Consider the following 115,343-nt stretch of genomic DNA (forward strand, 5'->3'; position numbering starts at 1 on the left):
TAGATCGCGGTGCCCTGCACGAGCGCTCCGGGCTCGGCGGGATTGACGTACGGGACCGAGTCGATCTTCGGCACGGTTCTCTTGAGGATTGTCTGGAGTTCCTCCACCGCCTCCGGGCCCGACCGCTGGGCGAGAAGCGCGACAGCCCGGCCGGCCGCCTTGTTCCGGTAGAGGATCTCACCCGAGTCATCCGCGATGACCAGCGAGGCGGGGGCGTTGTCGAACGCCTCGTACAACGAGTCGCCGAACCGGGCGAGCGGATGAGTGCTCGCGTTGCCCGCTGACCGCCACCACTTGCGCATATCGACCCCGAATCATCCGACTGTTCCAAGGTCCCCAGTCGGCGGCGCGGCGTCCGAGATTAGGGGTCGCGCGGTGTGGTGGGCGGAACACCGGGCGGCTACCGCTCCCCGTGGGCGTTGTCGGCCCAGGTGTCCAGGTCGAAGTGCTGCCACAGGTGCGGGGCGAACATCGCTCCCACCGCCACCACCGACACCAGCGTGAACAGGGTGCGCAGCACGATCACCTCACCCGGGCCGCCCACCTTCACCGCCATCGCGTTGGGCACCCCGATCATCCGCCACATCCGGCGGCCCACCGGGATCGGCCAGAGGATCGGCACCCCGTTCTTGGTGATCATGTCGCCGAGCAGGTGCACCACGCAGCCCACCCCGACCGCCATGCCCAGCAGGGGATAGCCGCGGTCGCCCGGAAGGTGCAGCCAGGTGAACCACGCCATCGCACCGGCGGCCGCCGTGACGATCAGCCACCCGGCCCGCTCCGCCCACTCGTCGAACAGCCCGCGCAGCGCCAGGCCGGCGGTGAAGAAGACGATCGCCACCACGGCCCACTTGCCGAAACGTACGCACAGCTCCGTGGTGCCCCACCCGACCAGGGCCGCGAACGGCAGGGTGTGGGTGAACGTCCGGTGCCCGTTGTCCCGGCGCGGGTCCCGGCTCAGCCGGGTGGCGGTGTAGACGCCGAGCGAGACCTTCTCCACCACCTCCGCCACGAACAGTGAGAACACCCCGAACGTCCGGGCCACCGTGGCGCCGCCCTGGTTACGGGTGACCTTGCCGGACAGGTCCAGGTCGGGCAGCAGCGCCCCGCCCGCGCACATCGTGGTGCCCACGGCCACCGCCAGCGGCGACTGGCCGTACCCGGCGAGGTGGTCCAGTGCCCAGCAACCGGCCAGCCAGGCCGCCGCCCCCGACAGCGCGTGCGACGGACCCATCATGGTGGTCGTCCCCTCCCCGTGCGCCCGGTCCGCTGTGGCCGGTGCCAAACCCCGCCACCATGGCAGAGCGGGAAAGGGCGTTCAACGACCGCCACGTCCACGCCGGAGTGTCGATGATCACCGGTGGCCGGGTGCGTTCCACGGCGCGACACCGTAGCGGTGGTACGCGTGGTGGCGGTACCGCGCATGCCTGAACACGCCGATGAACAGGAACGCCAGCGGGATCGCGGGCCAGAACACGTGCGCCCCGGACAGCGCCCACAGGCCCAGCAGCACGAACGCCACCACGACCACCCCGCCCGCGTGGCGGCGCACCCCCCGCCGGGCGGCCGTGCGGGCCTGCGGGGTGTCCAGCAGGGCGGCCCGGCCGCCGCCCGGCAGGTCCGCGGTCAGCCGGGTGAGTTCGTCGCGGTAGGTGGCCGCGTAGGCGGCGGCGAGGCGCTCCTCGCCCTCGGCGAGGTTGAGGCGGCCCTCGCCCATCGCGGCGCGCAGGATCGTGGCGACCTGCTCGCGTTCGCTGTCCGAGGTCCGGAGCCGGTTCGGTCCGGACCAGGCTGAGCTGTCATGCACGTTCACGGTGACCTCCAGGTCGGGGCGGGACACGACTCCAGGGTGGCCGGATCCCGGCCCGGGCGCGTCGGCCCGGCGGAGCATCCGTACGCGGGTGCCCCGGCGCAGCCCAGCGCGCTGCCGTACGCCCGGGGGAGTACGGCGTCCGGCGCGCTACCCCCGTCGGCGCAGGCCGGGCGCGACGCCGCGTGGATGCCCCGGCCGGTGCCGGTGCCGTAGGTTCGAGACGTGCGTGACACCCCGGGGCCCTGGCGTGGACAGCGCCGGGCCGGACCGGGCGCGGCGGTCATCGCCGCGCTCTGCTTCCACGTGTTCGGCGCCTGGAAGCTGGCGGGCGCGGTGCCGCCGCCCGGCGACCTCGTCGCGTACGTGCTGCTGCTGGCCGGGCCGCTCGCCCTGGGCTGGCGGCGACGCGCCCCGATCGCCGTACTCGTGGTCGCGGCCGGGACCGCGATCGGCTTCGCCGCCCTGACCACCCCGCGCTGGACGTACGCGGTCGCGTCCGTGACGGCGCTGTTCACCGCGGTCAAGGCCGGTCGGCGCCGGCCCGCGGTGACCGTGGCGGGCGTGGGCTGGCTCGCCTGGGTGCTGATCACCGGCCCGTTCGCGGTGCCGCTCGGGCTGGCACCGCCCGCGCACACCGACGTGCGCAACGCGTTGCTGGTCGCCGCCGGGCTGGTGGTCACGGTGCTGCTGGGCGGGGCGGCGAAGGCCCGCGCGGAGCATTTCGCCGAGATCATGAAGGTACGGGCCGAGCGCGCCCGCGCCCACGAGGAGCAGGAGCGTCGCCAGGCGTCGGAGGAGCGGCTGCGCATCGCCCGGGAACTGCACGACGTGCTCGGTCACCACCTGTCGCTGATCAACGTGCAGGCCGGGGTCGGCCTGCACCTCATGGACAGCCGCCCGGAACAGGCCCGGGAGGCGCTGTCGGCGATCAAGACGGCGAGCGCGGAGGCGCTGCGTGAGGTCCGGGCGGTGCTGGGGGTGCTGCGGCCCGAGGAGGAGGCGGCGCCGCGTCAGCCCGCGCTCGGCCTGGACCGGCTGGCCGAGCTGACCGCGGACGCGGGCCTGCCGGTCACCACCACCACCTGCGGCGAACGCCGGGACCTGCCCGCCGAGGTGGACCGGGCCGCCTACCGGATCGTCCAGGAGGCCCTGACCAACGTGCGCCGCCACGCCGCCCCTGGCGCGACCGCGCAGGTCACCGTCGAATACGCCACCGACGAGCTGCGCCTGTCCGTGCGCAACGACGGCGCGACGCCCTCCCCGGGTTCGGGCGCCGCGCACGCCGGCGCCCTGGAGGGCAACGGCATCGTCGGGATGCGGGCCCGCGCCGAGGCACTCGGCGGCACGGTGCACGCCGGGCCGGAGGGCGGCGGCGGGTTCGTGGTCACCGCCGCGCTGCCGACCGCCGCCGTGGCCGCCCGGGGTGGCGCATGATCTCGGTACTGCTGGCCGACGACCAGGCCCTGGTCCGGGCGGGATTCCGTGCCCTGCTCGACGCGGAAGGCGACATCGAGGTGGTGGGGGAGGCCGGTGACGGCCTGGCCGCCGTCCAGCTGGCCGGGCAGACCCGCCCCGATGTGGTGCTGATGGACATCCGGATGCCCGGCGTCGACGGCCTGGAGGCGACCCGGCGCATCGTCGCCGACCCCGCCCTGGCGGACACGAAGGTGGTCATCCTGACCACCTTCGAACTGGACGAGTACGTGTTCGAGGCGCTGCGTACCGGGGCGGCCGGATTCCTGGTCAAGGACACCGAGCCGGTCGAGCTGTTGCGCGGCGTACGGGCCGTCGCCGCCGGTGACGCCCTGCTGTCGCCCAGCGTGACCCGGCGGGTGATCGGGGAGTTCGCCGCCCCAAGCGGGGCCCGTGGCCGCCCGGCCACCGTGCCGCAGGGCCTGGACCAGCTCACCGACCGGGAACGGGAGGTGCTCGTGCTGGTCGCCGAGGGCCTGTCCAACGACGAGATCGGGGCCCGGCTGGTGATCAGCCCCGCGACGGCCAAGACCCACGTGAGCCGGACGATGGTGAAGCTGGGCGCCCGCGACCGTGCCCAGCTCGTGGTGCACGCGTACGAGGCCGGGCTGATCCGTCCCGGCTGGCTGGCCTGACCACCGGCGGATCGTCATACCGGCCCGCTAGCGTCGCGGCCATGCCTTTCGGGAGGCGCGGCGACCGCCCGCGACAGAATCCGCTCCAGCTGCCCGGCGTCGCCTCCGACGCGCACTGGTGGGCCGCCACGCGGGCGCGGCACGAGGACACCGGCCTGTGGCCGCTGCTGCTGCACGGCCTCTCCCAGCGGGAGCCGGACCGTCCGTGGCTCACCGGCGAGCTCTCCCCGGGCCGGGCGGGCGGCTCACCGTCCGACCACGACCCGGAGGCGCTGCTGCGGCAGTGGTGGGCGGCGGTGGTACCCGAGCCTGAAGAGGACGAGGAGGACCTGCTCGAGATCGTCGCTCCGTTCCTGAACGGCTGGCCCGGCCGCGCCGACGCCGGTGTCCCGCAGCGCGATCCGGACGAGCTGGCCGGGGTGGAAGCCGGTTCGCTGGCCGTGGCCGACGGCATGCACGGTCTGCGGCCCGGTCTGGTCCCGGCCGCTCGCGGTGCGGACGTGCCCACGGTGCTCGGCTGGCGCGGCCCGACCAATCACGAAGGCGACATCACCAAGGTCTCCACCGTGCTGCGGGACTGGGAGGACCGTTTCGGTGCGCGGCTGATCGGGCTGGGCTTCGACACGATGTATCTGAGCGTCGCGGCGCCGCCGGTGGATCCGGACCACGCGCTGCGGGTGGCCGCCGAGCATCTCGCGTTCGCCCCGGACAACATCACCCAGGGCACCGGCTCACTGGCGGAGTACGCCGCGCTCCTCGCCGGCACCACCCAGTGGTCCTTCTGGTGGGACTGAGCGCGTACATCGGCGTGAGCGTACTCGAATCGGGGCGCCATGACGCCTTGGTGTGCGCTGCTAGGGTGCGCCCCATGGCGGACTCGGCGAAGCCTGACGGGATCAGGGCGGCGCGACGGCGTCTCCCCTGATCCCGTCTACGACGAGTTTGCGGGAGACCGTCCCGGAAATTCGCTCGTGCGTGGCATCCGCCCGCGAGCATGATGCCGCGGTGACGAATGCTCCTGAGGGATTCACCTACCGCCAGCGCAAGAACGGCGATGTCGAAATGCTGCACCACGGCCGCCCCGCCGGTGTGCTCCGCGGCGCCATGGCGGCCCGGTTCCTGGCGGACGTGGAGAACGAGGACCCGCAGGAGCTGATGGCCCGCCTGACCGGCAACTACCGGCACGGCAACGAACGCACCGCGAAGAACCATCCGCGGAACCGGGGGCGGTAGCGCGAGACCCCGGTCAGGGGGTCAACGCCGCCTCGACGGGGATCCACAGTTGCGCCTCGGCCTCGGTCGCGTCCGGCGACAGCCGGACGCGCAGAATCTCGGGCCCCGGCCTGCTCTGGTACGGGTTCGACGGGAACCACTCCGTGAACACGTCTCGCCAGAGCCCTTGCAGGGCCTGTGGAAAGGCGCCGGAGCTGTCGAAGACGGCCCACGTGCCCGCCGTGACGTCGAGACAGTCCAGGTCTTCCGGAGCGGCGCCGGTCGTGGCGGCACCGTGGTAGTAGTCCAGTTCGGTCCCTTCGGCACGGCTCTCGTCGAGATTGACGCTCGCGCTGATGATCCCGGCGGGCTCGGCGTCGGACAGCTCCTCGATCCGGCGCAACGCCGGCTGCCCGATGCCGCGGATGAATTCGGCGATGGCCGGGTTCACCCCCTCATGCACGAGGGGTACGCGGGCCTTCCTCCCGACCACCCGGAATCCGTCGCGCTGCACGATCCGGTATCGCATGCTGGTGCTCCCTTCGACGACAAGACGAAACGACATCCGAGGCTGTGCGTGCAGCGCGGCGCCGTCGCGCCGGGCCTGACCCGGTCCGACGCCGTGCACTGCGCGGAACGCGCGGGCGAAGGCTTCGGCGGAGCCGTACCCGTAGCGCACCGCGATGTCGAGCAGCGTCGCGCGACCGGTCAGCACCTCCGCACCTGCGACGGTCATCCGGCGTCGCCGGACGTACTCCGACAGCGGCATCCCGGCCAGCGCGGAGAACATCCGCCGCAGGTGGTACTCCGACGTCACCGCGACCCGCGCGAGTTCGGCGGGGTCGATCGTGGCGTCGAGACGCTGCTCGATGTAGTCCATGGCCGCGTTCAGCCGTTCCAGCACCTCGGCTCCTTCCTGCTGCGTTTCCACGCTAAGGCGGCACGCACAGGCGGGACCCGACATCCCGAGCCCGATTCGGTCGGGTCGGTGGCGCGCACCGGCCCTGCTGCCCGCTGCCCCCGCAACCGGCCCCCGTTACGGCAGTGCTGTGGCCTTGCGCAGCAGTGCGACGACCGGTGCGAACCGCTCCAGGAACATGCCGTTCACCGCGACGTAGGTGATGCCCAGTTCGGCGCGGCGGCGGCGCAGGACTTCCGCGATCTCGTCCGGGGTGCCGAGCAGGAACCCGATCCCTCCGGCGGCGGCCATCGCTTGCGGGTCGCCGCCGAGTATCCGGCCCAGTTCCGGGGGTACGGCCCGCGCGTGCTCGGCCACCGCGGCCACGTTGAGGTGCAGCTCCGGCGTACGGTCCCCGGCCAGCGCGCGCAGCGTCGCGACCGTACGGGCCAGCTCGTCCTCGGTGGCGTGCGGGCGCAGGCCCAGCGCGACGATGTCGGCCTGTTCGGCGGCCAGCCGCAGCATCCGGGGTCGGCTGGCGGCCACCAGGACCGGTGGTGCGCTGCCGTCGGGCGCGCGGACCGCGCGGATGGTGTCCGCGACCCGGCGCAGCCGGTCAGCGGGGGTGCCGAAGTCGGCGCCGAGCTGGGCGGCGTCGCGTTCGGCGCCGGGCCGCCCGCCGCCGAGGCCCAGTTCGAAGCGGCCGTCGGTGAGCGCGTGCAGGCTGCGGCTCTCCCAGGCGACCAGGCCGGGGCTGCGGTTGGGGGCGCTGAGCACGTACGTGCCGACCCGCAGCCGGAGGGTGGTGGCGGCCGCGGCGGCGAGCGCGGGGAACGGGGCGAACGTGTGCACGGTGTCCGGCACCAGCAGAATGTCGTAGCCCAGCTCCTCCGCACGCCGGGCGGTGCCGGTCCACTGCGCGCCGCTGTCCGCCAGCCCGGCGACGACGCCGAATCGGAAGTCTCGGTCGGTCATGGCGCCATCGTCGCGCGACGGCCGCCGACAGCGCGTCATCCCAGCGAGGGCGTTGCGGGTACGCCCGGGGTGGTAGGCGCTGCGTCCGCTATCGCATGAGAAAACCTGATTCCTACCTGATGAGCTGGTTGCGGCGATTACGGTTCCGGCATCGATGACTGAGTGACGTATGCCGGGAGGTTGTGCGGATGCTGCCCGTGGTCCGGTTCGGCGGGCGACTGGTCGCGCTGATGGTGGCGATGACGGCGGCACTTCCACCCGCGGTAGCCCTGCGCCCGCCTCGCGCCGAGGCGGCTCCGGCCGGAACGTGGAACGGCTCGCGGGCCGAACTGTTCCTCGTGGACGTCGTCACCCCCACGATCGCACCGGGCGGCGGCGCCCGGCCGGTCACCGCGACCCTGGTCAACCACGGCCCCAGCAACGCGACCAACATCCGGTTCCGCTACACCGTGCCCAGCGGCCTGACCTACCGGGGCGCCAGCGTGGGGGCGGGCACCTGCACCTACAGCGCCCCCACGGTGAGCTGCACGGTCGCGAGCCTGGCCGACGGGGCGACGGTGCCCGTGTCGGTGAACGTGTCCGCGCCCGCCGGGACCACGGCCGGCGCCAAAGCCGGCGGGTTCAGCGCGGTCACCGCGGACCAGTTCACGCCCGCTGGCGGAAACCTGCTGCTGCGGGTACGAAACCCGCACTGGATTGGCACCGACGAGGGCAGCCCGATCTCTCCGCTGTGGCCGCCGTCCGATCCGTACACGGCGCCGCCTCCGCCGTGCCGGGACTACACCGACGCCCACGGCGTGTTCCAGCCGTGCTCCGCGACCGTCACCACCACGCAGGTGCTGACCGGTACCGCCAACCACCATTGTTGGGGGAGCAGCACGAACTGCATCCGCACGTGGGAGATCGCGGGCACCTACCGCGCCCCAGAGAGCGGCAACGTCAGCCTGTGCATGACCTACGCCGACGACGGCGCCTACGTGAACTGGTCCGACGGCTACGATCCGGCGACCAGGAGCGGACCGAGTGGCGCATACCACGTCGTCGCCGAGACGCCGTCCTTCCGTTCGACCTGGCACACCGGCGGGTGGCCGGTCACCGCAGGGCAGGCGTACCGCTTCAGCATCCGGATCGTCAACCGCGACCGGGCTTCGATCGGGTCCACTCTGGGCGGGGGCGGATTCGCCAGCGTCGGCTTCTCCGCGGTGAACGGCGCGCCGGGCAGCTGTACGTACGCGAACTTCGCCCCGCCGCAGCCCGCGAACGTGACCGTGTCGGCGACCGCGGCCGGCCTGACCCTGTCCAAGGAACTGGCCGTACCGCGGGCCGCGGACACCGACCAGTTCACGGTGCAGATCCGCGACGGTGGCGGGGTGGTCAACCGGACCTCGGCCAGCACCACGGCCGGATCGGGCAGCACGGTCACGCCCGGGACCGGCACGACCGGGTCGACCGACGTGACGCCGGGCGCCACGTACCGGCTGACCGAGGCGGGTGCGGGCACCACCGACATGTCCCGGTACGACACGTCGATCTCGTGCACCAACTCCCACGCTGGTTCACCGACGGCGTTGCCGGCCGGCCCGGTCGATCTCGGCGCGCCACCGGCCGTCACCCCCGCCGCTGGGGACGCGATCACCTGCGTCCTGTCCGACACGCTGCGCCCCAGATTCACCATCGCGGCCACCACCGCGATCCTGGACGGGACCTTCGGCTACACCGTCAGCGGTGGACCGACCCCGGCCCACCCGTCGATCACCACCTCGGGGCACACCGGCACGCTCACCCTGGACGGCACCCAGGCCGGCCAGCAGGTCGACGTCGCCGCCGATCCGGTCGCCGGCTGGCGGTTGAGCAGCAGCGCCTGCACCAACGCGAAGAACGGCACGACCGTCGAGCTGCCCTACACGCTGCACGCCGCGGACGACATCGTCTGCACCTTCGTCAACCGGCCGATCGCGGCCGTGTACCAGCCGTGCCCGGTCACGAACCTGGTCCGCAACGGCACCTTCGGTCCCGGCCTCGGCTCGTGGAGCGCCACCGGCGCGTGGACGGCCACCGGCGGCCGGGCCGTCGACACCGACCCGGCCGCGACGTTCGGCACCGACCAGCTCAGCCAGACCGTGAGCGCGGTGACCCCGGACGCGGGCCTCGCGGTCGACGTCATCCCGGCCGACGGCATCAACGGAAACGGCGGTAACCAGGCCGCCCTGCAGATCGTGTACGACGGGACCGTCTACGCCACGATCACGACGACCGCGGCCGCAGCCGGGTTCGGCGGAAACGCGACGGTCGCCGCGGCGAACGGTGCCACGGTGTCCCCGGCGGCCATCCCCATGGCGGGCGGTGGCACGGTCACCCTCCAGCTTCCCGGTGGGGTGCCCCGCACCGGCGACCTGCGATTCCAGATGGCCGTGATCGGCGCCGGTGACACGGTCGGCGCGGCGGACAGCTTCGGACTGGACAACGTCCAACTGCACGCGGCGGCGATCTGCCTGCAGGTCGAATCGGTCGGCGGCCACGACACGTTCGCGTTCACCGCCTCCAACATCGACACCGATCCGGCGACTGCGGGCACCGAGCCCGACTTCACCGTGACGACGACCGCGGGCAGTAACCCGGCCACGGCCAACCCGGACTTCACCGTCCCCCCGCAGTTGTCGATCCTCGCCCCGGGCACGGACGTCACACTGGCGCAGACCGGTCCCGGGGGCTGGCGACCCGACACGATCACCTGCCAGAACGCGGTGACCGGTGCGACCGTCCCGGCCTCCATCGCCGCGGGCACCGTCACGGTCGCCGGAGCGTCGATCGCCGGGCAGACCATCGTGAACTGCTACCTGACCGAGGAACTGCTCAAGCCCACGGTCACACTTGTCACCACGACCATCTCCCGGGATGCGACATTCGGGTACACCGTGACCGGCGGACCGACCCCGGCCACCCCGACGATCACGACATCCCAGCAGGCCGGCGCGCGCACCCTGGACGACACCCGGGTCGGTCAGGTGCTCGGCATCACCGCGGACGCGGTCTCCGGCTGGCGGGTCACCACCCAGTTCTGCGTGAACGCCCGCACCGGCGCGACGGTCACACTGCCGTACACCTTGCAGGCCGCGGACGACGTCGTGTGCACCTTCTCCAACCGGCCGGTCGCACCGCCCGGCCAGCCGTGCCCGGTCACGAACCTGATCCGCAACGACGCGTTTTCCAGCGGGCTCACCGCGTGGGACCACACCGGCTCCTGGACGGTGACCGGTGGGCGGGCGACGAACCCGGACCCGGCGGCGACGTTCTCGACGGACCGGCTGACGCAGACCATCAGCGGGGTCGCCCCGCGCGGGGCGATCGCCGTCGATCTGGTGCCGCGCGACGTCGGCGAGGGCGACCAGGCCGAGTTGGAGATCACCTTCGGCGGCACGCGCTACGCCACGGTCACGACCTCACCCGCCGGGGCCGTCGGCGGCAACGCCACGGTCACCGAGGCCAACGGTGCCACGGTGTCCGACCTCGAGATCCCGATGAACCAGTCCCGGACCCTGGTCGTCTACCTGCCACCGGCAGGGGTACCCAAGTCCGGCGACCTGGAGTTCCGGACCGAGGTCACCAGCACCGGCGCCGCCAGCGCGGACACCTTCCTGCTCGACGAGGCACGGGTACTCACCACCGCGATCTGCCTGCAGGTGGAGTCACACGGCGGCGTGAGCACGTTCCGATACACCACCGGCAACATCGACACCGACCCGTCGGTCGCGGCGGACGTGCCCGTCTTCACCGTGACCACCGCCGCCGGCCAGAATCCCGCCACGGTCAACCCCGACTTCACGGCCACGGGAACCCAGCTGCTCGTACCCACTCCCGACCTGGACGTCGCCTTCACCCAGACCGGCCCGGCCGGCTGGCAGTTCACGCAACTGAGGTGCAAGGACGCCTTCACCCAGACGCCCGTGCCGGTCACCTTCAGCGGTCCCACGGCCAGCATCGCCGGTGCCGGGGTCAGCGCGTACACCATCGTCAACTGCCGCATCACCGACCAGACACACCGGTACGCCGTGACGAAGACCGCGGACCGGACCACGGCACTGCCGGGAGAACCGGTCACCTTCACGGTGACGATCACCAACACCGGCGCCACCGCGTACCCCGACGCGTCCTTCCGCGACGATCTGTCCGGTGTGCTCGATGACGCCACCCTCGTGTCGGTCCGTGCCACGACCGGGGCGACGCTGCGTCGCACGCCGTATCTCACCTGGAACGGCGACCTGGGCGTGGGTGCCAAGGCGGTCGTCAGGTACACGCTGCGGGTCAAGGACGCCGACACGGGCGACCGCCGTCTGGACAATTCCGTGACCGTCGAGGCACCCGGCGCGCACTGCGTGACCCGGGGAGGCAGCTGCCGTTCCGTGATCGCGGTGGCCGCCGGGAGGCCGGGCACCACCACCACCGACGGGATGCCGACCACCGGCCCTGCGACGGCACCCGCCGGGTACCTGGCTGCCGCGATGATCATTCTGGGGTTGTTCGTCCGCCGCATCGCCCGGCGGCGGACCGACCACTGAGCCGGTACGCCCGGCGTCACAGCGTGACCGACGTTCCGGCCCGGCCGTCCGCATAGGAGGGCCGGGCCTGCGGTGGGTGCCGGTTCCAGCGCCTTTGGCGGATGATTCCGGCCCCGCGCACCCGGGATCGTGCGGGACACGGTCATCGGCGGCGCATCTGCCTGCAAACCGAGTGCGTGGAGTAGGTAGCGGGGGCGCGTCCGGCCCCGCCGATTCGTCGCCCCGCACTCGTCCCGCTCCCCACGGCACGTTCACCGCTCGCCAGTGGTCGGCCGCGGCTGGCGACGTTGCGCCTGCTTCGGACGTGCATCCCTCACCCGGCCTGCGCGCGCTGGACTGACTCCCGGGTCGCCGTTCGGCTGGGCGTTGGCGCCGGTCCGGAGTGTTCGCCGGGCCGAAAGTATGAGTCGCAACCGTTAGGGAACCTTCCGTGACCCGGGGGTGCACCGGGCGGCCCTGAATCTTCTTCATGTGACCGGCCGACGTGGGCCGGGCCAACCGGGGGAGATTCGTTTTGGGGCGCAAGGTTCGCAAGGTCGTGACCCTGCTCGGTGCGATGCTGGCCGGGACCACCGCGGTGGTCGGTGCTGCTGGTGGCGTGCAGGCCGCACCCGCCGCGTCGGCGAAGCCGGCGGCCGGGACCCAGAACTGCGTCACCGATGACCTGCTCGTCCCGTCCTGCGGGGTGCTGTGGGGTGCCGCCGCGGGTGGGTTCACCTCCGCGCCCCGCGATGCGGAGCTGAAGAAGTGGGAGAAGTTGTCCGGCCGGACCGCGTCGATCTTCCACACCTACCACAAGGGCGACGAGGTCTTCCCCACCAAGTCCGAGATCGCGATGACCTCCGATGCGGCGAACCCGCGGGTCCTGCTGGTCAACTGGAAGGTCGCCTACGGCTCCACCTGGGCCAAGGTCGCCAAGGGCGAGCAGGACAAGCGGATCGACGCGTTCGCCAAGCGGATCAAGAGCAGTTACCCGGACAAGAAGTTCTACCTGGTGCTCAACCACGAGCCGGAGAACGACGTGATCGCCAGGAAGGGCTCCGGCTGGGAGGCCAAGGACTTCCGGAACATGTACCGCCATGTCATCCAGCGTCTCGACACGCAGGGTGTGGACAACGCGGTCAACGTGATGGCGTACATGGGTAACGAGAAGTGGATGGCGCAGTCCTGGTGGTCCGACCTGTACCCCGGCGACGACGTCGTCGACTGGATCGGCCTGGACTCCTACGTGTCCGCGGAGAAGGGCTACTACCACTACGGCCAGTTCGCTGACCTGCTCGACCGCAAAGCCTCCAACGGCAAGGGTCTGGGCTGGTACGACTGGGCCACCACCCAGCACCCCAGCAAGCCGATCATGATCGCGGAGTGGGGCGTGTACCACCGCATCGGCCAGCCCACCGACAAGACCGCCGGCTACAACTCCGTGCTGCCGGAACTGGCCAAGCGGCCCGGGATCAAGGCCATCGTGTACTTCGACACCAAGCACGACGACGAGGGCAACCGCGACATCAGCATCGACAGCACCAAGAAGAACCTCGCCGCCTTCCGCACCCTGGCCGCCAACCCCATCTTCAACGTGAAGATCGCCTGACCCACCACCACACAGCAACCCCACGAGCCGCCCGGCGACACAACCGGGCGGCTCGTGCGATGTGGTGCCGCCCGCGACCCGGAAGCCAACCGGGGCGGCCCCGCCGCCCCGTGACATCGCGGCGCCCGTCGTTGTCGCGCCCGGTGTAGTTGCGCCGTCCGGGCGGTCGCCCGGGCGGTCGCGCCGCCTCGTGCTCTCGCGCCGCCTCCGGCTTTCGCGCCGCCCGTGCAGTCGCACCGCCGCAAAGGCGGGGCTGGCTCGCCGTGGCCGCCTGTGATCGTGGCTGGGTGGCCGTCTGGGTGGGTGTTTGAGGGCCGGTTTGTGGGGGTGGCTGGCTGAAAGTATGAGCTGCAACCGGTAGGCAACTCGCGCGGACCCGGGTGCACACCGTACGACCCCGAATCTTCTTCATGTGACCGGCTGACACGGGCTGGGCCAGATGACCGGGGGAGATGGACTGTGGGTCGCAAGACGGTGCGCAAGGTTGTGACGACGGTGGGTGTGCTGCTGGCTTCCGCGGGTGCTTCGGTGGCCGCCCTGTCGGTGAGCACGGCGCCGGCGCAGGCTGCCGGGGTGGCGCCGGTGACGTTGCAGTCGCAGCTGGTGTCGTTGACCAACAGCACCCGGGTCCGGGCGGGGTGTAAGCCGATCCGGGTGGACGCCCGTCTGCTGGCCGCGTCGCGGGGGCACAGCGCGTACCAGGCGCGGACCCGGAAGATGTCGCACATCGGGGCGAACGGGTCGACGTTCGTGACCCGGGCCCGCGCGGCCGGGTACGCGTACCCGCAGAGTGAGAACGTGGCGTACGGCTACGCGACCGCGTCGGCGACGATGAGGGCGTGGATGGCCAGCCCCGGTCACCGGGCGAACATTGTGAACTGCAAGGCGAAGTCGATGGCCGTGGGTGTGGTGTACGCCAGCAACGGCGTCCCGTACTACACCCAGATGTTCGGCTGGACCTGATCCCCAACCCCACCCACCAAACCGAACAGTGAGGCCGGCACGCGACAGCGTGCCGGCCTCACTGTTACCCGGAGCTCCGGACCGGCGCTCAGCGGTGCGTGGTGAATGCGGACGCGCGGCGGCTAGAACTGGTGCCGGACGCCGAACGGGGCCAGCGCCGCGTCCCACCCGCTGAACAGGTTCGTCATTCCGTGGACGGTGCGGAACCCGGCCCCGGGCGGCACCTGGACCGGCGTCTGCTGGCCGACCGCGAGCCCTTCGGGGCGCGAGGTGAACACGAGGAAACCCCCCTTGCGGTGCCCGTCGAGGTCGGTGACCTCGGTGAGCTGGCAGGACCAGCGCAGCCCCGCACTGCCGATGACGACGAGCTGGTCGCGGGTGAGCACCAGCAGGGCGATCTGCTGCCCCGTCCCGCTCCTGAGATAGCCCAGGTCCCGGCCGTACCGCGTGCCGGGGGCGCCACGGTTGAACGCGCGCACGTCGGGCAGCACCGCGATCGGGCCGACCGTGACGTACTGGGCGTCGGCCGGAACGAGGGCGGCCACCGTGCCGGACCTGGCGAGGTCCGGCACGGTGGCCATCTCACCGAAGAAGCGTTTCAGCGACTCGGTGAACTTCACGGTTCCTCATTACTTGGGGCTGATCGGCAGCCCGGTCGGCGTCGGGCCGGTACGAACGGTGCGTGCCGCCAGACTATTCGCGGCCACCCCCGTGCCGAGGGTGAACGTGTACGACGGCGAGGTGCCGGTTCCGGTCTGGTCCAGGATGACCGTGCCGTTGCGGCGCACGGTCAGGTGCCAGTCCAGCGGCGCACCGCAGGTCGACCAGGTGTTGACCCAGACGGTGTAGGTGCCCGCGGGCGCCCCGCCGGTCGGCCAGAAGACGTTCTCGACCGGGTTGTCGTCGTCCGCGATGCCGTTGCACCCGGCGTTCGCGTCGTGGTCGAGCTGGCCACCACTGGCCGCGGTGCTGTGCGCGTAGTAGATGTGTTCGCTCGCGGGGTCGAGCATGTGCAGGTCGAGGTCTGCGGCCCCGGACCAGCGCAGGGTGACCTGGATGTCGCCGCCGCCCAGGGACGTCCGGGGCAGCACCCGGATGCGTACGGTCGCGGTCGCCACGTTGCCGGCCGCGTCCTTGAAGTCGACCAGCACCGGGTAGTCACCCACCGCGGCCTGCGGAGTTCCGGTGATGGTCCCGTCGGCGGCCAGGGTCAGCCCCGCCGGCAGCGCGGCGTTGATGTCCGTCCAGGTCCCGGCGCGTGCGTCGGCGGTGGTGAGGGCGGCGTTGTACGACGTGCCGATGGTGGCGTCCGGCAGCCGGTACGAGGTGATCTCCGGCTCCTGCGAGAACACCGGCCCCTCGGACAGCACACAGCCCGACCACTTCCAGATGCTGAGCTGGGCGGAGAACGCGTCCGCCTCCCAGCGGGCCACGATGGCGTCGAGGAAGACGCCGACGGCCAGTTTCGCGTAGACCTCCGCCTCCACGCACACGTTGGGCGCGGTGGTGGCCTTGATCGTGCCGGAGATGCCCAGCTGGACCTTCGCCTGCAGTCCGGCCCGGTCGAGCAGGCCGAGCTGGACGGAGACGCCGCCGGTCACGTCGGCCTGGAACGTCAGCTCGCCGCTCTGCTTCGACTCGACGCTGCGCGAGGTCCGGCTGTACGAGGGCTTCGACCCGAGCACGGCGTGCACCGCGAACGTGGTCCGGGTCCGGTCCACGATGCTCCAGGTCCCCTTGCCGGAGATCTTGAACTCGAAGGACGGCCCGAACGACAGCGTCGCACCCGACGTGCCGAGCGGGATGATCTTGCGCTGCGCGTTCGCCCAGGCCGCCTTGATCTTGCAGGTCGCGGCGGCGGACACCGTGATCTTGCCGGTGGTCTGCAGCTCGGCGGTGAAGGCGCCGTCGTAGCTGGGCTTGCGCCACAGCGAGCCCATCCGGAAGTGCTGGTCGACATCGACGTCGGTCACGGTCGAGGTCAGATCGGCGCCGAAGGAGATGTTCGTGCCGTCGGAGCCCTGACAGGACAACGCGTTCGGCCCGCTGATCGAGAACTCGAACGCCTTGCCGACATCGACCCCCTGGGTGCTGACCGCACCGGCCGGCCGCGGCAGCGACCCGGAGTAGTCGAGGGCGAGCGAGTCCACGGCCTTCTCGAGGTCGGTGGGCTGGACCGTGATCCGTACGGTCTCGTCGAGCTGGTCGACGACCTCGGAGACGGTGCCGACCAGGCCGCTCGGGAACGCGGCGCTGCCCGGCCGCAGCAGGAACTGCTGGCCCACAGTCGGCGCCGCGGCGCCCCGGGGCAGGCCGACCTGCCAGGGGCCGGCCACGCCGGTCTCGGCGTTGTAGCCGCCCGTCACCCAGTCGACGGTCGTGGCGACGAGGGTGCCGGCGTTCGCCTGGATCTGCAGCGCGGACTGCTCCGCGGGCTTGACGTAGGTGAATGCGGGTCCCTTGCCGCGGGTGCTGCCGAACTTGGTCGTGATGGTGACGGGGGTCGCGCCCAGCACGCCGATCGGCGTGCGCACCACGATGCTGCCGGTCTTGCGCGCGAGGATGGTGGCCGCCTGCGTACCGAAGGTCACCCGGGTGGCGGTGTCGAGGTCGCGGCCGATCAGCGTGACCCGCGTCCCGCCGGTGTAGTTACCGCTGGCCGGGGACATCCGCGAGAGGGCCGGCGCACCGACGAACCGGTACCGGGCCCGCGTGCTCAGCTTCGACCAGCCGGCCGCGGTCCGCACCTGGACGGAATAGGTCCCGGCGCGCACCCCCCGAGGCGTGCGGACCGTGACCGCGGTCGCGCCGGACCTGGCGACGACGACTCCCGACCACTTTCCGAAGCGAACGGCTTTGACCCCGCGGAGGTTCTTGCCGCGGAGCACGATCCTGGTCGGTTGCAGCGGCCCGAGCCCCGCGCCGACCTTGGTGATCACTGGCCGCTTCGCTGCGGCCTGGGCGGCTCCCGCGAAGCCCGGGGCCACGAGCCCGAGCGACACCAGCAGAGCCAGAAGAAGAATCCGTACGCGTCTCGACATTGACCAGTCCAACCTTGTCCGGGGGAACGCGATCACGCTGCGGCGACAGGCGTGCAAGGAAGGACACTAAGAGTGATCTCGACTGGGATCTCTCGTGCAAACAGGGCGTAAGCCGCACCGGCGGGCGGTCGGTGATCCACCGGACGGCCACACCTGGGTGCGGCGCACACAACGGGTGGTCGTTCCCGTGTCCCGCGCGACGGATGTGCCCAGAGTGAATACGCTCCGTATTCGATTCCGCCACCGGACCGGACCCATGCGGAATTTCTCAGCCCCACCCTCTTGACTGCTCAGGGTATTCGAGGTTCCGAGGTCGTAACTCTGAGTTGTGATGCCCTCCGTGACCTTCCGAAGTCCGCGAGGGTCTCAGCCGAGGCGGCGCACCCGCAGCGACTCGGCGACCGACCAGGCCTGGAACGGGCATCCGGTGGCGGCATGCGGCGCGTCGCCGTCGGCGGTCTCCGAGACCGAGCCGAGGCCGTACTCGCCGAGGTGGCCGTCGGCGTCGGACAGGGTCTGCTCGGCCGAGACGCCCAGCCGCCGCCACGCGGCCACGTACGGACCGGTCAGCCACGGCCAGACCGTCCCGGTGTGGTACGCGGTGTCCCGTTCCTCGGGGCTGCCGCGGTGCAGTCCCCGATATCCCGGCTCGGTGGCGGCCATGCTGCGCGGACCCAGCGGGGTCATCAGGGCCCGCCCGATCGCCTGCAGCGGAGCCGGTTCCGGCCGCAGCGGAGCGTACGGCAACGACCAGGCCAGCAGCTGGTTCGGGCGCAGCGTGGCGTCGTCGCCGGCCGGGCCGTCGACCACGTCGAAGAGCAGCCCGCCGGGGGCCGGGAAGCGGCGGGAGAACCCGGCCAGGGCCGCCGGGTGGGCGCGGTCGGCCGCCCCGGCGTGCGTGTGGGCCTGCCAGGCCAGCTTGATCACGGTGGCCAGCCCGTTGACCCAGAGCGCGTTCACCTCGACCGGCTTGCCCACGCGCGGGGTCACCGGCACGCCGTCCACCCGCGCGTCCATCCAGGTGAGCGCCTCGCCCGGGACGCCCTGGGTGAGCAGCCCGTCGGCGGGGTCCGCGCGGATGCCGTACCGGGTGCCGGTCAGGTGGGCGTCGACGACGCCGCGCAGGGCGGGCAGCAGTTCGGCCGCGAGGTCGGTGTCCCCGGTGGCGGCCACGTGCCGGCCGACCGCGTGCAGGAACCACAGCGTGCCGTCCACGGTGTTGTACTCGACCGTGCCGGTGTCCGCGGTGTTGGCCAGCATGCCCTGCGAGAGCGTGGCGGCATGGCCGCGCAGCAGTTCCCGGCCCACATCGGCGCGGCCCGTGCTGAGGAACAGCCCCTCGTACGACAGCATCGTGTCCCGCGACCAGGCGCCGAACCACGGATACCCGGCCACCACGTCCGGCCCGTCCGGCGTGTGCACCACGAACGCGTCCGCGGCCAGCGCGAGCGTCGCCTGCGACTCGTCGGCGGGGGCCGCCGCGGCCACCACGGCCCGGCTGCGTTCCCGGGCGGCGGCCACCACGATCGCGGCCGGTGGCGGCACCTCGGCGAGGTCACCGGCCCACGCGGACACCTCCGTGGTGTCGCCGGGACGGCGCAGTTCGGCGTGGCACGCGCCCGCGTACCAGAGGTCCTCGGTGGGGGTGAAGCCGCGCGCGGCCTCCTCGCGGTAGTGCACCCCGCGGTACCATTGCCCAGCGGCCCGGAAGTCCGGGCCGCGCAGCCGGAACGCGTCGGAGACGACGCACCCGCCCTCGGCCTCGGCGACCACCGGCGGTGGCCCGTCGGCGGCGGTCCGACCCGCGTGCCCGTCACGCCACGTGACCAGGGCTTCCAGGCGTAGGCTGACCGGGCCGCCGGTGAGCAGGCGGTGCACCACCCCCAGGCTGGGGCTGCCGTGGGACATGGCCAGTTCCCGTTCGAGCACCACGTCGCCGATCCGCCACCGCCACCGGGGTACGCCGTCGACCAGGTCGAACCCGGCCATCAGCTCGTGGCCGCGCGGCGCGATCGCCCCGTCGGCCCATTCGTGGGTGCCCAGCCGCACCAGGGCACCGGAGGGCATGGTGATCACCGCGTCCAGGGCGGCCAGGCCCAGCCGGCGACTGGCGATCGGGCGTCCGGCGACCATGAGCAGGCCGTGGTAGCGCCGGGTACGCAGCCCGCCGACCGTGCCCATGGCATAGCCGCCGCAGCCGTCAGGTACCAGCCATTCGCGGACCGAGGACTCCTCGATGCGCCCGCAGACCTGCGGGCCGAAGGCGATGGGCCGCACCCGGGCACCCTCCTCGACTTGAACGGGGCGTGTCCCTCGCCCGTAACACATGCCGGTAACAATCACAGTGTGGTCGACCGGGGTTCATGATCGAACCATGGGGGTGAGCAACGGCGTGGCGGAACGGGTACGGCTGGCGCAGGCGGACGCGGGGGAGCAACCGTGGCGGGCATGGGGCCCGTACCTGGCCGAGCGCGCCTGGGGCACGGTCCGGGAGGACTACAGCGAGCACGGCACGGCGTGGGACTACTTCCCGCACGACCACGCCCGCTCCCGGACATACCGGTGGAACGAGGACGGGATGGCCGGGGTCTGTGACGACCGGCAGACGTTCTGCTTCGCCCTGGCGCTGTGGAACGAGCGCGACCCCATCCTCAAGGAGCGGATGTTCGGCCTCGGCGGCGACGGCGGCAACCACGGCGAGGACGCCAAGGAGTACTGGTGGTACCAGGACTCCACCCCCACCCACTCGTGGATGCGGTGGCGCTACCACTACCCGCAGGCCGCGTTCCCGTACGACGACCTGGTCCGGGTCAACGGCCAGCGCACCCGGGACGAGTCCGAGTACGAGCTGGTCGACACCGGCATCTTCGACGACGACCGGTTCTGGGCGGTCACGGTCGACTACGCGAAGGCCACCCCGACCGACATGTGCATCGTCGTCACGGTCGACAACCGCGGCCCCGAAACGGCCACCCTGCACGTGCTGCCGTCGCTGTGGTTTCGCAACACCTGGTCGTGGGGGGCGGCGAACCGGCCCGTACCGCAGATCGAGGGCCGTCCCGGGCGGCTGCTCGGCACCCACCGCAGCCTGGGGTGCATCACCCTCGACGCCGAGGACGAGCCACCCGCCCTGCTGTGCGACAACGAGACCAACGCGCAACGGCTGTGGGGCCTGCCCGGCACCACCCTGTACCCGAAGGACGGCATCAACGACCACATCGTCGCCGGGGCTCCGACGGTCAACCCGGAGGGGACGGGCACCAAGGGTGCGCTGCACTACGTACTCACCCTGGGGCCGGGGGAGACGCGGCGGATCCGGCTGCGCCTGACCCAGAGCGACGAGCCGCCGCCCGCGGACCTGGGGGCGGGGTTCGACGAGGTGCTGCGCATCCGCGCGGACGAGGCGGACGAGTTCTTCGCGGGCCTGATCCCCGCCGCCGCCTCCGCCGAGGAGGTCGCGGTGGCCCGGCAGGCGATCGCCGGGCTGATGTGGGGTAAGCAGTTCTACCACCTCGACGTCAAGCAGTGGCTGCGCGGCGACCCGGCCACCGCGCCACCACCGCCGGGCCGCAAGTACGGGCGCAACCACGCCTGGTGGCACATGAACTCCTTCGACGTCATCTCCATGCCGGACCCGTGGGAGTACCCCTGGTACGCCGCCTGGGACCTGGCGTTCCACTGCGTCACCATCGCCCGCGTCGACCCCGGCTTCGCCAAGAGCCAGCTCCTGCTGTTGCTGCGCGAGTGGTACATGCACCCCAACGGGCAGATCCCCGCGTACGAGTGGGCGTTCTCCGACGTGAACCCGCCCGTGCACGCGTGGGCGGCGCTGCGGGTGTTCGAGATCGACGGCGGGAAGGACTTCGACTTCCTCGCCAAGGTGATGCACAAGCTGCTGCTGAACTTCACGTGGTGGGTCAACCGCAAGGACGTCGGCGGCAACAACGTGTTCGAGGGCGGCTTCCTGGGCCTCGACAACGTCGGCCCGTTCGACCGGTCCGCCGCGCTGCCGGTGGCCGGGGTGCTGGAGCAGTCCGACGGCACCGGCTGGATGGCCATGTACGCGCTCAACCTGCTGGACATGGCGATCCGGCTGGCGCTGCACGACCAGGCGTACACGGACATGGCCACGAAGTTCTTCGAGCATTTCGCGTACATCGCGGAGGCGGCGTACCGGCAGGGGCTGTGGAACGACGAGGACTGCTTCTTCTACGACGTGCTGCGCCTGCCCGACGGGCACAAACTGCCGTTGAAGGTGCGTTCGATCGTCGGGCTGCTGCCGCTGGCGGCCACCACCCGGCTCACCGCCTCCACGCTCAACCGGCTGCCCGCGCTGGGCGCGCGGCTGCGCTGGATGCAGAGCAGCCAGGCCGAGTACGGCGACATCATCAGCGCCCGCCGGATCGGCGCGGACGGGCGCCAGCAGCGGCTGCTGTCCATGGTGGGCCAGGACCAGCTGCTGCGGATCCTGGCGCGGATGCTCGACCCGGAGGAGTTCCTGTCGGCGTACGGGCTGCGCACCCTGTCGCGGGCACACCTGGAGAAGCCGTTCACGGTGTCGCTGGGTGGCTCCGACTTCACCGTCGGGTACGAGCCGGCCGAGAGCACCAGCGGGCTGTTCGGCGGCAACTCCAACTGGCGCGGTCCGGTGTGGATGCCGGTGAACTACCTGCTCGTCGAGGCGCTGCGGGAGTTCGCCGAGTTCTACGGCGACGACCTGAAGGTCGAGTACCCGACCGGTTCCGGGGTCCAGGTCACGCTGGCCGAGGTCGCCGACGACGTGTCGCGCCGCCTGGTGTCGCTGTTCGTCCCGGACTCGTGGGGCCGCCGCCCCCTGTACGGCGCCAACGAGATGTTCCAGAACCATCCGGACTGGAAGGACCTCGTCGTCTTCCCGGAGTACTTCCACGGCGACAACGGGGCCGGGCTCGGCGCGTGGCACCAGACCGGATGGACCGCGCTGGTCGTGGACCTGATCCTCACCCTGCACCGCTAGGGGGCATGAGAGCCCCGCTCAGGCGGCCACCTGATCACGCCCGTTGCGTTTGGCGTGGTAGAGGTAGGCGTCGGCGGTGTCGAGGAGTTCGTGGGCGGGCATGCCGGGCCGGTGGACCGCGACGCCGACGCTGACGCTGACCCGCAGCCCCGGCGCGACGTCGCCGTAGACGGTGCAGGCGATGGTGGTGCGGATGCGTTCGGCGACGTGGCGCGCGCCGTCGGCGTCCGTACGCAGGAAGACGACGAACTCGTCGCCCGCGTAGCGGATGGCGATGTCGTCGGCGCGGCAGTTCGCCCGCAGCGCCCCGGCGATCTCGCACAGGACGCGGTCGCCGACGCTGTGCGAATAGGTGTCGTTGATGGCCTTGAACTTGTCCACGTCGATGAAGAGCAGCACGGCCGGCTCGGGAAAGAGGCCGGCGTCGAGGTCGGCCATCAGCTGGTCGAAGCGGCGGCGGTTGCCCAGTCCGGTGAGCGGGTCGTGCAGCAGGGCAGCTTCGGCTGCCCGGCGGGCCTGCTCCTGCTCCTCGCGCTGGCGGGCCTGACGCAGCATGGCGACGCGTTGCAGGCGCAGCTGCCACAGTTGCCGGGCCTGCATCTCGATCATGTTGCGCAGGTCGCGGCTGGCGTGCTCGCCGATCTCGTCGACGGCGAGGCTGGCCAGTTCGTGACCGACGATGAGTCGTTCGCTCGGGGAGCCGGTGACCCGCAGCAGCTCGGCGGCGGCGGTGAACTCGCGGCGGGCGGCGGCCACGTCGCCCTGGCCGCGCAGCGCGATACCCAGGGCCATGTGGGCGGGCCACGCCGTGTGCGGGTCGTCGTCACTGCGGAGCCGCTCCACGACACCGGCGGCGAGCTGCTGCGCCCGCTGCGGGTCGCCGGACTTCGCCAGCGCCAGGGAATACAGCGCGATGAACGGCCCGGCCGTGTCCCGGCTCTCGCAGGCCGTACACCAGCGCTGGAAGATGTCGGCGGCCGTGCGCAGCCGGGGGAGGGCATCGGCGTGCTTGCCGAGTTGATCGAGGCGCATCCCCCACTGCAACAGTGTCTCGGCGTAGATCAGGTCGTGGTTGGCGGTCGTCTCGGTCCGGCCCTCCGACGCCCACCATTGCGACAGCTGCTGGTAGGTGGCCTGCGCGGTCTCGAACAGTTCCATGCTGGTGGCCGCGCAGATCGCCGACGACAGGGCCGCCACGTACCGGTCGTTGCGGATGGTGGTGCGCTCCAGCAGCAGTCCGGCCCTGGCGAGCTTGCGCATGGCCTCGTCGACCCGGTTCGCGCGCAGGTTGAGGTCGGACAGGTCGGCCAGGGACTTGGCGATGGCGACCACGTTGCCGCTGCGTTCGTTGTCCGCCAGCAGCCGCTCACCGACGGCGATCGCCTCCGGGATGCGACCCAGATACAGGTACGCGTACATGCGGCCCTGCCGCAGGAACCCGACGGTCTTCGTGTCGCCGAACGCGCTGGCGTACGACTCGAAGACCTCCAGGGCGTCCAGCGCCTCCGCCGCCCGGCCGCTCTGGGCCATCAGGTGAATCTGCTCGGCCAGGCCGTCCAGGGGACCGTAGGCGGACACGGGCACCGGCAGCCGCGCGTCATCCGCCCCGTGCACCACACCCGCCTCCGAAACCTCGTCGCGGCACCGATCGCGCCTGCGGCACCCCTGACCTGTCCTTCGACCCGGTGCCGTCGCTTCTGAGGTGATCGACGACGATGAGGTCCGGGCCGGCCACCAGCCGGACCATGATCGCCTTGGAGACCTGACGAGGAGCACCGTGCCGCCCGTTGATCCCCCGCCCGGACAGCACTCCGACCAGGTCCGCGACCACTGGTGGTGGCGGCCGGGCTGGCGCGCCGGGCGCCGTGGCTACGCCTTCCACGTCACCTTCGAGGGGCAGCGTGCGCTGCACGCCCTGGCCGACGTTCATCGCAGGGCCCTGAGCGGCCTGGAGACCGTGACCCTCATTCCGGACCGGTGGCTGCACCTCACCATGCAGACCGTCGGCTTCACCGACGCGGTGCCCGGGCCCGATGTCAGCCGGGTCGCGCGCCGCGCCGCCGAGCTGCTGGCGGACCTCGGGCCGTGCGATGTCGAGTTCGGCACCGCGACCGTCACGCGGGAGGCCGTCGTGATGTTCGCGGAACCGGCCGGGGCGGTGCGGCGCCTGCATCGGGCCACCCGCAGCGCCATCGCCGACGTGCTCGGCGCGGACCGGCTGGTGGGGGATCCGTCGCGGTTCCGGCCCCACGTCAGCATCGCGTACCTCACCGCCGACGGCAGCGCGCAGCCCTACATCGCGGCGCTGGCCGAGGTCGCACCGGATCCGGTGCGGGTGCACATCGACCACGTGGACCTCATCGAGATGCACCGGGACAACCGGATGTACGAGTGGCGCGTCGTGGACACGCTGGCGCTGGGACGAGGAGGTACGCCGTGACCACGCTCGGCGGTGGGTCAGCCGACGGCCAGTGACAGCCCGAGGGCCAGCATGATCGCGGCGATGGTCCCGTCCACGATCCGCCACGCCGCCGGGCGGGCCAGCATGGGCGCGAGGCGCCGGGCGCCGAGCCCCAGCGCGGTGAACCACACCAGGCTCGCCGTCGCGGCCCCCGCGCCGAACGCCCACCGGTGCGGGTCCCGGTGGGCGACCGTGCCGAGCAGCACCACCGTGTCGAGGTAGACGTGCGGGTTGAGGAACGTGAACGCCAGGCAGGCCAGCAGCGTCGCGCGCAACGGGGCGGGCGGGCGGTCGAGCGGGGCGAGCGCGGCGGGTCGCAGGGCGCGGCGGGCCGCCAGGACCGCGTACGTGAGCAGGAACGCGGCGCCGCCCCACCGCACCGCGGTCAGGACGGCCGGGGTGTCCGCCACGGCCGCGCCGAGCCCGGCGATGCCGGCGGTCATCAGCGTCGCGTCGGCGGCCACGCAGATCGCCACGATCGGCAGCACGTGTTCGCGGCGCAACCCCTGGCGCAGCACGAACGCGTTCTGCGCGCCGATGGCGACGATCAGCGCGAGGGAGAAGCCGAAGCCGGTCAGTACGGAACCCACGTCCGGTAACGCTAGGGCCGCCCTGCTCTGCACTCCAGCTAAAGATTCTTCAGTACCGTTAGAATCGCTTATGGCACTCGACCCGGTGCAGCTCGCGACGTTCCAGGCGGTCATCGAGCACGGCAGCTTCGACGCCGCGGCGCGGGCCCTGCATGTCACCCCGTCCGCGGTCAGCCAGCGCATCAAGGCGCTGGAGCAGGTCGTCGGGCAGGTGCTCGTGCGCCGGGCCCGGCCGTGCGTGCCGACCGCCGCCGGGAGTCCTCTGGTGCGCCTCGGCGGCCAGGTGGCGCTGCTGGAACAGGAGGCCCTGGAAAGCGCCCGCGGTGCCCTCAGCGGCCGGGCGCACACCCGGCTGGCCGTCGTCGTCAACGCCGACTCGCTGGCCGGATGGTTCCTGCCCGCCCTGGCCACCCTGCCCGAGGTGGTCTTCGAGCTGCACACCGACGACGAGGCGCACACCGCCGAGCTGCTGCGCGCGGGGACCGTGATGGCCGCCGTCACCACCGAACGGGTCGCCGTGCAGGGATGCCGGGTGCAACGGCTCGGAGCGATGCGCTACCTCCCGGTGGCTGCGCCCGCCACGTACGAGACGTGGTTCGCCGGACGGGATCCGGCGGCGGCGTTCGCGACCGCGCCGATGGTCCGCTTCAACCGCAAGGACACACTGCAGCACCGCTTCGCGCGTACCCTCACCCGGCGCGAGATCGACCCGCCGACCCACTTCGTGCCCGCGTCGGCCAGCTTCACCGAGGCGATCCGGCTCGGTCTCGGCTGGGGCCTCGTACCCGAGGAGACCGCCCGTGCCGACGTCGCCGCGGGCCGCCTGGTCGAGCTGGTCGATGGGCACCACCTCGACGTGCCGTTGTACTGGCAGTACTGGCGGGTGGAGTCGACTGCGCTGTCGGCGCTGACCGCGGCGGTCCGGGCGGCCGCCGCCACCGCGCTGCGCTAGCCGCGTCGGGCCCGAGGAGGAATCGCCGGACCTGCGGCGATCCCGGCGCACCGCATGCAGCCGCCTGGTGACCGAACGGTCCCTGGTCGACTGCCGGCGCGGGCGGCACAATCGCGCCGTGATGCTTGCCCTGTTCATGACGCTGTCCATGCTGGTGCCGGGTGCCACCGTGGTGCCCCCCGGGTCGACCGCGTCCACTCCCGCGAGCCGACGAGCGGTCTCGGCCCCGCATGCCCCGGCTGCGGCGGGACCGGTGACCGCCGCCCAGGGCCGGGTGCACGCCGCCCGCAAGACCGTCGCGCTCACGTTCGACGACGGTCCGCACCCCCGGTACACCCCGCAGGTGCTCAACCTGCTGCGCAAGTACCACGTGAAGGCCACGTTCTGCATCGTCGGCGACAACGCCGCCCGGTACCCGAAGCTCGTACGCCGGATCCGGGCCGAGGGCCACCGGCTGTGCAACCACACCCGCAGCCACGCCAACATGGCCCGGCTGTCGAATTCGGCCGCGCGCAGGCAGATCACGAAGGCACAGCAGCAGATCCGGGCCGCCGCCGGCGTGAGCCCGACGGTGTTCCGCTTCCCGTACGGGTCGTCCAGCGCCCGGGTCCGCGCCATCGTCCGAAGCTGCGGGCTGCGCAATCTGGGCTGGACCGTCGACACCCGGGATTGGGAACGCCCGTCGGCGCGCACCATCACCGCGCGGGTGCTGCGTGGCGCGCGGCCCGGTGCGGTGGTGTTGATGCACGACGGCGGCGGCAACCGCAGCCACACCGTCGCCTCGCTCGACTCCACCATCCGCCAGCTCCAGCGCAAGGGCTATACGTTCGTCCTCGGATAGCCCGCCTCACTTGGCGATCAGGAGCAGTACGGCGCGGCCGTGCAGTACGTACGTGGTGCCCTGGCCGCCGAGGGCGACCTCCGAGCCCGGGCTGGCGACCTGGTCGGGTCCCTCAGCCCACGTCGACGTGTCGGTGACCCGGTACCAGGATTGCCCGGCGGGCGGCGCGGGGAGCGTGAACGTCACGTCGCCCGACCAGCCGTTGTATCCCACGTAGACGGCGGTGGCGGTGTCGCCCAGTTCGGCGCCGTCGTAGCGCCACGCGAGTGCGTGGTTGCCGCTGCCGCTCCAGTACGCGGAGTCCGGTGTCGTCCCGCCGGGGGTGAACCAGTCGAGCTGTCCCAGACCGTTGCCGTTGCCGTCTCCGGACGAGTAGAAGGTCAGCGGCCGTAGCGCGGCATGCGCCTTCCGGAAGGCGATCATCCGCTGGGTGTACGTCCGGAAGCTCGTCTGCTCGGCAGTCGGCGACCAGGTCAACCAGTTCGCCGAGCTGTCCACGTTGTACGGATTGTTGTTGCAGTTGATGCTGCGCAGCGTCTCGTCGCCGCCGGTGATGAGCGGCGTCCCGCCGGAGAGCATGAGGAACGCCAGCCCGTTGCGTGCCGCCTTGCGCTGGTCGACGGCGATGTTGCCCTGGTCCCAGGACCTGTTGTCGTCGCTGCCGCCGTCGGACGGCCCGTACGGCCAGGGTTGGTTGTTGTTCTTGCCGTTGCAGCTGTAGAGGTCCTTCAGCGTGAAACCGTCGTGCACGACCATGATGTCGATGGAGTTCCACGGTTGGCGGCCGTCGTCGGCGTAAAGGTCCGACGAGCCGGCGAACCGGGTAGCGAGTTCGCCGGGGGTGACCGTGGCGACGCCCAGCTGGTTCTGGTCGGCCCGCAGCGTGTCGCGGAAGATGCCGTTCCATTCCGACCACCCGGACGGCAGGTTTCCGACCTGGTAGGTGCCGGACCCGATGGCCCACGGCTCGGCGATCCAGTCGACGCCGTTGCCGCCGCCGGCCGGGCGGGCGGGCATCTCGGCGGTGAGGCGGTTCAGCGCGGTCGCCGGGTTCGTCCGGCTGTAGCTGTAGCAGCCGTGCTGGCACGTGTTGCCGAGCACGGTGGCGAGGTCGAAGCGGAAGCCGTCGACGCCGAGGGTGTTCTTCCAGTACGCGACGGAGTCCACGATGAGGTTCTGTGCCGTCGGGTTGAACGTGTTGAAGGTGTGGTGCAGACCGGTCACGTCCATCTCGCCCTGGTGGTCGCTGGTCAGCGAGTAGTAGGTGGGATTGTCGAGGCCGCGCCAGGAGAAGAGCGGGTAGACCGTCTTGTCGGCGGGGTCGACCCGGCCGCCCTCGGCGGTGTGGTTGTAGACGACATCGGTGAAGACCTTGATCCCGGCGTCGTGGAAGGCCTTCACCATGGCCTTGAATTCGCGGGTCGGTCCGCCGGGCGTGCGGTCGGACGAGTAGCGCCGGTCCGGGGCGAAGAAGTTCAGGGTCTGGTAGCCCCAGTAGTTGTCGCCGCTCGTACTCGTGGGGTCTGTGTCGTTTCCGTCGTTCTGGGTCTCCTGGAGGGGGAGGAACTCGACAGCCGTGATGCCCAGCGAGGACAGGTAGCGGGCCTTGAGCGCGGCGCCCGCGTAGGTGCCCCGCACGCCCGCCGGGACACCGGGGTCGTTCCTGGTGAGGCCGCGCAGGTTCACCTCGTAGGTGATGTCGTCCTTGAACGCCCGGGTCGGTTTCGTGCCGGTGCTGGTGGAGTCGGCGGCGAGCACGATGCCTTTCGGCGCGATGGTGCCGGTGTCGGCGGCCCGCCGCAGCGATCCGGTGGCGTAGTCGGTGGCCGTCTGGTCGGGGATCGCCGTGTCGTGGCTGATCTCCCGCGCGTACGGGTCGAGCAACAGTTTGTTGGGATTGAAACGGTTTCCTGTGGCGTCGACGTCGGAGCCGAATCCGATCTGCGAACCCTTGGTCCAGGCCGGGTCGTACGGCCAGTTCGGGCCCCACGCGCGGTAGCCGTAGTAGACCGTGCCGGAGACGCCGGCGGCCCGCAGCGTGGCGACGCTGACCGTCGTCGACCAGACGTCGGTGGCGTCTTTGGTGAGCACATAGGACGCCTTTTCCTGCTGGCCGGTCGCGGCGGCGTAGACGGAGACGGCGATGCGGGTGGCGTGCGCGGAGTAGACCCGGAACGTGACGTTGGTGGCGGTGCCGTCGTAGCGTCCGCCGAGTTTCTGGGTGTCGATGCCGGCGTGTGCGGGCGTGGGGGGCAGGACGACCAGCCCGGCCAGCGCCAGCAACGCCGTGGACAGGGCGCAGAGCAGTCGCCGCATGGTGACTCCCGACTGTGAGGGGACGGCGCGGGGTGGGGGCTCTGCAAGCGCTTGAGAGATTACGAAAAAAGTTACAAGCATGTTTCAACAACGTCAATGGCTGCGGCGGCGCCACACCGGACGGTGGATGCGGTGGGCGCGACCACCGAAACGGCCTCCACGGCCATACACTCCCGGGATGGAGTACGGCGTCGGATACTTCCCCACCCACGACGGGATCGGCCCGGGCGTACTGGCCCGCCAGCTCGAGGAACGCGGCCAGGACGCGCTGTTCTTCGCGGAGCACACCCACATCCCGGCCAGCCGGCAGAGCCCGTGGAGCGGCGGAGCGGAGCTGCCCCGCAAGTACTGGCACTGCTACGACCTGTTCGTCGCACTGACCGCGGCCGCCGCGGCCACCACGCGGCTGCGGGTGGGCAGCGGGGTCTGCCTCGTGGTCGAACGTGACCCCATCACCACCGCCAAGGAGGTCGCCAGCGTCGACCATCTCTCCGGCGGGCGGCTGGAGTTCGGGGTCGGGGCGGGCTGGAACCGCGAGGAGATGGCCAACCACGGCACCGACCCCCGTACCCGGATGGCCCTGCTGGGTGAACGGGTCCAGGCCATGCAGGCGATCTGGACCCAGGACGAGGCCAGCTACGAAGGCCGGTTCGTCAACTTCGACCGGATCTGGTCGTGGCCCAAGCCCGCGCAGCAGCCGTACCCGCCGGTGCTGGTCGGCGGTGGTGGGCCGACCGTCCTCGATCGGGTGCTGTCCTGGGGGGACGGCTGGTTCCCGCAGTGGCACGACAAGGACCTGTTCGAACGCATCGCCGAGCTCCAGGCCCGCGCGGACCGGCCGATCGAGGTGCAGGTGCTCAGCGTGCCGCCCGACCCCAAGGCCCTCGAGCAGCTGGAACACGCGGGGGTCCGGCGGGCGTCGTGCTGGCTACCGTCCGGGCCGTGGAGCGTCGTCGAGGAAGCGCTGCACCGGTGGGAACAGGCGATCGCGGAACTCACGGGCCGGTGACCCCCGCCGAGCTGTTCGCCACCGCGCGGGTCGCCCGGCTCGCCACGGTCGACGACACCGGCGCACCGCATCTCGTGCCGATCGTCTTCGCCGTCGACGCCGACGTCATCCACAGCGCGGTCGACGACAAGCCGAAGCGGCACCGGCGGCTGCGCCGCCTCGCCAACATCGCGCACGAGCCGCGGGTCAGCGTGCTCGCCGACCACTACGACGACGACTGGACCCGGCTGTGGTGGGTCCGCGCCGACGGCACCGCCGCCGTGCTGCCGCACTCGGCCGACGGGCTGACCGCGCTCGCCGCCCGGTATCCGCAGTACGCGGCGACGCCCCCGGCGGGGCCGTTCCTGCGCATCGAGGTGCACCACTGGTCGTCCTGGTCTCCGGCCTGAGCGAGGCGCCGTCCGGTTGAGTGCGGTACCCGGGGTCATCTGAGTACGCCGACTCAGCCGCCCGGGGCGCCGGGCGGCGAGGATCTTGGCGTGACTTCGTACCCGTGCCCGTATTGCAGTGTCGCGGCCGATGCGGCCGCCGGATGCCCCGGCTGTGGCCGTGGCCCCGATCCGGACGCTGTCGAGGTGGTTCGCCTCGACGGGCAGATCCGTCTCCTCACCCGGCGGCTTGCCGACACGGATGCCGAACTGCGCGAAACGTGGCGGTTGCGCCACGCCGCCGCGGCCCGGGTACGCGCCGCCGTGGCCTCGGCCACCCGCCCGGCCGCGGCACCCGCCCGTCCCGTCCCGGCCGGGGTGCCGGCCGGTGCGGCCTCCGGCTGGGCCGGGCCCATCGGCGGGCACGGCTCCCCGGCGGACGTTTCCAGCCGGGCAGAGGCTTCCGGCCGGGCGGACGCTTCCGGCCGGGCGGAGGCTTCCGGCCGGCTCGTGCAGAACGTGCTGTTCCTGCTCGGCGGCCTGCTGCTCGGGGTCGCCGCGATCGTGTTCACCGCGGTCGCCTGGGCGCAGTTCGGCGTGGGCGGCCGGGCCGTGCTGCTGGCCACGTTCACCGCGGCGGCGCTCGCCGCTCCGCTGGCCGCGCTGCGCCGCGGCCTGACCGCCACCGCGGAGACCTTCGCCGGGGTCGGGCTGCTGCTGGTACTGCTCGACGGGTACGCCGCCTGGTACGTCGACCTGTTCGGGGTGGCCAGATACTCGGCGCTGGCGTACGCCGGTGCGGTGTTCGCGGTCACCGCCGCGGTCGCCGCCGGATACGAGCACGTGACGGGACTGGTCGGGCCGCGGTTCGTGGCCCTGCTGTGCGCGCAGCCGGTGCTGCCGCTGCTCGTCGCGCCGCTGCACCCCGGGGCCACCGGGTGGGCCTTCACTCTTGCCGGGACGGCCGCGATCAACCTGGCCGTGATCTACCTGCGCGGCGTTCGTACGCCGCTGGTGCTGACCGCGTACGCGCTCGGCGCGGTCCTGCTCGCCGCGTCGGCGCTGGCCGCGCTGGCCGCCCTCGCCGTCGCCGGTTCCGCGGCCGTCGCGGCCGTGGCCGGGGCGGCGCTGTTCGCGGCGGCGGCGGTGGCCGTCGCGGGGGCGGTGGTCTCCGGATCGGTTCCGGCTCGCGCGGTCACCGGTTTCCTGGTGGTGGTGGCGCTGGGTGTGGGCGCGGCCCGGGTGGCGGCCTTCGCCCCACAGGCTGCCACGGTGGCGGTCGCCGCCGTGGCCGCGCTGCTGGCCGTCGGCGTGGCGGTGGTGCAGCGGCATCTGCCCGCCGGGGTCCGGCCTGGGCCCTGGGGCGGTGCGGCCGTCGTCATCCTGGTGCCGTCGCTGTTCGCGGCGCTGCGGGCCGTCGCCGCGGCGGCAGACACGTGGTCGCTGGCCCGGCCGGTGTTCGCCGCGCCGGTGGCCGCCGTCGACGGCGACCCGTGGCTGGCCGCCGTACTGGTGCTACTGGCCACCGGGGCCGCCGTGCTGCTGCCGCGCGCCGCGCGGGCCGCGACGGCGGTCGTCGCTGCGGTGCCGGTGGCGTTCGCCGCACCGGCCGCGCTGCACCTGCCGTGGTGGTCGGCGCCCGGATTCGACCTGCTGGCCGCCGCGGCGGTGCTGGCCTTCGCGGCGCAGGCCGGGAGCGTCGGCGGCGCGGCCCACGGCGTCGCCGCGCGGATCGCCGAGGCGCTGCGTCCGGTGGCGCCCGGGCTGGTGCGGCGTGGTGTCGCGTTCGTCGCCGTCGTGCCGGTGGTGCACGCCGTCGGGGTGGGCCTCGGCCTGCCCGGCGTGGCGGCACTGACCCTGACCGGCGTGCTGGCACTGGGGATCGGGGCGGCGGTGGGCGCCGATGGCCGCCGCGACATCGGCGGGACCGCCCTCGCGGTCGGCCTGCTGGCCGTACCCGCGATCGGCTGGACGGGCGCCGCGGCGGCGGGACTGGACACGTCCACCCAATCGCATGCCGCGCTGGCCGGGGTGGCGCTGCTCGTCGCGGTACGTCACCTGGTGGCGGCGCGGTGGCCCGGCCACGGCGGCCACGCGCTGGCCGCCGCCCTGCTCGGCGCGGTGTCCGCGCCGCTGTGGACGCTGCTCTCGGACGACCCGGCCGGCCTGTACGCGGCGACCGGCCTGCTGCTCGTCGCGCTCGTCACCGTTCACCGGCCGCAGCACGGACGGTCCTGGGCTGCCGCGGCGGCCGCCCCGCTCGGGGTGGTGCTGCTGGGCGCGGTGGCGACCAGCCTGGTGAGCGTGCTGGTGCTGCCGTGGGGCTGGCTCGCCGACGTGTGGTCCGGCCGTCCCGCCGGGGTCGGGCTGCACCCGGACGGGCTCGGCCGGGTGCACGTCGCCGACGTTCTCGCCGTGACGTTGCTGGCGCCCGCGGCGGCCCTCGCGGCCGGGCGGCGCGCCGCGCACTGGGCGGCCTCGGCTCCGCTCGCCCTGATCGCCTCCCTGACGCTCGCGGCGGCCGGGGTGGGCTGGCCGGGCGTGCCCGCGGCCAGTCTCCTCGCCGGGCTGGCGGGGCTGCTGACGGTGGCGGTGCGCCCGCCGTGGCGTCCCGGCACCGGTGGGTTCGGGGCCACCGGTGCCGGGACGCGCCGCCACGGAGGGTCGTGGCAGACGGCGGGTGGGCTCATCACCGCCGTGACGTGCGCGCTGCTGACCGCGGCGGGGCTGGCCGGTGCGCTGCCGACCCGGTGGACGACCCTGGTGGCCCTGGGCGCGGTGCTCGCGGTCGGTGCGGCGGCCGGCGCCGCCGGGCGCGACCTGCCCGCACGGCTCGCGGGCTGGCTGGGCGCGGCCGGCGCGGGCCTGGCGTTCGCCTTCACGGCCGCGCGGGCCGCCGGGCTGCCGGTGGCGCACACCGCGATCCCGGTGCTGGGCGCGGCGGCGCTGGCGCTGGCGGTGGGGACGTTGCTGGCCGGGCGGCGCCCGGTCGAGGGACGGGCGTTGCAGGCTGCCGCGCACGGCGGCGCGGTCCTGGCGCTGCTGCTCAGCGAAGGAACCCGGTACGCCGCCGTGGTGTGCGCCCTGTGGGGCGTCGCCCTCGGGGTACGCGCGTTGCGGTCCGGCGCGGCGAACCGCCGGATCCACATCGTCGCGGCGGCCTGCGCGGAACTGGCCGGGTGGTGGCTGCTCCTGGACGCCCAGCGGGTGTCCACCGTGGAGGCGTACACCCTGCCTGCGGCCGCGGTGGCCCTGCTGGCGGGCTGGCTGGCCCGCCGCACCCGGGCCGACCTGTCGAGCTGGAGCGCGTACGCGGTGGCGCTCGGCGCGGCGCTGCTGCCCACGCTCGCCGTGGTGCTGGCCGGCGACGGACCGGTCCGGCGGCTGCTGCTCGGGCTGGGTGCGCTGGCGGTGGTGCTGCTCGGGGCCCGTGCCCGGCTGCAGGCGCCCGTGGTCACCGGCGCGGCGGTGCTCGGCGTGGTCGCCCTGCACGAGGCGGCGCTGATCTGGGACCTGCTGCCCCGCTGGATCCCGCTGGCCGCGGCCGGGCTGCTGCTCGTCGGCCTGGCCATGACGCTGGAGCGGCGGCGACGCGACCTCGCCCGGCTCCGCGCGGCGCTGCACCGCCTCACGTGAGATGACCCGGCTTCGGCGCCGAGGCGGGCAACTGCGTGGTGGCGCGGCCGGGCGGTTTCCCCGCCATCCATGCGCAGCGGTGTCACGCGGGCACCGCCGGGCCGGGACCGCGGTGGGCGGGCACCCCGTCGAGGACGGCCGGTAGCAGCTCGGCGAGCACGGCCACGCCGTCCGCGCTGAGCACGGACTCCGGGTGGAACTGCAGTCCGGCGAAGCCCGGCCCGCGCAGGGCGTGGACCGTGCCGTCGGTGTCGTCGCGGGCCAGCTCGACCCGGCCGTACGGGGTGTCCAGGGTGTCCGCACCGGCCGCCGCGGTGAAGCTGGCGTAGAAGCCGACCCGCCGGGTCACCCCGAACAGCGGCACGTCCCGGGCGACCCCCTGGTAGGGCTCGTCGCGGCGGTACACGTCCAGCCCGAGCGTGGCGGCCAGGATCTGATGGCCGAGGCAGACGCCGAGCATGGGGCGCCGCGCGGCCAGCAGCGAACCGGCGAGCCCGCGCAGCGCGACCATCTTCGGGTCGGTGGCGCTGCCGGGATCGCCGGGGCCCGGGCCCACGACGACCAGGTCCGCGTCCGGCACGGCGACAAGCGGGCGTCCCTGGTGCGGCGGCGCGGCGGCGTCAGCGAGGCCGGTCGGCTGCTCGTGCCAGGGCACGACCGTGACGACCAGGCCGAGCGCGCGGAGCTGGTGGGCCAGCATCGCGGTGAACGTGTCCTCACCGTCCACAATGACGGCGTGCCGTCCGGCCAGGGCGTCCACCGCCAGCTCGCCGGGGCGGCGCTGGTCGAGCCAGAAACGGGCGAGGCGGTCGTTTCGCGCGGCCAGCGCCGCCCGTACCCGTGGGTCGTCGGTGGCCGGGCGGGCCGTCGCGGCGGACCGGGCCGCGGCGGGCCGCAGGCCCAGCGCGGCCATGATTCCCGCGGCCTTGGCGTGCGTCTCCGCGATCTCCCCGGCGGGTGTGGAATGCCGCACCAGGGTGGCGCCGACCGGGATCCGCAGCGTGCCGTCCGGGCGGATCTCCGCAGTGCGGATGAGGATCGGGGCGTCCAGGGTCTGCTCGCCCTGCTCGTCGTGGCCGAGCAGGGCGAGCACTCCGGCGTAGTAGCCGCGGCCGCGGCCCTCGTGGCGGGCGATCACCCGGCACGCGTTCTCCAGCGGGCTGCCGGTGACGGTCGGCGCGAACATGGTGGCCCGCAGCACCTCGCGCACGTCCAGGTTGCCGCGTCCGGCCAGCAGATACTCGGTGTGGGTGAGATGGGCCATCTCCTTCAGGTACGGCCCGACCACCTGGCCGCCGTGCTCGGCGACCGCGGCCATCATCTTCAGCTCCTCGTCGAGCACCATGTACAGCTCGTCGATCTCCTTCGGATCGGTCAGGAAGTCGAGCAGGTCCCGGCCCTCGCCGTGACGGTGGGTGCCGCTGATCGGGTTCATCATGGTCAGTCCGTCGGCGACACTGACGTGCCGCTCGGGGGTGGCGCCGACCAGGATGCGCTCGCCGGTGTACACGAGGAACGTCCAGTACGCCCCCTGCTCGCCGGTGAGCAGCCGCCGGAACGCGGCCCGGGCGGCGGTCAGGGGGTCGCCGCCGAGGGTCGCGGTGAAGACGCGGTGGATGACGAAGTTGGCGCCCTCGCCGGCGCCGATCTCGTCGCGCAGCACGTCCGCGACGATCCGGCCGTACTCGTCGTCCGGGATGTCGAAGCCGCCGGTGGCGGCGACCGGCTGGTCGGGGAGTTCGGCGAGCAGGTCGGCGACCGGCACCCGGCGGTGCTCGGCCACGCGCAGGCACTGCAGTGGCGCGCCGTCGTCGACGCAGGCGAAGCCGCGCTCGCCGATCTGCCGGTACGGCACGAGCGCCAGCGTGGCCGGGCCCGGCCGTCCCGGCGGCAGGGGGATGTCGGCGAGCGTGGCGGCGGTGACGACGTCGCCGGTGAGCACGTCGATGTGCTCGGCGCCGTCGCGGTGCAGGTAGGCGAAGGGCTGCATGGTCATCCTCGGGCGTTTTGAGGCCGCCGCCCGAGGTGCGGGCCATACGACGACGGCCGCCTCGGGGAGGCGGCCGCGGTGGTTGGGGAGTTACACGCGGGAGGGCAGGGCCGCCGGGTCGGCGGGCCACCACATGCTCAAGCGCGCGTACATGCGGCGAAGCTTACGGGGTGACCTGGTAGCAGCGCCAGCTCCGCTGGTCGGACGCGTCGAGCTGCCGGGCCTGGGCGGTGGAGCCGTACAGGTAGTGGCAGGCGTCGTCCATGTCGATGGGGCGGGGGTCGTCGAACAGGCTCAGGCAGAGCCACCCGTCCCGGGTCAGCGCGGCGGCCGTGCCCCGGCCCCCGACCGACCGGCAGTACCCGGCCAGGGCCCGGCCGAGGTTGTTCGGCCCGAGCAGCTGGGTCTGGCGCGGAGACGGGCTGCGCGAGGGCGGAGTGGGGCTGGACGGCGCCGGCGAGGTCCGGGCCGGGGTGCGGCGCACCGGGGTGAGACTGACCGTGGCGGCCCGCAACGGCCGCCGGGTGATGGTGGCGCTCGGTTCGGCCGGTGCGGGCGTGGGCGACGGGCTGGGGGTGGTGGTCGCGGGGGCCGGCACGAACAGGGCCGGAGCGGCGAAGCGCTCGTTGGCGCGCGACTGGAGTTCGTGCAGCACGATCAGCGTGACGTCGATGACCACCGTGACCGCCAGCGCGACGAGCACCGCGCGGCGTAACCAGGAGCCGCTGGCGGGCTGTTCTCCGGACCGCCGGGGGATGGGCGGTCGCTGGGCGGCGCGGGAATCGCGGTGCCGGCCGGGGACCTCGTACGGCGGCACCCACACGCTCCCTGACATCGGTGATCGGTCACCCTGGCGGGCGGCCAACCCACCGTAGAGGTGCGGGACGGCGGATGCGGTCAGACATTTCGTTGCCGTGTGCGAGCGGAAGGTTGATCGTCGGGTTCGGCCGTACGGCTGATCATCTGCCGGATCGTCGCCGGCCGGACCGTGCCGGAGGGGCCGCCGGTGGCGACGCCCGGCGGGTCACTCGGGGCGGAACGCCTCGAGGATCGCGTGGCGGGCCCACTGCATGCGGGTCAGTGCGCAGTCGGGGTGCTCACCGAACTCCTGCGCGACCAGGGCGGCGCAGCCCTGCTCACCGAGCCGGTCCACCGTCGCGGTGACGGCTTCGCGGATCAGCTCAGGGCTGGGCTCCTGAGAACGCTGCAGGTCAGAGACGAACAACGCCTCGGTGCGGGTGTCGTAGTCGATAGCGGTCATCGGATCCCCCTGGAACGGCTCGCTGTGCGAGTGGTCACTACAGCAGACCCGCGCGGGGCTGCAGCCCCGCTGCTCACCGGTTGCCGTCGGGTTGCGCTGATCCAGCTCCTACTGTTCGTAGGTCTCCAGGAACCGGCGCAGCCGGTTCGTCGCGTCGTCCAGCACGTCGACCGGTGCGAGGAACACCATCCGCAGATGGTCCGGGGTGGGCAGGTTGAAACCGGTGCCGTGGGAGAGCAGCAGCAACTGCTGCTCCAGCAGGTCGATGATGAGCCGCTGGTCGTCGCGGATCTTGTGCACCGCGGGGTCGAGGCGGGCGAACAGGTACAGCGCCCCGCGCGGCTGCACGCAGCTCACCCCCGGGATCTCGGTGAGTCGCTGCCAGGCGTGGTTGCGCTGTTCGTACAGGCGTCCACCCGGACGGATCAGGGTGGCGATGCTCTGGAACCCGCCCAGGGCGGTCTGCACCGCGTGCTGGGCCGGGACGTTCGGGCACAGCCGCATGTTGGCCAGCAGCTGCACGCCCTCCAGGTAGTCCGCGGCGTGCGTGGTGGGCCCGCTGATCGCCATCCAGCCGGAGCGGAACCCCGCCGCCCGGTACGTCTTCGACAGCCCGCTCATCGTGATGACCAGCAGGTCCGGGGCCAGGGCGGCGGCGCACTCGTGGACGGCGTCGTCGAACAGGATCTTGTCGTAGATCTCGTCGGAGAGCACCAGCAGGCCATGCCGGCGGGCGATCCCCAGCAGCCCGAGCAGGGTCTCGCGCGAGTACACGGCCCCGGTCGGATTGTTCGGATTGATGATCACCAGGGCGCGGGTACGCGGCGTGATCTGCGCCGCGACATGCTCCAGGTCGGGCGCCCAGTCCTGCGTCTCGTCGCACCGGTAGTGCACCGCCCGGCCACCGCACAGCGTGACCGCGCCGGTCCACAACGGGTAGTCCGGGCTCGGCACCAGCACCTCGTCACCCGTGTTGAGCAGCGCCTGCAACGTCATGACGATCAGCTCGGAGACGCCGTTGCCGAGGAACACGTCGTCCGGCTGAACCCCCTCCACGCCCAGCGTCTGGTAATACTGGGCGACCGCGACGCGGGCGGAGTAGATGCCGCGGGCGTCGCTGTAGCCCTCGGCGTCGGGCAGATTCTGCACCATGTCGGCGACCATCGGCTCGGGCGCGTTCAGGCCCCACGGCGCCGGGTTGCCGAGGTTGAGCTTGAGGATGCGGTGCCCCGCGGCCTCCAGTTCCTGGGCGCGCCGCAGCACCGGGCCGCGGATGTCGTACCGGACGTCCCTGAGCCTGTTCGCCTGCGCCACCATGCGCCCAGCCTAGGCCGTCAGCGGACGGGGGCCTGCGCTGGTTGGGGATGGCGCAGCCCGGGGTGGCCGGGCGGCAGGCTACGGCGGATCACCCACCAACTGGCCGCCAGGCAGGAGGCCACGAGTGGCCAGGTCAGCGCGACCCGGGCGACGCCGAGCGCCACCACCTGACCCGTGGCGTACAGCGGGAGGAACACCGCCACGCGCACCGCGTACTGGGCCACCCAGACCCAGCTGCCCCGCGCGTACGCCCGGAGCAGGGCGGGATCGCGGCGCCACCGGGTGCGCTGCCCCAGCACCGCCCCGACCACCAGCCCGAGCAGCGGCCAGCGCACCACGATGCTCAGCGCCCAGACCAGCGCGCTGGCCGCGTTGCTCAGCAACTGCAGCAGGAAGAAGTCCTCGGCCCGGCCGGTGCGCAGCGCGACCAGCGCCGCCACGCACACGCCGAGCAGGCCGACCAGGACGGCGCGCGGCCGGTGGCCGCGGCGCAGTCGCCAGGCCGCGACCCCGAGCGCGGCCGCGATCGCCGCCACCGCGCCGATCCCCACGGACCGGCCGGCGGCGAGCCAGCCCACCACGAACACCGCCGGGGGTACGGTCGCGTCCAGCGCGGCCCGCCGCCCACCCAGCAGACCGGCCAGCGATTCCGGCTGCGTCACGCCCCACCCCTGCCGTCGAAGTTAGGACAGCCTAACCGGTCGGGGTCGGGGTCTTCTGCGCCCGGTCGGGTGCCCGGGATCCGGCCGCCGGGGCGGGGCCGGCGCGGCGCCGGTGCCAGCGCAGCGGGCCGGGATGCAGGCTCCACCACACGCGGCGCCACCACGGTCGGTGCGCGCGCAACGCGGCCGCGTACGCGACGGCCTGGTCACCGGCCCGCAGCGCCTGCTGGCGGTCCGCAGCGCCGGGAGCGAACAGCAGCGAGTTGACACCCGCCACGAGGTCGTCCAGTGGAGGCAGCGGATCCGGGCCCGCCTGCCCTGCGCGGGGTGGCGGGGCGGCCCGGCGCAGGCGCCCGGGCGGTGGTGGTTCATCCGCTCCCGCCGCGAACCGGGCCACCTCGGCAGCCGACAGGTGCCCCGGCACCGGCCGGCCCGCCAGCCGCAAGGCGTCGGTGACCTCGTACCAGGCGCCGGTGATCCGCTCCGCGGGGCCGCCCCGGGTCAACCGCCGTTTGCGCTGGGCGCGCCGCAGCCCCGCCACGGTCGCGGCGGCGGCCATGAGCACGAGCAGCACCGTGCCACCGGCGCCACCGGCCACCACCGGGGCCGACACCCCACGGTGCGGGTCGGCGGCGGGCGCGGTCGGCGTGGCCGACGCCGTCGGGCTGTCGCTGGGCGTGGGGGCGTCCGAGGTGCTCGGCGGCGTCGTGGGCGGCTTGGGGGTGAAGTCCTCCTCGACCGGCCGTGGTGGCTGCCGGCTCTTGGGCAGCGGGTTGAAGGGGACCCACCCCAGGTCGTCGAAGAGGATCTCCGGCCAGGCGATCGCGTCGCCTGCCGTGACCGTCCCGCCCTGCGCCGGCGCGTCGAAGCCCACCACCACCCGGCTGGGCAGGCCGGTCAATCGCGCCAGCAGCGCGAACGACGCCGCGAACTGCTCCGACGTCCCCACCTGGCCGCCGCGGTCCCGCGGGCCGAACAGGAAGAACGACAGATTCGGGTACGCGTGCCCGCTCGGCGCGTCCGGCACCTGGCGGTAATGCTCGGCGAGGAAGTCCTCGATCGCCACCGCCCGGTCGTACGCGGCCCCGTTGCCGTCGGCGAGCTGATCGGCCAGCCGCTGGATCTCCGGTGGCGCCGCGGCGCCGACCGCCAGATACCGGGCCACGGCATCCCCGGCCGGGGTGTCCGCCGTGGGCAGCAGGTTGAGGTCCGGGAGCTGCACCTGCGAGGTGACCGAGTAGCGCAGTCCCGGGGAGAGCCCCTCGGGGCGGATCAGCGTGCCCGTCGCCGGATCGAACGCCACCCGCGCCCCCGAGACCGTGGCGGGGGTGGGCACCGCGGGAAGCAGGCGGCCGGTGAGGCCCTCGACGCGGATCTCCTGGCGCACCTCACGAACCTCGGCGCCCGGTGACGCAGCCTGCGTGGGCAGCACCCGGCCCGCGTTGCGGTACGTGGCACCGACCCGCCAGGTCACGCCGTCGAAGTCGGGCAGGACCGCCAGCCGCAACCGCACGGGCCGGCGCTGGCCGCCTGCGCCCTTCCCCGGGCCGGCGTCACCGTCCGGACCGCCGGATCCGTCGGTTTCCGGGCCGGAGGTTCCGTCGTCGGCCGGTGTGGCCGTGGACGGGCGTGGGGCGGGCGGCGACCCGGTCACCGTCGGGTCCGGGCTCACCTCGAGCAGCCGCTGCCCGGGGTCCAGCGCCCACCCGGAGATCCGGTTGAGCGGACTCTCGTCGAGGCTGTCCACCTGCGGCGGTTGGACGTACCGTCGCGGGTCTGCCGGGGTGGCCGAGACCTTGTCGCTGACCCATGGCCCGACCAGCGCGACCATCCCGACCAGCACCGCGAGGCCCGCGGCCAGGCCGAGCAGGGCGCGCCCGCGCACCGCGGCGCGCGTGCCTGCGGGCAACCCCGCGTCCGGCGCGACGGGGGCCGCGTCCGATGTGGCGGATCCCGGTACGGCGGCGGCGTCCGGCCGGGCGGTGGCCGCCAGCGCCACCACGACCAGACCCGCGAACACGAGGGTGGGCCGCCCCACGGCCGACTCGTTGGGGCCGACGACGTACAGGGCGCCCGCATACAGCAGCACCGGAGGCAGGCAGCCGAGCAGCACCCGTCCGGTGCGCAACGCCAGTTCGGCACCCGCCAGCCCGGCCAGCCAGGCCGCCACGACCGGCACGATCACGGTGTCCGGGGTCGGCTCGACCGGGATCATCGCGGTGAGCAGGCGCGGAATGCCGTTCGTCAGGGCGTCGGTGAGGACCGTGGGCAGCGGGTCGGTCAGCGCGGCATGCGCGGCGGCCAGGCGCACGGCCCAGACCGCGTACCCGGCCAGTGCCAGCACCGACAGCGGCGCCACCGTCCACGACGGCAGTCGTCGCACCGCCACACTGACGCCCACCGAGCCGATCGCCGCACCGGCCACCAGTTGCGCCAGCAACGCGTCGGCGTAGATGCGGCCCAGCGCCAGCCCGGCGAGGGCGACCAGCCCGATCAGCGCCAGCGGCGCCACCGCGGCGCGCAGCCACCTCACCATCCGCGCACCCCGTCCCAGGCGGCCGCGAACTGGGTGCCGTCCTCCGCCTCGATGACGATAAGGCCGTCGGAGGCCGAGACCGGCGCGGCGTCGCGGTCGCCGAACAACCCGGCCAGCACCACCGGGTACGGCCCGCGCAGGCCGCTCACCGCACCCAGGTCGGCCCGCCCGCCCGGACCGGTGAGGAAGACCAGCGTGTCCCCGAGGCGCTGGGCGCGCAGGTGCCGGAGCCGCTGGGCCAGATCACCGGGCCGCAGCGCCGCCTCGGTGAGCACGTCGAGATACGGCCCGGGCGCGGGACCCGACACCAGATGCAGGCTGACCGGCAGGTCCTCGCGGACCGCGGCGGCCACGATCGACGCGGCCGCCTCGCAGGCCGCCTCGAACGACTCGGCCGCTCCGGCGCGCGCACCCGGGTGGGCGGCGGCCCGGTCGTCCAGCACCACCACGATCGTCGGCTCGCTGGTGTCGAGTTGTTCGCGCACCATCAGCTCGCCGACCTTCGCGCTGCTGCGCCAGTGCACGCGGCGCAGCTCGTCGCCGACGACGTACTCACGGAGCGAGTCGAACGTGATCGTGCCGTGCGGGACCTTGTCGATACGCCCGTCGAGGCTGCGCGCCATCCCGGCGGGGACCGCGCGCAGCAGGTGGATGCGCGGGTGCACCCACACCGTCGTCGCCGCACCGAACGTGCGGGACAGCCGCATCAGGCCCAGCGGGTCACCGCGGGTCACCCGCAGCGGACCGACCGGCACCACGCCACGGCGTACGGTCGGCACGGGATACTCGACCGTCGTGTCGCGCCCGGGGCGCAGCCGCAGCAGCGGTACCGGGACACTCGCGCCGCCGCAACGGTCCGTGGCGACGAGGTTCGCGGACCGCAGGCGGCTGGTGTTGCGTACGGTCAGTGACATCCGGGCGGGCTCGCCCCGCGCCACCCGGTCGGGATCGGCGATCCGGTCCACGCCCAGCCGGGGCCGCCATGCCGCGAACCCGGCCGCGCACAGCACCGCGATCGCCGAGGCCGCGCCGAGCAGGGCCAGGTCGGGATAGCCGAAGCGGAACCCGGCGACGAGCAGCGCGACCGCCGCCACCGCGGCACCGGCCCCGCGCCCCGTGATGCCCCGCAACCGCACGCCCCGTCCGGAGCCGGAGCGTCCGCGTGCGTGTGGTGCGCCCTGCGGGCCGGTGTCGCCGCGCGGGGTGGTCGCGCTCTGCGGCGCGACCGGGTCGGTCGGCGGGGTCACGCCCCGACGCGCTGGTTGTCGGGCAGCGGCACCGGCACGGAACGGACCGCGTCATCGAGGACCTCGGCCGCGGTCACCCCGCGCAGCTGCGCGTCGGCCGATAGCAGCACCCGGTGCGCGAACACGGGCCCGAGCAGCGCCTTGAAGTCCTCCGGCAGCACGTAGCCGCGGCCGTTGATCAGCGCGTACGCCGACGCCGCCCGGGTCAGCGCGATGACCCCGCGAGGGCTCACGCCGACGCGTACCTGCGGATGGTTGCGGGTGGCGGTGGCGAGCCTGACCGCGTAGCTGTACAGCGGGTCGGCGATGTGCACCCGCAGGGCCATGCGGGCCATCTCGCCGACGGTCGCGGTGTCGGTGACCGGCTCGATGGCCTCGGGGGAGCGTGCCGCGGCACCCCGGAGGACCTCGACCTCGACGTCCTCGTCGGGATAGCCGACGGACAACTTGACCAGGAACCGGTCGAGCTGCGCCTCGGGCAGCCGGTACGTGCCGTCCATCTCGACGGGGTTCTGGGTGGCCACCACCAGGAACGGCTGTGGCACCGGGTGCGGTACGCCGTCGACCGTGACCCGCCGCTCCTCCATGACCTCCAGCAGCGCCGACTGGGTCTTGGGCGAGGCGCGGTTGATCTCGTCGGCGATGACGATGTTCGCGAACACCGGCCCGGGATGGAACTCGAAGCCGCGACTCGCCTGGTTGAAGATCGTCACGCCGGAGACGTCGGAGGGCAGCAGGTCCGGGGTGAACTGGATGCGCCGCCACTGCCCCTGCACGCTCGCGGCCAAGGCCCGCGCCAGGGTGGTCTTGCCGACCCCGGGCACGTCCTCGAGCAGCACGTGACCTTGCGCGAAGAACGCGGTCAGGGCCAGCCGGACCACCTCGGGCTTGCCGAGCACGACCCCGCCGATCCGGTCGGCCAGCTGAGCGGCGACGGCGGCGAAGCCCTGAACGTGCTGTGGGGGAAGGGTTTCGTTGTGCACTGCGTGAACCTCGGGGGATGCGACGTCAACAGGTGGGAAGGTTGCCCAGGTCGTCTCCACCGTCCAGGTTGAGCCACGCCCACGGGATGTAGTTCTTGCCTGCGTAGTTCACCTGGATCCACCAGGTGCTGCGCTTGTCGTGGTTGTAGATGTACGCGTACACCTCTTCACCGGACTTCTTGCAGTACGCCTCCAGCCGGGTACCCGGCTTGGCCCACCCGACCTGCTTGGCGTTGTCCTGCCGGGTGACGCTGAAGATCTCGTTGCCGTTGCGCCCGGAGACGTCCGCGTCGCAGTAGTGGGCGGTGTCGCCGCTCTCGCCGTTGTTGCAGGTGGCGGTGCCCAACAGGGCATCGGTCTGCTGGACCCGGGTCTTGCTGACCGCGCCCGCGGCGTTCTTCGCCGTGACCGTGAACGTGTACTTCGTGCTCGGCTTCAGGTTGCCCACCTTGAGGCTCGAGCAGCTGCCGGAGGCCTTGCCGCCGCCGTTGTCCGAGGTCATCGCGCAGGTGGCCGTGCCGCCACCCGCGTTGACGTTGAACGCGACCGTGGCCGTGTCGAACGTCGCCGACGAGCCCGTGATCGTCACGACGGGCTGGGCGACGGTGCGGGCCGTGGCCGTGCCCGGTTCGCTGTCACCGGCCTCGTTGACCGCCCGGACCTCGACCGCGACATTCTCGCCCGCGCCGAAGCCGTTGAGCGTCACGGAGGTGCTGTCGGTGACCTCCGTCGTCCGGCCCCCTGCGCTCACCGTGTACTTGGTGATCGGGCGACCGTTGTCCGCTGGTGCGGACCAGGCGACCCGGATCGTCCCGGCCTGGTCGCCGACCGTCGCCGCGTCGACGTTCTCCGGGCGGCCCGGCTTCGCGAACGGCACCACGCTGTCACTGATCGGCGACGCCTTCGACCCGGCACCGCGCTCGTTGACCGCGACGACGGTGAACGCGTACTGCTTGCCGTACTCCAGCTGGCCGTCCTTGATGGTCAGCGACGTGCCGTCGGTGACATCGCCGGCCGGGGCGTTGGTGCCCTCGGCGATCGCGGTGACCGTGTAACGGGTGATGTTCAGGCCCTGGCCGTTGGCGGCGGGCCAGCTCACCACGACGGTGCCGTCCGGCTTGGCCTCGGCGTTCACGGACTCCGGCGCGTCCGGCACCTCGGCCGTCGGGCGCACCGCGTTGCTCTCCCGCGGGGGTCCGTCGCCCTTGCGGTTCACCGCGTGCACCGCGAACGTGTACGTCTCACCGTTGGTCAGACCCGTGACGTTCAGCGAGCGCTGATCGGCGCCGACCTGGAACGTCTTTCCCGCGCCCGCCACCACGTACTTGGTGATCGCCGCGCCGTGCGGGTCGGCGGCCTGCCAGGTCACCCGGGCCTCCGCGTTGCCCGCGGCGGCGCGCACGTTGCGCGGGGCGCCCGGCTTCTCGGCCTGCGGCTTGCGCGGCTTCGGCGGCGGGGGCGGGGGAGTGGGAGGCGTCGGCGGGGCCGGCGGCGGGTCGCCGCCGAGCACGTCGTCGGCGTACTTGTCGACCGTCCGCACCGCATGCGCGTTGTCCACGACCCGGGCGGTCGAGGCGCCCGGAGCGTTGATGAACAGGTAGTTCTCCCGGACCTCGAGCTCCAGCGGACCGCCGGGCCGCTTGATCGCGATGCCCTCCTGCGGCCGGCCCGCGGCGTCGAACACGTGCACCGAGCCGGTGTCGCCGTCGGCGACGTAGAAGTAGCCCTCCCACGCCACGGCCGGCTGCAACTGCTCACCCTGGCCGGGGACCGCGAAGTCGCGGGTCGCTCCCGAGTCGCTGACCGTGAACACGTGCCGCGCGTCCGGCACGGTCACCGGCACCACCAGCCCGTCGGTGTGGGGGGCGAGCGAGCCGGGCCCCGACAGCTTGAGCTGGGTGGTCCGCTTGTCGCTGTCGTGGACGGTGGTCAGCGCGTTGGTCGTCCGGTTGAGCACCGCGACGCCGGAGTCGAGCGTCGAGATCGCCAGGTCGTGGCTGGGCGGCGCGACCGCGGTCGTGGAGATCAGCCGCGGCCCGGCGGGCCCGCCCGCCGCCTGCCCGCCGGAGGGCGCGTCGGACGGCACCGGCGCCGGCGTGATCGCCGAGACCGTGCCCTCGCTCGGGACGGCGATCCACAGCCGGCCCTTGCCGTCGAACGTGCCGCCGGTGATGCCGGGGGCGTAGTGCAGGGTCTCGCCGATCGCGTTCATCGTGCGCGGGTCGCGCTGGCTGACCTCGCCGCGCACCGCGTCGATGATGAAGACCGCGTCCTTGTTCATGGCGACGCTGACGCCGAGGCCCGAGCCGCTGGGAGCGTTCGCATACTCCTGCAGCGTGGTCAGGTCCATCGAGCTGATCTTGCCGGTGTTCACGTCGCGCAGGATGACGAACCGGTCGTTCTGGCTGACCTGCATCTGGTGGCCGCGGGCACCGGGCACGTCGACGCGGGTGTCCACCCGGGCGGTCACGCCGTTGATCCGGGCCATCTCGCCCTTGGTGCGGCTCCACACCCAGGACGCCGCGTCGAAGCTCGCGACAGCCTGGTCGGCGGACCCCAGCCCCAGCACGGTCAGGCCGAGGCCGGCGACGAGGCTGAGCACCGTACCCAGGGTGACCAGCCCGCCGCGGCTGCGGAGGCGGCGCCTGCCCTCGGCGATGATGGTGTCAGCACTGGTCACGGACCCGTGCCCCCTCCCGTTTGGCTGCTCAGCTGCCCGTCAGGACGCTGGCCATCATAGGGGTTCCCGGGCCCGCGTGGGTGCCCAGGTAGGCAACGTTGTGGATACGTGTGATCGCGCAGTGTGATCATCTACTGTGTCGCGGACGGTTGCGCGCCGCTTCCCGACCGGCTCGTGCAGGTCTGCGGGGAGCTGGCGAACTTGCTCGTGCTGTACACCGCGACCACCGCGATGCAGTACTCCAGCTCCGGGTTCAGCCCCTGCAGATCGAGCGACGTCTGTCCCGGCCCGACAGCTCCCATCTTCGTGAGCAACTGGCCGGAGCGCCCACCCATCACCACGAACGAGGTCATCCCGCTGGCCGGATCGGTCCAGGACACCTCGATGGAGGTGCCCGAGTCCCGCAGCCGCACGTCCGTCGGCGGGGCGCCGCCGAGGGTCGGCTGGTCCGGCTGGCGCGGGCGGTCGTTGCCGCGGGCCAGGACCACCACCAGGGCGACCACGGCGATCATCGCGGCCAGTACGGCCGCGATCGCGGCAAACAACGCGGGACCCCGGCGACCGGACGTGGACGCGACTGGCGCGGCCGCTGGCATCGCCCCCGGTGCCGGCGCCGGCACCGGGGGTGGTGCCGCGAAGCGGGAGGCAGGTGATTGCGGAGGCCCCGAAGCCGGAGCCGCGGCCGGTGGGGCGAACGGCGCCGGCATGGGTACGGCGGCAGGCCGGGGGGGCGGGGCGGTGGGGTGGGTGACCGGCCGTTCCTGCCCGGTCGGCGGGAACGGCGCTCCGGCGGAGGTGTTCGGCGCCGGGCGGGGCTCGACAATCGGCACGATCGCTGTGGCCTCGCTCAACGCGCCCCCGCCGGTGGTGTCCCGAGGCGTGGCGAGGCCGGGCGGAGCCTGTGGTGTCCCCCCGCCGGGATTGGCGGGCCCTGGTCCCGGCGTGGGGACGACCCGGGCGGCGGGCTCCTCCGGTTGCACTGTCGGCGACTCGTCGCCGAGAAACGCCCTGGCCCGCGCGACGGTCCAATGCCCCGCGCCGAGTACTGCCGGTCCGTTGTCGGCCACCCGGGAGAACGCCCGCCGCGCTTCGTGCCGGTTGCCCAGCTCCGCGGCCACCACGCCCAGGTCGTAGGAGATCGTCAGCATGAGCGGATCGGCGTCGCCGAGGCGCCACTGCCCGGCCGCGTACGCCTCCTCCAGCACCCGGCGGGCCGCCGCCGGGTCGTCCGCCTGCTGGTGCACGGCAGCCAACTGGTGCGCGGTGGCCAGGACTTCCGGATCGTCCTCGCCGAGGCCCGCCCGGCCCACCTCGACGGCGCGCTCCAGCACAGCGCGGGCTCCGGCCAGGTCGCCGGAGCCGGCGAGGGCCTGGGCGTGCTGCCGGGCGGCGGTCAGTGCGGAGGGCTGGGACACGCTGGCCATGCTGCCCGGTGTGGTGCCCCTGCGCCAGGCTAGTCGGCTGTGATCTGGGCGAAATGACCGGAAGATCCGTCAGATGGCGGAGCGGTGGGCCTCGGTGCGTGGTGTGTCTGGGGCCGTGTAGAGTGCTTTGCTGTGCGGCCCGCCGGGCTGCCGATCAACGGTGTAACCGCAGGTCGGCTCTGGCTGGGCTGGCATCAGCAGGTCCGGGTGGCGGAATGGCAGACGCGCTAGCTTGAGGTGCTAGTGCCCTTAACGGGCGTGGGGGTTCAAGTCCCCCCTCGGACACCAATCAGTGGGCTACAGACCACGTTTTCAAGAGTACTTGGACACGCGCTGGGCGCTCCCGCTGGATCTGCCGGTGAGGGCCTCGGTGGTCAATTGCGGCGCTCAGCTCAAGAGCGTGCCGCGCCTCCTTCCAATGCGGTCGGCTATGCCTCACCGGGTGGGGTGGTCGCGGTGACCGCCGCGCGGGTGGTCGCGCCGCTAGCCCTCCCAGCACGGCCGGGCCTGACGCGGGCCCGGGCGGCTTCTGGGCCGGGCGCGCGGAGGGTCGCGATCCCCCGGCTGGCGGCGGCGCGGGCCCGAGCGTCCATGTACGCCGTCTCGGTGGTGGACGACCGGGGACGGATCGCCGTACACGGTGTGCTGCCGGCGCTGGGCTGGCATCCCGATGCCAAACTGGCTGTCCGACCGCGGGCCGGCCTGATCCTCGTGGTCCCCGACGGTAGCGGCAACTGCCAGGTCGACCGGAAAGGCCGGCTGCGGATCCCCATCAGGCTACGTCGCTGGTGCGGACTGCCTCTGGGGTCCCGGGCGTTGCTGGTCGCCGATCCGGAGACCGGACAGTTGGTGGTTCATCCGTCGGCGGCGCTGGACAGGATGATCAATCGCCGCCATGCTGAAGTGTTCGGCGGTGACCCGGCATGAAAGCGGAAACCGCTGGCAGCGGCCGACCGGAAGTGGACGCCGCGCTGTTATTACTGGCCAAGCTGGGGCTGTCGCCCGATGATCTGGTCACCGGTGCCGCCGCAGCCCGGCCGCTGGTGCCGACATTCGCCGAGTTCGTCCCGCAGGTCGCCGCCGCGACCACGGCCGGGACCCTGAAGGCGTACGGGACGTACTGGAACCGGGTGGTCGAACGGTGGGGATCACGGCGGCTGGACGAGCCGACGCCGCTGGAGATAGAACAGCTCGGCAAGCAGCTGCGGGCCGGCCGGGTGATCCGCCGCAACGGCCGCGGTGGCGCCGGCGCGGAGGAGAACTACATCGCGGCGATGCGGTGCCTGTACCGGCGGGCCGTTGCGAACGGGCTGCTGAGCGAGGCGGAGAACCCCGCGGCGCGGGTGGCCAAGCCGAAACGGCGGCCGAGTGGCCGCCGGGCGCTGACCGATTCCCGGCTGGCGGAGATCAACGAGGTGGCGGCGACGACTGGCAATGATCCGGCGCTGGACTCGTTGCTGCTGCGGTTCCACACCGAGACGGGGTGCCGCCGCGGCGGTGCCCTGAACCTGCGGCGTCGTGACTTGGATGTCAAGCAGTGCCTGGTGTTGCTGCGGGAGAAGGGCGAGACGCAGCGGTGGCAGCCCGTGTCACCGACCTTGATGCGTCATCTGCTGGCGCACTGGCAGGAACGCGGGGGCGACGACGCGCTCCGTGAGGCCCCGCTGCTGCGGTATGGCAATGGCCGTCCGCTTACCTATCGCCGCTATGACCATCTCTGGGTGCGGGTTGGCGAGCACCTGCCATGGGCGGCTACGCAGGGCGTTAGCGCGCACTGGCTGCGGCACACGGTGATCACGTGGGTGGAACGCACCTTCAGCTATGCGGTGGCGCGTGAGTTCGCTGGGCATACCGGTTCCGGCGACGCTGGCAGCACCGCCACCTACATCAAGTCAAACCTAGGCGAGGTTGCCGCCGCGGTCGCCGCGTTGACCGGTGAATCGCACCCCCTTGCACCGGAGGCGGACATCTAAGAAGGGGGCGGGTGCGGTGGTGCGGGGCCGAAGTCGGGGCGCTGTGAGTGTGTCTCGGGTTCGGCCCTGTGCGGCGCAGCCGATGCGCACCGCTTCAGGTTGCAAGGGAGGCTTCGGGCTGTTCAAGCAATCCGGACACCGAGACTTGAGTCGATATCACTGGTCGGCCTCGGCGCCCGACACGCCTTAGTGGGATTCGAGCGGACGACCGACGGATTACAAAGACAGACACGCAACCACCTTGGGCCGCTCCAAGTTCGTTCCGTGCGCAGGGTCCGATCGCCACGATGCCGCGAGGTGCTGGCTGGCCCCTGGGGAGCTGGGGTGCCACGCGGGCGCCAGCGGCAACCATCGAGATGTTGTTGTCAACTGGGCAATCTCGAGCTGCACAGCGCCTAATTGATCTTCCCAGGTTTTGGAATTACAATTGCCAGTTCTTTCGAGGCAACGAACCTCTGTACAGGACACGAGCTTTCTCGGCCGTCTACGATTGAATCGGTCGCCTCGGTTACCACAACGGGTTCACTGAGCGTGCCGTCGATAGCAATGCCAGAAAGTTGCGTTCCAGGCAAGCAGCTCGCCGGTATTTTGGCGCGCGACAATTTGGTCTGATTGCCGATAAGATGCACCGCGACGGGTAAGGGTGCAGCAATTGATGGGGGCTTGGATGTTGGCCATCCGAGAGTGACCGCGAATGCGATGACCGCCACGGAGAACACGATTCCGCCGCCGCCTGCGACGAAGCGGGATAAACGATTGTACTCGGCGCGACAAATTTCTGCACGCACGAATTCGCAGATCAGGTTCAGTCGCGCCGCAATCTCAGCCCTACTATCTGATTTACTGCCTTCATCGTTTGTGTCACTTGTTGTGCCGGATTCACTCTCCCGGGATTGTTGGTACGCTGCGAATACTGACTGGGTCGAATCATAGTCGCCCAGTAACCACTCGCGGTTGACCGATATCTGGGCAAATGCGGATCGCATGGCCTTGCTCGGAAGCCGGCCTAGCTTAATTCTTGGTTTTGTCACCATTCGTTCGGCCAGTTCGCAGTCGAGGATGTCACTAACCGTCGTTCGGCCGACAATCAGCACTTCACTGGCCCGGCGTAGGATTATTCCGACAACGACCATGGCTATGCTGAAGAATATAATAGTAAGCGCCACGACTAGCGGTGAATCAGTGTGCTTACCTACGTCTCCAATTTGCAGTCCAGCAACAAGTGTGGCCGCGACGGCCCCAGCGACCGCTACAAGCCACTGGGCTGCGGTCCGCACGGACGATACCTCGGCCGTCAGTCCAGGGGGTCTTACTGAGTCCGGCACGCGCTCAGCAGACCGGGACACAACACTCACATCGACATTTTAGGTCGTCTTCTGGTCTGAGTCGGCATAAATTCCGACAAGTAGTTGGACGCTTCGGCTAAGGTTGGAGCTTAGCTTGCCGATAGCGGGAGTTTCCTCAACATCGCGAAGCACTCAGGAGGTTGGTGGCCGTGACTCATGCCGGAGAAGCCTCCGTTCCACGGATTGTAGGCGTTCGCGAGTTGGCGCATAGCGCAGACTCGATTATCCGCGAGATCACCCAGAGCGGGGAGTCGGTGTTCTTGACGCATCATGGCCGCTTCGTGGCAATGATCACCCCACTGGAAGCTGGCGCAGTCGAATCTACGGCTCTCGCGTTCGCTGCGGCTGAGGAGGGTTATCTGGAGGAGCCACGTGACGGGGAGCCGCAGGCCCCAGCCGGTGCCGCGCCTGCATCGGCACGTAACCTGTCTGTGGCGGACGCCCGTCGGCAGCTCCAACGATAGAGCGGTCAGCGCCGGATCATAGTATGTGGTCTGATGGTCGGAAGGAGTTTCTGCCGTTTAGCCCCTTCTGGCCCATCCTGGGTATATAACTAGCCTCGTGGCTGCCTACCTTTCGGATATCGGACCGAAAGCGCAGGATGTACTTAAGGGCCTGTCTCCGATGCTGGGCTTCGCCATCCTGCACGTTATCGAGAACGAGCTTCGGATGGAGCCGCGGCCGAACAACCCCAACGAAGGTAGCGGCCTGCACCCTCAAATACCCCTGCCCTATGCGCCAGTTGATAACCGTCTCCGATGGCGTCGGTGCATTACTGAGCAGGCCCTCGCGTTGCTGGAAAATGGACTTGATCCCGGCCCGGCAGTCGAAGACGCATGCCAGTACCTCATTTTCTACCGTGTACCGCGTGCCTTTGGGCTGGGCCACATATCGGAGCGCTTCCTCACCTTCGAGGTTGTGGATCTTGTACACAACGACAGAGTTGCTCACTTGTACACCCTGGCAATGCGACCTGCCAAGACTGATTCGAGGGCCAGGGACAACCCAGGACCGCGTTCCTCGTAAGCTCCGTCGCACCCGTTAGCCAGGCCATCTTGTCTAGCGCCTTGTGCGACATGGTGTAAACGATCGGTGCCCCTAGGATCTGGGCGGTCAGCGTCGTGGCGGAAATTGAGTCGGCCTGGCAGGGCGAGTCCGGCACAATTCCGTGCGTGGAGCGCGCCTACTTCGACGAGTCCGCGAACTCGGGTGAGAATCTTGTGGATCCGCATCAGCCGGTGTTCGCGCTGGCTGCGGTGTGCCTGAGCGCAGAAGAGGCTGCGACGCTGGTGCAATCCGTGCAGTCCCGACTGCCGCGGCGGCAAGGCGAACCGAAGTACAGCTCGCTGGTCAGGAGCCGAGCCGGCCGCGCGGCGTTGCTGTCCACCCTGGAGTCCTTGCAGCCCGGAAAGGCCTTCAACTTCTTTGCCCACAAGCGGTTCATGATCGTGTCGAAAATGATCGATCTCCTGATCGTCGAGCTAGCTTTCGAGGACGGCTACGACATGTACGCCGACGGGTCGGCAGTTGCCCTGGCCAACTTGATGTACATGGCTGGGCCCGTACTCGGTGACGGCGGTGCCTTTGAGCGCATGCTTGGCGCCTTTGTGGACGCCCTGCGGCCGAACCGCCCGACATCGCTTAACGACTTGTTCAGTTCCATATCGGCGTACCGGGCGACAACCCGGGATGGGCTAGGCGATTGGGTCGCGCTCTTGGTGGCCGCGCGCCGCCAGGCGGAGTCGCTGATCCGGTCAATCGAAGCAAGGAAGGTTAGCGACACGCTCGACCCCGCCTTGCCATGCCTCGTGAGGCTATGCGATGGCGTTGCCGACAAGATCGGCAGGTTTCATCTGATCCACGATCATTCGAAGATCATTTCCAAACATGCCTCACTGCTCATGAATATCGATGAACTTCCGCCCGTCACGCCGAACCTGGCGCTGAAGTTCCCGGTGGCTGACATCACCTTCGCTGACAGCGCAACGACGCCCCAGTTGCAGGTCGCGGACTGGGTCGCGGGCGCCAGCCGTCACGTTGCCCATGCCGTCGTGACGGGAAGCTCCGACCCATATACGAGTTCTCTGAAGCCGATGGCGGAATCCTGGATGGTGGACGGTATTTGGCCGAATCCGGACTTGATCGTGACACCACGAAGGCTCTAAGTCCGGTACGCCCCCCACGCCCGTTAGGACCTTGCGATGCCGATGCCGCCTTCTCCGTGCGGCATCGGGCCGGCCCGCTCGTAGACCAGTCCAATGACCGGTGTCGACGACACGACGTGGATCCTTCTCGCGGTGCGGTTCAGGTGAGTGGATGGGGTTCTCCGGTGAGGGCTTCGAGGGCGATGGCGACTTCGTAGAGGTCGGCGCGGACGTAGGTGGCGGTGACGCCGAAGTCGGTGCGGCTGTTGTGTCCGGCGTAGGCGCGGGCGACGCCGTAGCCGTAGTGGCGTTCGACCCAGGTCAGGGTGGTGTGGCGCAGCCAGTGGGTGCTGATCTGCTGGGTGGCCACCCAGGGCAAATACCCGCCGAGGCGCTGCCACAGGCGGTCGTAGCGGCGGCGGCTGATCGGTCTGCCGTTGATGTAGCGCAACAGCGGCTTCCGAGGTTCGTCGTTGCCTCGCTGGTTGTGGTGGAGGCGTAGCTGCCGCATGAGGCTGGGGGACACGGGCTGCCATCGGTCGGTTCCGCCTTTCTCCCGGAGTCGGATGAGGCATTGGGTGGGGTCGAGGTCGACGGGGCGTAGAGCGAGTGCGCCGCCGCGCCGGCAGGCGGTTTCGACGTGGAGCCGGATGAGGAGGCCGTCGAGGTCGCGGTCGTTGCCGGTGGTGGTAGCGGTGTGGTTGATGGCGGCGAGTTGGGTGTCGAGCAGGGCGCGGCGGGCGCTGGGAAGCCTCCGGGGTTTCGCGACACGGATAGCGGGGTTGCGCTGCTCCGGAAGATGGCCGTCGGCGATGGCGTGGCGGTAGAGGCAGCGCATGGCGGCGATCAAATGTTCGGCAGCGAGGTGCCCACCGCGGGCGTTGCTGCGGACCACAACGGTCTTCTTGGTCTGCTCGGCGAGGGTTTGGATCTCCGTGGCGGTGGGCTCGTGCAGCCGCCGGTCGCCCCACTGGTCGAGGATGCGGTTCCAGTAGGTCTGGTAGACCTTGCGCGTCCCCGTGGCGACGGCGGCGGCGACGCGGGGGATGTACTCAGCGAAGGTTGGCACGTCGGCATCGGCCGGGATGGGGCCGGCGAGTTGTTCGATGGTGACGCCGAGGCGGTCGAGCAGCAGCCGCGCGGCTTCGATCTCCGCGGTGGTGGCGGGGTCGGTGCCGGTCATTGTGGTTCCTTGGTGGTGAGGGTGGCGTGGTAGGCGGCGGTCATCGCGTCGAGGGCTCGGGGGAGGTATGCGACGAGGACGCCTTCGGCTGGGTGCGCGACGACGAGGAGGCGGTCTCCGGTGCTCAGGCGGCATGCGTGCCGGAGGTCGGCGGGCAGACGCAGGCGGCCTCGTGTGTCGATGGTGTCGTGGCCGCCCAGGCTGACGGCGATGATGCCGGCGGTGGGATTCGCGGAGATGCAGACCGGCGTGCCAGGATGCCAGTCCAACGTTTTCAGTGGTGTGCGATCGCAGAGCCGGCCTTTGTCGTCGATGGTGCTGACCGTGCGGTATCGCGTTCCGTTGTCCGTGCTGGTGTCGAGGAACTCGACCAGCGGCAGCGGTGCTCTCCTGCGCGATGTCGCCCTCAAGTCAGCTGGCTCCGGGCCGGTGGCGATGCCCGCGGAGTGCAGCAGGCTACGCACGCGGGGCCGTTGTGGGACGCCGACCCCGACGCCGGCGGCGGCGGCGCGTGGCCGGCCGCTGTGGGGCAGGTGAAGGACGCCCGGACTGCCGGTCGGGGGGTACGGCGCCGTGCTGCCGGTACCTGGCGTGCCGAGCATGTCGTCAACGAGCGAGGTCAGCGTCGCCCGGAGCGTGTCTGACCCGCCGGCCGTGCTGCGCGTGCGGTGGTTGTCCGCCGAGGTCATGACGCCCCCTTCGCTGAATCGATTCGGAAGTCCGCACCTACGGGGTTCTTGCGGTGGCCTTGGCATCCGCCGCTGCCGGCAAATCGCCCTTGGCCTGCCCTGGTCGCTGTTGGGCGCCGACGGCCGGCGCGGCAGCAGCCCTTTGGCCGCCCCTCCTGGACTGCCTGCCGGGGCTACGCCCACCGGCATCACAGGGGTATCGGTCCGCCGTGGCGGTCGAGGTGGCCAAGAATGCTGGGGTACCAGTGCCAGATGCGGTGCTTCGAGGCGCGGCGGGCGATGGATTGGTAGGCGCTGTACGCGACGAGGTCGGCCATTTGAACCCATTGGTCGTGGGTGGCGGGCCTCGGTTGTGGTTCTTCGATGAGGCGCCTGCCGGTGGCAAGGGACCGGTGGGCGTTGACGAATTCTTGGTTGCGGGCGCCGTCGAGGAAGACCATCCCGGCGGTGTTCTCGGCGCGTAGGTCGGCGTCGAGGTGCGCGACGAGCGCCTGATAGAGGTCGTATTTGGTGCGGCCGGGCTGGTGGGGTTGGTGCTGGCGGTAGACGGTGCCGACGGTGAGGCCGGGTAGTCCGGCGATGACGGTGAGGCCGTCGTGCACGATCTCAGCGCCCTGCGCACGAGGCACCGCCGTAGAGCCGTGGCTGGTGGGTCGTCCGGCGATCAGGTCGGTGGCGTGCAGAACGTACGACACCGGGATGCCGTGCCGGCGTAGGAGTTCGTGCCGGTAGCGCATCCAGGTTTGTTCGGCGTGGACCCAGTGCGCCGGATCGAGTTGCAGCCAGGTGTAAGTGCTGTAGCCGCTGTCGTGGGCGCCGGAGTCGTCGATGTAGAAGAGGCGGAAGCCGGAGGCGGGGGTGGTGTTCATTCGAGGATTCCTTGATCACGAAAGGGGGTGGGCCGGATGGGTTATCGGCCGACGGCGGCGGGGGCGCATTGCTCGCGCAGCCATGCCTCGATGTGGGTGCGGCGGTAGCGGCAGTACCGTCCGACCTTGTACCGGCGCGGTCCCTTGCCGGTGTGGTTGAGCCAATAGAGGGCCTGCTCGCTGATGCCGAGGTACGCGGCGGTCTGCTGGTGGTCCCATAGGGGTTCCGGAGCCATTCCTGCACTCCCGTTCTGTAGATTCGACAGAGGGCTGACCTGCTGCTCCGTTGTTTCGGCGGCGGGAGAACTGTGCGAGACGAACTTGCTTTCTGTCAACCCCAAGGAGTAGAACTGTTGCCATGACAGAGACGAGGGCGCGGGGCGCTCGGCCCGAGCCGGCGCCGGTGAGTGTCGGGGAGCTGCTGATCGCCCGACTCAAGGAGGCCCGGGCGCTGCGCGGCTGGAGCACCATCCAGCTCGCGGAGCAGCTGGCCACAGCGGGAGCGCCCCGGCTGACGGCGAACATCCTGCAAAATCTGGAAGCGGGCCGCCGTCAGCAGGCTGTGCAAGTGGAAGAGCTGCTGGTGCTGGCGCTGGTGCTGGGACTGCCGGGCGAGTTCTTCCTCGCCCCTCGCGACGGGGAGCGGCTCCGGCTGCTGCCGGGCGTCACCCCGGACCGGGAGCAATTCCTGGCGTGGCTGCGCGGTCAGCAACCCCTGCCGGGCGCCGACGCCGAGCGCTACCGCGAGGTCAGCGCGCAGGTCCTGCCCGCTGCAGCCGTCGCGGCCAGCGCCGCCGACCTCCAGCTACGGGAGGAGTTCGTGAAACGAGCCGCCGCAGCGCTTGACGGGTTCCTCGCCGATAGCGACCAGATCACCCGCAAGACCCGCGAACAGGTCCGGAGTCTGCTCGCCGACATCAAAACCGCGGTCACCGACGGTGCCACCGCGCAGGAACTGACCGCCCAGATCGACCAGTACCTGGCCGATCTGCCCGGCTGACCCTTCCAACAGCGACTCCATCTGTCAGTCCGATCCGCAAGATAGTGGCGGCAGTTGAAGGCGTGCCGCAGTCGGGCTGGGCATCCGTTGTGGCGACTACGGCCGTCGGCCCGCCCGTGTCCGCGCTAGTCCCGGAGCAGGGTGATCTCGGTCTGGAGCTGCTGGTACTCCTCGCCGCGAGCGCGGCGCACTCGGTGCTTGGACAGTCCGTCGCAACGGTTGCCTGGAGCGGTGACGGACTGCGGGCACGGCCTGATTCTGACGGCCTGGGGTGGCCCCACTCGGACCCCGTCCGAGTGGGGCCACTGATGACCGTCAGAACCAGGCACGGCCAGTCCAGGTCAGGGTCCTCGACGGTGACGATGCCTTCGGGCAGCGCGCGGGCGTCGAAGCCGGGGCCGAGCTTGTGGGAGGAGAACACCGTCTCACCGAAACAGGCCCGATGGAACCTGCCGAGGGGCCTGACGCCCTCGCTGATCGTCCCGAGGCCGAGACGGCCTTCTCTGTCAGTAGATGTGCGTCGGCGTACGGTTTGCGGGGTGCACCTCCGCTACGTCAACGAGCACTCAGACCGTCATCGACATCCGTAGGTGCACACGATTGGCTGGTTGGCCGAGACGATGGCAGCGCAAACCGGTTACAGCGAGATGACTCCCGCGATAGCCAGCAGGTAGGCGGGCGCGGAAAGCCTTGTTAGGTGCTCCACCGGGTCGCTCAGGTACTCGGTGTTGCGCCGCGCGGCGTCAACGGCGGCGTCCGCTCCGACGATGCGTCGCTCGAGGTTCGCGCGCTTGTCCTGAGCCTTAGCTTCCATCTGCTGCTCCTGCGCGTCCATGGCCACCTGCGCAGCCCGTTCCACGGCTCGTGCCTGTTCCACCGCGGTGCGGGCGTGCATCTTGGCCGCGTTCTCCTCGGCGTTGAGGGCGGCGTGGAACTGCTGGACCTGAACGGTCACTTCCTGGCGTTGCTGCGAGGTGAGAGTCTTGGGCGCTTGACTCTCGGCGCGCGTCTTGATGCTCTCGCGCCATTGGAGCAGTGACTTTGCGCGTGCCTCCCCGACGTTCTCCACGTACGTTCCGGAGTCAGACGGGTGCCGTCTGATGAAGGTTCGGTCGTAGCGGCCGTACCCGGACGCGGTGCGGTACCCGGTGAAGTCGGCGGCGGTGCGAAAGCCGTGCGCGGCCAGCGTCCCGGCGATCGTCGCGTGGATCATTCGGGGTGGGTTCTTGGCGATGACGGCGTTGTTCAGTGCGCGCTGAACGTGCTCGGCGACGATCTCCGCGAGTCGTTTCTGTTCTCGCGCCTGCTGGGTGTTGCTCCAGTCCGAACGCCGCTGCGCGATGCCCTGCAGTGTCTGTTGGAGAACGTGCTGTGCATGCGCCGTCGCGGCGTCGCGCTGCCTGACCGTGGCGGCCCGCTGGCCGCGCAGGGCCTGTTGCTGGGCCGTCCTGGCGGCGTCCATCTGGGCACGCGTCCCCCTCAGAGCCTGAGCATGCGCCTGGACGGCGGCCAGTTCCTGCTGGGCGGCGGCGTAGGCGTGGCGGGCCCTGCGGCGAGCCGCGACCAGCGGATGAGCCAGGTAACTGCCGGCTATCACGACCACGGCGGCGATGACGGCGATGATCCAGACAGTCGGGGGTACGGTCATCAGCGCGGCGACGCCGAAGGCGGCGGCGGTTACACCGGCAACGCAGAGCAGCATGCCGGCGGCGGCGATGCGGGCGACGGTGAGATGCGCCCCGGAGAGCGAGCGCACCGGGACGTTCGCCGTTGTCTGGGCAGGTGCGGCCCGGCTGACCGGTGGTGTTCCCGGTAGATGGTCGGTCAGCCAATCGGGGGTGTCCGTCGCGGGCGAGGCGGGCCCGGCTGGCTTTGGTGGGATCACCGCGGTTGTGGGATTGGCTTCGAGTGCCGGGATCTGTGACGGAGCCATGCGGGTGAATGCGGCGAGCTGGTCGGCGAGAGCGACTAGGCGGGGTGGACCGACGGCGCGGAGGGCCCGGAAGGCGTCGGATGCTGCCGGGTCGAGGTAGTCGTCGGAGGCGAATAGTAGTTTGGTGTCGTCGTCGGTGGCGCGCAGGCGCCGCCAGAGGTCCGGCCGGGCGGCGAGCGCGATCAGGCTGGTGTAGATCACCCAGGCGGAGAAGCGGTCGAGGCCGGGCCCGTAGTCGCTGTCGCCGCGCCGGGGATGCTGGTAGTTGACGAGGCCTTTCTCGTTCGGTGGCAGCCCGGCGATCTCCGGGACGTACATGCCGTCGTAGTCGATCAGTTTCAGTTCGTCGTGTCCGGTGACCAGCAGGTTGCCGTGCTGCAGATCGCCGTGGGCGATACCGGCCTTCTCCAGCGCGGTGACGACGTCCGCGAACTGCTCCGCCACGCCGAGCAGCCGCTCCGGGTACGAGATGTGCGTTTCCAGCCACGGCATAAGCCCTTGCGCTTGAACCCAGCGCATCTTCAGCAGCGGGTACCGCACGCCGGCCACCATGACCCCGTCGACCTGGTAGTCGAAGTCCACGAGTGCACGGTGGTGCAACGTCTGCAGGGCGGCTGCGATCGCGTGGTATCGGCGGTGCCGGTCCGGGTCGGGACGGACGAAACACTTGATCGCCCATTGCTCACCCGCTGTCCCATACACATGGAAGACGGAGGCGAAGTTGCCCGACACCGGCTCCGGCATGCCGAGGTCATCGGTCTTGACCGTGCCGGCCCGCAGCTGCGGGTCGGTGAAGGCCAGGCCGGGCAGTTGCAGCGCATCGACGTAATCGCCGCCGGTCGGGTACCGCGCCGGTGATCTCTGCTGTGTCACGGTGTCGTCCTCGCTGGTCAGCGGTTCACAGGTCGATACGCAGCAAAGTGGTGTCGTCGTTCTTCAGCGACCCGTTGGTGCGGCAACCGTCCACGAGCGCGGCGAACCCACCGATCTCGGCGTCTGTGCCGAGGTCGGACAGGATGCGCCACGGCCGCCCGCCGGCGTGCGCCTGCGCCAGGAACCATTGGGCCAGTGCGTCGCTGGCCAGCAGCAGCTGATCGCCCTGCCGCCAGGCGGTGCGTAGCGCTAGGGCATGTTCGCCGATCTTGGCGGGGTCGAGCGGCCGAGACGGTGCGAGACCAGGTCGGGTGTCGAACTCGGCCGGGTCGTCGATCGGGAACGCGGTAATCAGCTCGTCGTCGCGAACCTGGAACAGGCAGGCGTCGCCAAGCGCGGCTACCAGCAGCGGTCCCTGCCGGTCGGTGGGGCCGTCGAGCAGGTGCGCGCCGATGATGGTGGCGTAGGCGCCGCGGCGCAACCCGTCCTCCTCGTACCAAGCGATCGGTTCGCCGGCCTCGTCGCGGGCAAACCGGTACTCGGCTTCGAGGTCATCCCAGCCGGCGGCCGCTGCCAGGATCGTCGCGGTCAGGTCCTGGCCGGCGGGCGCAGCCGTGTAGGTGGTGGTGAGGTGCCGCGCCCAGCGTCCGGCGAGCATGGCTTCGCTGGCGCCGTCGGCGACCGCGGCGGTCAGCCATGGGCCGGTGACCTCCGCGTCGTCACCGCCCACGGGTTCGACATTGCTGGCGTCCTCATACTCCTCAGCCGTGGAACCGGCCTTGGGCACCGCGAACGTCGTGACGAATGCGCGCATGAGCTGTGCCGTCTCGAGGCTCAGCGCAGGTCCGTGGCGCGGGTGCCGATGTCGAGGAACTGCACGATCGTGATCATGTCGGCGTTGTAGACGAAGCCGCGGCTGGTGTCATCGACGGCGATGCCCTGCTGCGCGGCATAGGAGCGCATGTGCGGGGGCAGCGGGGAGCTCATCGAGAACAAGGTTCGGGCGTACTCGTCGTTCAGCTCGGCCGACGCTGCCGGGAAGATGGTCGGCTTGCCACCCTCGCTGGACACGTGCAGGTTGAACAACAGGACGTTGCCGTCGGTGGACGCCAGTTCGCGCAATGCTTCCGCGGCCGGGCGGGGATCTCCGTCGGTGGACTGCCCGTCGGTCAGGTTCAGCACCACCGGTGGGAAGCAGTTCTCGTTGGTCGCCAGGAACGTGTTGGCCAGTACGGTGGCCTGGCGCAGTGCCTCGACCATCGGGGTGCCGTGATTGCCGACCGGTTCCACCCAGACCGGGAACTTGGTCGGCTGCTCGACCAGGCCACCGGCGCCGTCGGGCACCTTCTTCATCCGCTCCTCGACCCGCGCCGGGTACTTCGCGACCTGCGACAGCGGTACCAGGTCGCGCCCGCTCAGTTCTCCCTCGAACACCGATCCGACGCGCACGCCGTAGCCGATGACCGCGACGTGGAAGTAGTCGCGGACGCCGCCTTCCTTGGCGCACTTGATGGCCAGCTCGCGCAGCAGCCGGTTCAGCGCGTCGGCGACCACGTCGGCCTTGCGGCGCACCAGCTCGCCTTCGGTGACCTCGTCGAGCATCGACGCGGACTGGTCGAGCAGGAAGATGAAGCAGCCGGGGTTCGAGCGGCTGATCTCGGCGGTGTATGCCATGGGGGTCCTTCCGGGTTCGGGTCGTGGAACGGGCAGGCCACGTCTCCGCGTGGGGGTGACGACGGATATCGAGGTGAAGGGTGGGCTTCGTCGGGTCGGGCACGGATCGGGCGCAGCGACGGCGCTACGGCGTCTCGTTCCACCAATCCGTGCCGGTCGGAGCGACGATGGGCGGTGGTGCGGGTGTGCTCGCCGGCGTGGCGCTCGCCGAGGCTGCCGGTGTGGTCGGCGTAGAAGCTCCGATTGGTGGGGTGCTGGGTTTCGCGCGCGGCGCCCGCGCTCTATGCAGGCGTCGGCCTCCGGGGAGCCTGGCCATGAGTGCTGTCGCGGGCGCGGCTGGCCGGCTGGGAACCGGCGGTATCGGCAGAGTCAGGGAGGCGGTCCAGATGCCGAGCACGTCGCGATCAACAACGCTGATGCGGCACCGTCGGGCCAGGTCGGTGGCCTGAGCGGTGAGGTAGTTGTTGGTGACCAGCAACGCCACGTCGGCGTTGTGGACGTGGCGGGCGGTCCCGGCGAAACGTTGCACCTCGGGGCTGCCGACCTTCGCGCTGTACCGCTTGCACTGCACCACCAACCGCCGTCCGTCCGGCGCATATCCGGTCACGTCGGCACCCATGTCGCCGGAACCGCCGGACACCCGTACCCGTCGGCATCCGCTGGCCCGCATCAACCGGGCCACCCAGTGCTCGAACTCAGGGCCGGACATGACGTCAGTGACGGCGACCGTGCGTTCCTTCTGCGCCAGCCGCCGCGACCGCTGAACCCACAGCCATCCACCCCCGCACACCGCCGCCAGCACGACCAACGCGATCAACGACGCAGCCACCGGGTGCTGCTGCACCACCTGAACGACAATGCTGACGGCTACCAGGACCGCGCCCGCCAACCACCAGCCAGTCTCCGAGCTGGTCCGGTGCGCTGTGCGCCGTCTTCTGGCCATGATCACCTCCTCCGTACTGTCCGCCGCAGTCGTACGTGGACAACTGCTTGCCGACTGTAGAGCGACGGTCTGACACAGCCGCTGAAGATGATCTATGGCTGGGTTGTCAGAAAGCCGACAACGACGCCTGTGGCCGCCGGCCTTGCGTCGTCGTTGTCACAATCGCGGCGCATCTGACGGTGCCGTGTGGCAACGCTCTTCTGGTCGCCCTTGCTGTCCTCGGCTGCTTGCCGTTTGCGGACTGATTGGTAGAGGTGCGCAGCGATTTGTAGTTAGTTAGCTGAACGGCTGTTCGAGCTATCGGCGTGGCCGGACCCGGATCTCTCTGTACTGCCCTCGTGCGCGTTCGCGCGGGACATCGCTCGCAACGTCCGGTGAACGTCAGGCTGTGGTCGGTCCACGAGGCCGGTCCGCACTCCGATGACGGACAACAGATCGCGGACGCCATCGACGACATTGGCAAGACCAAAATGGCGGATCAGGCGTTGCTCGCCGATCTGACCGGCGGTCTGGCCCCCGCCCGACACCGGTCCCGCGTTTGCGGGAACCGCAGGGGGCGTCAGGCATCCGGTGGCTTAGTCGCAATGTCGTAGGCGAGAGGGTTGTCTCGGTGATTCTGCGGCTGCGGCGCCAGCTCGGTCACTGCCCAGTCGCACGGCGCTTCCGCGAGCAGGACCGGAGAATGGCTGACTATTGCCACTTGGGCGTGTTCCGCAGCCGCCTGCAGCCGCTGCAGCGCCTCAACCTGCACTCCAGCGTTGTGGAAGTCGAGGAACTCGTCGAGGAGTAGAAACGTTGGCTCGGCCCGCGCATGGTGCCGGGCGTGCAGACCTGCCAGCTCGAGCAGGATTAGCGTCTGCAAACTGCCATTGATCGCCTCGTAGTTATCGAACGACTCAATGCGTCCATCGACGTCGACGGTCCAGCGCATTCGCATTCCTTCGCGCTGCACGTCTTTGATGACACCGCCCTGGTCGGCAGCGAGGGCTAGAACCGAACTCATCGCGGCGATGTTCAGGTCGAACATCTGGGCTAGGGAGGTGAGGTTCCCAATCTTAGTCCGGTGCTGGCCGTTAAGCAGGATCGTTTTGTAAGGACGGGCAACGTACGGAACGGGACGACCGTCGAGCACGTGCGTAACGATGCCGCCCCGGCCGGCTGTAGCGACGTCGTGGGTCATCGGATCAAACCAGCGGACCCCCATGTCGACGTCTCGGTCGCGTGACATGTCGGCCACGTGATCGGGGTGTGCGACGCTGGCGATCAGACGCGTCAAGATCGACTTTCCGCTAGCATTGGGGCCGGTGAAGATGTTGCGCATCCCGAGTTCGAAGGTACGACCCTCAAGGCCCGCGGCGGGTGCTGAGTGAACTGCAATCGATTCAACGAGGCCGACGTGGTGAATAGCGCCCCCGTTGACTTCAGCCGCCTTGCGGGCCTCGTGAAGCCGTTTCCATGCCCTTAGTTGGACGGCCGGGAAGACGCGCCCGTCGTCAGCGTCGATGGACCTACCATGCGCGGCGCAGCACCAGATCCCATTCTCAGGTTCGCGCCGTTCAGCGTCCGACAGCCCGCCCGTGCCGCGAGGGCCGTCCTTGGCTGCCGAGTAGATGTGCGCGGCGACTCCGGTATGGACCGTCTGGCGTGGGTCAGTTCCGGGGCCGACGGTTAAGCGTCCGCAGTTGAGCACAGAGCACTGGTATCCGGCTCGCTCCGCGATGATGCGGCGCGTTGCCGACGTAAATTCGGCTCGATTAGCCACCCATACCTCTTCCGACCGGCACCCGCTCGAACTAATTCCAGGCCGCCAAGTCGGCTAAACCGCGGCGGCGTGTGTGCAGTTTTGTCGCAGATTCGTGGGTCAGCGGATGTCTCGGCGACCGAGCATCCGCGTTGATCTGCCGAACTGTGGATCGCCTTCAAAGGACTCGGCACGGGCCGCCTGGCTGGCGGGGCCGACGGGCTGGCCGAGGTCGGCCTATGAGCGGTAGCCCTCGCCGGGGTGCTCCACGGTGAACCACCGGTGTCCGCCCCCTGCCGAGTCGAACCCGTAGTGGCGGTCCTTGTACTGTTTGAGGGCGGCCTGCCACTGGCTGAGGATGAGGACCGCGTCGCTGTTCTGCGGGAGGGTCTCCTCGTCGAGCATGTCGACGAAGGCGTGGCTGGGGTCCTTCACGATGATCTTGCTGAGCTCACCGAGGAGCCGGTTGAGCATCTTGATCTTGAGCGTGTTGACGACGCCGTCCTGCTTCTTCTTGGACAGCTCGGTCATCTCGCGGTGGGCGGCCTCCAGCATCGGGACGAGCCGGTCGTAGGTCGCCGCCTGCTCCTCGGTCGGCGACGGCGAGGAGGCGTCGTTCGTCTGGGTACGGCGGGGCATGCGGTCTCCTACTTCGGTAGCAGGCGGGTGAACTCGACGTACTTCTTACGCAGGGCCTCGATGGGGCGCCGCCCGGACTCGAGCAGAGCGACCATGAGGTCGAGATCGGAATCGTCCAGGCACATGATGATGCGGCGTTTGGACGAGTGCAGGTCGACGATATTGCGCTGGACGCTGCTCTTGGGCGGGTTACGCGCGACGAGGATGCCGAGGCGGCCCATGTCCTCGTCGTCGAGGTAGCGGTAGAGCTGGTTGACGTGTTCCGTGTCGAGCGCGGCGACGTTCTTGAGTTCGAAGACGAGCTGGCGGGCGCCGTACAGGTCGCGCAGGTCGGTCAAGAACGGCGTCTTGCCGTCGTTGTGGAAGATGACGTCGCGGATGTGGGCGCCACTGATGGTGCGTTCCTGCTGGCCCGCGAGATCAAGCTCGGGGTACAGCGCGGACGACAGGACATCGAACGCGAGATCCTCGAACTTCCTGTCCGCGCCGTCGCCCCGGCCGGTCACCAGCGCCTTGATCTCCTTGACCTTCTTGGTGATGGTTGCGAGTCGCAGCGGGGTGAACAGCGGGTCGGGGGCGCACACGTCGGCGGCCGCCTCCCGCTCGGCGACGTAACCGCGGACGGTGTCGAAGTGAGCCCGGTTGTAGGCGAGCACGTCCTGCTTGGCGACGGCTCGGCCCGTACGTCCCGGCGGCAGAACGAGGGGGGCGTAGGCGGTGCGGTAGTAGTCGCCGTAGTTGATCCACGGCAGTCGGCGCAGGAGGTTCAGTGGTGCGAGCAGGACGGGCGAGCCGTCGGAAGGGTTGTACGGAAGCTGCGCGTCGAATGGCCGCCAGTCGAGCTCAGCCGGGTCCCAGCCGACCAGCCGGCGGCGCTTCGTCGGGATTGCCCGGTGATGGCAGTGGCGCTCGGTGAACTCGGCCAGCCAGCGTTTGAGGACCGAGGCGGTCAAGTCGCTGATACGGTCCTCGGCGATGCCGGGGACGATCAGCGCGAGGATCTCCAGGTGGTCCAGGCCGGCGCTCTGCAGCTGGGGGACCTGCTGGAACGTACGGATGATGCCGGCGATGGTGCCGGGACCTAGGGCCGATCCCCGCTTGGTCCCGGCGGCGTAGCCCAGGCCGAGCTCGACCGGCTCGCTGACCTCCGACAGGAGCATGGCCGCCCGGGTGGCCTGCCCGCCGACGGCGTGCCGGCGGATCTCGTCGACGAAGCCGAGCAGGTCGGCGTGAAGCTGCCGGTACTGTGGGTCCTCGGCCTTCCAGAGCAGGAACGGGTCAAGGTAGAGCGGGAGGTCCTCGCGCAGGTGAGGGACGACGAAGTCCACCTCGTCCTGCCGGATGACCAGGCCGAAAACATCGCTGAGGCGCGGATTGACGATACCCGCGGCGGGATCAGCCTCGTCGTCGCCCGTTGCCACGTCACCCCGCCCCTCGTCGCCTTTCCGCGAAGCCACGTTAACGGAGAGTACCGACACCTTTCGGCACCCACCCGACGCAGACGCGTCCGGCGACCGGCTGCCGCCGGATCGACTCTCCGAGGAGGCTCAGCGGCTGTTGACTCACTGAAATCTGATTCTTCCCTTCAGGCTCGGGTCCGGGCGCACGCCACGCTAGGCGACCTCACCCGGCTGGCGATCGTCGACGCGCTGGCCCCTGGGCGACGCTTCGCCTGGAGAGATCGGCGCCGCCCTGCCGGTAACGCGGTCGTCGGCTCGGGCGTGACGACCACGACGTTGCCGCCGCTCGACGTCGTCTTGCAGCTGCTGGGAAACTCGGAGGGCGACCGCGCTCGCTCTCGCTGCCGAGCTGGCCGACACCTCCCCGACAGCCGGGGCTGAGCACCCACCCCATCTCGTCGGCAAGCCAGGACGGAGTCGGGTCGAGCCCAGGCCCGGATCGAAACTCACCGGTACCGACCGCGGTGCCAAGCAACAGCCCAGGCGGGATTTTCGCTGCCGAGAGCAAGCCGCACCAGATACGGCACCGCTCGATGATCGCCGATGCTGCCCAGTGCGATGGCCGCCACCGTGCCGAGTACAAGGTCGTCGAGCACTGCCGCGAGGTCGTCGGCGGCCACCCGGGACGCGGTTAACGCACACACGGAGCATGCAGTGCAGCCGACCGGAGCGCCGAAGGCCTCCCCGCAAGAGACTGGTCAGCATGGGTGTCACCCGGCCGGGTGCGGCGCGCCATTTTCACATCACGGCGACCGCCATCCCTCCGTCTCGAGCGTGACGTGCTGGCCCTCGGCCTGGTTCGTCAGCCGTGAGGTCGTGAACCCGAGCGGCGTCCTCGACGCTCTCGCGGATGCGCGAAACGCAGTAGCGCGCGACCGGGTGGTTCGCGGGCACCCGTCGGCCGGTTCGGTGGCTGCCTGGTGCCCGAGAGAGGCTCCCTTCAGGCACTGCGACTCGGTTGGAGCGGCGGCTGGTACTTGATCGGAAACTATTCTTGATCAACCGTGGCGGCCACGGCTCCGTAGCCGCCGGTCTAAGGCAGGCTTGCTGTTCGGCGGACGCAACCTTCACCTATGCACAGGCTCGGCCACCAAGGGCGTTCGCCCTTCATGTCCGATCACACGGCGGCGGCGCTACCATTCATTGCCTTGTTCGGCGACTATGGACTGATGTCCAAAGCCCGTAAGGCCGCTGTTGTGGCTGGACCGGTCGCTGTCCTCGTGGCGGCGACGATCTTCGGAATCCTGCTGACGAGGCAGGAACGATCTTCTGTTGCCAACTGGGTCGCTGTCGCCGGCCTGGCCGTGGCCGCGATCGCCTTGGTCGTTACATGGCTTACCTGGGTTCGTCCGATGAGCCCACCCGCGTCAACCCGCTCCGCGGAAGGTGGCAGCCCAAACGTCAACAAGGTCAAGGGAGACAAGTCGTTCGGTTCTGCGACCAACAGCCAGATCGTCTATGGAAACCGCAACCGGCTTGGGGAAGGTAATAAGCGGTGACCGAAGACGACGATACCGCCACGCGTGCGGCACAAAATCGGGTCAAGGGTAACCGAAGCTTCGGCGCTGCTTATCATTCCGTAGTTATTCATGGGAACGGCAATGCGGTAGGCGTTCCATCCGCCCTCAACCTAGGCGAGCAAGACATTGCCGAGGAACCAGAGGAGCAGCCTTCTTCAAGTGGCATTTCTCCTTGGAAGTGGGTAGTGGGCGGGGTCCTGGCAATCATCGCGTTGTGCTCCCTCCTCCCAGACCCTCCCGAGCCGAAGGCATCGTTTCCCTCGGAGAACGGCACGCGCCCGGCCGGATCCAGCGAGGCTGCCGTCCTAGCAGCAGCCCTCGGAGGATTGAGAGACTGTGCGAAGGCGCCGGTCCTGGTACCAGAGAACTGCCCGCAGCAGGTCAAAGACTGGGGAAGCAGCAGCGCGACCGACGTCACCTGGCGTATCCATGGTGTCCCCGGAGACGGTGCTGTCGTGGTCTACAACGGAGACGAAGGTCGCTTCCACGTCCTGGGCACGGCAGTCATGACGGCCTCATTCCAGACTGCATCTGGCCCCGACCTGAGACTGAGAGTGATCCAATACTGGGCTCGCGTGGAGTGGATCGCGGACAAAGCCAGACTGGCCGAACTGAGGAACTACGACGACACTCCCCGTCCTTCGACCGAGAAACACGATCCTCAAGTTCCTGAAGAGCATTCTCGCGCCTTGGTTCGCGAAGCTTTCGAAAAATGCGCCAAGGCGAAAGATCCTGCCTTGCCCCCGGAATGCCCTGAAACCTATTCAGGCGCCACCTCAGGTAAAGTCAACTGGAAACTTAACGGCGATCCCTCCCTAAATACCAAGCCGCGATTTGAGCCGGCGACCGGACTAATTCACGTCGTTGGGAACTACTCCTTGACAGCCTCGTACAGTCAGCTGTTCTTCGGGCCAACGTCCAACTCCGACAGCGGCAAGTACGACGCCATTTTGTCGGTAGACGACCAAAAACCTCGTGTCGTGCGCATCAACCGAGCGTGAGGTCGTCGCGTTAGCAGGAGTCCCGGGCCGCGCACAGGCCACCGTGGAGAGTGACTTCGGCGGCGAGACTAGGATCCGATGAGTCTGGTGACTCCACGGTTGCCGGAGTCAGGAACCGCTGCCGGTTGCCTGCTGCGGGAAGTCGGAGGTCTTACCGGCACCGCGGACAGGGCCTAAAGCTCGACGACTGACCGGCGCCTACTTTGCAGCCGCGACCGGTCGGACGATTGCGCATGATCCGACACGCTGCCAGCACGGACCCGCCGTGCGGGAAGCTCACCAGCCTCGACCTCCGTACGGGGCGCGGTGCCACTCGTCACCGGCCCGGTGAGTGGCTTCTGGTGAGCTCGCGTCTGCGGTCGTGGTGGGGCAGCATGCCAGTCATGACCCTGGATGGTTCCGTGGTGGGTTGGAAGTCAGCGGGTTGTGTCGGTGCTGGCGGCTTCGCCGTCTCGTTCGCGGTCTGGGCGGCGCTGGGTTCGGGGCTGTCGGGTCGGGCAGCGGCGGCGGGCACAGTGCGGGGTTTGTCCGATGTGGTGCAGTCCTACCGTGGCTGGGTCGTGGTGCTGGGGTTAGCTGCGGTGACGTCGTTTGGGGTGGCTGCGGCGGCGTTGGTGAAGGTGGTCGGTGGGAGACGGCCGTCGGGTGCCACGGCGACGGCGCTTGAAGGGCTGGTCGCTGCGGTGTTCATCGCCGGGTGTTATGCGGTGTGGTCGGTGTGGCAGGCCTGGAGTGTGGTGGTTCCGGGTGGGGCTGTTCTTGTCTTGGATACCGCGGTGCCATCCGCGCAGGACGTGGAGACGGCGGTCGTGGCGACGGGTCGCCCCCTTCCGCACATCGGCAGCTTCGGCGTCGTGGTGGCGTGCGTTCTCGCCCTCTGGTACGTGGCGCTGGTCTGGTGGGGGCGCTACGAGGATCGAGAGCAGACGCCGTCGGGCGGCTCGTCAGCGACCTAACGCTGGCACCGCATCGCGATCGCGTTTAGGGGCGGGCGCTCAACGTTCTGCCGGGTACAGGGTGAGGAAGTACTCTTCGAGGCCAGCCCACTGGTTCAGGTAGTCGCTAAGGTCGTCGCCGGCCAGCTCAGAAGCCTGCGGCCACTCTCGCGCGAGGGTTTCCTTGGCGGTGTCGCGACCGCGGTACTGCACGATGACCGCGTAGTCGCCCTCGTCGAGCAGGTCCATGACGATTCCTTCGCCGAAGCCGTCGCCAGCGTGCAGGCGCGCGCTGGGAAACGGTAAGGCGAAGCGTCGGGTGGAATCCCACGACGTGGTGTCGACCTCGGTGGGCGCGTCGTGCAGGGCGACGGTGAGCCGCACTTTGAGGAGGTCTTGGGCGCAGACCACCATGACGGCGAAGTCGCTGGCCGCGACCTGGTCCTGGTAGGCGGCGTCGAGGGCCTCTGGATGGCCGGGCTGGTCGGGCAGGGTGTAGTCGTGAATGCGGATGATCTTGTAGGAGGGTGAGAACACCGCTTCCCGTGTGTCGATGAGGCTCACGTGTGTCACCCTTCGCCAGCCGACGGGGTGGTCACGACCAGGCCGGCCGTGACCACCCCGGCACGTCACGGCTGGTTGACGACCTTCACGTAGAAGCCGTCACAGTCGAGTATGCGGTTGAGGCGGAAGAACGCGCCGAGGGCAGTCCCGCCCTGGCCGTTCTGCCGTCCGTCGATGGGCCGTGCCGACCCGTGCCACTGGCGCCAGTCGACGGGGCTGGTCGCGGTGGGGTTCTGGCAGGTGACGCCGCTGGTGGAGGTCGCCGCGCCCTCGTAGGTGGACTGGAAAGGGAATTCGTCGCACTCGAGCCCGCCCTGACTGTATTCCGGTCCCCAGACGTCCTTGCACAGCTTCACGGCCTCGTTGTGGTTGGCGTCTTTGGCGCTGCCCATGAGCCGGTGCAACGGCCGATTCTCGCCGGGTACGTTCTTGCCGACGATGCTGGGGAAGGTGTACTGGGGTCGGTGCAGCGCGTCGTCGACGTGGACGGCCTCCGCACGGTAGGTGCTGCTCGCTCCCCGGTCGAGCTCCAGGGTCGGTGTGGAGTCGGTGAATACCGTGCCGTTCGCCGGTGCGCTGCCGATGGCCGTTCCTGCGGAGTCGAAGCGTGCGGCGGTGGCCGCGATCTGTGAGTTCCAGGGGATGGTCTGTCCGTCTCGGTATTCGACCGTGATGGACGTGAGCGCGAGCAGGTCGACGGTGGCGTAGGGCAGTTGCCCGGCGCCGTCGGTGGATGTGGCGGTGATCGGTTGCAGGGCCGGTCGGGAGAACCAGGACTCGATGTTGTCGCTGCGGTAGGTCTCCCCACTGCAGGTGATGAACGCGGCTCCGGCGCAGTTGCCGACTTGCGCGGTGATGTATCCCAGGTTGGCGTTGAGCTGGCTGGCGATGCCGGCCTGTTCGACGCTGACCTGCATGTCGACGCGGCGGCTGGTGTAGTCGGCCTTGGCCAGCAGCCAGAACTCGAGCTGGATGAAGCCCAGGTACTCGCCTGTGCCGACCTTCCTGAGCTCGACCTTCGTCAGGGGTAGGTGATGGCACTGTTCGAAGCGGCTGCGTGCCCAGCCACGCTGGCGGGCCGCCTCGTCGGGATGGCTCAGGCATGCCTGGCGTAGCTCGGTCCAGTCGATGGCGGCGGTGCTGTCACGCAGGCGGGTTCCGGCGGCAGCGGGGTTCTGACCGGCCATCACCAGGCTGAGGGCCGCCGTTAGGACGAGGGCCCACTGTCGAAGTTTCATGCCATACCTCGCAGCAGTAGACGTCGGTGAGGTCATCGGCCCACGACCGCGAACAGCAGGGAGCCGTCCTGGACCCGGTAGACCAGGGTCCAGCCGTGGTAGGTGCCGCGGGCGGCGCTGTCCACGGCGGCGACGGTGTCATCGCCGGACAGCACGTGGACCTTCTCGGTGTCGGGCATGTTGACCGGGTGGAAGCCGCTGAGCTGGGAGCGCAGCTCGCCGACCGTGGTGGTGCGGGCGACTTCGGCGTTTACCGCCCGGGCGGCCCGGGGGTTGGCGCTCGCGGTCCGCAGCTGCGCCTTCGCGAGCGTCTTGGCCTCGGCGAGACCGATCGGCCTCGCCTGCCGCGTGGGCTTGTCGGTGGTGGTGACGGTGTTGCAGGTGTCTTTGCGGGCCAGCACGCAGGCGCGCAGGCCGGGCACCGTGTCCAAGCAGTTCGATGCCTGCGTCTGCAGGCACGCTGCCAGCGCGGACTGATCCACACCCTCGTGTCCGGGCTGTTGGACTCGCAGGCGCTGGGCCGTCTGCGCGGCGGCTGCCGCGGTGGTCGGCTTGCGGACGGTGAAGACATCGGTCTGCAGAGGCCAGTCGGGTTGGGTGTAGGTGATGCGGGTGGCGTCGAGGCACCAGGGCGGCTTGTTGCTGCCCGTCCCGCCGCCGTAGTCCGCGTAGTCCGGGGGCATGTTGCACTGCTTGGGGGTGGCGACCGCCGTCTCCGCGTAGTACGGCCGGCGGACGATGCCGTTCTCGTCCATCAGTTGGGTGCGCAGCTCGACCGGGTCGGCCAACCCGGTGGCGTCGAGGTAGCGGACCTGCAAGCCGGCTTCGGAGTCGCGCAGCCGCCCGCCGGGCTGGCCGCCGGTCGTGCCGACCCGGTTGTAGTCGAAGTAGATGTCGAACTGGCCGGCGGTGCCGGTGCCGGTGAGCATGTAGGTGTGGTTGCGGGAGTCGGCGACCGCGGAGCCGTTGGGTGCGTTGAACTCGTCGACCGCCGGGATCGCGTGGACCTGCTGACCGATCGCGAGCGTCTCGATCCAGTAGGCGCTGTAGACGGGTGTGGCCACCGACGATGAGGTGCGTTGCGCTTGCCAGCCCACCTCGACCGCCGTGCCGGAACTGGTCCCTTGCCCGTTGATCGGGACGATCCTGGTGTAGCGGCGCACGACATTCGACAGCGGGTACGAGCCCGGATCACGGTAGGCCAGCTGCGCCGGGAAGTTCTTCCAGTTACTGATCAACGCCGTGAAGTTCTGGCTGCCCCGGACGCACATCTGCGACATGCCAGTCCAGTCCCGCGTCCGATAACCGCAGTCGAACGAACCGGTGCGCAGCTTCCAGAACTGGTTCCAGCCCGTACCGCAGTCGAACGAGATCACCTCGGCGTTGTTGGCCGTGCTCCCGCCCCTGACGTCCATGCACCGGTAGTCGTTGTAGTTGCGCCACTGCGTACCGCTCGCGGACGCGGTGATGCCGGTCCACCACACCTGGTTGCTGCCGTTGTTGCAGGTGTACAGAATGATCGGCGCGCCGTTACCGGTCACCGACCCGGACTTGTCCAGGCACTTGTTGGTGGCCACGTTGCGGATGCGGTATGCGTAGTCGGGGAACCCCTCAGAGGCCGGCAGCCGCTCCAGCTTCCACCGCTGGCGTCCCACGTCCGCGCCGGTCGTCCCCGGGATGTAGGTCGACGCGACGATCCGTGAGCTATTGCTGGTGCCGTCACCGGAGACGTGCAGGACCCGCATGTCCCCGGCCCGAAAGACCCCGATGGCGACCGGATCCGACGTGTTCGCATACGCCGGCGCAGACCCAACCGTCAGGCCCGCCGCTACCGCGACGACCGACAAGACGCCGGCAAGCCACGCCCAGCGGCGCGGCAACTTCGATGGTGATGATCGCAAGCGAATCCTCCTTCAACCACGAAGACGCATCGACGCATCCAAGGAGGAAGTCCACTCCGCGGCCAGCGGTGGCGATCCAGCCGTTGCCAGACAGCGGCAGCCGCAACCTCAAGCCGGGCTCCACTGTGACCATTCGATCGAACGGTCAAATGGTGCCCCGAACTCCACGCACGCCACGAGCCTGCCGCTCAGGTGTCATGGTGGTTCCCCCGTGAATGCCGCCCAGCCGTAGAAGCCGGGCGTACCTCAGTCGAACACATGTACGCATCGATGTCGAGGAATATTGACGCACGGTTCTCGACTGGTCGGGGTTGCTCGTGCTGACGGTACGCGGGCGCAGCGCCGGCGTGGGTAGTCGTGCCCGCGCAGGCGGGGCGCGCTGCGCTTCCCGCGCCGTGTACCGGCCCGGCCCTGGTCCGGCAAGGGACCCCGCTGGTCGGCGTCGCCACCGTCGCACCCGCCGTACATGGTGGGCCGTGGGTGGTGGCGGCGCCTGCGGGGCCCTTGTCTGCCTGCGGGCTTGCGGGCCGGTCGGCGGCGGGGTCAGCGCGCCCCACTTTGGCGGCGGGCCGCCAGGTACAACCTGCGACGGCTCACGTTCGTCCGGTACGCCTGGGCCGGGTGACGCGCGTGCTGACCGTCGTTGTCGTCACCGCTGTGAGGAGCTTGTTCGTGTTACCCGATGATCGTGCACATTGGCGAGTGCGTTCCCGTACTGATCTAGTCGGGTTGGTGCCGTACCTGCTGGGTTATCACCCGGAGGACGGCAGTCTGGTCGCGGTCCTACTCGCCGAGGACGGAAGGGTCGTCACACTCGCCCGGACCGAGCTGTCGGCGCCGCCGGCCGAGGTGAGCGCGCACCTGACCCGCGTGACGTCGGGTCATGGCGTGGTGTCGGTGGCGCTGGTCGGCTACGGCCCGCCGAGCGTGGCTGGGCAGGTGCGGGCGGCCGCCGACGCGTTCACCGGGCGACTGCGCCTCTGTGCGGTGCTGCTGCTCACCGGTGGGGAGCTGTTCTGCCTGGGGTGTTCGTGCCCGGACACGGCCGGGCGGCCGTTCGATCCGGCCGCGACGCGGACGGCGGCGCAGGCGACGCTGGCCGGCATGGTCGCGTTGCCGTCGCGAGCCCAATTGATGGCGTTGACCGACCCCGATCCCGGCGAGCAGGCGCGGACGGCCGCCGCGATCAGAGCGCTGCCGGCCGAGCGCGGCGATGATGACGGCGCGGTGGTGCGGTATCTGATGGGTCTGGCCGGCGACGGGCAGCGCCTGAGCAGCGGGCGGGTCGCCCGCCTGGTGGTGCTGCTGCGTGACCTCGAGGTCCGTGACGTGGCGTGGCGGGAGACCGGCCGGGAGATGTGGCAGCGGGACCTGTGGCTGGACGTCACCCGCCGCACCCCGGACGGCTTCCTCGCGGCGCCGGCCGCGCTGGCGGCCTGGTGCGCGTGGCTGCGCGGCGAGGAACACCTCGCGAACGCCGCTCTGGCGCGGGCACAGGCCGCAGACCCGGGCTATGGCCTGGCCGCGTTGATCGACCGGGCGTTGCGGGCGCACCTGCCCGCCGAGCTGATCGCCGCCAGGTGGCCACTGCCCGGCACCGACACGCGGGACGCGTCGTCACCGGGCACGGCCGGCCTGGGTGAACCGCGATGAACGCCCGGCCTACCTCCGGCGAGGGCGTCGTGGTGGCGGTGACCGCTGATCCGGTCCTGCGGCAGCGGTGGCGCGACTGCGCCGTCCGCGCCGGAACCCACCTGCGCGAACACGGCAGTGTGGCCACCGCGCGCGGAGACTGGGCGGACGCGGGTCTGGTGCTGCTCGGCGGCGACCTGGCCCCCGCCGCGGCACAGGCGCGGATGCCCCGTACGGCTACCACGATCCTGGTTGCGGCCGGCCCCTTGGACATTGCGACGTTCGTGGCGGCCGAGGCCGTGCGGGCCAGCTACGTCGTGGTCCTGCCGGTTGGCGCCGATTGGCTCGTCCAGCAGTTGGCCAGGTACGCCACGCCGGTGCTTACCCAGCTGCGGACGGCGGATGTCACCGTGGCCCCGGCGACGTCGACTGCCTGCACCTGATCCTGGCCCTGCCGCACGGCAGGGTCGTACCCGCGATCCGAGAGCGGCGCAGCGCCGTCACCTGGCACAGCGACCACAGCCGCGACGAACTCCTCCAGCAGGTCCTCGAGCACGTCAGCGGTACCCCACCGTCGTCGACCTTGGAGCCCGCAGCCCCTTGGTGCCCCTTGAACGCGTGGAGCCGCAGGGTTCGCCAATGATCATCCCTCCGTGCGGCGGACCAGCATCGGCGAGTCGTTGCGCTCTGATCCCATCCGCCCGACCGCGCGGCGCGTCTACAAGCAGCCTGCTGCAGACCGCCAGCGGTTACCGGCTGCCGGAGCTTTCCGGCAGATCCGCCGCACTCGCTGGCGAACTCGGCCGCCGAAGGCGCCTGTCGACGCTCGCGGTCATCAACGTCCTGCCCAGTTCGATGTTCCTCTCTTCTCTGCCTTGAAAGGTTTCCCCGTGCACACTTCCGTTTCCCCCGACCTCACCGGCACGCCCGCCGCCGACATCGTGCTCACCGATTCCGGGGCAGCCGATCAGACGCCCTCAGTGGATGCCGCCGACCGGGCAGCGGCGCCGTCCGGCGACGACACCGCCGTCGAGTGCGGGTCGACGCTCGCGGCCGTGGTCGCCGCGGCCGACAACGGGTATCCGGTCGTCGGGCTGGCCGACGGCGCCGAGGGCGTCGTCGTGGCATCCCGCGACACCCTCGTCGAGGTCCTCCTCGACGGCGGAATCGTCCGCCACTTCCCACCCGCAACACCCGTGCGGGCGGTGACCGATCCGGCCCTGACAGGCGCGCTGCTACGTCAGGCGATGGCGTACCTGGACCGGGAACACCGCGAAGCGGTCCGCCGCCGCGACGACCTGCACCGGGCGCACCAGCGGCAGCTGACGCAGATCCGCGTCTACGCCATCCAGCGTCATCTGGCGGGAGACATCTGCAGGGGTGGACTGAACGACTTTCTCCGGGAGTTCGAACTCGGCGAGTACGAGCCGCTGGTGCGGGTCCGGTACACGATCACCGGCAGCTACCTCGTCCGCGCGGGCAGCGAGCACGACGCCGCCACGGACGCGCGTGGCTACCTGGGCGTCGATCTGGACAACGTCGATGACGTGGTCGAGGACTCCGACGCACACGAGGTCGTGGTCGACAGCGTCGACCAGGTCAACGACGACGAGTAGCCCCTGACCGGCGCGGCCGGCGGGCCGATACCCGCCGGTGCTGCGCAACCTGTCCTGCCCCCACGAAAGGGCCGCCCTGATGGGCGGCCCTTTCGCCGTTTCTGAAGGAGAAGCCCGATCGTGTCTGCTCGTATGCGGCAGGGGCCGCGCCGGCTCGACCTGGCCGTGCGTGACGCCCTGACCCGCGCCCACGTCGACGGCACCCGTGTCCGGCTCGCTGACCAGCTCACCCCGGCCGACTACACCGCCGTGGCGAAAGTCCTGGCCGCGTTGGGCGGGCTGTGGTCACCCGCGGCCCGCGCCACCGTCTTCCCCGACAACGCGGACCCGGCCGACCTCATCGTCCAGGTGTTGCGGTCCGGGGTGGTGCCGTGGCATCCGCGGACCGCGGAGGGCTGGGTCCGCACCCCGGACGACCTCGCCGACGAACTGTGCGCCTATCCGCACACCGACTTGGCGTGGCTGCCCGCAGGCTCGCGGGTGCTGGAACCCTCCGCCGGGATCGGCTCCCTGGCCGCCGCGATGCTCCGCACCAACCCCGGCCTGATCATCGACGCGGTCGAGCCGAACCCGCAACGGGCGGCCGTCTGTCGCAGCCTCGGCGACCAGGTGACCGTGCACCAGAGCACGTTCGAAACCTATGCCGCGCAGGCGATGCGCGCCGGCACCACCTACTCGGCGATCGTGATGAACCCTCCCTTCGCGGTCCCGTCCGACCCAGCGATATGGCAAGAACATGTGCGCATGGCGTGGCACCTGCTCGCTCCTGGCGCCCGCCTGGTCTGCGTCGTGCCCGCCACCATGGCGCATCGCGGCGACGCCCGGCACCGCGACATCCGGACGTTCATCGAACACCACGGACTGCACTACCGCCTTCCTCCGGATGCGTTCGCCGAGTCCGGCACCGGCACCGCGACCGCGGTCGTCACCCTCACCAAACCCGTCCGGCGAGACCGCCTGGACTTCCTCTTCCCCGACCAATGCGCCCTCGCCTCGGCGTTTGCAGGGCAGGTGCCGGTGCGGGTCGAGGAGCCGCGGCTGACCGGTGAGGCCGCGAAATCGGCGCCGGTGCAGGTGTGGTGGGACTCGTGGCGGCGCCGCGACCGGACCCTGCGTTACCGCGGGCGTTGCGTGCTGGATGGCTGGCTGTTGTGGGGCTTCGATGACGGGGAGAACGACCCGCGGGGTGTGCTGGGGGATTTCACCGCCGGGTTCAGCCTGCACGCCGAGGACTACGACCTGGAGGGGCCATCGGTCGGTTTGTGCTGCGGCTGTGGCAACGACGGTGATCGTTACCGCGCCGGATTGGACCGGGCCCGCGGGCATTGGAGTACACCCGTGTCGATCCCCGAGCCCGACCTGGCGCGTCCTGGGGAGTTCCCGGCCGTCGCGTAGCTGACCGGCGTCCGCGCGTGGCGCGGGCCGCCCGCGCGGTTGCTGGCCCGTGATCCTGGCCGGCCGCGGCTGGCCCCACAACACCCCTGCCCCCGCCCCACTCCCACCCAGGCCGCGCAGCCGCCGCCGGGGGCGGGGGTGTGTGCGGGCCTGCGCCGATCGGCCGCCCTGACGGATCGGGCCAGCACCGCCCGGCGGCCGCCACGCCGGCCCGGTGGCGGATGCCCCTGCACTTTTGTGTTCAACCGATGAAGGGAACCGTTTCACATGACCATCTCCGTACTACCTCCCACCCTCGACGGCGTCGCCGACGATGGCCTGGGCGATCCTGCCGTTGCGGCGCAGTTGCCGCAGTTGCGCCTGGAGTACCTCGACCCTCGATCGCTTGTCGACAACCCGGGGAACCTGCGCACCGCGGTCGGGGAGGTCGAGGACCTGAAGGCGTCGATGGCCGAGGTCGGGATCCTCTGCCCCCTGGTCGTCGTCCCAGCCGACGGCGACGGCGAGGACATCCAGCTGATGATCCAGATCGGGCACCGGCGGAAGCAGGCCGCGATCGAACTCGATTTTCCGCTCGTGCCGTGTGTCATCGCTCCGGACGAGGGCGCCGCGAAGCTGATCATCGCGCAGCTCGCGGAGAACGGTCACCGGGCCGGTCTGACGGCGACCGAGGAAGCCGAAGGGTTCCACCAGCTCGCCTTGCTGGACTGGAGCCCGGAACGGATCGCCAAGGTCCGGCACACCTCAGCGGAGCGGGTGCGGCAGTCGTTGACCCTGCGCAGTCTGCCGCAGCAGGCGCAGGACGCCGCCGACGACGGCACCCTGACCCTGGACGACGCGGCAGCCCTCGCGGAGTTCGCCGACCAGCCGGCGGCGATGACCCGCATCCTCAAGGCCACCGGCTCGCCGTGGGGTGTCCGCCACGCGATCGCCTCCGAACGGTCGAAGCAGCAGTACACGACGGCGAAGGAACGCGCCAAAGCCGAACTGATCCTCGCCGGGGTCAAGGTCACCTCCAAACCGAAGGGCTGGCCCTACCAGGGCCCGGCGGCCGCCAAGGATCTGGTCGACGCCGACGGGCAGCCCTTGGATGTCGAGGAGGTGCGGACCCGGCCGGGGTTCGCCGCGTTCGTCGACCGCGACGGTGACACGGCGCGGGCGGTGGTGTACTGCACGGACCCGGCCGAGTGGGGCTACACGCGGCGCAGCACCGCCGTCGCGTCCGGTACCCACGGTCTGTCCGACGACGAACGCGCCGACCGCGAGCGTGCGCAGCAGCAGCGGGCTCTACTGCGGGAGGGGATGCAGGTCGCGGCGTCGGTCCGCGCCGAGTTCTACAAGCAGACGTACGGCACCGCACGGGCCGCGCGGCAACTGTTCGTCGAGGCCTTGCGGGACGCGGTCAGCGACAGCCCGCTGCGCTTCGGCGACGTCGACGGCCTGTACGCGGCGCTGGGCGGCGCCGACACCGAGGCGGTCGCCGGGGCGAAGGAGGACCGGCTGCGCCGCTGCCTGGTCGCGCGGTGGGTCTGCGCGCACGAAAGAAACCTGGGTCACGTCGCGGCCGGGCAGGACTGGGCGTTCGACGCCGACGCGGCGGTGTTCTGGCTCGACCAGCTCGTCGCCGACGGCTACACCCTGTCCGACGCCGAAACCACCCTGTACGAGGCGCTCACCACCGCCGACGACGAGGACGGCAACGACGACACCAGGGAGGCGGATGACGACGAGGTGGAGGACGAGGACGCCGGCGACCCAGACGGCGAGGACCGGGACGGCGCCCAGGCGGACAACGGGGGAGTGGACGCCAATGCCCAGGACGGCGAGGACGACATGTCCGAGCAGGAGGCGCCGCTGAGCGCAGTGGCCTGACCGGAAACGGCGTGCCGCTGCGCCACTGCATCCCACCTGTCTTCTCTGTCCGCTGGCGACGGCGCGAGTCCTACGGGGCTCCCGCCGTCGCCCTTTCTTGTCCTGAAGGGACTTACCGTGTCGTTGACGTTGACCGACCTGTTCTGCGGTGCCGGAGGCAGTTCCTCCGGTGCGGAACTCGTCGAGGGGGTGACCACCGTGATGGCCGCCAATCACTGGGACAAGGCGATCGCGACGCACCAGCACAACCTGCCCCTGGCGGCGCATGACTGCGCCGACATCTCCCAGGTCGACCCGCGCCGCTACCCGGCCACCGATCTGCTCTGGGCCAGCCCCGAGTGCACCAACCACTCCCAGGCCAAAGGGGTGTCACGTAAGGCCGACAAGGTTCCGGACCTGTTCGACCAGACGTTACCGGACGACGCCGCGGAACGCTCGCGGGCGACGATGTGGGACGTCGTCCGGTTCGTGGAAGCCAAACAACTCGCCGGACGGCCCTACACCGGATTCGTGGTCGAGAACGTCGTGGAGGTCAACAACTGGCTGCCGTATGCAGCCTGGCGGGCCGCGTTGGAGTCCTACGGCTATTGCCTGCACACCGTGTACCTCAACTCGATGTTCGCCCAGGCGGGCGGGCCGGGGGCGCCGCAATCCCGCGATCGATGGTATTGCGCCGGCCACCTCAAGAGTCTGGGCCGGTGCCCGAACCTGCGGCGGTGGACCCGGCCGGAGGCGACCTGTGAGCGGTGCGGGATCACGCAGCGGCCGGTCCAGGCGTGGAAGAACCGGGACAAGCAGTGGGGCCGCTACGGCGACCACGGCCAATACGTCTGGCGATGCCCGACCCCCGCCTGCCGCGGATCCCGAGTGCAGGTGCCGGTCCTTCCCGCGGCCGCCGCCATTGACTGGACCCTAGCGGGTACCAGAATTGGCGACCGGACCACGCCCCTCGCGCCGAAGACGATGGCCCGGATCGAAGCCGGGCTCGCCCGGTACGCGCGGCCGATGATGGTCCCGACCGGAGGGACATGGCGCACCGACGCCACACCGGTCGACGTGCCGATGCCCGCGCGGACAACGCGGGAGAACGACGCCCTCACCATCCCCGACCCGGCGACGGCGGTGGTGGTGGCGCCGTTGGTGGTGGCCTTGGAAGGCCGCGCCACCGTCGCCCATGTCCGCCCGGTGGACCGGCCGCTGCGCGCGCAGACCGGCCGCCACCAGGACGCCCTGGTCGTGCCGATGCGCAATCATGGCATCGCCCGCCCCGCCGGCACCGATCCGCTGCCCACGGTGACCGCCGCCGGGAACCACCACGGCCTGCTGTCCTGGCCGGAGCTGCTGGTGCCGTACTACGGCACGGGCCGGGCCCGGCCCGTCGACCAGCCGATCGGTGTGCTACCGACCGTCGACCGGTACGCGCTGCTCAACACCCCATCCGCCCCAGCGATCGACACCGCTGACTGCACGTTCCGCATGCTCGAACCCCACGAAATCGCGCTCGGGATGGCCTTTGACACTGGCTATCAGATTCTCGGCACCCGCCGCGAAAAGGTCCGTCAGGCCGGAAATGCGGTCACGCCGCCCGCCGCGCGGGATTTGATCGCCGCACTGGTCGAAGCGATCACCGGCACCACCCCGACCTTCCGCCGCGCCGACTACACCCTGGCCGGGGGACGCGCATGAACCCCGACCCACGCCTCACCCCACCGGCACGCCAGCACCGCGCTGATCGGCATCCAGACACGATAATCGTCGACCACCTCACCGTTGCGTTGAACTCCGGTGCCGGACTGTCCGGTGCGGACACCGTGGACCTGGTGACACGGCTGGTTCAGGGCAGCGGCCGGCCCCTGCTCCCCGGCGAGACCTGGCCCGTCGACGCGACCGTCGAGGAAGACCGCCGCGGGCTGCTCACCGGCGTCCTCACCATCGGCGAGTACACGGTCCGCGTGTTCCAGCCCGCCGACGGGTCCGCGGACCTGCACCTCGCGGTCACCACCGCTGACGGCGACGACTACGGCCTCGCGGTCACCGTGGACGGCGAGCCGGTCCTGGACGCCATGCCCGGCACCTGGACCAGCACCGTCCCCGCCGACCTACGACCTCCGTCCACCACTCGGCGCCGCTGAGCCGCCCCGCCTCGCGTGGACACATCCGCGTATCCCCGCGCCCTCTTGCCATGACAGACAAGGAAACGCTCATGCCCCACCAGAACGATGATCCGGTGCCGCCCAAGCTGGAACCCGACACGCCCGCACAGCAGATCAGCGCCGAACCCCAGCCCGCCGAGTACGGGGCACACACCTTCGGCCGGCTCATCACCACCCGACTCGGGTGGATGCTCGGCACCCGGATCACGCCGCCGCTGTACCGGGGCAACCCGTTCGACCACCGCCCCTGCCCCCGCGCACAAACGTACACACTCACGGTCGGCTACCGGTCGGTGCTGGTCACCGCGTTCGAGCACACACCCACAGGCCTCCGCGACTCCCTGCCCGCCTACGCGATCAGCATCGACGGGGAACGGGTGCCATTCCGGCTCGCCGGATACCGGCACGTCGAGTGGCAGATCGCCCGCACCATCTGGCTCGCCCTCAACAACTCCACCTCCGCCGGGGGCGCCGGGTGAACGACGACAACAGCCTGCTGCGCCGGTGGGTCCACGCCCGGCTCCTACCCGACACAGCGACCGTGGCCGAGGCCCACGACGACCTCACCGCCGCCTGGCGTGTCGCCGACGAACTGCAACAACTGTCCCCGCTCCAGCTGCTGCCCACCGAGGAGGCGTGTGCGTGCCGGGGTCGACCGGTGTGCGTGGACCCGGACACGTACGTCAGCAGCGACGATGACGGTGACTGGCTGACCTGCCCCGACTGCCACCAACCCACCGTGATGATCACCCCCGGGGCGGGTATCACCGGCCTGCTGGCCGCGCACGCCGACCACACCCGCCGAGCTTCGGCGGCCGACGCCACGCGCTGACCCGGAAAGCCCCCGAACTGAACGCCATCGCGCCCGCGCCTCACCCGAGGCCGGGCGCACCTTTCGTGCCCGCATCATCGATCGCCAGGAGCATCCATTGATCGTCATCAGCCACAGCCATGAGGAAGGGACGGTGCTGAGCGGCTCCCGCAAGGGCGACGGCGTGTACGACATCGTCAAACAGCACGGGTTCCGCTGGTCTCGGCAGGTCGGCATCTACATGCGGGGCAGCCGCGACCGCGACGCTCCCCGGTCGCGGATCGACGCCGCCGCCCAGGCCTTACGTGAGGCGGGATTCGACGTCGTCGTTGAGATCGACGACCAGTGGCGCCCCGCCGCCATCCGGGAAGCCGCCACAGCTGATCGCGCCGACGAGCGAGCCGACCTGTACGAGGAACGCGCGGACCGGGCCGCTGGACGCCGCGATGCCCGGCATGACGCCGCGCACCGCACCCTGGACGGCATCCCCGCTGGGCAGCCGATGATGCCGAACCACCGCAGCTATGCCGCCGACCGGAACCGCCGCGAGCGGGCTTGGGCGAACCTGGACGCCGCGCGCGCCGAGGACAGCGCCGCCGGGCACTACGCGGACAAGGCCGCCGGGGTCCGCGCGCACGCCGACGCGATGGACAACCCGCGGGTGATCATGCGAAGGGTCGAGACGCTGCAAGCGGACCTGCGACGGTGGCAGCGCGAGCTTGCCGAAGCCGAAACAGTCCACGCCAGCGAGCAGTACCAGGACCGGTGCCGCCGCGAGATCGCCCGCCTGACCGAGAACATCACCCACCAGCAGGCCAAACTCGCCGACCGCGCCGCCACCGGCGCATTCATTGCCTGGGGCCCCGACACCCTCGCGAAAGGCGATGTGGTGCGCGGTGAGTTCGGCTGGTTCCGGGTCACCCGGGTCAACCGCAAATCCGTCAGCCTCGACAACGGCAACGATTGGCCGCAGCGGCTGAGCTTCGACAAGATCTACGGCCGGCGCCGCGACGGCGTCCAACTCGACACACCCAACGGGCAGCCGTGGCCGGTCGACCTCGCCGTGAAGGTCGCCCGCTGGCAGCGCATCGCCTGCGCCGCCACCAACCCTGGTTACGACGAGGGGCAGCAGCGGCAGGCCCGGCACGCCCGCTACGCCCGCCGCCTCCTGCACGGCCTCGACCTGGGCGCCTCCGACAGCCAGGTGCAGGCGTTCTGGCCATCCGGCGATGACCCGGAGACCCTCGCCGAACGGCGGCGACTGTCGGCCGCCTACCTCGACGTCTACGAGCGGCTCGAAGCCGACGAACGCGTCCCCGACATCATCGCCTCCCTCACCACCGACCCCGCCGTGCCGGTATGGGTCATGCCCGACGGCGACCCGGTCGACCGGCACCCGCACGACCTCCACGTGGGCGACATCGTCGCCGGACTCTGGGATACCGGCCCCCAGGGCCGAAAGTTGTGGCCGCACTTCACCGGCCCGGTCGCCGCCATCAGCGAACCCGTCGCCCGTGACGGCCGCTCGTGGGTGACCGTCACCCTCATCGACGGCGCCAGCCGCGAGTTCGCCACCACCCACTGGCTGGCGGTGCACCTCGCCCCTGCCGCATAGCCCCGGGCCCACGGTTATCCCTGCCCGTCTCGGCGCCCTTGCCGGACGGGCTGTCGCATTTCCGGAAGGAGAACACCTGTTATGCCGGAGACACCGCCTACCTTCGCCGTCGGGGACCGGGTCATCTGCAACCCGGACGAAACCCCGGCCCGCTACCACGGCATCGTCTGGACCGTCGAGTCCAAGGCCAGGGTCAACGTCAACCTCCGCCCCGTCGCCGGCGGACGCGGCCTGCGCATCCACCCGTCCGCGCTGCTACCCGCACCCGCCGACGGCACCATCCCGCCGACTGCCACCGTGGTCGCGCACCGGCCGCCGCTCACGTTGGGCGCGGTCGTCACCGTCGCCTCACCACGCTGGAAAGGCAGCACCGGCCTGTATGTGGTGCTGCGCGACAACGGCGACACCGCCCGCCTCGTACTGCTGGGCGGCGACCAGGACCGCTACTGGCCGAAGGTGCCGCGCGGCTGGCTCACCGAGGTCGACCGTGACGCGGTGCTGGCCGCGACCGCCGGACTGCGGACATCCTCATGACCACCGCAGCGCCGACCTCCCGCAGTGACGGGGAGACCCGCCCGGCGCCGTCCGCCCTGCTGCTCGCAGCGGCGTTGCGGTACGCCGCCACCGGTCTGCCCGTGGTGGCGATGCACACTCCGGTCCGGGGCGGATGCAGTTGCCGTGCCGGACCGGACTGCGGGTCGGCGGGTAAACATCCGCGGCTGCGGCACGGCCTACACGACGCATCCACCGACCCGCAGCTGATCCGGGCGTGGTGGTCGCGGTGGCCGTCCGCGAACGTCGGCGTGGCCACCGGCACGGTGCTGGACGTGTGCGACGTGGACACCCCCGGCGCGTTACGCCGCCTGCTGGATCTGCTCGACGTGATCCGCCCGGCCGGTCCGCTGGTGCGCACCGGACAGGGCTGGCACGTCTGGTACGCGGCCGCAGGGCTACCGAGCCGGGTGGCCGTCATGGCAAGCGTGGACTGGCGTGGCACGGGTGGTCTGGTCGTGGTTCCGCCCTCGTGGCATGCGACCGGCCGCCGGTACACGTTCGCGCAGCCGTTCACCGCCGGCCCGTTGCCCGCGGTGCCGCCGGCGCTGCACACCCTCGTCGCCTCATCGGTGCCTCCCGCCATCACTCCGCACGGCACTCGCGCGGTGGCGCCCGTGGTCCCGGCCGGGGTGGGGGAGGTGGACGTGGACCGGTACGGGCAGGCGGCGCTGGACGGGGAGATCAGGCGGATTCTCTCCGCACCCCGGCCCGTGGTCCGCGGCGGACAGCGGGTCGCCGGGGGAGGCCGCAACGTCGCGCTGAACACGGCGGCGTTCCGCCTAGGCCAGCTCTCCGCCGCCGCCGGTCTGGATGCGGGCGAGGTGTGGCCTCGGCTGACCGACGCCGCCACCACCGCGGGGCTACCGGTGGCCGAGGTGCGGCGCACCATCGCGTCCGGCTGGCAGGCCGGGCTGCGCTTCCCCCGAGCCCCGCGTCCGCGCAGTGTCCGGCTGTCCCGGTAGCCCCGGCCGGGGGTGCAATCCGAAACCACGCCGGGGCCGGGTCGCACGCTCGTCGGCCCCACGCAAGCGTCAGCGGACCAGGCTGACCAGCCGCCGCCACCAGCCCCGCCGGGCTACCACGATGTGGACGGGTCGGCAATCCGGTCGATCTCGGCCCGTCGCAGCGGCGCCCCAGGGTGGGGCAGTGCGGGTGGTCCCGGGTGGTGGCCGGGGCACCGGCTGAAGGAGCCCGAAGGTCAGCCCACCGACGGGGCGGGGGCGCGAAGCCCCTCCTTCCGAAGATTTGGCGGGCGTGTCTCGCTGCGCTCGACGCCAAATCTTCTCCCCCGGATGGCTTGCACCCCCGTCCCCCGGCGGGCTCTGACCGGCCCCGTCAGCGCGGCACCCCGACACCCCGGGCGCACACCAGTCCAGCCCAGAACACGGGGGCCGCACCGCACCATCAGATTCGGAGTCACCGTCATGCAGTTCACCCTCACCGTCGAAGGCAACCTCGCCGACAATCCCGAGCTGCGCTTCACCCCCACGGGCAAGGCCCTGTGCAAGTTCAGGGTTGCGCACAACACCCGCCGCCGTAACACCGCCGGCGAGTGGGTCGACGGCCCCACGATGTGGCTCACCGTCACCACCTGGGAAGCCCTCGCCGAGCGGTGCGCGGAGCACCTGCGCAAGGGCGACACCGTCATCGTCGACGGCCGCAACGACCTGTCCGTGTGGGCGTACCAGCTGCCCGACGCCGAACGGCCGACCGGGCAGTTGCAGGTCACCGCCGCGAACGTGTCGCTGAGCATGAGGTTCAAGGGCGCCGAGGTCGTCAGCCAGCGCCCTGGCCACGCCGTCGAGAGCGACGAGCGCGACCCGTGGGACGCCGAGATGGCCGACCGCGAGAACGAGCCTGCCTTCTGACCCCGGTGCGGGCCGCCCGGTCTCGGGCGGCCCCCACCCCCGGCCACCCCCTGTTGTTGCTCACCTCGCTTGGAGGGTTCGTTCTGATGTCCCTGTTCACCGTTGTCATCGAAGGCCGCCTCACCGCCAGCCCAGTCAGCGGGCACACCCGCGACGGCCGCGAGTATGTGCAGTTCCCGATCGTGCACCGCGACCGGTACCGCGACGCCACCGGCAAGTGGCAAGACGCCAAGGCGATGTTCTTCGAGGTCATGTGCTGGGGCGACCTCGCGTCGCGCGTGCGCAACCTGGTCCGCGGCGACCAGGTGGTCGTGGAGGCCGGGCAGCTGCTGCCCTACATCAACGACAGCGAACTGCCCGCACTGAAGGTGCAGGCACGCAACGTGTCGGTGTCGATGCGGTTCACCGACGCGCATGCCGGCACCCAGACGAAGCAGCGCCGAGGCGACATCGTCGTCACCGGCGACGGAGAGCGCTACGCCGCCGACGCCTACCCCGAGGTCGTCGCCGACCGCGAACTCGTCCACCACCGCTGACCCGCCGCGCATTCGATTGGGCCGGGCGCACCGCCGTCCGGCCCACTCGCCACGACACCGCGGACAGGAGCCGGGGCGCCCGCCGAACCGATCAACGTTCCCCCCCGAAGGCGTGCTGCGACGGCTGGTTCGTCGACCACACCGCCGAATGCGCGAACCCACACCTTCCAGGCCGTGTCCGGACTGCGCCGCCGGACCCGGCGAACGCCACCACGAGACAAGCCAGTGGTGGTGGACACCCCCGCAGTAGCCAGGCACGGCAACCCCGCCGCCCGCCTCGGCCCTGGCACACCACGCCGGGGCCACCATCCCCGTCATTAAGGAGTCTGCGATGCAGCGCACCACCACCCCACGCCCGCTCGACGCGGCAACCACGACCGCACGCCGCGCGACCCGGTTCCTGCTCGCCGGGCAGAAGGACTACTACACGCCTGGCAACGCAGTCGACGCCGCCGAGTACCGCATTGTCACCGGCTACCGCCGTCGGTAGAACCCGGCTGACACCAAGCAGGGCCGAACTCTGTACGAGGCTCGGCCCTGCCGCCATGCTCGGTTTCCTCACGTCCTCCGGCGAGTCCGCGCCGAAGCTCGCATCGGCTAACCGGAGCCGCCGTCGACGGCGTCACCAGCGAGCACTGCCGGACCACGACCGCCAGCCGCAGCCGCCGGCACATCGGCCGTGCGCGCCGGTGCCCGGTCCGTGGGCTGGTCCGCGCGGGCGAGCGCGGCACGGACCGTGGACACCGGCACGTCGAGTATCGCCGCGATCTCCACCACCGGCTCCCCAAGCGCCTTGAGCGCCGCGACCGCGGTCTCCGCCTCAGCCATGAGCACCGCCGCCGCCTGCTCGGCGTCCGCGACGATCCGCTGCGCCCGCTCGGCCGCCTCCGCCCGGACAGACGCGACGCGGCCGGTCCGGTCAAAGAACACCGCGACCGCGTCGGTCACCTGCTGCTCATGCGCCGCCAACCGCGCCCGCCGCAACGCCGCGACCGCAGACGCCTTCCGCGCCGCCGAACGATTCACACCTGCACCTGTCATCCGTTTCGCCATGCCCGAACCATAGCCACCACCCGCCAATTCTCTCAAGGTCATGTCCGAAATTCAAAACAACTCAAGACAAGCAAAGAGAAGCCACAACAAACAAAAATGATAACCACCACAAACCCACCTGCATCAGCCGCCTGAACAGCCTAAACGTCCCATCATGGCCGCCACACGAAAACGACGGCACACCTCTTGCAGATGCTCTGGCCACGGATGAAAACCTCGGGTAGCCTCCCTAACCCGAACTCCATAAATAGCCCACAGTGCGTCCGCCGAAAATCGCTTGAATCCGCGGGCAGAGTCATGCGGAACAGGAGGTGAATGGCCGTGATGACCCTGCACAAATTGTCCGTCGGTGACGGCTACACCTACCTGACCCGGCACGTCGCGGGCGGCGACTGCGACCCCGTCCCCGGCGCGGATCCGGCCGCCTACTACACCGCGCACGGCAACCCGCCTGGCCGCTGGTCCGGGCGCGGCATTACCGCGCTCGGGCTGTCCGGTGAGGTGACCGAGACGCAGATGCGGCACCTGTTCGGCTCCGGCATGCACCCGGACGCCGACCGGATCATCGAGGACTACCTGCGCAAGCACACCCGCGCCGGCATGACCGAGGAACAAGTCGAGAAGCTGTCCTTGGCGGCGCTGCGCGCCGCGACCCTCGGCCGCCGCTTCCCGGTTTACGCCACCCTCGAACACTTCGACGAGCGGGTCGCCGCGCGTCTCGCGGTCATCGAGACCGAGACCGGGCGCGACGCGACGCAGGCCGAGATCGGCAAGGTCCGCAGCGAAGAGGCGCGCCGTGCGCGGGGCGGCGTCGCGGGTTATGACCTGGTGTTCACCCCGGTCAAATCGTTGGTCCTGCTGTGGGCATTGGACGAGCGGCAGTGGGTCCGTGCCGCCGTCCGACAGGCGCACGAACGCGCCCGCGACGCCGCCCTCGCACTGCTGGAGGAACACGCGGCGTTCACCCGCACCGGCGACGTGGGGCAGGCGCAGATCGCCACGAAGGGCCTGATCTACACGCTGTTCGACCACTACGACTCCCGCGACGGGGACCCGAACCTGCACACCCACGTCGCCATCTCCAACAAGATCCAAGGTGTCGATGGTGGGTGGCGCAGCGTCGACGGCCGCGCGCTCTTCCGCATCGGTGTCGCCGCCTCGGAGCACTACAACTCGACCGTCGAAACCCTGGCCAGCCAGTTGCTCGGTGTCGAGTTCGAGACCCGCGCGGACACCGTCGGCAAGCGGTATCCGGTCCGCGAGGTCGCCGGGATTCCCTTGGAATGGATTCGGTCGTTCTCGTCACGGCGCACGCAGATCGAGGACCGCTACGAAGACCTGATCGTCGAATACCGGCGCGCCCACGGCCACGACCCCGACTATCAGGCCGCGTTCAAGCTGGCCGAACGCGCGAACCTCGACACCCGCGGCCCCAAACAACACCCTCGGACCCTCGCCGAGCTCCGCGCGCAGTGGACCGCCCAGCTGATCGCCGAACACGGGCGCCGCGCCGGCCGCACACTCCGCGACGTGATCACCGCACGCGGTCCGGCCGAAGTGACGGCGCGGCTGTCCAGCACCTTGTTGCCGGAGGAGATCGGCACGCTCGCCGGCCTGGCGGTCGGGCACGCGGAGATATCACGGTCGACGTGGACCGTGTGGAACCTGCGCGCCGAGGCCGACCGGATGCTGCGCCGCCCGCCGCAGTCGCTGTTCCCCGACGGCATCACCTTCGCTGATCCCGAAGCCCGAAAAGCTCTGCTGGAACAGGTCGTCGACGCCGCCGTTGAGCAGTCCGTGCCCGTCACGATGCAGCCCCCGCTGACCGAGCCAGCCGTGTTGCGGCGCCCGGACGGCGAGTCGGTGTTCGTGGAACACGGCGCCGCCCGCTACACCAGCCGGGCGATCCTCGACGCCGAGGAGCGCCTCCTGGACGCCGCCCGAACCCCGGTCGCCGACGCCCCGGCGACCGCGGCGGTGCACGCGTTGCTCGACAGGTTCGAGACCGCCACCGGCACCCGCCTCGACCCGGGGCAGCGGGCCATGGTCACCGTGTTCGCGACCGACCCGCACCTGATCACCGTCGGGCTCGGCCCCGCCGGGGCGGGCAAGACCACCACGATGCGCGCCTACCAGTACGTCGTGCACCAGCAGCACCGCCGCCTCATTCCCCTGGCCACCTCCGCTTCGGCGGCGGCCGTGCTGTCCGCCGATCTCGGCGGTACGCAGGCGGAGAATGTGCACAAATTCGTGTACGAGCATTTCACCAACGGCCAGCGCGAACCCGACCGCCACGGCCGGATCCCCGCCCACCGCCGCTTCTACCAGGTGAACGCAGGTGACGTGATTTTGGTCGACGAAGCCGGCCTCGCGGGCACCCGCAACCTCGACACCCTGCGCGACATCGCCCACCGGTACGGCGCCACCATCCGCCTGTTGGGTGACCACCGGCAGCTGTCCGCCGTCGAATCCGGCGGCGCGCTGCGCCTCCTATCCACCGAGGTCGGTGCCGTGGAGCTGACCGAGCTGCACCGCTTCACCAACCCCGCCGAGGCCGACACCACCCGCCGGCTCCGCGAGGGCGACACCACCGCCCTCGACTACTACCAGCAGCACAACCGCCTGGCCGGTGGGTCGGCGGAGGCCATGCTGGAACAGGCATACACCGCCTGGCACACCGACATGACCCGCGGTTTGCGCACCCTGCTGCTCGCCTCCACCAGCGCCGGTGTCACCGACCTGTCCGCGCGGGCCCGCGCGGACCGGGTCGCCGCCGGGCAGGTCGCGGCTGAGGGCACACCCTTGCACGACGGCACCTGCGCCGGGCGCGGGGACTGGATCGTGACCCGCCGCAACCACCGGAAGCTGACCGTCAACCGGGGCAAGGACTGGGTGCGTAACGGCGACGCCTGGACCGTCACCCACCGGCTGAAGGACGGCTCGCTGAAGGTCCGCCACCACGGGCACGGCGGCACCCTCAACCTGCCTGCCGAGTACGTCGCCGCGCATGTCGAACTCGGTTACGCGACCACCGTGCACCGGGCACAAGGCGCCACCGTCGACACCGCCCACGCGCTGATCACCGCCGACATGACCCGGGAAACCCTGTACGTCGCGGCCACCCGCGCCCGGCAGCACACCACCCTTTACGCGGTCACGCACCGCATCCTGCCCCTCGCTGAGGACGCCCGGATGGACCGCACCGTGTACGACCGGCACGCCCGCGCCGCCCGGGAAATCCTCGAAACCGTCCTGGCCACCACCGGCGCCCAACTGTCAGCGACCGAGGCGATCGCGGCGGCCCGGAAGGACGCGCGGAGCCTCGCCACGATCCTGCCACGGCTGCGGCACGCCGCGGACAAGGCCGACACCGACCGGCTCCGCGGCCTGCTCAAGACGGTCCTGCGCGATGACGCGTGGGCGGTGTTGCGGGACCCGTCCTGGCCGACCGTCATCCGCACCCTGCGCACCGTCGAGGGCGACGGCTGGGACCTTCCGCAGGTCCTCGCCGCTACCGTCCGCCGCGGCCCCCTCGACCAGGCCGAATCGCCGGCCGAGCTATTAACCTGGCGGATCCAGGAACACGTCGACGGCCGGGCGCCCGTGGCCGCGTTGGCGCAGCCCACGCTGCAGGACGCCGCCCGTTACGCGGACCTGCTGCGCGGCAAGAGCCACGGCAAGGAGGTTCTGGACCCGGCCGAGGCGGTCAAACCGCCGCGGCTGCTGCACACCGACCCGCACACCGACCGCACCGACTACCCCAAGATCGTGCGAACGATCTTCGCCGACGACGCCGACCGGGTCCTCGCGGAACCGGCGTGGCCGGCGCTGCGCAGCGCGATCGCCCGCGCCGAACACGCCGGGCACCACCCCGTGATCGTCACCCTCACCGCCTCGTTGTCCCGGCCCATGACCGGGGTCCGGTCCACGTCCCAAGTCCTGGCCTGGCGCATCAACCAGCATCTCCAGCAAGCGCCCGCCCCGGCCGAACCGGGCGGTGTCGACGCGTGGCGGGCCCTGGCCTGGACCCTCAAAGCCGCCGAAAACCACGGCCAACCCGCCGAGCTGCTCCTCGCCGGTGTCCAGCCCAGCCGCGACCTCGACGTCATCCGGGGCCGCATCCACCACTACACCCGGCCTGCCCCGGCCGCCGGGGCTTTGCCGTGGCTGCCCGCGAACCCGCCGGCGACTTCGGCGCAGTACGCGGCGTACCTCGGCGACGCCGATACCCTCGTCCAGCAGCGCCGCCACGAACTCACCATGCAAGCCCTCGCGGATCGTCCCGCGTGGCTGGCCGGGCTCGGCGAACGCCCCACCACCGACGGCAAACAGCTCGCCGCGTGGCTGCGCCACGTCGGGATCGTGGCCGCCTACCGCGACCAACACCAGCTCACCACCGACGACCCCACCCAGCCGTTGGGCGCCTACCAGAGCGCCGACAACGCCGGGCACCGCGCCTACCTGCACGCCGCAAACGCGGTCCTCGCCGCCCGCCACCCCCACACCCGTCCCGTGGATTCCACGACGGCCCGGATCAGCGCAGACCTGTACCTCTCCCTGCCCGACAACGACCGCGACAGCATCACCGCTGCCATCGCCGGGCGGCTCGGCAACGACTGGCTCGGCCACCACCGCAGCGACGCCGACGCCCTCATCGCCGCCCCGCTCTACGCCACCGCCCTTCACGCCGAACTCGTGCACCGCGGCCTGATGCACCCCAACCCAGAACCCCCGGCGCCTGGGCCGACATCGCCCGCCCCGTCGGAATCTGCCGTCGTCCGACCGATTGCCCCGCGAATGTCCAGTCAACCCCCGATGGAGCAGCCGCCCGTGGAGTACGGCCACGACATCGAGATCACCCAGTAGACAGCCGCGGCGATCACGTCCCGGCAGGGCAGAAGAGGAAGGCTTCGGCGACATCGTCGAGAGGCTCACGCTCAGAGACGAGCGACCACGACCGACATTACTTGGTTGTGGGCCGGTAGCTCCTTGCGCGAGGCGCCCTACCCTTGCGCAGGCCGCCGGGTCGGGGGAGTCGCCGTACCTGCAGGCGCGCCACCATCTCACGCGGTCGACGCTTGGACCTCAAGGTCGATGGACAACTGTCGTGCGAGCCGAGACCGTCGGTCATTGGACGATTGGCCTGCAATGCCGCGACCGCGACAAGCGGGTCACGCGGCTGGACTGGCAACTCGGGGATGGTCTCCGGCAGACTGCATCGAACGAACCTAGCGAGGTCGCACGACAACAGCTTGGGTCGAGCAACTCAACGACTGTCTGGGCAACTTGGGGTTCGCGCCGCCCTGCACCGGGCTCTGGATCTCCGTGGCACTGGGCTCATGCGGCCCGCTAATGGCCAGACCGGTCACGGATGCAGTTCCAGTAGCTTGGTAGACCTGGCGGGTCTCCTCCAGTGGCGGTGGCGGCCACACGCGGGACGTGCTCGGAGAACGGAGGGAAATGTACACCCCGTTGGTGATTTTCGACCTTGGAGGCACGCTAGTCTCCGGGCCAGCACAGGGGCCTGCCGACGAAATGGCAAGCCGGCTGGGGCTTTCCCGTGCACACAAACGAGACCTATTTGCGGCTCTAATGGCGACTCCCTTCGCTGCGCCGTCGGAGGTGGCCGGATTTCTAGACAATCTTGCGGGCAGGCGCTCCCAGGTCACCGAGGATGTCGTCGCCGAGGTCTGGGCAAGGCAGACTGAAGTTGCTGAGCCAATCAGGGAGGCACGGAGCATACTGGAATCTCTCCAGTCTCATCGCTTGCGGTTTGCCGTGATTTCGAACATCTGGCCTCCATTCCTTCAATCGGTCAGGGTGCATTTCGGCGATTTCCTGGATGAGTGCGTCGATCCGGATCTCCAACTCTTCTCATTTCGGGTGGGCTTCCCGAAACCATCGACAGTCATGTTCCGCCAAGCACTGGAAATTGCTGGAACGAAGCCAGCGGAGTCTGTCATGATCGGGGACTCCTACGTCGATGATATGGCGCCATCGGCAGAGCTCGGCATTCGTACTATCTGGCTACTGCATCGCCCGCACCGTGAGGTCGAGTCGCTCGCTGCCGTCATCAACGGAGATAGACCGCGTCCCAGCCAGACGCTCGTTTCGATCGACGAGCTTGATGCAGGCTTGATCGAGGCGGTGCTAGCCGGTCAGTCTCACAGGTAGTCTCCTCCTTGGCCGCCGACGTCACCAAATCCGGAGGTTAGGTCTCGGAAGTACCGGCGATAGAGGAGCGAACCGCCGAGGTTGCGTAGTTTTTCCCGCGCCTGAGGACTTAGGGCCTGAAGGTCATCGTCGGTGACGGCGCGTGCATTATACTTGAATCGATTGTCAACCGACTGGGTGACCTGTGTGTCGCTCGTGCACTGCCATTCGTAGGTTCCGAACGGGTGAGCATAATAGGGCTGATTCGGTTCCCCGATGACTGCGACGGCCGCCAATTCCCGGCGGTGATTCCAAACACTGTTGACCACTCTGTGGTTGCCGTCACACAGGAGGAACTCGCGGCCGTCGTCGGATTCACAGTCTTCCCAGGCGACCTGTTCGATGATCGGTGGCGTTATTGATACCAGATTGGTGGCAGGACCCTTCCGGGCTCGGACATAGCCCCACGGGTCATATTCGGCACGTGTGAGGCGTTGATAGATCTCCTCCGCACGATCGATTCCTGGCGACCGGACATACCGCTGGACCGGCCGGAGGACGCCAAGCTCGCGTCTATCGTCAGCGTTCAAAACCAGGATAGCATCGCGCCGTCGCGAGCCGTGCGGCCCCCGCACTAGCACGACGCGACGGATCTCCTTGCCGGCATACACACTCTGCCCAAACAGATCTGACCGAAGGTCATAGGTTACGTTGATGAGCGCCGCGCACGTATCGGCGAACGAGTGTGTCTCTTCGACAATTAGCTCCCGATGCTCCGAAGCGTTTGCCCCTTCCAGGACCAATTCCGCCGGATAGCTGCCGTCGGCCAGTCGCTTCGCATTGAGGACGCTGTCGACCCAACGCATCACATCTGCGTTGCGAGCGGTGATTGCAGGCGAACGGGTCCACGGGCCGGTTGATTCGTCCGATGCAGCGATCGGCCACCAGATCGCGCCCGGAGGGATCTTGAACGTGCACCGGACGTCCTGGTCGTATGTGTCCTCGAGTTCGACACTCGGCTCCCACCGCAGCCCGGCACCACCCTGCTCAATCGCCTCGATGGGTGCACAGCTTGGTAGGCTCGACAGCTGCAGATCGGGACGTATCGCGGGCAGCGCGTTTAGCCAGCTCCGAATCCGCGCGGCGTCGTCATTAACCGCGCCTTCAGGCTCGCTAGCCTCGACCAAGGGCAAAATCGTCAGTAAGTGGTATTCGTACTCAGTGACCTGTCCCGTTGTGGGAGAAATCTTCAGCCGTCTCATAGTGCTGACCTCGCGAAGCGTATCATCCCAGATTGGTCGTTCCGGGTCGTTGTCCTCATCGAGGATACGCTCTACCGCCTCTTCGAGGCGCTTGGCGTCGCGCGCCTTATCGAGGTCGCCTGCCTGGTCTGTTACCTGCCTTACCACATCGTCGCGCAGATGCTCGAGCAGGTCGCGGACACTGGTGAAGGCGGGTAACAATATTGAGTTCCAGTCGGCCAGACGCGGCGGACCTAACGGTGTGTGGTGGCTCATCAACATTTCATACTCCGAACCGTTGCCCTGCTTTCGGAGTAGCAGAAGAAGGTTATAGCGGACGAACCGACCGACGCGCATCCTCGGAATTGTGCCGTCTGCGAATGTCAAGGGAGCGTAGCCGTCCAGCTCCCAGACCTGGTCGCAGTAGCGCTCGAAGCGATCGATCTCCGTCTGTAGATGCGCAGGATTATCCGCTCGCTCGCGTTCGTCGGCGATTAGTTTCTTGATCTTGGTGTGAAGCCGCTGCTCTGCAGCGGAGACTCGGGATGCGGAGGCGAGGCTGCGTATGACTTGCGTCTGACGCGGTTCGCCGGTCGCGTCTGGATCGTTGTAGGCGTAGCCGATCTCGGCCTCGCCCCGCCAAATGTTGATGCGGAGGTGTGCCAAGCCGGAGGTGAGGCGCTCGGCGACTGGTTCGAACGAGGGGCACGCGACTATGCTGATCTCGCTCACGGTCCGGCCGGGCTCGACCGGTATGGTCATCAGCGAGTGGACCTCTCGGGCCCGCATGTGGGTGTTGATTATGAGGCTGATTCGGCTCCCAGTGCAATGGTGAAGCAGACCGAAAGCGTTCAGTGACCCCTGATGGAAGTTCCGCGGTGAACGGTCAGACACGCCCTCGACCAAGTGATCCTCAATGGGCAGCAAGCTGTGGTGCGTCACTGCAATTACGTACAACGGCGCACTGGAGGCGACGCCTTCGGCCAGCGCCCTGACTAGGTCCCGAGCGCGGTCAAGCTGAGCGACGGCAACTTGCCCGTGGTCGCCCATCGAACGGTCGTGGTAGTAAGCATCGTTGGAATCGAAGCCAATGACGGCCACGTAGGCATCGGCCGAAGCCGTTTTGCCCTCCTGTATAAGGCGCACCCTCGAGATCACAGCCACTGGTTCTAGCCGGGGTTCCTCAGCTGTATTGAGAATGAATGACGGGAAAAGGCTTTCATAATAGGGGTAATGTCCGTCGAAATGGCCCTGAACGTCGACGCTCCCTGGAACACTCAGAAATTGGTCGGCGTCTGCGGTGATCGCCCCGAAAAGGGGGGCCCAGAGGTCAGCCTTACGTTCTGGTGGGTCGACTACCAGGCCACCGCAATTGATCAGAATATCGCTCTTCCGGTTTCGTGGTACTAGGGGCTCCCTCAAACGCCGGAAACGTTCGAGGGTCTCTTTGACCAGCGAGTCGGTGTCCCCGCCGTGGGTTAGAGTAAGATCGCCAATCAAGTCAATGTCCAGATAAGGATCCTCCTGCGGCACCTCGACCGTTCTGATGTATCGCTCATCGCGAGCCCGCACCGCCTCGACAACGGACGAATCGATAGACCACATCGATGCTCCTCAGGGCCGCAAATGACCCGGGTTTGACTGGCGGCGTACCGTCTGCACCCCTGGAAAAATCGCATTGAAGTCCCGAAATAGAGACCGGTACTGGCCCGGAATGCGATATTCCTTCTTTTGGAAACTCTCGGGAAGCTCGTCGAGTTGTTGGACATCGGCCCAACCATTTCGGAGCGCAAAGGCATAATACGGGAGCTCTGCCGGAACTCCGCGTATCACGACCACGGAGATGGGTAGGCCAGCGCAACGGGCGGCGAAGACGCGGTGGATGCCGTCGTTGATTATCAGGACGGTCCTACCATCCGGCTCGAGTGATTCCTCAATGATTGGAGGGATGACGGGTATCCGGTCCTCCTGTTCATTAGTTTGCACGAAGACGCCGCCGTTCAGTGCGAAGATATCCTGCCCACGGGCCATTAGTGCTGCGCGCAACTCCGTGATCTTGCTGATAGTCGGTCGCAGCACATATCGCTGCGCCGGCGCGAGCAACTCCGTGTCCATCACCTCGAGGGAGATCCTTGCGTCTGCATACGGTCGGATGCCGTCGAAGCCCTGCAGTCGAGTGGTGGCGAGCGCTTTAAGGAGATAGTCGGGTCCGAAACTCTCTAATGATTTAATCTGCAAAGGAGTTCCCTTCTCTCAGACAGGTAGGCGAACGTTATGTATCATCCCAACGTGCGGGACTTGGGCGCGTGCCGCGGTCCCGCAATTCGTTCTCTGCTCGTTCCAGCTGACGGCCCACCCAAATAGCGTGCGAAACTAAGCTTACGGCGTGATCACTGATAATCTGGCGCTCGATGATCGCAGCGCGCTTCGCGCGGTACTGCTTAAGAAGCAGCCCGTCGTAGCGATGCTCGGCGACGATACTGTCCTCATCGGCCTTGATAACGAAGTATCCGTTGGGATCGGCGCGCAGGACATGCCGGCCGGTGTCAGGATCGAGATCGTCGTCGGTGTCCCAGTCGTTGGCGATTGCGCGACCCAGCGGGTAGCGGGAGCTGCTCGGGTCGATGCCGAGGCTGTGACTCAAGACCGTGATTGGACCGATCGGAAGACCGACGCTCTCGGCAACGTAACTCTGGATCGCCATTAAACCGTATATGTTCTGGATCCAGGCAATGAGCAGGTTGTGCGCGCGATAGGTCGCCGACAACGTGAGGTGCTCCTCCGATACGCGGAAAAACAGTGTGGTGAGGCATGGTACGGATCCCGCGTCCTCTAAGTCTACCTTGGTGTCCCACAGGTCGACATACGCGTGCCGGCTGTGTGGATCTGCCGCCAGCAGATCAGCGGCGGCCCGTAGGGCATCGTAGGCAGGGCGGCCATCGCCGATGTATCCGCGCATGCGATTTCCGTATGTGTAGGTGACCCCCGCCGGGAGGCCTGACCGCAGCATGTCGCGTTGGTAAGCCAATAGGCGGTCAAGCTCGAACCCGTACTGCGCGAGCGCCTCCACCCGTTCCACTACCGGGTGTGTGACGACGGCTTTGACGTTGAGCAGCTCCAGGCGTGTTCCGCTGCCTACAGGCACAGGACGGCCGAACCGCATCACCCGGGTCACCAGCTCCCGCCAGCACTCCAAGGGTCGCGCGCGGGAAACCTCGTGCGAATGGGCCGACGACGGCCGGACGGCAAACTCGGCCGGAGTCGTGGGCGAATGCATGACGCGGATCCGGTCCGACTCACCCGGCGTTGGCGCCCTGGGTAGACCTTCGAGGTAGTCGATCAGCTCCTCAGCTAGGCGAGGGTCGCTGAAATCGCCGAATGCGCGAAACGTTATCTGGGAGCGGAGGCGCTCGGCTGGAAAGTCGGAGCCAGTCGGGAAGTAGCGGCTGGTACCCGTGATTCGCGTTAGCCGGGTTCCGAGCAGGTCAGTCTCCTCTAGACCGTGGTCAAGGAACGCCTGCAGCTCGTCGGTCGTCGTTTGCCCGAGACGCTGCCCAAGGGCGACCAGGTAGCGAATCTGCGGATTGTAGAGCAGATTGCAGAACATGGCGTACATGCCGTCGCCGTACAGGTTGGCAACGACCGCTATCCTGCTGCGGCCAGGGTCGAGCAGGTCCGCAGAAATCGACGCCAGCCGACGCTCAGCCACGGGCAGCTGCGTCCACAAGGTAATGATGCCGACGTCGCCGGTCATATTCACGAGGCGGAGACGTTCTGGGTAGTAAAGCGCCTCGAATCGGAGTTCACTCATGGTCGCCGCCCCCCGGTCGGCGCAGCAGCTCTGGCAATGCGTCTCGCACCTGCAGTGTCAGGAGCCCCATATCGCAGCCGACCCCCAGGGTCCGATGGTCGACCCATGCCAGCGCCAGGACCTTGCTTCCAGTGCCGATGGTCACCTCGTCATCCCAGGTCACCGATGGGGCCGCGTACGACATGACGCCGACGCGGATGTGGTCGCCCGCAGCGATCGCGACTCGTAGCCGACCGAGCAGCGGCCCGGAGCCAACCGCTGCCATCGCCCTTGCGCTTGGGCCAGGGCTGATCGGCAGCTCACCGATACACGTGCCATCGTGCCGATTCCAGACCGCGGCTCGGCCATCGTCAGCGGCAACCAACAAGACCTGCCGTCCGGCCAGCTCGGCGGTTACAAGGGCGGACACTCCGGTGCGGTGTGCAGACCACTGCGTTGGACTCTGCCTACCCGTCGCCATGTCCCACGCGTGCACGCCACCCTTGTCGCCAACGAATACGGTTGCGCGGTCCTGGGCCAAGTCGATTGCGATGCTCCGGACCTGCCCGCTCACCCCGTCGGCCAGCAGCGTTCCAGTTTCGACGGCCAGGTGCCAACGACGTAGGACGCCGCCGTTGTCTCCGGACACCGCGTAAGCGACGTCTTGCGAACGGTGGTCCAGCGCGATCGCGCCGACTCGCTCACGGTGCCCGGACAGGGCAGCCGTGTAATGCGTTCGTTGGACGCCGGATCCCCATCGCCACTCCCAGACACGCACCGTGTGGTCGTCGCCGCCGGATACGATCAGCGCATTGGCTGGGCTCGTGACCTTCGCGGCTACAGCGCGAACCCGATCCTTGTGACCGAGCAGAGGATCACCGATCGCCTGGCCGGTCCGCGCCTGCCAGCATCGGATGCTCCGGTCGGCGCCGGCCGAGATCAGTACCAACTCGGAGGACGAGCGATCGAGCGGAATCTCCAACGCGGTCACAGCGTGGACGGCGCTGGCGTGGCGGGGCCGCGCATAGTTAACAAGCTCAGCGCTGCCCTGACGCCAAACGTGAACGACACCGTCGCCGCCACCTGAAATCGCCAGGCCACCGGAATCCCCGTCGTTGTCTTGATGTACGGCGAGGGCCCTCACCTCGCGGTGGTGCTTGTCGAACACCTCGCCGATGGCCTCGCCGGTCCTGACGTCCCACCTTCGGACCAAGGCGTCGTCACCCGCGGAAAGAACTACGGTTCGGTGATCGAGGTGGGTCGTCGCAAGCGCCCGCACCGGTGTGGGACCATGCCGGAGTGTCACGCCGGTCTCTACGCGCGACACCAGATGCCACAGTCTGATCAAGCCGTCATCGCCGGCGGACCCAACCACCTCCACGCCATCCAGCGTCATGACGGTCAGGGCGCGGACCGGTCCGCCGTGGTCGTACGAACCCCGCAGTCCGCCTGCCTTGAGGTCCCAGATCAGCACGTGGCCGCCGTCGCCGCCCGCTAGCACGACTGGCGACTCCGGTGAACCGGCTACAACCAAGGCCCGAAGAGGCTGGTCGCTGGGGTCGAGCAGCTCGCCGATCTGCTGACGTGTGCGGAGGCTCCAGAGCCGTACACGGGCGTCGCGCCCTGCGGTGATGACGGTAACGTCGCCATCCTGCGGGGCCACCGCGACCGCGCCAACCCACCCGATGTGCCCAATCAAGGGTGCGCCGTATGCCAATCCCGTGTCGACATCCCAAACGCGCACCCCGTCGCCGCCCGCGGACACCACAACTGTTTGGCCATCCAGGTGGGCAAACGCGACGCCGCCGATCCAATCGCCGTGTCCGATCAATGCGCGACAGGCCGGCTCACCGGTGGCCAGATCCCAGACACGGACCGATCGATCGTTGCCTGCTGTTGCCAGTAGGGTTCGAGGCGTAGCCGGGTTGGCTGAGTCGGCAACCCTCTCACCGGCATGCCGTACGACGGTGACGGCGGCGCAGCGGACAAGGCGGTTGTGTCCGACGAAAGGCGCCTCGGCGGGCGGATTTTTCTCCGCGTTCCAAATGCGAACCGTCCCGTCGTTGCACCCCGAAACCACGCGTGGGGTGCCGTCGACCGTAACCCAGCCAACTACTGCGATGCGTGCCTCATGCCCGACTAGCGGGGCGTGCGACGGTTCTCGCGAAGTTAGGTCCCACAGGCGCACGATCCTGTCGTCCCCGGCGGAGGCCATCACCGGGGGTCCGTGCCGGCCTTCGACGGCCAGTGTGCGAACGTAGTCCAACTGGAGGCCACTGGTCTTGATCGATGCAATGCATTCCCATGCTGGATATGCCAGGATGTCGACCTGGTTCGACTTGCCCGCAGCTAGCAGCGCTGTGCCTTCATCCGACGTAGCGAATGCGAGCGCTAGAATCCCGAAGGACTGGTGCCGTCGTCGAACACCGGCCGAAGGATCTTTCTTGCGGAGGTCCCAAAGGGCTAGCTGCCCGTGGTCATCTCCCGCCGCAACGACGGCCGCGCCATCGATCTCGGCCACGGCAATTGCCGTCACTGGAGTCTGGGTCAGCGAAAGAGTGATGGCCAGCTCGTTGTGGTTGACGTTCCAGACCGTCACAATTCCCGCTGCGCTAGCCGCGACGACCAATGGCTCCACGCCGGCCAGGGCGGCGAGCGCGGTGACATCGTCTGCGTGGCCGAGCGACGTCGCGTGCCGTTCGTCGAGTGGATCCCAGAGCCAGAGCGTGCCGTCCTGGTCGGCTGCCACGACGGTCGTCCGGCCTGCCAGGCGCAGGAATGTGATGGCGCGCGGCTCGCCCGATCCTGGAACCCTGGCCTCAGTGATCACCTTGCCGGTGGAGGGGTCCCAGACAACTGTCGCGCCGCTGGCATCTATCGAGATCAGCTGGACCCCGTCGGCCGCCACCGCCTCATGGACAGCGATTAGGCGGTGCCGGTGGCCGGTCAAAGTGAGGTGTGGCTGGTCGGGACGCCAGGCAGCCCACAGCGGCAGCCAGGAGGGCCCGGGTCCGTGCCGACTCGGGTCTTCGGCAAGCATTGGTGCATACCCGTCGATGACGCGCTTCGCCAGCCCATCTGCACCGATCTGTAGTGCAGCGAGACCGAGGTTGCTGATCCGCTCCCGTTCCGGGCTGCTACGCAGCCGCGGTAGCGCGCGTCTGTAGGCGTCCGCCGATGCCCGCGCCACGTTGGATGTCGTCGCGCTCAGCGCCTCCAGCAGCTCCAACGGTTCAGCATTGACCAGGAAGTCCGGGTCGACCGCGAGTTTGTCGATCACGGCGCCTGCGGCAGCGTGGCTGGCGAGGTGTTCCCGGAGGTACGGGTGAGCGCCCGCCCAGTTCAGCCGGCCGTCCGGCAGCCGGTCGACCATTCGCAACAGTGCATCTGCAATGGATCGCTGGTCGTTCGACTCATCGCGATCAACAAGAAGGTGTTCAGCAAGCGCGCGATGGGCCAAGGCGTAGTACGGGTCGCCGTTCTCGGCCTCGCGGAGGTATGACGAGGCGTGATCGCGTACCGTTCTTAGCTCCTGGGCCAGATCGGTGTGCCTGGAGTCAGGTGCGAGCGCCTCGACCAGGGCTGGCCAGATGTTGGAGAAGGGCAGCCCGCGCCCTTGTGCATACGCAAGTGGCCGGAGCAGTTCCATGACGTCGCCGGAGAAGTTGTATTTGCGCAGATCGGTTTCCATCGCTGCGCCGGCGCTGCGGGGGACACTCGATCGCCAGTGTGGATCATGGGGATCCGGAGCCTCAGCGCGCGCTGCCTGGGCATCTGCGGCGGCTTTCGCTACGATGAAGGAACCCTGCGAGAGGCCCCAGAGTTCGTCAATGATTTGCCTTCGGTCCGCGTTGTCGGTCTGCGCATACCAGGCCGCTCGCTTCAGACGCCGGTCGATCAACGTACGCATTGCGATGTCGTCGAGGTAGTCGCCGTCCAGGTCGATCTCCAGGACCGCGTCCCGTCCTAGTAAGTCGACCACGCTGCGGAGTGCCCGCATTCGGCCGCCGAGAAGCAGACGGATCGCCCCCCGGCCGCCGCGGGCCAGCGGCAGGATGACCTGTTCGACGACCGCGGACGGGCTGGTTGCCTCGTCAATTGCGTCGATTAGTACGGTCAACGGCCGATCTTGTAGAGGGAGACTTCGAAGGAGGAGCGGGACACGATCCTCTCTTTCCTCGTTCGGGTTGCCGATGTCTGCACGTCTCAGTCCGGCGATCCGCTCGATAACTTCACCCGCTGGTCGCTTCCCGAGGTGGATGACGATGTCGATGGGGTTCTTCGGTGGGACGAGTTGTCCTCCACCGTTGGACGGCAACTCCGGCCGCAGGGTGGGATCGGCAATCTTCAAAAGCGTCCCGAGCACAGCGGTCTTGCCTGATCCGATGTTGCCGCTTACTAGGGCTGGGCGACCGTCGCTTGACGTGTCCAGCCATTCCGTGAGGCGGGTCAACGCGCTGGAACGGCCGACAAAGCCCTCGGCCGCTGGCAGGAAAACGCCATCGAGGTCTGCCGACATGTCGGTGCGGGCTATTGCCTCCCTCAGATCCATGCGCTCTTCCCAGTGGGCATCGCGAAGAAACTCAGGAGGCCCGCCGTTCCACAGCGTAAAGATCCTAGGTTGAATCTTCTCGCCCTCGTGCGTCTGGCTTTCCTGCATGGCCGCCATGACCGCCTCCACCGTGACCGACCTGGTCTGGCCTCGCGTGGGCCACGCCTTGAGGACGGCCTCCCGGAACGCCTTGGTGAACGCGCCGGCTTTGGCCAGTTGGATGCCCAGACACGAACTGATCACCGTAACGCCCACGCCAACGGTTCGCTCGGCGTCGGACCTCTGCTCGTCCACCTGCTGAATGGCATCACTGAGGAATTCGGCCGCGCCCGCACCCGAGTAGCAGGTGTCGAGAATGAGCAGCAGCCGTCGGACTCGAGCCTCACTGCTTACCATGACGTCGACCAGCTCAGGGATCTTGATGTAGGTGCGCGGTCGCCGCGTCGGATCGGCGTCGGACGCTAGCAGCAGATAGCGATCCGCGCCTAGCCTCCCGAGCAGCTGTATTTCAGCGTGCGCGGCGATGTAAACAACGACGTAATCGTGCGGGGTCACGTCGCGCAGGTGTTCTTCGAGCGCGTCCTTCAGTTCGTTCGCCGTCAGCCGCAGACCACCGAGGACCGTGTGCGTGTAGCCCATGCGCTTATGAAATACGTCAGCGATACGTTCGACGTCCTCGGCCAGTTGGGGCCGATTCCACGAGCCTGCGCCCTCGGGCGAATGATCGTACTTTCCGATGGCTGCGGTTAGCAGCAGGCGCCTGCCCTCCGCCTCGTCGTCCGATCCAGTCATGAACTTCGGGTCCCCCCAACCAAGCCGCGCAGAATCCCTTCCCCACATTCCCGCGAACTTAGGTAAGGCTCGATATCATGCGCCTTTACCCCATGTTTAACGAGCCAGGATTCGACCCGTGACCCGAAGCGAACGCTCAGATTCTTCTCTAGGGCGACGACGTCACCCTCGTCTGCTACGTTCACCCACGAGCTCACACCGCCGGGCCACCGTCCGATAGGGCCCCCGTTGCCATCGGGTTCGGGTGGCGGCCGGAGACGGTCGAAGATCAGACCCCGAATGCCGAGCGGTGAGCCCAGAGTGACGAACACTGAGACGGGCCCACCGCTGCCGAGCTGACACAATGCCTCGTATGCGACCACTGATCCCAACGAGTGTCCAATGACGACGCGGGTGTCTTCGTCGATGCACTCCACGACGCTGCGGACGGCCGTCCCCCGGACTTCCTCCTCTGTGAAGAACCGGCGAACCTGGACGAGATCGCCCAGCATGAGTCTGTCTGGGGCGCGGCTCTCGAAGTACCTTAGGCCGCTCAGCAGCCGGAGCATGCCCTGCACTGTGGTCGGCGTCCGGGTCAGTGTTTCGTCCGCCTGCCCGACCAGGCTAGGGTCGGTCCTCTGTGCCTCGGCGAACCAAAGCGCGAGCATCTCCCGTTCGTAGGTGGTCAAGTCCTCAGGGGTCACTATGGCATCGCCAACGCCGAGATGCTGCCCTGGCGCCCTGAAGGCGTCGCCGTAGAAGGCGTACTGTACGTCTGCGTCGGCCATTCCGTCCGCCGCCCGTCTCCCTTCCTCACCCGTCGCGCGAAGGCCGTCGCGCAACGCCGGCGTCCACTGCTGACGGAGCTGGTACGGACCCTTCAACTGCTGGCGGATGCCGTGCACGCAAACGACCTTGGCCATTGGTGCGAACCTTCCTTGAGTGTCCCCGGCTGTGCGTAACGCTATGTTGTCAATGTTGCCACTGCGGGTCATCTAATCGGATGTTCATGGCCTGATCGGCGGCGGCGACATCGCATCCGAGGGCGCGACGTACAGGTGCCGCCGTCGGAGGAAGTGAGGGTGAACCTCGCCCTGGGTGATTCCCGCGGGAGCCTGCCCAGGCCAAAGCAGCCAGCACCTGCGGTCGTGCTTGACTTGACCCGCATCGTCCGGATAGCGGTGTCAACCTAGCCCAACGGCCGATGCGGAGGTATCGCCAACCCACGTTCTACAATTCTGGCTGCATGAGGGCTGCCGAGTCGGCTCTCATCCCCGAACCTAGCCCTGCGAGCCGCTCCGTGGACATGATGAACGAACCAGCAACCGCAACCGTGCCGCCGCCACGACGGTGGTCCCACCAGCCCGGAACGAACACCAGCGGGCTGTTCGGCGACGCATCCAACTTTGACGATCGATTCGTGCCGGAATACCACCGAATCTCCGAGATTGTCGCCGCGCTTCGGGTGCTCGGTCTGAAGGTGGTACTTACCAGCGGCACCTTCGATATCCTGCACGAGGGACACTCCATGTACCTGGAGGCAGCCCGCGCGTTTGGAAACTTCCTGATTGTCGGCGTGGACAGCGACGCTAAGGTCCGCCGCCGGAAGGGCGTATGGCGTCCCGCGGTGCCCGAGGCCGAGCGGTTGCGTATGGTCACCCACCAGCGCGGTGTCGGCCTGGTCACTCTGAAGCCCGCCGATGAGCCGCGCTGGTCGCTGATCAAGGCGGTGCACCCGGACGTGCTCGTAACCACGGAGGATACCTACAAGCCGGACGAGATCTCAGAGTTGGAGGCCAAGTACTGTGGCCGGGTTCAGGTCCTCGAGCGGATGGCCACCGTGAGCACGTCAGCCCGACTGAGGCTGCTACAGCTCGACCTGGCCAGGCACATGTCCGAGCGGATCGCCGAGCAATTGCCCGATCTGCCGCCTGCTGTGCTTGAGGGCCTTCTCGACGAACTTGGGGAGCCAAGCTGAAACAGCTCCTGCTCTATCTGCCAGTCCTCCAAGCTGGCTACATAGCGTTGCTGGAACGGCATCGAGACGCAACCGAGGTTCTGCTTCTCGGCAAGTCCTTCGCCGAAGACTATCCGCCAATGACCAAGGATATCCGCGCGCTTCCAGCCGAGCGTGCAGCTCTATATCTCAACAGCGTCGGGCTGCACCCGCCCGTTAGGGTCGTCGAGCGCGACGACATGCTGGAGGCGGTCACTGGCGGCACACTTGTCCTGCCGGCCGAAGAAGTCTCCCGCACGATCGTCGAGACCTTTGGACTGCAGAAACTGGCTACTATTGAGTACGAGCCCACGTTCCTTCGGTGGGAACGTGCATGGAGCCTGGCTCAACGTCCAGTTGACTATGACGGGGTGGTCACTAGAGACGATCTTCCCCGCCGCCTAATTCGGGAGGCGACAGACCTAGCCAAGCGCAGCTCCGACTGGTGGCGGCAGGTCGGAGCAGTCGCGGCGCGTGATGGTGAGATACTCGACGCGGCGTACAACAGACATTTGCCCACTGAACAGGCGCCATATATCGACGGTGACCCTCGTAACGAATTCCGTCGTGGCGTACGGATCGATCTCTCGACTGCGATCCACGCCGAGGCGACGATTGTGGCGAACGCTGCTCGTACTGGGCGCTCGCTGGCTGGCGCGGACCTGTACGTATCGACGTTCCCGTGCCCAAGCTGTGCCCGCCTGGTCGCCATGGCCGGCTTCCGGCGCTGCTATTTCGCCGGTCCGTACTCATTGCTCAACGGCGAAATTGTGCTACGCCAGGCCGGTGTCGAGCTGATTTGGGTCGATATCGCGGATCCTGTCCCGCAATCGTGACTCCTTCTCCCGGTCCGGCCGTGTGCTCAGCTTCATCCGTACCGGCTCGTGCGCCGGGTCGTCGACGTCGCCAACGATGACGTGCACGTGGACGTGCTCGATGGTGGCGCCCGTGAAGAGGCCATTACCGTTGCGAACGCCGATACCATACGATGTGATGTCGTAGCGGTCGCGAATCCAGCTGAGGGTTTTCCAGAACGAAGCCTGCGCCTGCGGATCAAGGTCGGCTAAATCCGTCACGTGGTCATGCGGCACCATCAAGAGATGCAGTCGGGCGCCTCGATAAGGGAACTCGTTTGGCGTGACCGCCCAGTGTTCGTTCCGATAGACCGTTCGCTGAACAGCGTCGTGGTCCAGATGCGGTGGGCAAAAGATGCAAATCCCGTCCGCTTCCAGCCGAAGCATGTCCGCGAGCTGGCGCTCGGTGCGATAGTTGCTGAGGTGGTAAAGGGGCATAGTTAGGGACGCTCATAGGTCTGGAAGGAATAGGGGAGGGCATCCCCGAGGACTCTCTCCTCGGTAACCAACTGGAATCCGGCTAGCCAGCCGGCCGGCATGGCTTTGTCACCGGCCACTCGGTCGTGCACGCGCGTGAGATATATTCGTTCGACATGGGGCAACGCCTGCCGGTAGACCTCGGCGCCCCCGATGACGAACATCTGCTTGTCGCCCGCGAACGCGGCGATTGTGCGCGCCGCGTGCAAAGCGGATTCGACATCTGGCTGGGGCACTACCCCGTCGAGCGGCGACAGCCGCTGAGGTTGACTGGTGACGACGACGGTACAACGACCGGGTAGCGCATGGCCCAAGCGATCGACGATCGACCGATGAGTGCGCCGACCGGCGACCATAACGTGACCGGTTGTCAGCTCCTTGAATCGCCGGAGATCGCTCGGCAAATGCCACGGTAAGTCATCAGCACGGCCGATGACGTCGGCGTCGTCCGCCGCAACAATGAGACACGTGGTCATGGCGACACCGGGATCCGGCCGACGGCTGGGTGTGGGAAATAGTCCGTCAGTGTGAAATGCTCCGCGCGGAAATCGTGAATGCTCTGGACGGTCTGCCCGGCGGCCGTCAACTGCATTGTCGGGAGAAGCCGTGGCTCTCTCCCGAGCATCTTGCGTACCTGCTCGACTTGATCTGCGTAGATGTGAGCGTCCGAAATTGTGTGGTAGTAGACACCAGCCGGAATGTTAGTAAGCTGCTCGAGCATTAGCATGAGCGCCGCATATTGAATCATGTTGGAGGGTACTCCAACGGGTACGTCGCCGGAGCGCTGGAACATATGCAGGTGCAAACGTCCGCCAAGTACGCGAACATGTACCCAGCCGTGACAGGGCGCAATCGTGGTACGCGGAAGTTTGCCTTTACCGCGGACCTGGTATTGGGGAATCCAGGGCGACACGAAATGTGTACGGTCGTTTGGCAGCTCCCTGATCTGCTCCACCAGATGGGCGAGCTGATCAAACGGTGGACCCTCGGCGGTCGGGAAGGCCTTGAACGCGCCGCCGTACGACCCGGGTCCGAGGGACCCTTCAGGGAGATTCCGCTTGCTCGTCTTCTCGAGCGTAGCCCATGGTGACCACCAGTCACATCCGAACTCACTTAGCTCGCTCAGGGTGGTCGCGCCGTTGATGAACGCGCATAGCTCGCCGATCGCTTTGCGCCAAAAGCCCGAGACGTCGCGCTCGGTTATCGCCGGAAAGCCATTTCGCAGGTCGAAGCGCATAGTCTGCTGCATCAGCGTAACGGCCTGTGGGCCCTGTCTGGTCGGAGTCTCTTCGCCATCGGTGAGGATGCGCTCAAGCAACTGGCGGTATTGCTCATCGGGCCGTCGCTCCGTCATCTCATATTGCTGCATCGATTTCCCCCGCCCTCGGAATCGTCAAGTTAGAGCTTGCCATCGGATTTGTCATTGACGTCACCAGGTCAGTTGTTGTCGAAGGAGTGTTGCATTGCAGCGGGAGGGGCGAGGGCACGAAACCAGCCTATTGACTGGGGAGAGTACCGGGGATGTTGTGGAGCGAATGTTCGTCCATGACGGCCCAAAGGCCGCCATGGATGAGCCAGCATGCAGAGGTCAGAGCTCGCCAGTCCACCATCGTCCCAGGAGGAATCTCGCCGGAATCGTCAAATAGCCTAATGCTCCCCGAATAGTCCATTGAGAACTCGGGCGATGTTATCGTTCCGTGTCCGGGGCGATCTTCTCCGAGAGGGGTTAGGCGAACGAGGTGGCGGACTCGGCTCTCGGGAAGAGTTGCCGAGTCTTTGCCAAGCTGATTATAGTCGAATGCAATGCCGATAATCGCGCCGGATGCAGTTAGATTTGCGATCGCATCCTCAAACATCCCAAAGGCAATCTCATTGATTCCTATGATTTTCAACGTAATCGAATCGTTAATACTTAGAAGCTCTCGGACTGTCGAAAATCTCTCAACCGCTTGCTTGGGAGTGACTCCAAGGGTTGCTGCATTGGTGGAACTTGAAAGGCTCCAGGGATTGAAGTCGCTCGGCCCTACGGTGACTCCCATGATCTTTGCAATTTCACGACGCGTATCGGGCGTGTCCGCGATAATCGGATTATGTGAGATGGCAAGGACTGCGCGTAGGATGAAAGCTGGTACGCAACAATGCGTTGGCCAAGGGCTGACGTGCCTACAGCAACTACGGCTTGTGCTGTGCGGTTGGTTCGCCGCTGCATCCGAAAATGGCATGGGTGCTACTCTGGCTCGCTATTGCTGATGAACGTCCTTTTGCGGCCGCCGGGATACCAGAAGTCGGAGACACACTTCAGTGAACAGAACAGACCGTCCTCGAGACTTCCCGTGCCGTGTGGGTCCGGTGGCAACGGGCCTCCACAATTTGGGCATACCTGAAGGTCGCGGCTGTATTTGATATGACGTCTTGTTGTAGGTTCATCTGATTCCACGGCTCTCTCCTGTTCACGCACAGACCTGCCTGAGAAGCAAGCCGTGCACGCGCCCTGTGTTTCACACGCCGATCGTGCAACGATGGTACCGGTTCGGTCATGCTGACCGAGAGTGTCCTCCTTGCCGCGGGCGTGGCCCAGGAGGCTACAGTGTCTGGCATGCGAGGCGGCGGCCCGAGCTTCCCCGGGCGGCGGACCTCTCGCTGCGCGCGACTGAGCCATCCCGCCCTGACAGTACTCGTCAGCGCGGGTTCGACGACCTTGGCCGACAAGGCTCTCAAGGATCGGCGCATCGGTGCACCCGCGGTTCTAGCGGCACCGCTTCCGGCCGAGGTCGTTGCATCGGCAGAAGGCCGCCACTGCCCTCACGCTCAGCCGGTCGGCGAACACTTGCCGGGCCGCTGCTTGCGTCGGACGCGCGGGCCACGGATCGGCGGGACCGCGTCGATCAAGCGCAGCAGCTTGGTGACGTCGTTGCAGATGCCGCCGGCCCCCGGTGATCAGGTTGTGCTTGCCCAGCCGACCCCGGTCGACCGGACTCGGACCGGTGCCGTCCACCCATTGAGCGCCCGCAGGTGTGAGGAATGCACCACCGCATGCTCCAGGCCCACCGGCCCCCGCCGCGCGCAGCTCGGCCAGCAGTACGCCATGCAGCTGCTGCCACATGCCTGGCCTCGTCCACCTTCCAGCTGCCGCCAGTACGTCGCACCCGACGCCTCGACGTGGCAAGAGTGTCTGGTTCTGACGCCCTTTTGGTGGCCTCACTCGGACGGGCGAAGATCAGTCCCACAGCGCTCCGCGGGCGACCCGCTGGTGCCAGCGATCGAGTTTCGTAGTCTGTTGGGGGCTGGTGATTTCAAGGTAGCCGTGGGGGTCGGCGATCCACCAGGCGTTGTCGTAGTGGACGTAGATGCGGTGCCGGTCGGCGGGTGACAGCGGTACGACGCGTCCGGCGGCGGCGTGGTCGTCCATGACGGCGCGGCTGATGATCCGCGGGCCGGTGGTGGGGATGTCGGTGGTGGCGGGGACCGGCTGAGGTTTGTCGTTCATGGCTGGTCTCGCGTTCACAGCTCAATGGGGCGGATGTCGGCGGCCGGCGCGTGGTCCAGCGGTGGTTCCAGGCCGTTCTGCCGGTCCTGCCGGACGGTCATCTGCTGCTGGTGTTCGCGGGTAGGGTGCGCGCTCCGTTCGGCGGCCTCGGCGCCAGAGACTGTCAGGGTGGCGTGCACGTGCGCGACCAGGAGATCCCTGCCCACAATGATGGCGGCGCCGGCCCGGACGGTCGCCGTGCGTACGCGGGTGAGGTAGGCGTAGTCCGTTTCCGCGGTGGCGGCGCTTACGTGGTCGGGGTTGTCGTAGCGGGCGACGTCGCGGGCGCGTTGCAGTTGCCAGGCGAGGGTGACGGGGTCGAACGGGTCGCCGTCGTAGCCGAGTGATACGGCTAGTTCGAAGGTGAGCTTGCGCTGTTCGGTGGTGAACACCGCCGGGTCGAGCCACGCGGCGACTTCCCGGGCTTGCTCCGGGTGCTGGATCAGGTCGGCGATGATCTGGTCTTCAGGGTTCAGTTCCACCTCGATCTGCGCGTCGATGTTCGCGTACCCGATGTCCAGCGTCGTCTGGACGGTGATGTCGGTGTCGATGGTCGCGGCGGGGGTGAACACGACCGCTTGGGCGTCGAGGGCGTCCGCGACGCGGGTGAGCGCGTCGCGGGTTTCCGGGTCGGTGGCGAGTTCGGCGGTGTCGCGGTAGGGCTGGGCGAAGTCGGCGACGTCGCGGTCGAACGCGGCCTGCACGACGATCCACGCGTACTCGGGCACCAGTACGGGGTCCGGGGCGCTGGCGGCCAGCTCGTGCAGCCAGGCGGAGTCGACGTCGGGTTGGGCGACGATCCCGGCCACGGCCGTAGCCCGCTCTTCGATGCTGGTGTGGGGCAGCAGCTCTAGGTCGCGGAGGGCCTGGTAGACGGCACGGTGGATGGGGTGGCCGAAGTCGTCGGCTTCGATATTGCCGGTGATGGGGGTGGTGTTGGTGCCGGCGAGCATCACCCCGAGGAGGCCTCGTTCCGCCCGCATGATCAGCTGTGACATCAGTGGTCGTCCTTACCGTGGGTGTGCTTGTCGGCGGCGGCGTCCGCGGCGGCCAGTTGCCGGCTGGTGCGGTCAAGGTGGGCGGCGTGGGCCAGGTCGTGGCAGCGGTCCCACCGGGTGGCGTCGCCGCTGCGGGTCCACCACGCCTGCTGGTAGCGGGCGTAGTAGGGCATGGCGTCGCTGTGCAGGCAGGCGGTGCCGGCGTCCAGCGCCTGGTCCATGTCGGCGCTGCTGACCGTGTCGGCCGTTTTGCCGCCGGCTGAGGGTGGCCGGGCCTGCGCCGGGGCCCTGGCTGGTCGGGGTGCGGAGGTCATGACCGGTGGCTGGTGGCTGCGCCATTGCTCGGCTAGTTCTGGTGCGGCGTCGGTGAGCAGGTCGGCGTCGGTGTGCCCGGCACGGCAGCCGGGTGCCCAGAAGTTGAGCGCGGCGGTGATGGTCTGGCGCAGTTCGCCGTGCCAGGACCGCGCGGCGTGTGGGGTGCCGGCGGTGCCAGGGGTGTCGTATAGGTGCTCGCGCCAGGCTTTGAGGCTGCGCAGTTCCTCGACCAGGCCGGGGTGCTGCGGCCAGCACAGCGGGAGCCGTTCCTCGCGGGACAGTTCGTACAGGTCGTGGATCCAGATCACCCAGTCGGCCAGCGCCCGCCACTCGGCAGCCTGCTCACCCGCGTCGAGGCTGTGCCACTCGAGGATCAGCGGCCGTGCCTGATCCAGCCCGGCCTGCCCTTCCGGCGCTGCCGGCATTGCCCCCCGTGCGGTGGCCGCGGCAGATGGTTGGGGCCGCCGTGAGGGGGCTGTGCCGGGGGATGGGCTCATCAGCGGACCTTCTCGCGTGTCGGAGCAACCGCCGTGACGGTGACCGCGGGGCCATCCATGGCGGTGGGGGGCTGGTCGAGGCCCATTAGGGCACGGGCCTGCGTTCTGGCTTGGGCGTAGACGGCGCGGTCGCGGCTTTCGTGGTGCCGGACCATCCGGGTGATCACCGCAGGGGTGGTGCCATGCAGGATCAGCGCTTCGCGTTTGTTCTCGTCGAGGGTGCGGATCCGGTCCGGCGACAGCGCTTTACGGTCCGTGACGGTGGCCTGGGTGTGGTGGCCGTGGCGGTGGCGTTGCGGTACCAGCAGGGTTTCCCGGAAGGCGCCGGCGAGTTTGGAGAACTCGTCGAGGTCGTCCCCGGCCAGACCGCCGAGGGCGATCTTGACGGTGGCGTTGGACCAGATCATCTTGCGGCCCACCTGCCGCCAGCGGTGTTCGGCGGCAGCGAGATTCTGCAGGACCGCGGTGACGAAGATCCCGGACCCGGCCGCATAGGACATGAGCTGTGGCAGGTTCGGCAGTGGCACCACGTTGGTGACCTCGTCCAGGAACAGTCCCAGCGGGGGATCGAGGCGCTCATTGGCCGAGGTTTGGGCCAGGTTCTTCGCGGTGGTGATGATCTCGTTGACGAACGCGGTGACCAGCGGTGCGAGCGCGTCCGCCTGGTCCTCGTCGACCAGCAGATAGACGGTGTCCTTCTTTGAGGTCAGGAATGCGTCGACGTCGAACGAGTCGGCGACGCTGCCGCAGAACACGGCTTTGGCGGCGGGGCCGAGCAGGCTCGCGGTGCCGGTCTGCACGGTGGCCCACAGGTTCGCGCGGGTGGTTTGCGGCTGCCGGTAGAACCCGTCGAGCATCTTCAGCACGCCCTCGTTGGCGTCGCTGGCACCTCGCAGGAGTTTGACCGGGGTGTCGTCGCCGGGCTTGCTGGACCATTCCAGGACGTCGGTCATGGTCTTGTCACACAGGGCCGCGGTGTGCAGCCACGCGGCCATTAGGTTCGTCGCGGTCAGGC

The 115,343-nt window shown here is 69.5% G+C and carries 93 protein-coding genes and 1 tRNA gene (2 of these 94 cut by a window edge); 42 read left to right on the plus strand and 52 right to left on the minus strand.

Annotated features, from left to right (window positions below; translation table 11 throughout):
* From ACMCNO_RS12325 to ACMCNO_RS12335, 3 genes are all read right to left on the minus strand, one after another.
* Nucleotides 1-302 carry the 5' portion of a methyl-accepting chemotaxis protein gene (locus ACMCNO_RS12325; RefSeq protein ID WP_412749541.1) on the minus strand. It extends 775 nt beyond the left edge of the window, so 302 of the gene's 1,077 nt are visible here — the first part of the coding sequence; it begins with the start codon at nucleotides 300-302; the stop codon falls past the left edge of the window.
* A gap of 98 nt (nucleotides 303-400) precedes the next feature.
* Nucleotides 401-1,237 carry a metal-dependent hydrolase gene (locus tag ACMCNO_RS12330; RefSeq protein ID WP_412749542.1) on the minus strand — a complete coding sequence of 279 codons (837 nt, stop codon included), beginning with the start codon at nucleotides 1,235-1,237 and terminating at the stop codon, nucleotides 401-403.
* Between the two features lie 117 nt (nucleotides 1,238-1,354).
* The gene (locus tag ACMCNO_RS12335) at nucleotides 1,355-1,840 is read right to left on the minus strand and encodes a DUF1707 domain-containing protein (RefSeq protein ID WP_412749543.1); all 486 of its coding nucleotides are present in this window, start codon (nucleotides 1,838-1,840) and stop codon (nucleotides 1,355-1,357) included.
* A gap of 9 nt (nucleotides 1,841-1,849) precedes the next feature.
* Here ACMCNO_RS12335 and ACMCNO_RS12340 point away from each other — a divergent pair, with 9 nt between their 5' ends.
* From ACMCNO_RS12340 to ACMCNO_RS12360, 5 genes are all read left to right on the plus strand, one after another.
* Entirely contained in the window at nucleotides 1,850-2,026 is a 177-nt protein-coding gene (locus tag ACMCNO_RS12340; RefSeq protein WP_412749544.1) for a hypothetical protein, read from the plus strand.
* A gap of 9 nt (nucleotides 2,027-2,035) precedes the next feature.
* Nucleotides 2,036-3,247, plus strand: coding sequence for a sensor histidine kinase (locus ACMCNO_RS12345; protein ID WP_412749545.1), 1,212 nt, complete (start codon nucleotides 2,036-2,038; stop codon nucleotides 3,245-3,247).
* Nucleotides 3,244-3,921 carry a response regulator gene (locus ACMCNO_RS12350; RefSeq protein WP_412749546.1) on the plus strand — a complete coding sequence of 226 codons (678 nt, stop codon included), beginning with the start codon at nucleotides 3,244-3,246 and terminating at the stop codon, nucleotides 3,919-3,921. The genes ACMCNO_RS12345 and ACMCNO_RS12350 overlap by 4 nt, the downstream gene beginning before the upstream one ends.
* 41 nt (nucleotides 3,922-3,962) lie before the next feature.
* Nucleotides 3,963-4,715 (plus strand): DUF4253 domain-containing protein, encoded by a 753-nt coding sequence (locus ACMCNO_RS12355; RefSeq protein ID WP_412749547.1) that lies wholly within the window; start codon nucleotides 3,963-3,965, stop codon nucleotides 4,713-4,715.
* A 211-nt stretch (nucleotides 4,716-4,926) separates the two neighbouring features.
* Nucleotides 4,927-5,154, plus strand: coding sequence for a hypothetical protein (locus tag ACMCNO_RS12360; protein ID WP_412749548.1), 228 nt, complete (start codon nucleotides 4,927-4,929; stop codon nucleotides 5,152-5,154).
* Nucleotides 5,155-5,167: 13 nt separating this feature from the next.
* Here the strand turns inward: ACMCNO_RS12360 and ACMCNO_RS12365 are convergent, their stop codons facing one another.
* Nucleotides 5,168-6,037 (minus strand): helix-turn-helix domain-containing protein, encoded by an 870-nt coding sequence (locus tag ACMCNO_RS12365; RefSeq protein WP_412749549.1) that lies wholly within the window; start codon nucleotides 6,035-6,037, stop codon nucleotides 5,168-5,170.
* A 132-nt stretch (nucleotides 6,038-6,169) separates the two neighbouring features.
* Nucleotides 6,170-7,006, minus strand: coding sequence for an LLM class flavin-dependent oxidoreductase (locus ACMCNO_RS12370; RefSeq protein ID WP_412749550.1), 837 nt, complete (start codon nucleotides 7,004-7,006; stop codon nucleotides 6,170-6,172).
* Nucleotides 7,007-7,194: 188 nt separating this feature from the next.
* On the opposite strand from ACMCNO_RS12370, the gene ACMCNO_RS12375 reads away from it, so the two are divergent.
* The 3 genes from ACMCNO_RS12375 to ACMCNO_RS12385 all read left to right on the plus strand — a co-directional run bounded on the left by ACMCNO_RS12375 (nucleotide 7,195) and on the right by ACMCNO_RS12385 (nucleotide 14,116).
* Entirely contained in the window at nucleotides 7,195-11,562 is a 4,368-nt protein-coding gene (locus ACMCNO_RS12375) for a hypothetical protein (RefSeq protein ID WP_412749551.1), read from the plus strand.
* Nucleotides 11,563-12,076: 514 nt separating this feature from the next.
* Complete coding sequence (locus tag ACMCNO_RS12380; protein WP_412749552.1) at nucleotides 12,077-13,153, plus strand: glycoside hydrolase family 26 protein; 1,077 nt, start codon at nucleotides 12,077-12,079, stop codon at nucleotides 13,151-13,153.
* Nucleotides 13,154-13,612: 459 nt separating this feature from the next.
* A complete protein-coding gene (locus tag ACMCNO_RS12385) occupies nucleotides 13,613-14,116 on the plus strand; it encodes a CAP domain-containing protein (RefSeq protein ID WP_412747879.1) in 504 nt (167 codons plus the stop codon).
* 122 nt (nucleotides 14,117-14,238) lie between these two features.
* Here ACMCNO_RS12385 and ACMCNO_RS12390 read toward each other — a convergent pair whose 3' ends face one another.
* The 3 genes from ACMCNO_RS12390 to ACMCNO_RS12400 form a co-directional block, all read right to left on the minus strand.
* The gene (locus ACMCNO_RS12390) at nucleotides 14,239-14,736 is read right to left on the minus strand and encodes a hypothetical protein (RefSeq protein ID WP_412749553.1); all 498 of its coding nucleotides are present in this window, start codon (nucleotides 14,734-14,736) and stop codon (nucleotides 14,239-14,241) included.
* Between the two features lie 9 nt (nucleotides 14,737-14,745).
* Entirely contained in the window at nucleotides 14,746-17,157 is a 2,412-nt protein-coding gene (locus ACMCNO_RS12395; RefSeq protein WP_412749554.1) for an IPT/TIG domain-containing protein, read from the minus strand.
* Nucleotides 17,158-17,523: 366 nt separating this feature from the next.
* Nucleotides 17,524-19,434, minus strand: a complete 1,911-nt coding sequence (locus tag ACMCNO_RS12400) for an amylo-alpha-1,6-glucosidase (RefSeq protein WP_412749555.1) — start codon at nucleotides 19,432-19,434, stop codon at nucleotides 17,524-17,526.
* Between the two features lie 97 nt (nucleotides 19,435-19,531).
* Here ACMCNO_RS12400 and ACMCNO_RS12405 point away from each other — a divergent pair, with 97 nt between their 5' ends.
* The gene (locus ACMCNO_RS12405) at nucleotides 19,532-22,153 is read left to right on the plus strand and encodes an MGH1-like glycoside hydrolase domain-containing protein (protein ID WP_412749556.1); all 2,622 of its coding nucleotides are present in this window, start codon (nucleotides 19,532-19,534) and stop codon (nucleotides 22,151-22,153) included.
* Between the two features lie 18 nt (nucleotides 22,154-22,171).
* Here ACMCNO_RS12405 and ACMCNO_RS12410 read toward each other — a convergent pair whose 3' ends face one another.
* A complete protein-coding gene (locus ACMCNO_RS12410; RefSeq protein WP_412749557.1) occupies nucleotides 22,172-23,767 on the minus strand; it encodes a diguanylate cyclase in 1,596 nt (531 codons plus the stop codon).
* 163 nt (nucleotides 23,768-23,930) lie between these two features.
* Between ACMCNO_RS12410 and ACMCNO_RS12415 the strand changes: the two genes are divergently transcribed.
* The gene (locus tag ACMCNO_RS12415) at nucleotides 23,931-24,593 is read left to right on the plus strand and encodes a 2'-5' RNA ligase family protein (RefSeq protein ID WP_412749558.1); all 663 of its coding nucleotides are present in this window, start codon (nucleotides 23,931-23,933) and stop codon (nucleotides 24,591-24,593) included.
* 17 nt (nucleotides 24,594-24,610) lie between these two features.
* Here ACMCNO_RS12415 and ACMCNO_RS12420 read toward each other — a convergent pair whose 3' ends face one another.
* Nucleotides 24,611-25,204, minus strand: coding sequence for a LysE/ArgO family amino acid transporter (locus tag ACMCNO_RS12420; RefSeq protein WP_412749559.1), 594 nt, complete (start codon nucleotides 25,202-25,204; stop codon nucleotides 24,611-24,613).
* 70 nt (nucleotides 25,205-25,274) lie between these two features.
* On the opposite strand from ACMCNO_RS12420, the gene ACMCNO_RS12425 reads away from it, so the two are divergent.
* Entirely contained in the window at nucleotides 25,275-26,156 is an 882-nt protein-coding gene (locus tag ACMCNO_RS12425) for a LysR family transcriptional regulator ArgP (RefSeq protein WP_412749560.1), read from the plus strand.
* Nucleotides 26,157-26,277: 121 nt separating this feature from the next.
* Nucleotides 26,278-26,997, plus strand: a complete 720-nt coding sequence (locus tag ACMCNO_RS12430; protein WP_412753685.1) for a polysaccharide deacetylase family protein — start codon at nucleotides 26,278-26,280, stop codon at nucleotides 26,995-26,997.
* Nucleotides 26,998-27,003: 6 nt separating this feature from the next.
* Here the strand turns inward: ACMCNO_RS12430 and ACMCNO_RS12435 are convergent, their stop codons facing one another.
* Nucleotides 27,004-29,313: an alpha-amylase family glycosyl hydrolase gene (locus ACMCNO_RS12435; protein ID WP_412749561.1), complete on the minus strand. Its 2,310-nt coding sequence runs from the start codon at nucleotides 29,311-29,313 to the stop codon at nucleotides 27,004-27,006.
* Nucleotides 29,314-29,491: 178 nt separating this feature from the next.
* Here ACMCNO_RS12435 and ACMCNO_RS12440 point away from each other — a divergent pair, with 178 nt between their 5' ends.
* From ACMCNO_RS12440 to ACMCNO_RS12450, 3 genes are all read left to right on the plus strand, one after another.
* Entirely contained in the window at nucleotides 29,492-30,322 is an 831-nt protein-coding gene (locus ACMCNO_RS12440) for an LLM class F420-dependent oxidoreductase (protein WP_412749562.1), read from the plus strand.
* Nucleotides 30,319-30,711, plus strand: coding sequence for a TIGR03668 family PPOX class F420-dependent oxidoreductase (locus ACMCNO_RS12445; protein WP_412749563.1), 393 nt, complete (start codon nucleotides 30,319-30,321; stop codon nucleotides 30,709-30,711). The genes ACMCNO_RS12440 and ACMCNO_RS12445 overlap by 4 nt, the downstream gene beginning before the upstream one ends.
* Before the next feature lie 186 nt (nucleotides 30,712-30,897).
* Complete coding sequence (locus ACMCNO_RS12450; RefSeq protein WP_412749564.1) at nucleotides 30,898-34,326, plus strand: SCO7613 C-terminal domain-containing membrane protein; 3,429 nt, start codon at nucleotides 30,898-30,900, stop codon at nucleotides 34,324-34,326.
* Nucleotides 34,327-34,408: 82 nt separating this feature from the next.
* Here ACMCNO_RS12450 and ACMCNO_RS12455 read toward each other — a convergent pair whose 3' ends face one another.
* The 10 genes from ACMCNO_RS12455 to ACMCNO_RS12500 all read right to left on the minus strand — a co-directional run bounded on the left by ACMCNO_RS12455 (nucleotide 34,409) and on the right by ACMCNO_RS12500 (nucleotide 48,417).
* Entirely contained in the window at nucleotides 34,409-36,316 is a 1,908-nt protein-coding gene (locus ACMCNO_RS12455) for an anthranilate synthase family protein (protein ID WP_412753686.1), read from the minus strand.
* 163 nt (nucleotides 36,317-36,479) lie between these two features.
* Nucleotides 36,480-37,133, minus strand: coding sequence for a hypothetical protein (locus tag ACMCNO_RS12460; RefSeq protein WP_412749565.1), 654 nt, complete (start codon nucleotides 37,131-37,133; stop codon nucleotides 36,480-36,482).
* Nucleotides 37,134-37,340: 207 nt separating this feature from the next.
* Nucleotides 37,341-37,577, minus strand: coding sequence for a hypothetical protein (locus tag ACMCNO_RS12465; protein ID WP_412749566.1), 237 nt, complete (start codon nucleotides 37,575-37,577; stop codon nucleotides 37,341-37,343).
* 108 nt (nucleotides 37,578-37,685) lie between these two features.
* The gene (locus ACMCNO_RS12470) at nucleotides 37,686-38,894 is read right to left on the minus strand and encodes a pyridoxal phosphate-dependent aminotransferase (protein ID WP_412749567.1); all 1,209 of its coding nucleotides are present in this window, start codon (nucleotides 38,892-38,894) and stop codon (nucleotides 37,686-37,688) included.
* A 17-nt stretch (nucleotides 38,895-38,911) separates the two neighbouring features.
* A complete protein-coding gene (locus ACMCNO_RS12475) occupies nucleotides 38,912-39,556 on the minus strand; it encodes a DUF3159 domain-containing protein (protein ID WP_412749568.1) in 645 nt (214 codons plus the stop codon).
* Nucleotides 39,557-39,587: 31 nt separating this feature from the next.
* A complete protein-coding gene (locus tag ACMCNO_RS12480) occupies nucleotides 39,588-42,092 on the minus strand; it encodes a transglutaminaseTgpA domain-containing protein (protein WP_412749569.1) in 2,505 nt (834 codons plus the stop codon).
* Entirely contained in the window at nucleotides 42,086-43,222 is a 1,137-nt protein-coding gene (locus tag ACMCNO_RS12485) for a DUF58 domain-containing protein (RefSeq protein ID WP_412753687.1), read from the minus strand. The genes ACMCNO_RS12480 and ACMCNO_RS12485 overlap by 7 nt, the downstream gene beginning before the upstream one ends.
* A gap of 113 nt (nucleotides 43,223-43,335) precedes the next feature.
* On the minus strand, nucleotides 43,336-44,322 hold the full coding sequence (locus ACMCNO_RS12490) for an AAA family ATPase (RefSeq protein ID WP_412749570.1): 987 nt from the start codon (nucleotides 44,320-44,322) through the stop codon (nucleotides 43,336-43,338).
* Nucleotides 44,323-44,347: 25 nt separating this feature from the next.
* Nucleotides 44,348-47,002: a fibronectin type III domain-containing protein gene (locus ACMCNO_RS12495; RefSeq protein ID WP_412749571.1), complete on the minus strand. Its 2,655-nt coding sequence runs from the start codon at nucleotides 47,000-47,002 to the stop codon at nucleotides 44,348-44,350.
* A gap of 131 nt (nucleotides 47,003-47,133) precedes the next feature.
* On the minus strand, nucleotides 47,134-48,417 hold the full coding sequence (locus ACMCNO_RS12500) for a tetratricopeptide repeat protein (RefSeq protein WP_412749572.1): 1,284 nt from the start codon (nucleotides 48,415-48,417) through the stop codon (nucleotides 47,134-47,136).
* A 210-nt stretch (nucleotides 48,418-48,627) separates the two neighbouring features.
* On the opposite strand from ACMCNO_RS12500, the gene ACMCNO_RS12505 reads away from it, so the two are divergent.
* From ACMCNO_RS12505 to ACMCNO_RS12515, 3 genes are all read left to right on the plus strand, one after another.
* Nucleotides 48,628-48,714, plus strand: a tRNA-Leu gene (locus ACMCNO_RS12505).
* Nucleotides 48,715-49,017: 303 nt separating this feature from the next.
* Nucleotides 49,018-49,353, plus strand: a complete 336-nt coding sequence (locus ACMCNO_RS12510) for an AbrB/MazE/SpoVT family DNA-binding domain-containing protein (RefSeq protein ID WP_412749573.1) — start codon at nucleotides 49,018-49,020, stop codon at nucleotides 49,351-49,353.
* Nucleotides 49,350-50,399: a tyrosine-type recombinase/integrase gene (locus ACMCNO_RS12515; protein WP_412749574.1), complete on the plus strand. Its 1,050-nt coding sequence runs from the start codon at nucleotides 49,350-49,352 to the stop codon at nucleotides 50,397-50,399. Before ACMCNO_RS12510 ends, ACMCNO_RS12515 begins: the two co-directional genes overlap by 4 nt.
* Before the next feature lie 395 nt (nucleotides 50,400-50,794).
* On the opposite strand, the gene ACMCNO_RS12520 is transcribed toward ACMCNO_RS12515, so the two are convergent.
* Together ACMCNO_RS12520 and ACMCNO_RS12525 are read right to left on the minus strand one after the other, a co-directional pair.
* Nucleotides 50,795-51,532 carry a hypothetical protein gene (locus tag ACMCNO_RS12520; RefSeq protein WP_412749575.1) on the minus strand — a complete coding sequence of 246 codons (738 nt, stop codon included), beginning with the start codon at nucleotides 51,530-51,532 and terminating at the stop codon, nucleotides 50,795-50,797.
* A gap of 693 nt (nucleotides 51,533-52,225) precedes the next feature.
* Nucleotides 52,226-52,696, minus strand: a complete 471-nt coding sequence (locus tag ACMCNO_RS12525; protein WP_412749576.1) for a hypothetical protein — start codon at nucleotides 52,694-52,696, stop codon at nucleotides 52,226-52,228.
* A gap of 221 nt (nucleotides 52,697-52,917) precedes the next feature.
* Here ACMCNO_RS12525 and ACMCNO_RS12530 point away from each other — a divergent pair, with 221 nt between their 5' ends.
* Nucleotides 52,918-53,910, plus strand: coding sequence for a DUF3800 domain-containing protein (locus ACMCNO_RS12530; RefSeq protein ID WP_412749577.1), 993 nt, complete (start codon nucleotides 52,918-52,920; stop codon nucleotides 53,908-53,910).
* Nucleotides 53,911-54,049: 139 nt separating this feature from the next.
* On the opposite strand, the gene ACMCNO_RS12535 is transcribed toward ACMCNO_RS12530, so the two are convergent.
* From ACMCNO_RS12535 to ACMCNO_RS12550, 4 genes are all read right to left on the minus strand, one after another.
* Nucleotides 54,050-55,072, minus strand: a complete 1,023-nt coding sequence (locus tag ACMCNO_RS12535) for a tyrosine-type recombinase/integrase (protein WP_412749578.1) — start codon at nucleotides 55,070-55,072, stop codon at nucleotides 54,050-54,052.
* Complete coding sequence (locus ACMCNO_RS12540) at nucleotides 55,069-55,761, minus strand: AbrB/MazE/SpoVT family DNA-binding domain-containing protein (protein ID WP_412749579.1); 693 nt, start codon at nucleotides 55,759-55,761, stop codon at nucleotides 55,069-55,071. The genes ACMCNO_RS12535 and ACMCNO_RS12540 overlap by 4 nt, the downstream gene beginning before the upstream one ends.
* Nucleotides 55,762-55,949: 188 nt before the next feature.
* The gene (locus tag ACMCNO_RS12545) at nucleotides 55,950-56,630 is read right to left on the minus strand and encodes a DUF3800 domain-containing protein (protein WP_412749580.1); all 681 of its coding nucleotides are present in this window, start codon (nucleotides 56,628-56,630) and stop codon (nucleotides 55,950-55,952) included.
* A gap of 41 nt (nucleotides 56,631-56,671) precedes the next feature.
* A complete protein-coding gene (locus ACMCNO_RS12550) occupies nucleotides 56,672-56,866 on the minus strand; it encodes a helix-turn-helix transcriptional regulator (protein ID WP_412749581.1) in 195 nt (64 codons plus the stop codon).
* Nucleotides 56,867-56,988: 122 nt separating this feature from the next.
* Here ACMCNO_RS12550 and ACMCNO_RS12555 point away from each other — a divergent pair, with 122 nt between their 5' ends.
* Nucleotides 56,989-57,630, plus strand: coding sequence for a hypothetical protein (locus ACMCNO_RS12555; protein WP_412749582.1), 642 nt, complete (start codon nucleotides 56,989-56,991; stop codon nucleotides 57,628-57,630).
* 637 nt (nucleotides 57,631-58,267) lie between these two features.
* Here the strand turns inward: ACMCNO_RS12555 and ACMCNO_RS12560 are convergent.
* From ACMCNO_RS12560 to ACMCNO_RS12595, 8 genes are all read right to left on the minus strand, one after another.
* Nucleotides 58,268-60,436 (minus strand): protein kinase domain-containing protein, encoded by a 2,169-nt coding sequence (locus ACMCNO_RS12560; protein WP_412749583.1) that lies wholly within the window; start codon nucleotides 60,434-60,436, stop codon nucleotides 58,268-58,270.
* 25 nt (nucleotides 60,437-60,461) lie between these two features.
* The gene (locus ACMCNO_RS12565; RefSeq protein ID WP_412749584.1) at nucleotides 60,462-61,250 is read right to left on the minus strand and encodes a hypothetical protein; all 789 of its coding nucleotides are present in this window, start codon (nucleotides 61,248-61,250) and stop codon (nucleotides 60,462-60,464) included.
* A gap of 20 nt (nucleotides 61,251-61,270) precedes the next feature.
* Nucleotides 61,271-62,110, minus strand: a complete 840-nt coding sequence (locus tag ACMCNO_RS12570) for a vWA domain-containing protein (protein ID WP_412749585.1) — start codon at nucleotides 62,108-62,110, stop codon at nucleotides 61,271-61,273.
* A 124-nt stretch (nucleotides 62,111-62,234) separates the two neighbouring features.
* Nucleotides 62,235-63,053 carry a restriction endonuclease gene (locus ACMCNO_RS12575; protein WP_412749586.1) on the minus strand — a complete coding sequence of 273 codons (819 nt, stop codon included), beginning with the start codon at nucleotides 63,051-63,053 and terminating at the stop codon, nucleotides 62,235-62,237.
* 559 nt (nucleotides 63,054-63,612) lie between these two features.
* On the minus strand, nucleotides 63,613-64,815 hold the full coding sequence (locus ACMCNO_RS12580) for an ABC transporter ATP-binding protein (RefSeq protein ID WP_412749587.1): 1,203 nt from the start codon (nucleotides 64,813-64,815) through the stop codon (nucleotides 63,613-63,615).
* Nucleotides 64,816-65,031: 216 nt separating this feature from the next.
* Nucleotides 65,032-65,433 (minus strand): hypothetical protein, encoded by a 402-nt coding sequence (locus ACMCNO_RS12585; protein ID WP_412749588.1) that lies wholly within the window; start codon nucleotides 65,431-65,433, stop codon nucleotides 65,032-65,034.
* Between the two features lie 8 nt (nucleotides 65,434-65,441).
* The gene (locus ACMCNO_RS12590) at nucleotides 65,442-66,890 is read right to left on the minus strand and encodes a hypothetical protein (RefSeq protein WP_412749589.1); all 1,449 of its coding nucleotides are present in this window, start codon (nucleotides 66,888-66,890) and stop codon (nucleotides 65,442-65,444) included.
* A 449-nt stretch (nucleotides 66,891-67,339) separates the two neighbouring features.
* Nucleotides 67,340-67,513, minus strand: coding sequence for a hypothetical protein (locus ACMCNO_RS12595; protein ID WP_412749590.1), 174 nt, complete (start codon nucleotides 67,511-67,513; stop codon nucleotides 67,340-67,342).
* 453 nt (nucleotides 67,514-67,966) lie between these two features.
* On the opposite strand from ACMCNO_RS12595, the gene ACMCNO_RS12600 reads away from it, so the two are divergent.
* The 3 genes from ACMCNO_RS12600 (at nucleotide 67,967) to ACMCNO_RS12610 (ending at nucleotide 70,370) form a co-directional block, all read left to right on the plus strand.
* A complete protein-coding gene (locus tag ACMCNO_RS12600; RefSeq protein WP_412749591.1) occupies nucleotides 67,967-68,392 on the plus strand; it encodes a hypothetical protein in 426 nt (141 codons plus the stop codon).
* Nucleotides 68,389-69,414: a hypothetical protein gene (locus ACMCNO_RS12605; protein ID WP_412749592.1), complete on the plus strand. Its 1,026-nt coding sequence runs from the start codon at nucleotides 68,389-68,391 to the stop codon at nucleotides 69,412-69,414. Before ACMCNO_RS12600 ends, ACMCNO_RS12605 begins: the two co-directional genes overlap by 4 nt.
* A gap of 383 nt (nucleotides 69,415-69,797) precedes the next feature.
* A complete protein-coding gene (locus ACMCNO_RS12610) occupies nucleotides 69,798-70,370 on the plus strand; it encodes a hypothetical protein (RefSeq protein ID WP_412749593.1) in 573 nt (190 codons plus the stop codon).
* A gap of 39 nt (nucleotides 70,371-70,409) precedes the next feature.
* Here the strand turns inward: ACMCNO_RS12610 and ACMCNO_RS12615 are convergent, their stop codons facing one another.
* The 3 genes from ACMCNO_RS12615 to ACMCNO_RS12625 all read right to left on the minus strand — a co-directional run bounded on the left by ACMCNO_RS12615 (nucleotide 70,410) and on the right by ACMCNO_RS12625 (nucleotide 74,052).
* Complete coding sequence (locus tag ACMCNO_RS12615) at nucleotides 70,410-70,913, minus strand: hypothetical protein (protein ID WP_412749594.1); 504 nt, start codon at nucleotides 70,911-70,913, stop codon at nucleotides 70,410-70,412.
* A gap of 65 nt (nucleotides 70,914-70,978) precedes the next feature.
* Nucleotides 70,979-72,151 (minus strand): hypothetical protein, encoded by a 1,173-nt coding sequence (locus ACMCNO_RS12620; protein WP_412749595.1) that lies wholly within the window; start codon nucleotides 72,149-72,151, stop codon nucleotides 70,979-70,981.
* 32 nt (nucleotides 72,152-72,183) lie between these two features.
* Complete coding sequence (locus ACMCNO_RS12625) at nucleotides 72,184-74,052, minus strand: RICIN domain-containing protein (RefSeq protein ID WP_412749596.1); 1,869 nt, start codon at nucleotides 74,050-74,052, stop codon at nucleotides 72,184-72,186.
* Between the two features lie 702 nt (nucleotides 74,053-74,754).
* Between ACMCNO_RS12625 and ACMCNO_RS12630 the strand changes: the two genes are divergently transcribed.
* The 15 genes from ACMCNO_RS12630 to ACMCNO_RS12700 all read left to right on the plus strand — a co-directional run bounded on the left by ACMCNO_RS12630 (nucleotide 74,755) and on the right by ACMCNO_RS12700 (nucleotide 88,595).
* Complete coding sequence (locus ACMCNO_RS12630; RefSeq protein ID WP_412749597.1) at nucleotides 74,755-75,705, plus strand: DUF4192 domain-containing protein; 951 nt, start codon at nucleotides 74,755-74,757, stop codon at nucleotides 75,703-75,705.
* The gene (locus ACMCNO_RS12635) at nucleotides 75,702-76,127 is read left to right on the plus strand and encodes a hypothetical protein (protein WP_412749598.1); all 426 of its coding nucleotides are present in this window, start codon (nucleotides 75,702-75,704) and stop codon (nucleotides 76,125-76,127) included. The genes ACMCNO_RS12630 and ACMCNO_RS12635 overlap by 4 nt, the downstream gene beginning before the upstream one ends.
* 447 nt (nucleotides 76,128-76,574) lie before the next feature.
* On the plus strand, nucleotides 76,575-77,300 hold the full coding sequence (locus ACMCNO_RS12640) for a hypothetical protein (protein ID WP_412749599.1): 726 nt from the start codon (nucleotides 76,575-76,577) through the stop codon (nucleotides 77,298-77,300).
* Between the two features lie 120 nt (nucleotides 77,301-77,420).
* Nucleotides 77,421-78,695, plus strand: a complete 1,275-nt coding sequence (locus ACMCNO_RS12645) for a methyltransferase (protein ID WP_412749600.1) — start codon at nucleotides 77,421-77,423, stop codon at nucleotides 78,693-78,695.
* Between the two features lie 267 nt (nucleotides 78,696-78,962).
* Nucleotides 78,963-80,567 (plus strand): ParB/RepB/Spo0J family partition protein, encoded by a 1,605-nt coding sequence (locus ACMCNO_RS12650; protein WP_412749601.1) that lies wholly within the window; start codon nucleotides 78,963-78,965, stop codon nucleotides 80,565-80,567.
* A 117-nt stretch (nucleotides 80,568-80,684) separates the two neighbouring features.
* A complete protein-coding gene (locus ACMCNO_RS12655) occupies nucleotides 80,685-82,253 on the plus strand; it encodes a DNA cytosine methyltransferase (protein WP_412749602.1) in 1,569 nt (522 codons plus the stop codon).
* Between the two features lie 134 nt (nucleotides 82,254-82,387).
* The gene (locus ACMCNO_RS12660; protein WP_412749603.1) at nucleotides 82,388-82,699 is read left to right on the plus strand and encodes a hypothetical protein; all 312 of its coding nucleotides are present in this window, start codon (nucleotides 82,388-82,390) and stop codon (nucleotides 82,697-82,699) included.
* 71 nt (nucleotides 82,700-82,770) lie between these two features.
* Nucleotides 82,771-83,199 carry a hypothetical protein gene (locus tag ACMCNO_RS12665; RefSeq protein ID WP_412749604.1) on the plus strand — a complete coding sequence of 143 codons (429 nt, stop codon included), beginning with the start codon at nucleotides 82,771-82,773 and terminating at the stop codon, nucleotides 83,197-83,199.
* A complete protein-coding gene (locus tag ACMCNO_RS12670; RefSeq protein WP_412749605.1) occupies nucleotides 83,196-83,552 on the plus strand; it encodes a hypothetical protein in 357 nt (118 codons plus the stop codon). The genes ACMCNO_RS12665 and ACMCNO_RS12670 overlap by 4 nt, the downstream gene beginning before the upstream one ends.
* A gap of 97 nt (nucleotides 83,553-83,649) precedes the next feature.
* Nucleotides 83,650-85,146 (plus strand): DUF3560 domain-containing protein, encoded by a 1,497-nt coding sequence (locus ACMCNO_RS12675; protein ID WP_412749606.1) that lies wholly within the window; start codon nucleotides 83,650-83,652, stop codon nucleotides 85,144-85,146.
* An 81-nt stretch (nucleotides 85,147-85,227) separates the two neighbouring features.
* Nucleotides 85,228-85,680, plus strand: coding sequence for a hypothetical protein (locus ACMCNO_RS12680; RefSeq protein ID WP_412749607.1), 453 nt, complete (start codon nucleotides 85,228-85,230; stop codon nucleotides 85,678-85,680).
* Complete coding sequence (locus tag ACMCNO_RS12685; RefSeq protein ID WP_412749608.1) at nucleotides 85,677-86,663, plus strand: bifunctional DNA primase/polymerase; 987 nt, start codon at nucleotides 85,677-85,679, stop codon at nucleotides 86,661-86,663. Before ACMCNO_RS12680 ends, ACMCNO_RS12685 begins: the two co-directional genes overlap by 4 nt.
* Before the next feature lie 462 nt (nucleotides 86,664-87,125).
* Entirely contained in the window at nucleotides 87,126-87,569 is a 444-nt protein-coding gene (locus ACMCNO_RS12690; protein ID WP_412749609.1) for a single-stranded DNA-binding protein, read from the plus strand.
* Nucleotides 87,570-87,655: 86 nt separating this feature from the next.
* On the plus strand, nucleotides 87,656-88,105 hold the full coding sequence (locus tag ACMCNO_RS12695) for a single-stranded DNA-binding protein (RefSeq protein ID WP_412749610.1): 450 nt from the start codon (nucleotides 87,656-87,658) through the stop codon (nucleotides 88,103-88,105).
* Nucleotides 88,106-88,436: 331 nt separating this feature from the next.
* On the plus strand, nucleotides 88,437-88,595 hold the full coding sequence (locus tag ACMCNO_RS12700) for a hypothetical protein (protein ID WP_412749611.1): 159 nt from the start codon (nucleotides 88,437-88,439) through the stop codon (nucleotides 88,593-88,595).
* 107 nt (nucleotides 88,596-88,702) lie between these two features.
* On the opposite strand, the gene ACMCNO_RS12705 is transcribed toward ACMCNO_RS12700, so the two are convergent.
* Nucleotides 88,703-89,131: a hypothetical protein gene (locus ACMCNO_RS12705; RefSeq protein WP_412749612.1), complete on the minus strand. Its 429-nt coding sequence runs from the start codon at nucleotides 89,129-89,131 to the stop codon at nucleotides 88,703-88,705.
* A gap of 351 nt (nucleotides 89,132-89,482) precedes the next feature.
* Between ACMCNO_RS12705 and mobF the strand changes: the two genes are divergently transcribed.
* Entirely contained in the window at nucleotides 89,483-94,024 is a 4,542-nt protein-coding gene (mobF, locus tag ACMCNO_RS12710) for a MobF family relaxase (protein WP_412749613.1), read from the plus strand.
* Nucleotides 94,025-94,618: 594 nt separating this feature from the next.
* A complete protein-coding gene (locus tag ACMCNO_RS12715) occupies nucleotides 94,619-95,332 on the plus strand; it encodes an HAD family hydrolase (RefSeq protein ID WP_412749614.1) in 714 nt (237 codons plus the stop codon).
* Here the strand turns inward: ACMCNO_RS12715 and ACMCNO_RS12720 are convergent.
* Genes ACMCNO_RS12720 through ACMCNO_RS12740 form a run of 5 tightly spaced genes read right to left on the minus strand, consistent with a single transcriptional unit; the run spans nucleotide 95,323 to nucleotide 106,588 of the window.
* Nucleotides 95,323-98,157 (minus strand): hypothetical protein, encoded by a 2,835-nt coding sequence (locus ACMCNO_RS12720; protein WP_412749615.1) that lies wholly within the window; start codon nucleotides 98,155-98,157, stop codon nucleotides 95,323-95,325. The genes ACMCNO_RS12715 and ACMCNO_RS12720 overlap by 10 nt on opposite strands.
* A gap of 9 nt (nucleotides 98,158-98,166) precedes the next feature.
* Nucleotides 98,167-98,790: a hypothetical protein gene (locus ACMCNO_RS12725; protein ID WP_412749616.1), complete on the minus strand. Its 624-nt coding sequence runs from the start codon at nucleotides 98,788-98,790 to the stop codon at nucleotides 98,167-98,169.
* A gap of 34 nt (nucleotides 98,791-98,824) precedes the next feature.
* Nucleotides 98,825-100,363: a thymidylate synthase gene (locus ACMCNO_RS12730; RefSeq protein WP_412749617.1), complete on the minus strand. Its 1,539-nt coding sequence runs from the start codon at nucleotides 100,361-100,363 to the stop codon at nucleotides 98,825-98,827.
* On the minus strand, nucleotides 100,356-105,686 hold the full coding sequence (locus ACMCNO_RS12735) for a hypothetical protein (RefSeq protein ID WP_412749618.1): 5,331 nt from the start codon (nucleotides 105,684-105,686) through the stop codon (nucleotides 100,356-100,358). Before ACMCNO_RS12735 ends, ACMCNO_RS12730 begins: the two co-directional genes overlap by 8 nt.
* A complete protein-coding gene (locus ACMCNO_RS12740) occupies nucleotides 105,683-106,588 on the minus strand; it encodes a hypothetical protein (protein ID WP_412749619.1) in 906 nt (301 codons plus the stop codon). Before ACMCNO_RS12740 ends, ACMCNO_RS12735 begins: the two co-directional genes overlap by 4 nt.
* Before the next feature lie 383 nt (nucleotides 106,589-106,971).
* Between ACMCNO_RS12740 and ACMCNO_RS12745 the strand changes: the two genes are divergently transcribed.
* A complete protein-coding gene (locus ACMCNO_RS12745; protein WP_412753688.1) occupies nucleotides 106,972-107,643 on the plus strand; it encodes an adenylyltransferase/cytidyltransferase family protein in 672 nt (223 codons plus the stop codon).
* A gap of 47 nt (nucleotides 107,644-107,690) precedes the next feature.
* Nucleotides 107,691-108,497 carry a deoxycytidylate deaminase gene (locus tag ACMCNO_RS12750; RefSeq protein ID WP_412749620.1) on the plus strand — a complete coding sequence of 269 codons (807 nt, stop codon included), beginning with the start codon at nucleotides 107,691-107,693 and terminating at the stop codon, nucleotides 108,495-108,497.
* Here ACMCNO_RS12750 and ACMCNO_RS12755 read toward each other — a convergent pair.
* The 8 genes from ACMCNO_RS12755 to ACMCNO_RS12790 form a co-directional block, all read right to left on the minus strand.
* Nucleotides 108,435-108,953, minus strand: coding sequence for an HIT family protein (locus ACMCNO_RS12755; RefSeq protein WP_412749621.1), 519 nt, complete (start codon nucleotides 108,951-108,953; stop codon nucleotides 108,435-108,437). The two genes, ACMCNO_RS12750 and ACMCNO_RS12755, sit on opposite strands and share 63 nt — an antisense overlap.
* Before the next feature lie 2 nt (nucleotides 108,954-108,955).
* Nucleotides 108,956-109,468 carry a dihydrofolate reductase gene (locus tag ACMCNO_RS12760; protein ID WP_412749622.1) on the minus strand — a complete coding sequence of 171 codons (513 nt, stop codon included), beginning with the start codon at nucleotides 109,466-109,468 and terminating at the stop codon, nucleotides 108,956-108,958.
* The gene (thyA, locus tag ACMCNO_RS12765; RefSeq protein WP_412749623.1) at nucleotides 109,465-110,361 is read right to left on the minus strand and encodes a thymidylate synthase; all 897 of its coding nucleotides are present in this window, start codon (nucleotides 110,359-110,361) and stop codon (nucleotides 109,465-109,467) included. The genes ACMCNO_RS12760 and thyA overlap by 4 nt, the downstream gene beginning before the upstream one ends.
* Nucleotides 110,362-110,488: 127 nt before the next feature.
* Complete coding sequence (locus ACMCNO_RS12770; RefSeq protein ID WP_412749624.1) at nucleotides 110,489-111,031, minus strand: hypothetical protein; 543 nt, start codon at nucleotides 111,029-111,031, stop codon at nucleotides 110,489-110,491.
* 1,178 nt (nucleotides 111,032-112,209) lie between these two features.
* On the minus strand, nucleotides 112,210-112,479 hold the full coding sequence (locus tag ACMCNO_RS12775) for a hypothetical protein (RefSeq protein ID WP_412749625.1): 270 nt from the start codon (nucleotides 112,477-112,479) through the stop codon (nucleotides 112,210-112,212).
* 14 nt (nucleotides 112,480-112,493) lie between these two features.
* The gene (locus tag ACMCNO_RS12780; protein ID WP_412749626.1) at nucleotides 112,494-113,516 is read right to left on the minus strand and encodes a DnaB-like helicase N-terminal domain-containing protein; all 1,023 of its coding nucleotides are present in this window, start codon (nucleotides 113,514-113,516) and stop codon (nucleotides 112,494-112,496) included.
* A complete protein-coding gene (locus ACMCNO_RS12785) occupies nucleotides 113,516-114,256 on the minus strand; it encodes a hypothetical protein (RefSeq protein ID WP_412749627.1) in 741 nt (246 codons plus the stop codon). The genes ACMCNO_RS12780 and ACMCNO_RS12785 overlap by 1 nt, the downstream gene beginning before the upstream one ends.
* A gap of 71 nt (nucleotides 114,257-114,327) precedes the next feature.
* Nucleotides 114,328-115,343, minus strand: partial view of a type IV secretory system conjugative DNA transfer family protein gene (locus ACMCNO_RS12790; protein ID WP_412749628.1) — the 3' portion only. The gene runs 829 nt beyond the window's last position; 1,016 of the gene's 1,845 nt are visible here — the last part of the coding sequence; the start codon falls outside the window, past its right edge; the stop codon is at nucleotides 114,328-114,330.

The organism is Krasilnikovia sp. M28-CT-15, from assembly GCF_047159595.1.
In the GTDB taxonomy this organism is placed as follows: domain Bacteria; phylum Actinomycetota; class Actinomycetes; order Mycobacteriales; family Micromonosporaceae; genus Actinoplanes.

Excerpts from the sequence above, each read along its gene's own strand:
- ACMCNO_RS12330 (WP_412749542.1), bottom strand. The coding sequence starts at position 1,237 with ATGATGGGTCCGTCGCACGCGCTGTCGGGGGCGGCGGCCTGGCTGGCC.
- ACMCNO_RS12350 (WP_412749546.1), top strand. The coding sequence starts at position 3,244 with ATGATCTCGGTACTGCTGGCCGACGACCAGGCCCTGGTCCGGGCGGGA.
- ACMCNO_RS12355 (WP_412749547.1), top strand. The coding sequence starts at position 3,963 with ATGCCTTTCGGGAGGCGCGGCGACCGCCCGCGACAGAATCCGCTCCAG.
- ACMCNO_RS12370 (WP_412749550.1), bottom strand. The coding sequence starts at position 7,006 with ATGACCGACCGAGACTTCCGATTCGGCGTCGTCGCCGGGCTGGCGGAC.
- ACMCNO_RS12375 (WP_412749551.1), top strand. The coding sequence starts at position 7,195 with ATGCTGCCCGTGGTCCGGTTCGGCGGGCGACTGGTCGCGCTGATGGTG.
- ACMCNO_RS12395 (WP_412749554.1), bottom strand. The coding sequence starts at position 17,157 with ATGTCGAGACGCGTACGGATTCTTCTTCTGGCTCTGCTGGTGTCGCTC.
- ACMCNO_RS12405 (WP_412749556.1), top strand. The coding sequence starts at position 19,532 with ATGGGGGTGAGCAACGGCGTGGCGGAACGGGTACGGCTGGCGCAGGCG.
- ACMCNO_RS12425 (WP_412749560.1), top strand. The coding sequence starts at position 25,275 with ATGGCACTCGACCCGGTGCAGCTCGCGACGTTCCAGGCGGTCATCGAG.
- ACMCNO_RS12430 (WP_412753685.1), top strand. The coding sequence starts at position 26,278 with ATGCTTGCCCTGTTCATGACGCTGTCCATGCTGGTGCCGGGTGCCACC.
- ACMCNO_RS12435 (WP_412749561.1), bottom strand. The coding sequence starts at position 29,313 with ATGCGGCGACTGCTCTGCGCCCTGTCCACGGCGTTGCTGGCGCTGGCC.
- ACMCNO_RS12440 (WP_412749562.1), top strand. The coding sequence starts at position 29,492 with ATGGAGTACGGCGTCGGATACTTCCCCACCCACGACGGGATCGGCCCG.
- ACMCNO_RS12455 (WP_412753686.1), bottom strand. The coding sequence starts at position 36,316 with ATGCAGCCCTTCGCCTACCTGCACCGCGACGGCGCCGAGCACATCGAC.
- ACMCNO_RS12465 (WP_412749566.1), bottom strand. The coding sequence starts at position 37,577 with ATGACCGCTATCGACTACGACACCCGCACCGAGGCGTTGTTCGTCTCT.
- ACMCNO_RS12470 (WP_412749567.1), bottom strand. The coding sequence starts at position 38,894 with ATGGTGGCGCAGGCGAACAGGCTCAGGGACGTCCGGTACGACATCCGC.
- ACMCNO_RS12480 (WP_412749569.1), bottom strand. The coding sequence starts at position 42,092 with ATGGTGAGGTGGCTGCGCGCCGCGGTGGCGCCGCTGGCGCTGATCGGG.
- ACMCNO_RS12510 (WP_412749573.1), top strand. The coding sequence starts at position 49,018 with ATGTACGCCGTCTCGGTGGTGGACGACCGGGGACGGATCGCCGTACAC.
- ACMCNO_RS12515 (WP_412749574.1), top strand. The coding sequence starts at position 49,350 with ATGAAAGCGGAAACCGCTGGCAGCGGCCGACCGGAAGTGGACGCCGCG.
- ACMCNO_RS12520 (WP_412749575.1), bottom strand. The coding sequence starts at position 51,532 with ATGGTCGTTGTCGGAATAATCCTACGCCGGGCCAGTGAAGTGCTGATT.
- ACMCNO_RS12535 (WP_412749578.1), bottom strand. The coding sequence starts at position 55,072 with ATGACCGGCACCGACCCCGCCACCACCGCGGAGATCGAAGCCGCGCGG.
- ACMCNO_RS12540 (WP_412749579.1), bottom strand. The coding sequence starts at position 55,761 with ATGACCTCGGCGGACAACCACCGCACGCGCAGCACGGCCGGCGGGTCA.
- ACMCNO_RS12545 (WP_412749580.1), bottom strand. The coding sequence starts at position 56,630 with ATGAACACCACCCCCGCCTCCGGCTTCCGCCTCTTCTACATCGACGAC.
- ACMCNO_RS12550 (WP_412749581.1), bottom strand. The coding sequence starts at position 56,866 with ATGGCTCCGGAACCCCTATGGGACCACCAGCAGACCGCCGCGTACCTC.
- ACMCNO_RS12555 (WP_412749582.1), top strand. The coding sequence starts at position 56,989 with ATGACAGAGACGAGGGCGCGGGGCGCTCGGCCCGAGCCGGCGCCGGTG.
- ACMCNO_RS12565 (WP_412749584.1), bottom strand. The coding sequence starts at position 61,250 with ATGCGCGCATTCGTCACGACGTTCGCGGTGCCCAAGGCCGGTTCCACG.
- ACMCNO_RS12570 (WP_412749585.1), bottom strand. The coding sequence starts at position 62,110 with ATGGCATACACCGCCGAGATCAGCCGCTCGAACCCCGGCTGCTTCATC.
- ACMCNO_RS12575 (WP_412749586.1), bottom strand. The coding sequence starts at position 63,053 with ATGGCCAGAAGACGGCGCACAGCGCACCGGACCAGCTCGGAGACTGGC.
- ACMCNO_RS12585 (WP_412749588.1), bottom strand. The coding sequence starts at position 65,433 with ATGCCCCGCCGTACCCAGACGAACGACGCCTCCTCGCCGTCGCCGACC.
- ACMCNO_RS12600 (WP_412749591.1), top strand. The coding sequence starts at position 67,967 with ATGCACAGGCTCGGCCACCAAGGGCGTTCGCCCTTCATGTCCGATCAC.
- ACMCNO_RS12610 (WP_412749593.1), top strand. The coding sequence starts at position 69,798 with ATGACCCTGGATGGTTCCGTGGTGGGTTGGAAGTCAGCGGGTTGTGTC.
- ACMCNO_RS12620 (WP_412749595.1), bottom strand. The coding sequence starts at position 72,151 with ATGAAACTTCGACAGTGGGCCCTCGTCCTAACGGCGGCCCTCAGCCTG.
- ACMCNO_RS12635 (WP_412749598.1), top strand. The coding sequence starts at position 75,702 with ATGAACGCCCGGCCTACCTCCGGCGAGGGCGTCGTGGTGGCGGTGACC.
- ACMCNO_RS12650 (WP_412749601.1), top strand. The coding sequence starts at position 78,963 with ATGACCATCTCCGTACTACCTCCCACCCTCGACGGCGTCGCCGACGAT.
- ACMCNO_RS12665 (WP_412749604.1), top strand. The coding sequence starts at position 82,771 with ATGCCCCACCAGAACGATGATCCGGTGCCGCCCAAGCTGGAACCCGAC.
- ACMCNO_RS12680 (WP_412749607.1), top strand. The coding sequence starts at position 85,228 with ATGCCGGAGACACCGCCTACCTTCGCCGTCGGGGACCGGGTCATCTGC.
- ACMCNO_RS12685 (WP_412749608.1), top strand. The coding sequence starts at position 85,677 with ATGACCACCGCAGCGCCGACCTCCCGCAGTGACGGGGAGACCCGCCCG.
- ACMCNO_RS12690 (WP_412749609.1), top strand. The coding sequence starts at position 87,126 with ATGCAGTTCACCCTCACCGTCGAAGGCAACCTCGCCGACAATCCCGAG.
- ACMCNO_RS12695 (WP_412749610.1), top strand. The coding sequence starts at position 87,656 with ATGTCCCTGTTCACCGTTGTCATCGAAGGCCGCCTCACCGCCAGCCCA.
- ACMCNO_RS12700 (WP_412749611.1), top strand. The coding sequence starts at position 88,437 with ATGCAGCGCACCACCACCCCACGCCCGCTCGACGCGGCAACCACGACC.
- mobF (WP_412749613.1), top strand. The coding sequence starts at position 89,483 with ATGACCCTGCACAAATTGTCCGTCGGTGACGGCTACACCTACCTGACC.
- ACMCNO_RS12715 (WP_412749614.1), top strand. The coding sequence starts at position 94,619 with ATGTACACCCCGTTGGTGATTTTCGACCTTGGAGGCACGCTAGTCTCC.
- ACMCNO_RS12720 (WP_412749615.1), bottom strand. The coding sequence starts at position 98,157 with ATGTGGTCTATCGATTCGTCCGTTGTCGAGGCGGTGCGGGCTCGCGAT.
- ACMCNO_RS12730 (WP_412749617.1), bottom strand. The coding sequence starts at position 100,363 with ATGAGTGAACTCCGATTCGAGGCGCTTTACTACCCAGAACGTCTCCGC.
- ACMCNO_RS12735 (WP_412749618.1), bottom strand. The coding sequence starts at position 105,686 with ATGACTGGATCGGACGACGAGGCGGAGGGCAGGCGCCTGCTGCTAACC.
- ACMCNO_RS12740 (WP_412749619.1), bottom strand. The coding sequence starts at position 106,588 with ATGGCCAAGGTCGTTTGCGTGCACGGCATCCGCCAGCAGTTGAAGGGT.
- ACMCNO_RS12745 (WP_412753688.1), top strand. The coding sequence starts at position 106,972 with ATGATGAACGAACCAGCAACCGCAACCGTGCCGCCGCCACGACGGTGG.
- ACMCNO_RS12755 (WP_412749621.1), bottom strand. The coding sequence starts at position 108,953 with ATGCCCCTTTACCACCTCAGCAACTATCGCACCGAGCGCCAGCTCGCG.
- ACMCNO_RS12760 (WP_412749622.1), bottom strand. The coding sequence starts at position 109,468 with ATGACCACGTGTCTCATTGTTGCGGCGGACGACGCCGACGTCATCGGC.
- thyA (WP_412749623.1), bottom strand. The coding sequence starts at position 110,361 with ATGCAGCAATATGAGATGACGGAGCGACGGCCCGATGAGCAATACCGC.
- ACMCNO_RS12770 (WP_412749624.1), bottom strand. The coding sequence starts at position 111,031 with ATGGGAGTCACCGTAGGGCCGAGCGACTTCAATCCCTGGAGCCTTTCA.
- ACMCNO_RS12775 (WP_412749625.1), bottom strand. The coding sequence starts at position 112,479 with ATGAACGACAAACCTCAGCCGGTCCCCGCCACCACCGACATCCCCACC.
- ACMCNO_RS12780 (WP_412749626.1), bottom strand. The coding sequence starts at position 113,516 with ATGTCACAGCTGATCATGCGGGCGGAACGAGGCCTCCTCGGGGTGATG.
- ACMCNO_RS12785 (WP_412749627.1), bottom strand. The coding sequence starts at position 114,256 with ATGCCGGCAGCGCCGGAAGGGCAGGCCGGGCTGGATCAGGCACGGCCG.